Source organism: Clostridium carnis (genome assembly GCF_054657435.1).
In genome coordinates, this window is the sequence record NZ_BAAHYS010000001.1 from 461,372 (window position 1) to 576,714 (window position 115,343).

A 115,343-nucleotide genomic window follows, 5' to 3' on the forward strand; every position below is an offset into this window, starting at 1 on the left:
CAGCAGCAACTAAGCTAGCTCCACCAACTAAAGCACCATCTATATCTGACATAGCCATTTGTGCTTTTATTGTATTTGGCTTAACTGATCCACCGTATTGAATTCTTACTTTATCAGCAACTTCTTTACCGAACATATCAGCTAAGATACCTCTTATAGCCATTATTGTTTCATTAGCTTGTTCATCTGTAGCAGTTTTACCTGTTCCTATAGCCCAGATTGGTTCATAAGCTACAACAACTTTTTCTGCTAATTCTTTTGATAAACCTTCTAAATCAGCTTTAATTTGAGCTCCAACAACTTCATTAGTTGTTCCATTTTCTCTTTGCTCTAAAGTTTCTCCACAACAAAGGATTGGTGTTAAATTATGAGCAAATGCAGCTTTAACCTTTTTGTTTAGAGCTTCATCAGTTTCATTGAAGTATTCTCTTCTTTCACTATGTCCTAAAACAACATAGCTAACACCCATAGCTTCTAACATTCCTGGAGCAACTTCACCAGTGAAAGCTCCTTTTTCTTCAAAGTGCATGTTTTGAGCAGCAACTTTTATGTTTGATCCCTTAGTTGCTTTTAATACAGCATCTAAACAAACAAAAGTAGGACATACTACTACATCACAAGTAGCATCTTTAACTAATGGCTTTAATTCTTCTATTACTTTTACAGCTTCTTCTGGAGTATAATGCATTTTCCAGTTACCAGCAATTATCGCTTTTCTCATTTTATTCACCTCATAATATTATTTATCATTAGAATAAGTAACTTATTTTTTAAGTTACTTATTCTAATTTATTTATAATGTTTATATAAAATCCCAACTAAACTTTTGTTAGGAATAAATCCATATAAGAAATTGAATTTCTATGGACTTATTTGTTGTTTAAAGCTTCTATTCCTGGAAGAGCTTTTCCTTCTAAGAATTCTAATGATGCTCCACCACCTGTTGAAATATGAGTCATTTTATCTCCAAAGCCTAAGATATTAACAGCAGCAGCTGAGTCTCCTCCACCGATAACTGTTGTAGCATCTGCATCAGCCATAGCTTTTGCAACTGCAACTGTTCCTTTGTTGAAGTTTTCGAATTCGAATACTCCCATTGGTCCATTCCAAATAACAGTTTTAGCATCTTTTATAGCATCTGCATATAAAGCTTCTGTCTTAGGTCCAATATCTAATCCCATATTTCCAGCTGGAATATTTTGATCTTCTGTAACTACAGCTTCAACATCCTTAAATTCTGCAGCAACTCTGTGGTCAACTGGTAATAAGAACTTAACGCCCTTAGCAGCTGCCTTTTCGATCATTTCTTTAGCGTAGTCAATTCTATCAGCTTCTACTAATGAAGTTCCGATTTCATATCCTTGAGCTTTTAGGAATGTATAAGCCATTCCTCCACCGATTATTAATGTATCAACCTTTTCTAAAAGATTGTTTATAACAGCTATTTTATCTGAAACTTTAGCTCCACCTAATATAGCAACAAAAGGTCTAACTGGAGCATTTACAGCTTCTCCTAAGAATTTTAATTCTTTTTGAATTAAGTATCCACATACAGCTGTATCTAAGTAATCAGTAACTCCTACTGTTGAACAGTGAGCTCTATGAGCTGTTCCAAATGCATCATTAACAAATATATCAGCTAATGAAGCTAATTCTTTTGAGAAGTCTGCTATATTCTTAGTTTCTTCTTTTCTGCATCTTGTATTTTCAAGTAATACAACATCTCCGTCTTTCATATCAGCAACTGCTTTTTTAGCGTTTGCTCCAACTACTTCTTCATCTCTTGCAAATACAACTTCTTGATCTAGCATTTCGCTTAATCTTACTGCTACAGGAGCTAATGATTTAGAAGCATCTTTTCCTAAATGTGAGCAAAGTATAACCTTAGCTCCATTTTGAACTAAATATTTAATTGTTGGTAATGCACCATTTAATCTGTTTTCATCAGTTATAACTCCATCTTTTAGTGGAACGTTAAAATCACATCTTACTAATACTCTTTTACCTTTAACATCGATATCTTCGATAGTCTTCTTATTAAAGCTCATTGAATTCACCTCATAATTATATTTTAATTTAAAATTGGCCTGGCCTCATAGCTTTTACTATAAAACCAGACCAATAACTATGTCTCTTTATAAGTATTATACTTAACTATTTAATTATCTAGTTACGAAGTACTTTAAAGTTCTGATTAATTGGTTAGTGTATGACATTTCATTGTCGTACCATGAAGCAACTTTAACTAGTTGTTCATCTCCAACAGTCATAACCTTAGTTTGAGTTGCATCAAATAATGATCCAAAGCTAGCTCCAATTATATCTGCTGATACTAATTCTTCTTCAGTGTAACCGAATGATTCATTTGCAGCAGCTTTCATAGCAGCGTTGATTTCTTCAACTGTTACTTTCTTATCTAAAGTTACAACTAATTCAGTTAATGAACCAGTGATAACTGGAACTCTTTGAGCACCACCATCTAATTTTCCTTTTAATTCTGGAATAACTAATCCGATTGCTTTAGCAGCACCAGTTGAGTTAGGAACGATTGAAGCTGCAGCAGCTCTACCTCTTCTTAAATCTCCTTTTCCGTGTGGGCCGTCTAATGTATTTTGGTCATTAGTATAAGCATGGATTGTAGTCATGAATCCTTTTTGGATTCCGAACTTATCGTTTAATACTTTAGCCATTGGAGCTAAGCAGTTTGTAGTACATGAAGCACCTGAAATAACTGTTTCTTCTCCAGTTAAGATATCATTGTTTACGTTGTAAACAACAGTCTTAATGTCTCCAGTTGCAGGAGCTGAGATAACAACTTTCTTAGCACCAGCTTGTAAGTGTAAGCCAGCCTTTTCTTGTGATGTGAAGAATCCAGTACATTCTAATACTACGTCTACGTTTAATTCTCCCCATGGTAAGTCAGCAGGATTTCTTTCTGCAGTAACTTTTATTTCTTTTCCGTTAACAACGAAAGCACCTTCTTTAACTTCGATATCTCCGTTGAATCTTCCTTGTGATGAATCATACTTAAATAAGTGTGCTAAAGTCTTAGCATCTGTTAAGTCGTTGATTGCTACCACGTTGAATTCTGGGTTTTCAATCATTAATCTTAACGCTAATCTTCCTATTCTTCCAAAACCATTAATTGCTACATTTACCATTTGCAATTACCTCCTAAAAATAGTTATATATTAAAATTTAAAATTTTAAGCTTATTTATTATGTTCCTTAATGTATTCTATAATTTTTCTTCCAGCAGCTTCATCTGTAACTAATACGGCATTATTATTATTCATCATTGTTGATAAAATCGCATCAACTTTATTTTGCCCAGCAGCAACTGCAATATGTGTGTTAATTTTTCTAGCTTCATTAATATTTATTCCAATTGAAGTATTTTCTGATACTACTTTAGAATTCTTATTAAAATAACACCCAAAAGCTTCGCCTACAGCTCCTAATGCTTTTAATTTAGTTACTTCTTCTATTGATACATCTCTTTTTTCTGCCATAACAATGGCATTACCTATACCATAAATTAGTATATCTGCTTTATGGATATTATCAATTACTTCTTTTATTTCTTTTTCCTTAAGTAAAGTATCTAAAAGTTCTAAACTTAAGTTTTCTGGAATATGTAAAAGTTTATATGCTCCATTTAGCTTTTTAGCTAGTGATGCTGCTAAAGTACTAGCTTGAATTTCAACTTTTCTCCCCATTCCACCTCTAGCTGGAACAACAAGAGTATTTGAAACATGATTTACTTTTGGAAATGCTTCTACAAATTCTTTAATAGTATTACCACCTGTTATAGCAATTATATTATCATCTTTTATGATAGATTTCAAATAATTGGCAGTTGCTTTGCCAAGTTCTTTAAAAATTGCTTTATTTGCTTCTACATCTCCTGGAACAATTATCACTTCTCTTAATCCTAAGAAAGACTTTATGCTTTGTTCTATATCTGATAATCCTTTTATTTCATGTATGAAATCTTTAAGTTTATCAACTACTTCTTGTCCTTCTTCAGTGACTGTCATACCTGGAGTATTTATTTCTATTAGATTCTGAGATTTTAAAAAACTAATTTCAGTTCTAACAATTCTTTCTCCAAGATCTAACTGATTGGCTAAAACACGTCTTCCAATAGGTTGATTGTAGTATATAGTCCTTAATACGTTATATCTTTTCTCTAAGACTTCTACAAGTTCAGGAACTATTTTTTTCTGCATAGATAATATTTCCTGCACTTTAAACACTCCTTTGGCCTTAAAATGTCCCGCATATTTTTTATGTGTCCCACATTTATTATTATAAAACACTTCTTTGAAATTTAAAAGAGTTTTATAAAATTTTTCTAAAACTTTCACATTTTTTTTATAGATTTGCCCAATTTTTACACATTTGTACTATTAAGAACTTATTTTTATAAATTCTTAATAGTATTTTCCCTCTATTTTCCTATTATTCTATTCTTTTTCTTTTGCTTGATGATTTAATTCCTAGTTCCTCTCTGTATTTTGCCACAGTTCTTCTTGATATATTCAAATTTCTCTTATTTAATTCATCGCAAATTATTTGGTCTGATAATGGTTTCTTTTTATTTTCTTCATTAATTAATTCTTTAATTTGCTTTTTAATATTAATTACAGCAACATCTTCACAAGCTCCTTCTGATGATGTGAGTCCTATTGTAAATAAGTTTTTTATTTTAACTGTTCCCATATTTGTTAGTATATATTTTTCTTTTATCGCTCTACTAACTGTTGATTCATGAACTCCAATATCCTCTGCTATTTCCTTTAAGGTCATAGGCTTTAAATATTTTTCTCCTTTATCAAAGTATTCTTTTTGCTTTTCAACTACTCTTTCTAATATTTTAAGTAATGTACTTTTTCTTTGCTCTATACTTTTTATTAAAAACATTGCACTATTAAGTTTTTCTTTTACATATTCTTCTGTTTTTTTATCTTCCTTATTATTAATAACTTGCTTATATAAATTACTTATAGATAGTCTTGGAAGTACACCTTCATTCATTATTACAAAATATTCACCATCAATTTTTCTTATTTGTGCATCTGGAATTATAAATTTAACTTCATCTCCTGTATAAAAACCCCTTGATGGTTTTGGCTCTAATCTTTTTATTATATCTCCAAGATCTTGAGCTTCTTTAGGAGTTATTTTCAATGCTTTAGCAATTAAAGGATATTTATTATCTGCTATTAACTCTAAGTAATTTTCTATCATATCTTCTATTAAGTCATCTAACAATCCTTGTTTAATCAATTGTATTTTTAAACACTCTTTTAAATTTCTTGCACCAATTCCATCTGGCTCTAGTTCTTGAAGTATGCCTAAGGCTTCTTCACCTAAATTAAGTGGTATGTTTAGTTCTTTACAAATAGTCTCTAAAGGCATGTCCAAATATCCTCTGCAATCAAGATTTTCAATCATATAAGAAACTATAACCTTTACATAATCGTCTTCATTACTTTCTGATATTTGTTCTTGTAAATATTCACTTAACGATTCTTTTTTTGATATAAAATTAAATGGAGATACCTCGTCATTACTATAGTCTGCATAACTTTGAGACCCATAATTATCAAACTCTAAGTATTTAATCATCTCTTTATAATCTATTTTATCTTGATATTTATTATCTTCTTGAATCATATCAAAATTTCCTTCTAATATTGGATTCTCTGCAAACTCATTATCTATATATTCCCTTAAGTCATAGGTAGACATCTGCAAAAGTTTTATTGATAACTGCATTTGTTGAGTCATTATTAACTTTTGCTCTTGTGAAAGATTTAAATTAAAGTCTAATTTCATAATAAAACACCTTCATTCAAAAAAACTCTATCTTTTGCAATATTTTATTTGTTTTTAAAATATGTTTTCAATACTAGTATAAACAAAAAGTAAACGTTGTATCAAGTAAAAATAAAATTATACATGTTTTTATTCTTTAAGCTACATAACTTTATTCTTAATATGTTATACTTATTCCCGATTAAACCGTAAATATAACTTCCTAGTAAATTAAAAAAAACTAGAAACCTTAAGATTTCTAGCTTATACTATTATTTACTTACAAAAAATAGTCCACCAACTTTAGGACCTGAATGTATTCCAACTGCGCATCCTACTGTTGTATCAATATGTCTTATATTATTTTCAATTAAATACTCCTTAAGTCCATTGTATAACTCTGGGCTTTTGTACTCAATTAAAGCTACTAATTCATCTTTATCTGGATTTAAAGCTTCATAATCTGAAATTATTTTCTTTAACGCCTTTTTATTTCCTCTTACTTTATCCTTCACAGCCATAATACCGTCTTTTATTTCTAGTATTATTCTTAAGCCTAAAGCTGCTCCTATTGCTCCAGCTGTTTTTGATACTCTTCCACCTTTAACTAAATTATCTAATGACTCAAAAGCAACTGATAATTTCATTTTAGGTATCATCCTAGTTAACTCATCTGATATTTCTTTAACTGATGAACCTGCATCTCTAAGTTCACATGCTTTTAAAACTAAAAGCCCTTGTGCTGATGATATTGCCATTGTATCTATGATAGTTATATCCTCTGATTCAATCATATTTTTAGCTATACATGCTGATTGATATGTTCCACTCATATTTGAAGACATAAGTATAACTATTACCTTATACCCCTCTTCTAAATTTCTTTTAAAACACTCTTCAAACCTAACAGGTGTAATTTGTGCAGTAGTAGGAAGAATATTTTCTTTTTCTATTTTTTCCTGCATTTTTTCTAATGTAATTTCTTCTATATCAATATAACTTTTCTCTCCAAAATTAATTAAAACTGGCAGTATTTCTATGTTATTTTTTTCAATTATCTCTTTTGGTAAATCTAAGCAACTATCGGTTACTATCTTAATCTTCTCCATCATACTCCCCCTAAAATATTATTTCATATTTGGAAATCCAATTTGTCTTAAAGCCTCATATGCAATAATTGCAGCAGTATTTGAAACATTTAAACTTCTTGTGCTACTTTTAATCATTGGTATTCTTATCCCTTTATGTGCATTATGAACGTCTTCTGGAACTCCTGCTGATTCCTTTCCAAACATTATAAAATCTCCTTCTTTAAAAGAAGCTTCATCATAATGAACTCCTCCATGAGTAGTGGCAAGGAAAATTCTCTCATTACCATATTTTTCCATAAAGTCCTCATAGCTTTCATGTATCTCTAAATCAAGATCTTTCCAATAATCTAATCCAGCTCTTTTAACTTGTTTATCATCTATTGTAAAACTCATTGGCTTTATTAAATGTAATCTAGAATTTGTTAAAACACAAGTTCTAGCTATATTACCAGTATTTTGCGGTATTTCAGGTTGATATAATACTATATTTAAATTCAATTTTTTTCGACCTCCAATTAAAAAAGCAAGATGCTTATCATCTTACTTTATTTAAGCTATATAAGAAAAATAATACTATATCATTATATAATAGTCAAAGAATTTAAATATAATTCATAGAATGTTTTATATTATTTTTTAACTTATCGCATATACTATCTAAGGAGTAAAAAACTTTCTAATAGCTTTTGAAACTCCCTCTTCTTTGTTTGTATCAGTAATATAATCTGCCAATCTTTTTACTTCATCTATTGCATTTCCCATTGCAATTCCAAGTCCTGCGTATTCTATCATTGAGATATCATTTTCATTATCTCCTATACAAACTATTTCCTCTCTTTTAAATCCATAGTAATCAGCTAAAGCTTTTACTGCATTTCCTTTTGAAACACCTTTATTGTTTATTTCTACACTTTTACTTCCGGCTCCAAAATATACTAAATTTTCATTATTATTAAGCTCAATCTTTAAGGTTTTCATTTTGTTTTTATTTAAGGAAAAGGCAATACATTTAGTTATTTTTCCTTCCTCTTTTCTAAAAACCTCTTTCCATTTGTCTATATCATTAATTATATAATAATTAATTTTTAAGCTATCATAACCTAACTGCTTGTTCATAAACAACTTAGTACCTAATTTATTTATAAAATTACTACAATAAATGCTATCAGTAGTATAAAAATGAAATTGTATTTTCATTTTAAATAGTAAATCTATTATTCTTATACATTCTTCTGTTGGTATTGTATTTTCATAGATAATTTTATCTGTATGCTTTTCCCTAACTATAGCTCCATTTGCCGCTATAACAGGAGATGCTACCCCTAATAAATGTGAGAAATAAGCAGCATTATTATATATTCTGCCAGTGGTTACAACTATTTCTATACCTTTATTATGAACTTCTTTTATTACCTTCTTACTTTCTTCTGATATTTTTCTTCCTTTACCTAGTAAAGTTCCGTCCATATCAATACAAATCATTTTGTACTTCATAAAGATATCTCCTTCAAACTACAGTATTGCATTAAGTTAATAATATCATTGATAACTATTTTCGACAAATATCTTCATAACGAATTAACAGACTATTAACAGTTAGCAATACATAAACATTAAATTTTAAAATATATATTATACTATTCTTAATTTTACCTTTTTGTTATAATCATTTCCAAATTTCTAAATTTTAAAACTTTTAAATAAGAAAAAAGACTAAAAACTTAATAAAGCTTTTAGTCTTAAATATTGATTTTATTGTGCTGAAGTTTGAGAACCTGTTTGAGTTTGCGGTGCTGATGGCTTTTTAGTGCCTCTTCTCTTTACAGTATTCGTTGTTAAGTAGACATCTGTAGCAACAAGTTCTCTATTAACTTCAACACCATTTTCATAAGTAATTTGATATGAACTTGCCTTATATCCTGGCATTCCATTTACTTCTATTTTTTCTGTTCCTTGCTCCATATTAGGATCATCTATATATTCAACTTGTGGGTTATATTTTTCATGAACTTCATTTACAAGTTCATATGTTTTTCCCCCCATTGCATGTTGATTTCCATATATACTAAATCCTACTGTTCCTCCACTTACATATCCTTGAATATATATTGGAAAGTCATATGTGTTAACAAATTTATAATCAACTACTCCATATGCAACAGTTGCATCTAACCCTGGTTCTGAATATGAAACTGTTAGTGAGTGATTTAATCTTTCTGTTGATCTAATATTAGCTCTCATTATAGCTCTATAAAGTGTTGTTGATACTTGACAAATACCTCCACCATAATCTGGAACTATTTTGTTTCCTACATAAGTATTAGCTTTTTGATATCCCTTATCTGGAGTTGTATCTCCAATTAAAGCATTATAACTAAATTCTTCTCCTGGCATTAATACTGTTCCATTAACAGTTTCTGCTGCAATTCTCATATTTGTGACTCTTCCGTCTCCACCATCTCTATAGTTACTACTGTAGCCACTTATTTTCCCATTAATTTTTTGAAGATCACTTGCTTTTATTTTTGCAGGTGATTCTTGTAGATCAAAGGTTAATTGAACTGCATGTCCAGGATCTCCATTAATATTTTCTACTATCTTTTTATGAAGCTCTTCTTCATTTATTTTATATCCTATAACATCTGGTGTTACTGTAATATTTCCTGATGAAATTGAAATTTTAGCATTTTGAGGATTTACATTTACTATTTGTTTAACAGTCTCCTCAAAGGCTTTTAATTTTTCTTCATTATAAGATATTTTTGCTTCTATACTATGATTTACACTTTTTTTAATAAGTGAATTCTTTTCAAACAAACTTAAATCTTTACCGTATTTAATGGCTTCTTCTGAAATTTCTTCTACATTATATGTTGGATTTATATCAGAATATTTTAATTCTAATTTATGATCTCCTACTGATATATCTAGTTTTTTATCCATTATTAAAGTTGGTAATTTTTCATTAAGGGTTTTTACTATTTCATCTTTTGTTAATCCTCCAACTTCAACTCCATAAACATTAACCTTTGGATAAGATTTTGTTTCCCAAGCTTTAACATTATTTGTAACTGTAATTAAATAAACTGAAGCTCCCCCAATAATAATTACAATAGATGCTAATAAAATAATTATAGCCTTCTTATTTTTTTCAAAAAAACTTTTATAATTCCGTTTATTTGTACCATTATTTTCTGACAAATACTACACTCCTCTCATAGTAAATTTATTATAGCTTTTAGTAAAATAAATAATAACTTTTTATATTAATTAAACTATATATCTATTATATTATATTCTACATGTAAATTTAATAGATTTGGTTAAAATAAAATTACAAAGATACAGGTTTTTTATGGTAATTTTATAAAAAATAAAAAAATTCAGCCGAAACTGAATTTTTTTATTTATATTATTATTTTATACAGTTACCTTAGCTCTTTTTGGACTTGTTTCTCCATCAAGATCAAAAGCTTCTATTGTAATATTTATTGGTCCTGTAGGTGTAAATGGTAAATTTCTTGTACTAATTTCAAATTTATTATCATCCTTATCAACAGTACCTATCCAATATCCGTTTGCAAAAATATTATAGCCTAATAAATCTATATCAGTATTCTTCTTCCAACTTATTTTTATAATATCTCCTGACTTTTGAGCTTTAAGGTCTAAAACTTCTCTTGGCTGAGTTAGTAGGTCTAAATTATCTGGTCCCCAGTTTGCATCTACTGGATTTCCTACTCCATTAACCTTTGCACTTTCACTATATTGCCATATTCTCCATCTTTTCCATCCACCAATGTCTGGCGGAACTGGCGGATTAATTGGAACATTTGTGTACATAGCTATCCATAATGGCATGTTCTTTAATGGTTGTGCTCCACTTGGTAATGTGAAATTATTATAAAGCTCTATAAAAAATAGTCCTGTATAAAGCATTAGTCTTCTTCTTGTTTTTCTCTCAAATCTTTTTCTAAATCTATCTATCCAATCTAATAATGCTTTTGTACTTATAGTTTTATCAGTAGGAGTTTCTACATCTAAAACTGGAAATAAATCTCCATAATTTTTACTTCCAAATCCCTCTTGCAATATGTTTATGAAATCATCACATTGTGCATCTGCAGTAGTTAAATCGTAGGATGGAACTGCAAAGTGATATGCTCCAACTGGTATACCATATTGTCTTGATGTTTTAGCAAATTCTAAGAACTTCTTATCTACTCTAAACCTTCCTGATCCTGAGCCTGAGGCTCTTAAATATAAGAAGTCAACAGTTTTTGCTAGAGTTTGAAAGTTTACTCCTTGAGTATATTCATTTATGTCTATTCCAAATAAACTTTTAGGATTTTTATTTTGCATTTTTCCTCCAAGAAAAAATATTACTCTTTATTAGATTATTATATTTTCTCTTAAAGGTTACTATTATTTAGTAGATTTTAATTTTACAAAGAAGCTTACATCATTTCCAACACATTCTGCCCATATTCTTCCTTCATGAAGTTCTACTATATTTTTTGAAATAGCAAGACCTAATCCACTTCCTTTAGTATTAGAATTTCTTGCTTCATCAACTCTATAAAATCTATCAAATAATCTTTCTACTTTTTCTTTTGAAATATGTTCTCCTCTATTTCTTATTACAACATTAACAAAACCATTACTTTCATAAGATGATACAATTATCTCTCCTGGCTTAAATGAATATTTTACTGCATTTGAAAATAGATTTTCGAATACTCTAACCATTTTGCTACCATCTACTTCAACAAAACTTTCATCATCTACAAATTTTTTAACTATATTTAAATTATTTTCTTCAAATATAGGAATATATTCTTCTATAAGTTGTGATAAAAACTCTGATATATTAACCTTTGTTTTATTTAATTGTATTCCATTATTATTAAGTTTTGTATATTCAAATAAGTCTTCTATTAATTCTTTAAGTTGATTTGACTTGTTAAAGGCTATATTTAAATATTCATTCATTACTTCTTCATTTTCATACTTTTTTTCTTTAATTAATCCTATATATCCCATTACTGAAGTTAAAGGTGTTCTTAAATCATGTGATACATTAGTAATAAGTTCTCCCTTTGTTTTTTCTGCTCTTCTTTCTCCCTGTATCCTTGTTTCTATTTCTTTAGCCATAACATTTATATTTTCAGCTAAGTTTTTTATTTCATCTTTACCTTTTTCCTCTATTCTATATGACAAGTCTCCTTGAGATATTATTCTTACTCCTTTAGCTATTTCTTCTATGTATTTCATTTTTTTATTTGTAATTATAATAAATATTGATATAAATACAAGTACTGATAATACAAGAGCTAAAAATGAATTTTCTACTACATAGTTATCCTGAGCTATATATGGAGTTGGTATTTTAGAGTAAATAACATATATTCTACTACTTCCAATTAGTACAGGATATATTACTACCTTCTCTCCTCCATCAGAAACATTAGAATTACTTTTATCTATTACAGCATATATATCTAGTTTTTCTTGTACATCACCATTTACTGTATATAAAATTTTTCCATCCAAATCAGTTATATATACTTTTGACTTGCTGCGAATATTTCCCTTTAATATATCTTCTATAACACCTTTATTTTCAATATTTCCAATTTCTTTTAACTGACTTACTATATTTTCTACCTCTGATTGCATATATCCATATTCATATTCAAGTCTTGTACTAGTTTTTTCTCTTGCTAATATATTGTTAGCAAAAGCATAGAACATAAATGAACTTACAAAACATATAGCAAATATAACCATTAACTCAAATCTTATACTTTTTTCTATTCTCTTTATTAACCAATCTAAGACTTCTCTTATTTTAACTCCAAGTCTAGAGTTATAAAATCTTGAAAAAATATTTGAAAATCCTCGTAGTATTCTTTTCTTTAATCCTACTTTTTCTTTTACTATTTTCTCTTTCTTATCTTTCTTTTTACCTATCAATTTTATAACCAACCCCCCAGACAGTTTTTATAAACTTAGGCTTTCTAGGATCATCTTCTATTTTTTCTCTAACCTTTCTTATATGAACCATAACTGTATTATCAGATTGCATAAATTCTTGCTTCCAAACACTGTTATATATATTTTGAATACTAAATACCTTTCCTCTATTTTCTCCAAGTAAAACTAAAATATCAAATTCTGTTGGTGTTAATTTTATTTCTACTCCCTCTTTAAAAACTTCATGTGTTTCTAAATTTATAGATATTTCATCTATTTCTAAAGTATTTTCATCTTTTACTATACTTTCTGATTCTTCTAAAACTCTAGGTTTATTAAATCTTTTATATCTTCTTAATTGGGATTTTACTCTTGCTACAAGTTCTAATGGGTTAAATGGTTTAGTTAAATAATCATCTGCCCCTGTATTTAACCCTAATATCTTATCCATATCTTCAGACTTTGCAGATAGCATTATTATAGGCATTTCTCTTTCTTCTCTAATTTTAAGACAAGCTTCTATGCCATTTACTTTAGGCATCATTATATCTAAAATTATTAACTCTACTTCATTTGTTTTTAGAATATTAAGTGCTTCTTCTCCATTTTCTGCTTTTAATGTTTCGTATCCTTCACCTTTTAAATATATATCTATTAAATCTCTTATTTCTTTTTCATCATCAACTATTAAAATTCTTTCTTTACTCATTTTTAAACAGCTCCTTTCATGGCAATTTTAGTTTACCACATTTCCAACTAACTATTAACTTTATTCTAATATAAAAATCTTAATTAAATGCATCTCTATTTCTAAAAAAAACCTTAATACCAGGTGCTATATAAGGATTTAACAAAAAAAATATATGTTTTATACATTAAATATTACACTAATAATATTTTAAGTATAAAACATATATTTTTATTAACTCATTTCTATAAATTTGTTGTCTTTAATGATTGCTCTATTATCATATCTATAAAGCTTGTAAAGTTTATTCCTCTAGTTGCAGCACTTTGTGGGAAAAGACTAGTTGCTGTCATACCTGGTAATGTATTAACTTCTAATATATAAGGCACACCTTCGCTAGTTACAATCATATCTACTCTTGCATATACAGAACATTTTAAAGCATTATATGTTCCAAGTGCCATTTTTTCTACTTCTTTATAAAGTTTTTCTTCTAATTCAACTGCAAAATGATCTGCTCCTGTTGCAGAGTATTTTTGAGTATAATCATAAAAATCTGCCTTTGGTTTTATAGCTAAAACTGGGAAAAGCTCATTATCAAATACAGGACATGTAATTTCGTCTCCCTTTATAAATTCTTCTATCATTACTTCTCTGTCCCATTTTAAACCTTCTATTACTGCATTTAAAACATCTTCTTTCTTAGATATTTTAAAGGTTGCAACACTTGATCCTCCATTAGTTGGTTTTATAAATACAGGGTACCCCATCTCTTCAATTGCTTTATAATCTATTTCTTCTACACTTTTTACATTAATCCATCTTGCTGTTCTTATTCCATGAGCAGTTAAAACTCTCTTTGTTAAATCTTTATCCATACATAATGCACTACTTAAAGGACCACAACCTGAGTAAGGTATTCCTAAAGTTTGTAATACTGATTGAACTGTTCCATCTTCCCCAAACTTTCCATGTAATGCAAGTAAAGCAAAATCTAATCCTTTTACTTTATTTATAATATCTTCCTTATTATCAATTACTACTGGAATTACTTCATACTTGTTTTTATCAATATTCTCAAGTATAGAATTACCACTATTTAATGATACTTCTCTTTCTGAAGATATTCCACCCATTATTACTCCAACTTTCATAATAATTCCTCCATTATAACCTAAAACTTCGTTATATAATAAATAAAGACCTTTAATGGTCTTTACTTATTATAACACTATATATTATATGGTTAAAGTAATAAAAAGTAACAAATTCTACTTATTATTTAACAATTTTAAAAGTAAAGGTAGAATTATTACTTATACCTTTTATATGTATATTTACTTTTTATTTTCTTTATAGTATTTACATTGTCTTGTTAATTTGCATATATCACATTTAGGGTTTCTTGCAATACAACATCTTCTTCCATGAAAAATTAGCAAGTGATGTGTAAGACTCCATTCCTTTTTAGGTAGTTCTTTTTGAAGCTGTTTCTCAACCTCTAATACATTATCCGAATCTGCTAAGGCTAATCTATTTGATACTCTAAAAACATGTGTATCCACTGCAATTGATGGAACTCCAAAAGCATTTGATAAGACTACATTTGCTGTTTTTCTTCCTGCACCTGCAAGGGATGTAATCTCCTCCATTGTTTTTGGAACCTCACCATTAAAATTTTGTTTTAATTGATTGCACATTATTAGTAAATTTTTAGCCTTACTTCTATATAAACCTATTTGTTTTATTCTTTGTTCTAATTCATCTATGCTTAATGTTAAAAAAGCATCTAAATCTGGATAATCTCTAAATAAAGTTTCTGTTACCTCATTTACTTTTTTATCTGTTGTTTGTGCTGATAATATTGTAGCTACTAAAAGTTGAAATGGTGATTCATGATTTAGCTCACACTTAGCATCTGGATACTCTTCCTTTAGTATCTGTAATATTGTTTTTGTTCTTTGTTTCATAAAATCTCCTATTTATATACTCCTCTATATTCTTCTTTTAATAAAGCAGCAATAGATTTCATTATGTAATTCATACTTCTATTTTCATAATCCTGCTTTGATTCTCCAAGCTTCTTATTTGGAATATATATACCCTCTCCTATATTAATATTCACTTCCGCTTCATTAAATTTTTCCTTTGCCATATTTCCTGATTTATCTATTGGAAGTAGTTTTTCAGTACCCCAAATACCTATTGGAATCATTGGTGCTTTTGTTAATTTTGCTATTAATAAAATACCTTTTTTTCCTTCTATCATACTACCTGTTCTACTTCTTGTTCCTTCAGGAAATATTAATAAATTATTTCCGTTCTTTACTGCATTTATTATTTTAGTTAATGCTTCTTTATCTGCTGAATTAGGCTTTATAGATATGTTTCTAACCACTTGAGTTCCAAGTCTTGTTACTGGATCATTTGCAAGTTTTTCTCCTGCTACAAAAATTGGATCATATTTTTCTTTAAATACCTTGTCAAGCACTAATCCATCTGCATTACTCAAATGATTGCATATAAATATCTTAGGCCCCTTTATTTTATCTATATTTTCTAAACCACTTATATTTATGTGTGCATATTTTTTTAAATATCTTTTTAATATAGTCCTAATAATCTTAACAAGAAATGCATCTGGAAATATATTAATAATTTTCACTGTAGTTTTTGATAACAAACTATCCCCTCACTCTCTTTTAGTTTTCTATAGTAAATATTATATTTTATTATTATCTATAAGTCTATTAACATACTCTTTTAAGTAAGGTGAATCAGTTTTAAAAGATAGTATATCGTCTCCACTTCCATGTATTCTAATTAAAGCATTTCTCTTTAATACATTTTTCCCTCTCCATCCACAGGAAGTAGTTAAAAATGTTTCTTTAAATTCTTTATTTCCTATATTAGCTAAAACCTTGCTATTTTCTTCATTCATAAATTTTAAAGGATAAAATTCCTCTATATTTGAAAAATTAATATTTTCATTATAGGGACATTTATTTTGACAACTATCACATCCAAATACTCTTCCTTTTAATAACTTTATGTACTTATCTTCCAAGTCCTTTTTCTGTGTAAAATATGATACACATATATTACTATTTTTTCTATTTTTATTTATAGCCTTACTTGGACATTCTTTATAGCATATTTCACAATCTCCACATTCTTTAAAATTATTTATTTCTTCTATTTTTCTTAAGTCATTACATTCAATCTCTAAATCTGTAATTATTTCTCCAAGAAATACAAAGGAGCCATATTTTTTTGTAATAATCATATTATTTTTTCCTATAAATCCAATACCTGCTAAATAAGCTATATATCTTTCTGGTAAAGTATTGCTATCTACTAAAGCTATCGCTTCTCCACCTAAAGATTTTATAAACTCACAAATCTTTTCTAAATATCCCTTAACTACTTTATGATAATCTACTCCTCTTGTATAAACTGAAAAGCCGTTATCAATATATTTCACATTATGCAAATAAGGGAAAGCTATAGATATTATAGTTTTCCCCTTTTCCATATAAATATTTGGATTTATTCTCTTCTCTATATTATCCTCTTCAAACTCATTTTGTAAGCCGAGAGTCTTCTTGTTTTCAAACATATCTTTTAACTCATTAAATTTTCTACACTTTATAAAACCTATAGTATCTAGTCCTAATTCATTACAATACATTTTTATTTGCTCTTTTAAATTCATATAAAACCTCTAAATAACCATATCATTATAAATAACTTTTTCATTTCCATACTTATCTACAATTTCAATTATATGCCCTGAACTTTTTATTATATTTTTACCAGCACACCCTACAGCTGTAGCACCTTCTGGTACATCTTTTAGTACAACTGTATTTGCACCTATTTTACATCCTTTTTTAAGAATTATTGCTCCTAAAACCTTGGCTCCTGCTCCTATAACAACATTATCTTCAACTGTTGGATGTCTTTTACCTTTATTCTTTCCAGTACCTCCTAAAGTTACTCCATGATATATTGTAACATTATCCCCTATTTCTGTTGTTTCTCCTATTACTACCCCCATACCATGATCTATAAATAATCCTTTTCCTATCTTAGCACCTGGATGTATTTCTATTCCTGTAAAAAATCTAGAAATTTGAGAAACAAATCTAGCTAAAAAAAATCTTTTATGCTTATATAAAAAATGTGATATTCTATAAGCTATTATTGCATGAATACATGGATATAACAGAAGAACCTCTGCTTTACTCCTAGCTGCTGGATCATTTCTAACTATATTTTCTAAATCATATTTTAAATTGCTAAACACAATCATCTTCCCCTTTTTATAATATTAAATAACATAAATAAGGTAAAAATAAAACCTTTAATTTTATTTTCACCTTATGTTTATTTAATTATTAATTAATCATATATCCCCATTGAAATATATTTTTCTCCTCCATCTGGAGCTATTGCTAATACTTTTTTACCTTTTCCTAATTTTTTAGCTATTTCTATTGCTGCATAAATTGCTGCACCTGAAGATATTCCAACTAAAACACCTTCTTTTTGTGCAAATTCTTTAGCTATTTTAAAAGCATCCTCATCTGAAACTGCTTTTATTTCATCAATATATGTTTCATCATATATTTCTGGTACAAATCCAGCTCCTATTCCTTGTATTTTATGTGGTCCTGGTTTTCCTCCACTTAACACTTGTGAATTTACAGGTTCTACAGCTACTACTTTTAAGTTTTCAATTTTACTTTTAAGATTTTTTGAAATTCCTGTTACCGTTCCACCAGTACCAACTCCAGCTACAAATACATCTAAATCATTTAAGTCTTCATAAATTTCTTCTGCTGTTGTTTCATAATGTTTTTCTGGATTTGCAAGATTTTCAAATTGTTGTGGCATAAAATAACCTTTTTCAGTTACTAAGGAATTTGCTTTTTCTATAGCACCTTTCATTCCCTTTGCACCTTCTGTTAATATAAGCTCTGCTCCATAAGCCTTTATTAAATCTCTTCTTTCCTTACTCATTGTATCTGGCATAACAATTACAACGTTATACCCTTTTACCTTTCCTATCATAGCTAAGGCTATACCTGTATTACCACTTGTTGGTTCAACAATAGTAGATCCTTCTTTTAATAAACCTAACTTTTCAGCTTTTTCAATCATTCCTAGTGCTGCTCTATCTTTTACACTTCCACCTGGATTAAATTTTTCAAGTTTAACATAAACTTCTGCACTTTCCTCATCTACTAAATTATTTATCTTTAGTATTGGTGTTTTTCCTATTAATTCTACTAATCCATTATATATCATATTAATTCCTCCTATATTTTAATTTATTAATGATAATTGTTTCATAATTTACTTTTTATAAAGTTATTTGTGCACAATAATCTTTTAAAAATACAAAGAATAAATAAAAAAACTTCATCTCTATAAATTATAGAGACGAAGTTACTTCGCGGTTCCACTCTAATTAGATTAAATAATAATCTCACTCAATTTAGGTACATAAATATACCTTATCACTGTAACGGGTGAATCCGGAATACCTTACTATATTTTTCAGGCATCAACTCCAAAGGGCACTTCATATAAATTATCGGTGAAAAGATCTCAGCCTTCTTTTCTCTCTGTAACCATCCTTTATATTACTTTCCTTTTTCACTGTTTTTAATTCTGAGTATTTTACTAAACTTTATATCTTTATTATATGCTTGTTTTTTTAAATGTCAACATATTTCTAATAAATTCCTATTTATTTTTTTTCTTCCATAATGGATATAAAACTTCATCTATTAAATCATGAGTATTTACAGCACCTATTAATTTTTCTCTTTCATCAACAACTGGAATTGATAGTAAATCATATTTTGATGCAAGTTCTATAGCTTCATCAATTTCCATATCATGTCTTACTACGTTAATACTTTCATCCATAATATCTTTTACTTTAATTTCAGGTTTGTTTAAAATAAGATCCACAGGATTTATTGCACCTAAAACTCTATCTTCTTCATCAGTAATATAAATACAATAAAGTTCTTCTTCTTCTGGTTCTTCCATTTCTCTTAATATTTCTATTATCTCACCTATTGATATATCTAAATTAAAAGATATAAAATCCTTACTCATAATACTACCAACAGATTCTTCTTCATATTGTAGAAGTTCCTTTACCTCTTCAGCATCTTCTCTTTCTAGATTTATAAGTATTTTTTCTCTTTCTTCATCATCTAATTCATCTAAAAGATCTGCTATTTCATCATTAGGCATATTTTCTAATAACTCTGCTGCTTTACTTTCACTTAAATCCTTAATAATGCTTCCTTTATACTCTGATTCTATTTCTTCTAAAGTATCTGCTGCTAAGTCTTCATCTAAAGATTCAAATACTTGTTTTCTTGAATTTGCATCTAAATCTTCTAAAATATCTGCTAAGTCTGCTGGATGAAGTGTTGATAACTTTTTATACGGTATTGCAATTTGTAAATTATTATTTACCATTTCTAATGATTCAACATCATCCCACATTAAAACTTTATCTTCGTAATCTTTTTTTATTACTTTATATATTAATTGGCCAACCTTAGGACAATTCATTCTTCTAAACCTTGCTGCTGGACCTGTTTCAACTGCTATAACTCTATACTCTCCAGCAATTTCAGCTATTCTTAAATCATCAACTCGAACAACTTGTTTACCATTTATATCTACTATCTTCTTATCTAAAAGATTTTCTGATAGTAAATATGAGTATGTTCTTGGGAGTATTTCCTTACTTCCTCTTGTAACAATTTTTACTTTGTTATCATTTTGGTAAAAGAATATACTTCTAAACTCGTAATGAAATGTATGACCATCTTTTTTTACTTTATATCCGATTATTCTAGGGTAACCATCTTCTGTAGTTACATAAATATCTCTAAGCTCCCCTAAATTTTCATCAAATTCATCATACATCTTCTTTCCTAGAATGCTAGTATATAAAAATACTGATAGTTTTTTCATAAAGCCTTCCTCCTCACCATTTAGAGAAGACAAGTCTTTTTCATTAGTTAAATATATAAATAAATAATATTACTACTTAATAATGAATTAGTTTAGACTTCGACTGCCTACTCTAACATAGTTATTATTCAATTTTAATAATTTAATACTCTGAGGGACACCCTCCATCTTAAACTCACCCCTTGTGTTTTTAAAAATGTTGTAACTTTTATAATTTATATTAAATTTATCAAATCACTACAATATTTGGAAATAAGCCTACTTTAGGCATTATCTCTCTAATATTATATTATATTAAACCTATATAAAAAGGCAATATATTTATTATTTTACAGAAAAAAAATAGACTATAAATTTACTCTTATAGTCTATACTATTCCTAATATTCACTTAAATGTTCCTATTGCTTTTAAAACTGTTACTAAAACTAAAGTTTCTCCAATAATAGAGTACGGGAATACTTTAATTCCACCTAAAAACAATATATATTCCATTACACATACTACTAAGCTAAATAGAAGTAATTTCATTCCACTTTTATTGCTATATGGCTTATCAACATATAACAAATTAAATACAGTCAATGAAGCAAGTATAATTAAGTATATTAAAATGGGTACTAATCCATTTTCTAATGTAACAACAAAGCCAAAGGTATTATTTATATTAATATTAAATTTATAAATAGCATTTATCCCTGTAAAAACAAGCATTAATGGTATCATAAATATATAATTAGTATTAAATTTTATTCTTTCATCTCTTAAAAAGACATATAAGCATACTATTATTAAAAGTGGTATACTAAAATAATAAAGTAAAATACATCCTCGAAGCCAATAGAAGATCGATTGCTTTTCTATTACAACTCCACCTATTAAAGCTAGATATCTAATTAATAATGGTATTAAGGATATTGCTATAAATGGTCTAATTTTCTTTGGTGATACTTTATTATTCTTTCTAAGTAGGTATAAAATAAAAATAATTATAAATAACAATAGACATAAGTAGATAAATCCCATCACTGATTTCTTCCTATCCTTTCAATTACTGTTACTTATAATTATTAATATTTTTTATGTTTTATTCTAGTTTTAGGTTATTTAACTCCTAAAATTTTTAATCCACCCTTTATACACTTAATATTTAGTGGAAAATCTGGTCCTCTTTCACCATCTATGTCTGTTACAATATCTTCATTACATTCTATAAATAAATTATTGGTCTTAAAGTATATTACATTATCTGAATCTAAATGTTCACCTTTTAATACCTTTAAGAACAATGGTATTAACTCTATAACTGGAATAGCCTTAAATATTATTACATCAAGCATTCCATCTGTTGCATCAGCTCTTGTTGCAAGCTTAAAGCTTCCTGCTGTTTGACCATTAAATACAAGCATAAAATACATGTTTCCTTCAAAATGACATTCATCTGAGTGTATTTTAATACTTAGTTTTCTAAAGTTAGGTAATTCTTCTAAGCCTTTTAGATAATAAGCAAGTTTACCTATTGTATTTTTTAAATTAACATCTGTTTTTTGAGAAACATCTGTAAATAAACCTGTACTTGCTACATTAACAAAGTATTTATCATTTATACTTCCTAAATCTACTGTAGTAACTTCTGATGAAAGTATTTGTTTACAAGCCTTTGAAATATCAGAAGGCATTCCTAAAAATTTACCAAAGTCATTTGCCGTACCAACTGGTAAAATTGCTATTGGCACAGAAATCCCACACTTAGCCATAGCATTTACTACATTATCTACAGTTCCATCTCCACCTGCTATTAGTACATAATAGTAGTTGCTTTCTCTAAAATCATCAAATGCTTCTATTACATCCACATCTCTTTCTATTCTATATGGTACTATAGAATATCCAGCTTCTTGATGTATCTTTATTACCTTATCTAATTGTTCTAATATTGCATTTTCTCCCGAGTATGGATTATAAATAAATTTTACCTTTTTCACAGTAACCCTCCTAGGTTTGTCTATTAAATTATGGATTTAATTCCAATATAGTTATAAATTTTATTATTATTTTTCATTATAAAAGACCACATAAAGTGGCAAACTAATTATATATAGTATATTACTATATTTTACATATAAATCAATGCAATTATTAGTTATATTTCTTAAATTTATCTTAATACTTAATTTATCTAATAAAAACATTACATTTATTAGAAATTTATGTTATAATAATGCCTTGAAAAAGAAAATAAACTTAATGGTTTAATCCAGGAGTGATTATATGAAAAAAAGTTGTATTCCTAATATTTTTACATTTATTAACTTATCATGCGGTATAATATCTATTTTATCCACATTTGACAAAAATTATTTGTTAGCTGGGGTATTTATAATTGTAGCTGGTCTTGTAGATAGATATGATGGAAGAATTGCTAGATGGTTAGATGTTTCAAGTGATCTTGGAAAAGAATTAGATTCATTAGCAGATTTAGTTTCCTTTGGAGTAGCTCCATCTATTTTAGTATTTTTAATATATAACCTAACTGAAATTGGTCCTGCTGGAATTATAGGGTTAGCTGTTCTTTTAACATTTCCAATTTGTGGTGCATATAGACTTGCTAGATATAATGCTACATCTTTTGATGGAGTATTCACAGGTGTTCCTATAACTATTGTGGGAAGTTTTATGGCAGTATTTGTTTTACTAACTTTAAAAGTAGAACTTAGCCCTTGGATACCTATAGCACTTATGTTTGCAGGTTCATACTTAATGGTAAGTACATTTAAGCTTAAAAAGCTATAAAATCAATACCCTTAAAGAATTTAAAAATTCTTTAAGGGTATTTTTTTGTAATTATACTTAATTTACAAATATTTTTCTATCTTCATCACAAATTAATTCTACTTTCTTACCTTCCTTGGTTTTTGTTTCAAGGATTACTTTATGTCCCCATAAATCTTGTAAATATTTTAATGTTTCCTTTGCATAAGACATTTCAAGCTCCCTTCCATCAAAGAAATGCTCAAGTCTTAGGCTATAATCTCTTCTATTTAGTTCTATAACTCTTATATATGGAATAGATGATAAGCCACAAGTATCTGCTAAACTATCTCTTATCATTTTCCATCCCTTATCATCTGAAACCTCTTCTATAACAAACTCAAAGCTTCTTTTTGCATACTGAAATAAATTTAAATCTTCACAAAGCTCTCTAGTTAAGTATCTTCTTAAAAATGAACTATCTCTTTCAGTTTCTCTAACTTCAAATATTTTTTCTCTTCCATACCTTTTTTCAATATCTTCAAACATTTTAAACCCTATATAATACGGATTTAAGCCACCTATCATAGGAGCTACTACATCATTATGTCTTTTTAAAAACTCAAAATGTAACCCTTCACTAAGGTTTAATTCCTTTAAAATATTATAATGCCAAAAGCTTGCCCAGCCTTCATTCATTATTTTAGTTTCTATTTGAGGAAGAAAATATTGAGTCTCTCTTTTAACAATTTTTAAAATTGTTTTTTCCCACTCTTCAAGAGAACTATATTTTATAATAAATCCAATTACATCATCGCAAGGTTCTATTGGTATTTTATTAACTTCTGGAAAAGGAATTTCCCCCTTTTCATCTAAAATACTTCTATTTTCTTTTCTGCTATAATAATCTGAAATTAAACTTTCTCTAAGTTCTTCATTACTTAATTCTTTAACTCCAACTACCCTTGGAATTTGAAATTTTACTGCATGTGCTGCATCTAGTATCTTTTCTACCTTTTCATAACCTATACTTGGATCATTTATATAGTTTCTAATTATTTCTGCATCAAGTTTAAACATTTCTAAGGTACTTTTTGCTTTTGTACCTAAAGTAAACATTCTATTATTTGCAAAGAAATCATTATGTCCATATACATGAGCCATCGTTAGTATTTGAAGTAGCAATGTGTTCTCTCTCATTAAATATGCTAAACAAGGATTAGAGTTTATTACCATCTCATATGGTAATCCTGTCATATTTAATGAATACAAAGTTTTATTTTTATCATATGCCTTTCCATAACTCCAGTGAGGATATTTTGATGGCATTCCAACATAAGCTTCATATCCTAGCATTTCATTAAAGCCTACTATCTCAAATTCTTGTGGATAAAAATTCAAACCAACTTCTTTTGCTTTTTCTTCTATTATATCATTCCACTCTTCTAAGCTTTTAAGATTGTATTCCACAAGCTACTCCTCCTTTAGCTCCTTACTTAGCATTATTTTCAAAGCATCCCAAAGGTCTTTCTTTTCTTTTACAATTACAGATGCAAAATTTTTGCAGCTAATTTCCTTATTAAACCTATAATACATAGTTGTTGAATAAGTTGATGGTAATAACTCTGCATATCCAAATAAGTTGCTTACATTACACAATTCTTTAACTGATTTAATAGCTCTTTCATTGTCCTCACTCCAATTATCCCCATCACTTGCATATATAGGGTAAATATTCCACATTTCTGGTGGATACTTTTCTTTTATTAGATTTAAAGCTACATTAAGCCCACTTGATATATAGGTACCACCTGATTCTGCTTTATGGAAAAATTCATACTCATTTACAGATTTTGCAACTGTTGTATGAGAAACAAATTCAAAAGCAATATTATTATATTTTCTTCTTATAAATCTAGAAAGTACAAAGAAAAATGATCTTGCAAGATATTTTTTACTACTATCCATAGACCCTGAAACGTCCATTATAAATATCATTACAGCATTACTTTCTTTTTTAGGTTTTTTCTTAACCTTATAATATCTCATGTCCTCTTCTCTAAATGGAAATCTTTCTATTTCTTTGTCTATATTAGCTTCCATTAAAGCTCTCTTTTTTCCTTGCTTTCTAGCCATTTTTGCTATTACAGTTTTTTTCTTAGCAAGTCTTGGATTAATACCATATCTTTGATAACCTCTTTTTCTACCTGAACTTTCTGTTACTATTTCCGAATACTTTTTTCTATCTAGATTAGGTAGATCTAAATCTTCGATAATATAATCCATTAACTCTTCCATTGTTATTTCCGTTTCATATACATCATCACCAGGGCTGTTTCCAGCCCCTTTATTTCCATTCTTGCCACTAGGACTTCCGTTCCCTATTTTATCTCCACGTCTTTCGTCCCCTGTTCCTGTGGCAACCCCCTTGTTATTTTTACCAAATATAAATTGGTATTCTTTTATTCCTCTAATTGGAATTTTAAACTTTTTATTTTTACTTTCTCCTATGATACTTTCTTCTGAAAGAATATCACCTAAATTTTCTTTTATAGATTTTTCAACTAACTGCCTATGCCTTCTTCTGTCCTCAATGGATCTATCATGCTCTACTGGATTATCTGCATTATCTCTAAAGATTGCCATGAGTTTATCAATCCTTCCACAAATTGTTTGCTGCGTATTTTAGTATTACATCGCAGCAATGTAGGCAATATCCGTTTTTCTCCATCTCTTGAACCATAGCATCATATTTTTCAGTTTGCTCCTTGTCCCTAACTCTAGATTTAGTTATTATTCTTGATAGATCCTTAACTGAAGCTATAAGTTTCTTTTCTATAGCTTCCTTTAAAGGTTCATAGGATGTGTAGTCAATGTGTCCACCATTTCTAACTAAATAGAACATATATGAGGTTACATCCGCTCTAAAGCCCTTACATGAACTTTCTGAAACTCCTATTTGTTCTTCTATGCTTCTCATAAAGTCCTCATCTGGATTTAATTCTTCTCCAGTTGAAATATCTTTAATTTTACTCTTATTAACAAAAGCTTCTGCATTATCTATATAATTATTAAAAAGACTTTCTGCTTGTTCTCTAAATGAATGTATAAATGCCTTTGTAATTTCTTTTTCTAATATTTTGTTATATTCTTTTCTAATTGTATCTTGGATAAATGCTAAATATTTCTTTTTATCTTCTGCTGAGACATCCATTTCTTTAACTGACTTAATAATACTTTCCATTATACTTAAAGGATTTATACAGTTATACTCAGAATTTGAAAGGGCATTATCAATAGCCTTAATAATAAACCTTGTACTAATTCCCTTCATTCCTTCGTAAGCTCCTGCTTCCTCCCTAATTTCTGATATATCTATTCTCTTTGTTGTTCCTTTCTCTACTATTTCTTCACCATTATAAATTTTAAGCTTAGTAATTGGATCAACTTTAGCTGATGGTGCAAGCCTTGAAAGTATTGCAAACATAGCAGCAATTTCTATTGTATGTGGTGCTATATGAGCCTTAAAATTACTCTTCTTTAAGATCTTTTCATAAATTTTAACTTCTTCATCAAGTTCTAGGCAATAAGGCACTTCTATTTTAACAATTCTATCTAAAATAGCTTCATTAGTATGATCTGATTTAAACTTATTCCACTCTGCCTCATTTGAGTGAGCAATAATAAGCCCATCGAAATAAATCATAGACCCCTTACCTGGTGATGGAATAGATTTTTCTTGAGTGGCAGTTATTATTGTATGAAGATATTCAACATCATTTTTAAATACTTCAATAAATTCTACTAATCCTCTATTACCAACATTAAAAGCTCCATTTAATGAAAATATTCTTGGATCATCTTCTGGATACATATCCATTTTGGAAATATCTATTGATCCTGTTAATATTGACGTATCTTGATTATTTGGATCAACCGGTGGAACAACACCAATACCTTTTCTTGATCTAATTGAGAATCCTTTAGTTTCTACTGGGAAATTTTCATATTCTCCTTTAAATTCGTTCATTAATCTATATTTACATACTGGACATAAATCACCTTCTATTTGTATTCCTAAAAGTTCTTCAAACTTTGGTCTTAAATGTCTAGGTATTAAATGTAATGGCTCTTCATGCATTGGACAACCTTTTAGGGAATAAATAGGCTCACATTCAACAAGTGCTTTTTTTAATGATTCTACTAAAGATGATTTACCAGCCCCAACAGGTCCAACTAAATATAAAACTTGTCTTGCTTCTTCGCCCTTCATAGATGCAGAGTTTAAATAGTTTACTAATTTCATTATTACTTTATCAATACCAAAGAAATCATCTTTAAAAAATCCATATTTTCTTATTACATCATTTCCATGTATTTTTTTAACTCTAGGATGTTCTTCACCCTTTAAAACTTCTACACCTTTACTAACAACCATATCATATATACGCTTATGGGAAAGTTTAGCTGCATCTGGGTTTTCTTTTAAAATTTCTAGATAGTCAAGAAATGTTCCTTCAAATTTTGCCTTGTTAGCACTTTCTCTATCATTTTGTATAAATTCTTTGAAGTTCATTATTTGCTCCCCCCTTTTTACTAAAATATATTCATCATCACCTACTATATATGACAAAATATTTTCAGAGAAATATAAAAGGCTAGAAAACATAATTTTTTATTTTTCTAGCCTTAATTTTTATTTTATTATTTAAGCTTAACCATCCTATAAATGAAATATCCTAAGGTTCCAAATAAAACTACTAAGAATGTAGGTAAAAATCCTATTCCAAGACCTTTATATATTCCAAGAGACACTTGAACATTTTTCCACTGCATATATATAAATAATCCTATAATTTCTAAAAGCATTATTAAAATTAGCATTACAGCATTACTATATTGCCTATCTTTATTTTCTTTAGTAATTTCTACAACATAATTATAATACTGAGGTATTCTTGATAATGGTATAAATATTAAGTACATTATAGTTACTATAATAGGCATATAAATTAATGAAGTTTTACTTCCCCATGCATCTGCTTCACCACTAAAACCAAAATGTGTTGGAACAATATCTGGCACCTTATTCCATACTAAGAGAATATACATCCAATTTCCTATTAAAGCTAAAGTAGCTATTATAATTAAAGATTTTTCTATCTTTGTCCTTTTTCTTTTAACTTTCTCCTTTTTTATCTTAGTAAGATCTACTATTTCCTTTCCCATTACAATCACCCCTTAATAATTTATCATTATGCCTTTAAACTAATATTCACTATAAGCAAATATATTTTTAATACACTTACTATTTTTTATATTATATAATATTATTTGGAAGTTATAAATATTATGAAAAATAAACTTTATACAAAGTATTTCAGTAATATTAATTATTTTAAATAAAGGAGTTTTAAAATGAATTGGATAGAAGAAATAGAACAATATAAACCTTATAATGAACAAGAAAAAGCTGATAAAGAACTTATAATTCATTGTATTAATAATAATGATAACTTACTTACAAGAGATAATAAAATAATGCATATGACTAGTTCTGGATATATTGTTAATAGAAATAGAGATAAAGTTCTTATGATTTATCATAATATATACAAATCTTGGTCTTGGACTGGTGGACATAATGATGGTGATGATAATATGCTTTATGTTGCAATTAAAGAAGCTAAAGAGGAAACTGGCGTTATAAATATAAAGCCTGTAAGCACCGATATATTTTCTTTAGATATTCTTCCTGTTAATGGTCATTTTAAAAATGGGAAATTTGTATCACCACATTTACATTTATCTGTTGCCTATCTTTTAGAGTGTGATGAAAATGATAAGTTAATTCTTAATGAAGAAGAAACTAGTGGAGTAAAATGGATTAAAATAAATGAACTTGAAAATTATTGTACAGAACCTGATATGCTAAAACTTTATAATAAATTTAATTCTAAATTATAAAAAATAAGGGATAAAAATTAATTCACTAGATAAACTTCTATACTAGAAGTTATTTAAATTAATTCTTATCCCTTATACTCTTTAATAAATTATATTTTCATTATAATTTTCCAAAGACCTTACTTAGATTTTCAACACTTTCATGTAATAATTTTAAATCATCTTCTGAAAGAACTGATATTCTAGTCGAAAGCATATCTTTTGTTCTCTTTTTCTGATTTTCAAATAATTCACAGGCTTTGCTTGTTAACTCTACTCTTAAAATTCTTCTATCTTTAGGATCCTCATATCTATTTACATATCCTTCTGATATTAGTTTATCTATAATAGGAGTCATATTAGGCTTTGAAATACCAAGATCATGTGCTATATGTGAAACTGCTGATGGCCCTCTATGAGCTAAATGAAATATAACTTTCACATGAGATGGTGGCATAGGTAATCCTTTTACAAGCTCCTCTTGATTAAATATTTTTTTATGTAATTCTAAAAGTAGTTTAAGCAAATCCCCCGATACTTTATCTAAATTAGCATTATTCACACTAATTCCCCCTTTCATAATTACTAAGCTAAATACTATTTCAGCTTAAAAATTATTATAAACGATATCAACTTTATTTACAAGAAAAAAGTTATTGACTTATAATGATTATAAAAATATAATTAATATAAATTAATAATTTTTCTGAATTTATATTAAAATTATATCTAGTTTATTTAAAGAAAGGAGATTAATAAGAAATGTTTAAACTAATTAAGTATTTAAAGAATTCAACAGCTCCAATTTTGCTTATAATAGGACTACTAATTGTTCAAGCAATTTGTGACCTTTCTCTTCCTGATTATACATCTAACATTGTAAATGTAGGAATACAACAAGGAGGTGTAGAAAAGGCCTTACCTGAAGTAATTAGAAAAAGTGAATTAGATAATCTTACATTATTTATGAGTGACTCAGAAAAGGATGAAGTTTTATCTAGCTATATATTATTAGATAAAAATGTTCTTACATCTGAGGATTATAATAAATATATTAAAAATTATCCTTCCCTAGATAATGAAGTTTTATACAAACTTAACACTAATGATAAGGAATTAATTGATAAATTAAGCTTAGTTATATCTAAACCAATTATTATTTTAAGTGGCTTAGAAGGAGATTCTGATTTATCAGCACAATTTAAAAATCAAATGATCTCTAATTTTCCACCTGGAATTCAAATTCCTAAAGATGCTAGTGCTTTAGATATTATAAAGATGTTACCTAAAGAACAGACTAAAAAAATCACTGAAGGCATCTTAGAAAAATTAAAGGATATGCCCGATAATATATTAGTTCAATCAGCAATTTCTTATGTAAAAGCTGAATACGAAGCAATAGGAATTGATACTTCAAAACTTCAAAGTAACTATATTCTAAAATCTGGTGCTATAATGCTACTTATTGCATTATTAAGTATGATAGCTACTGTTACTGTTGCATTTCTTGGTGCTAAAGTTTCTGCTAACCTTGGTAAAAATTTAAGAAGTAAAGTCTTTAATAAAGTTGTATCTTTCTCTAATACAGAATTTGATAAATTCTCTACAGCTTCATTAATTACTCGTAGCACAAATGATATACAACAAATTCAAATGTTAATGGTAATGCTACTTAGAATTGTTTTCTATGCTCCAATTTTAGGTATAGGTGGAGTTATTAAAGTTCTTAACACAGATACATCTATGGCATGGATAATTGGTGTTGCCGTTTTAGCTATACTTACATTAGTAATAACTCTATTTGGACTTGCAATGCCTAAATTTAAAGCTGTTCAAAAATTAGTTGATAAGGTTAATCTTGTAACTCGTGAAATATTAACAGGAATGCTTGTAATACGTGCATTTAGTACTCAAAAGCATGAAGAAAAAAGATTTGATAAAGCAAATTTAGATTTAACTAAAACAAATCTTTTTGTTAATCGCACAATGGCTATAATGATGCCTATGATGATGCTTGTTATGAACTGTATAACAATTCTTATAGTTTGGAATGGCTCTCATGCTGTTAATGATGGTTCTATGCAAGTTGGTGATATGATGGCATTTATTCAATATACTATGCAAATAATAATGTCATTCTTAATGATTTCTATGATTTCAATAATGCTTCCTCGTGCTTCTGTTTCTGCTGGCCGTATTGATGAAGTATTAAGAACTGAATTAGTAATAAATGATCCTAAAACTTATAAAAACTTTGATTCTTCAAAAAAGGGTTTTATAGAATTTAAAAATGTTTCATTTAAATATCCTAATGCTGAAGAGGATGTATTAAGCAATATCACCTTTACTGCACATCCTGGTAAAACAACAGCATTTATAGGTAGTACAGGTAGTGGTAAATCTACTTTAATAAATTTAATACCTCGTTTCTATGATGCTACTTCTGGAGAAATATTAATTGATGGTGTTAATATTAAAAATGTTTCTCAACATGCTTTAAGAGAAAAAATTGGATATGTTCCTCAAAAGGGAATTTTATTCTCTGGTACAATTGAAAGCAATTTAAAATATGGTAAAAAAGATTCAACTAGTGAAAATATTGAAAAAGCAGCTAGAATATCACAAGCTAGTGAGTTTATAAACTCAAAACCTCAAGGTTTAGAAACTGAAATTTCTCAAGGTGGTACTAATGTATCTGGTGGTCAAAAGCAAAGGCTTTCAATAGCAAGAGCAATAGCTAAGAATCCTGAAATTTATATATTTGACGATAGTTTCTCAGCTCTTGACTTTAAAACTGATGCAGCACTTCGTAAATCACTAAAGGAAGAAACTTCTGAAAGTACTGTATTAATAGTTGCACAAAGAATTAGCACAATACTTCATGCAGATCAAATAATAGTTCTTGATGATGGAAAAATAGTTGGTATTGGAACACATAAAGAACTTCTAAAGAACTGTGAAGTTTATAACCAAATAGCTTTATCACAACTTTCAAAGGAGGAGCTAGCTCATGAGTAATGAAAAAAATAAGCGTATGGGAGGCTTTGGTGGTGGTCCTATGGGTGGCGCCATGAGAGGCGGAGAAAAAGCAAAAGATTTTAAAGGTACTATGAAAAATCTTCTAAACTACCTTAAACCTTTTAGACTTTCAATTTTATTAGTTATAATTTTTGCAATTGGTAGTGCTGCTTTTTCAATAGTTGGACCTAAAATATTAGGTAAAGCTACTACTAAAATATTTGATGGAATTATGTCTAAATTATCTGGTTCAGATGTTGGAATAGACTTTACTGCTATAGGTAATATACTTTTATTTTTACTTTTCTTATATTTAATAAGTGCAGCATTTTCATTTATACAAGGATTTATAATGTCTGGTGTATCTCAAAAGGTATCTTATAATTTAAGAAAAGAAATTTCTGAAAAGATAAATAGAATGCCACTTAAATATTTTGATAGCAAAACCCATGGTGAGGTATTATCAAGAGTTACAAATGATGTTGATAGTATTAGTCAAAATTTGAATCAAAGTATGACTCAAGTTATTATAACAACTTTAATTGGTGTATTAATAATGATGCTTTCTATAAGCTTATCAATGACTCTTATAACATTATTAATACTTCCTATTTCAATGCTATTTATAACACTTGTTGTTAAAAAATCTCAAAAATATTTTAAGTCTCAACAAGAATATTTAGGTCATGTTAATGGGCAAGTTGAAGAAGTTTATAGTGGTCACAATATAGTAAAGGCCTTTAATGGAGAAGAAGATGCTGTTTTAGAATTTAATAAGTTAAATGATAAGCTTTATGATTCTGCATGGAAATCTCAATTTTTATCAGGTATGATGATGCCTATAATGACATTTATAGGTAATATAGGATATGTACTTGTTTCTATTCTTGGTGGATGGCTAGCTATTAAGAAGACAATTGAAGTTGGTGATATTTTATCTTTTATTCAATATGTAAGAAGCTTTACTCAACCTATAGCTCAATCAGCACAAGTTGCAAACCTTATGCAATCTACTGCGGCTGCTGCTGAAAGAGTATTTGAATTCTTAGATGAAAATGAAGAAGTTCAACTAGCTGCTAACCCTGTTAGTACTGAAAATATTAAAGGTGAAGTTTCATTTAAGAATGTACATTTTGGATATAGTGAAGATAAAACTATAATAAATGATTTTACTGCTAAGATTAAGCCTGGTCAAAAGGTTGCAATAGTTGGACCAACTGGTGCTGGTAAAACTACTATGGTTAAGTTATTAATGCGTTTTTATGATGTTAGTTCTGGTGAAATATTTATAGATGGTCATAATATCCAAGACTTTAACCGTGATGATTTAAGAAGTTTATTTGGTATGGTGCTTCAAGATACTTGGTTATTTAATGGGTCAATTATGGAAAATATACGATATGGTAAACTTGCTTCATCAGATGAAGATGTAATTAAAGCTGCTAAAGCTGCTCATGTTCATCACTTTGTTAAAACTCTTCCTGATGGCTATAACATGACATTAAATGAAGAAGCTAGTAATGTATCTCAAGGTCAAAAACAACTATTAACAATTGCTCGTGCAATACTTGCAGATCCTAAAATTCTAATTCTTGATGAGGCTACAAGTTCTGTTGATACTCGTACTGAAGTTTTAATACAAAAAGCTATGGAAAACCTTATGGAAGGAAGAACAAGCTTTATTATAGCTCATAGATTATCAACTATAAGAGATGCTGATTTAATTCTTGTTATGAAAGATGGAGATATTGTTGAACAAGGTAACCATAAAGAATTATTAAAAGCAAATGGATTCTATGCTTCACTTTATAATAGTCAATTTGAAGATGTTGAAACTGCATAAATATATAAAAGGCTATCTGGATATTAATAACCAGATAGCCTTTTCAACGTGTAAATCCATATAGTATTTTTCCGTTACTATTTAGCTTATTTTTATCAATAAGCGATATTTCGTCCAATAAGTACCTTTTAAGAGTTTCTAATCCCTTATTTCTTCTTTTTCTTTGAAGAGTTAGTTTTTCACTAACTCCCATTGTCATTACTGCAACTAAAGTTCCTTGAACCATTTGTTGCCTATCTTTAGCTGATGCTATTGCTACTGCAATTAATCCTCCTAGTATAAAATTTGTACCTGTAACCTTTTTAAAGTTTTTATGGTATCCTTCCACTAGAAACTCACTAAATCCATCTGTGATATATCTTTCTTCATCATCTATCACTAAAATAGATCTAAATCGTCTTGATAACTTTCTTAATTCATTTTTAACTTTTAGGTTCTGGTTTAATTTTCCTTTTAAAAATTCACTGTCCTCTAAAGCACTTCCTTTATCCATTAATACTCTAAATTCAGATAAATTTCCCTTTACAACATCTATTTTATATCTGGTTAAAAATCTCAAGGCTGTTTCTCTTCTAAAAAAAGAAATATCTATGCCTACTATATCAAGTATTACTGCTAATCCTTTTCTAGATGCTACCCTTAAAGCTTTTTCCATAGTCTCTACCTCATTACTATCTAAATTATCTAAATTTAATAATAATCCATTACATTTTGAAGTAATTTCATTAACTTCTTCTACTCCATTTGCAATTATAGGTATTCCATTATAGCCTAAAATTCCTTGTGCTAAATCATTTATATTAACCAAATTAGAAATACAATGTATAAGAGGTTGCTTTTTTTCTTGCAAGTTTAAAATCTCGCCTAGAGCCCTTATACCTATTTGCATATTCGTATCCTCGCTTATAGGGAATAAAAATTTAGTTTAGTATATATTATTCGCCCTATCCATTAATTGTTAAAGCTTTATTCTATATTTCGACAACGATTAAAAATATCCTTATAAATAAAAAAAAGAGGTTATTTTCCTCTTTCTTCTTCTGTAATATTTTTAATTGATTCAAGTTCTGTACACTCAACTTCGCAATTTCCTGCTCTCTCTTCAAAACCTCTAAAATTGAAATTTAAAAACATAAGTTCAATTTCCTCTTCTCTTAATATTTCTAAAATTTTTATATTAATTTCCTGCTTTAATCTTTCATACATAACGTAATCTTGCTCTGTTGTATAAAAATAAATAAATATTCCAAATCCATAACTAGATAATTCATTAAAGCTAACTATTATTAATTTATCATCTATTTTCTCATGATTTTTTATAACATTCTCTATTTTTTCTACACAGCTTTTTATTTTTTCTATTTCTGTATCATGCTCAATTGTAAATTTAAAATGTATTCTTCTTAATTTTCTTTGAGTCCAGTTAATTATGTTATTATTTGCAAGCTTAGAATTTGGAACTGTAGCAATAGCCATTGAAAATGTTCTTATTTTAGTGCTTCTAAAGGTTATTTCCTCTACAATTCCTTCAACCTCTGTAGTTTGTATCCAATCACCTATGGCAAAAGGTTTATCTAGAACTATTATCATACCTCCAAATAAATTTGAAAAAGCATCTTGTGCCATTAAGGCAAATGCAACACCACTAATACCAAGCCCTGTTATAAACCCTGTAAAGCCAAATTCTTTTGCTATACAACTAATTCCAATAACAACTATAATAAGTCTTATTATTATAGATATAAAAGGAAATACTATTGTATTCCCTCTATCATTTCGATGCATTCTTGTATATAAAAGAGAATTTTCTAATGTTAGATTATATAAAAAGTAACATAAAACTATAACTATAAATACCTTTTTTAACCTATCACTTGTAACAGTATTTATATTTAATCCATCAAAATCTATAATTTTTAATGAAAAATATACTGAATTTAATGTTATATATAACTTAATTGGTTTTTCTAAAGCCCTAACAAGACTATCATCTGCAAAGTTCTTAGTCATTTTAACTAATTTTATAGCATAATCAAATATTATTGTTATTACATATTTATTTATAACCATAGCTAAAACTATAACTATAACTGCAATTAAGTATTTACTTATACTTACTTTAAATAATTCACTAATAATATTTTCTACTTCTTGCATAACTCCTCCTAAAAAGGATTTCTACAGTTTTTATATTGAAATTAATAAAATTCCATATCAAGTTATAGTTTTACCTATATTATTTATTTTTATCCAAATCTCTAATTTAATATTTACCTTTAATAATCTAAAATTACTACATTTGAAGATATGAAATAGACAAATCCGTTCCCCCCCTCAGTTGTAGTTCCCTTTATTTATTAAAAAATTTATTAGATCTGTTTATTTATCTCCAAATACTTTTTTCTTAAGTTCAAGACCTGCTTTTGTTATTGCAACTCCACCTAAAGCAGTTTCTCTTAATGATGCTGGAAGACTTCTTCCTACTTTATACATTGCTGATAATGCATCATCAAAAGGGATTTTAGATTCTACTCCAGCCATTACTAAATCAACTGTACATAAAGCACTTACAGCACCTGATGAATTTCTCTTTGCACATGGAATTTCAACAAGTCCAGCAACTGGATCACATACTAAACCTAATATGTTCTTAAACACTATAGCTGCTGCATCTAATGACATTTTAGGAGTTCCTCCCATCATTTCTACAACTGCTGCTGCTGCCATAGCTGAAGCTGATCCACATTCTGCTTGACATCCACCTTCTGCTCCTGCAAATGTTGCATTTCTTCCAATTATCATTCCTACTGCTGCTGCTGCAAAAAGTCCATCCATAAGTTCTTTATCAGTTTTATTTAATCTTTCTCCAGCTGTTAATAAAACTGCTGGTAATATTCCACAAGATCCCGCTGTTGGACACGCTACTATTTTCCCCATGGATGCATTTACTTCTGAAGATGAAAGAGCCATTGCCATTGCTAGAACCATTGTTTCCCCTGTTAATGTATTGCCTTTTTTTAAGTATTCTTGTAACTTATATGCATCTCCACCAATAAGTCCACTTACAGAATACACTTCATTTTCTCTTCCTTTTTCAGCTGCACTTTTCATAACTTCAAGAGTTTTCTCCATTTTAGAATAAACTTCTTCTCTTGTTACATCCTTATCTTCCATTTCACGTCTTATTGCATATTCACTTAAAGATATTTTTTCTTCACTACATATATTTAAAAGTTCTTCCCCTGATTTTGCTATCATTATTCGTTATCCTCCACTGGGTTAATAATAATTACTTTTTCTATTCCCTCAATACTTTTTATACTTTCAATTATTTTATCTGGTATTTTACTATCCACTTCAAATGTCATTGTTGCATTTTTTCCTTTTTGACTTCTAACTAAATTCATAAAGGCTATATTTATTTTACTTTCATATAATATACCTGTAACCTTTGCTACAGTTCCTGGTATATCTTTATGTGAAGTAATAATAGTTGAATATGCTCCAGAAAATTGAACTTTATTTCCATTAATCTCTACTATTTCTATATTTCCTCCACCTATTGAACTTCCAATAAGCTGACATTCCTTACCACTTTTACATTTCATTAAAAATTTAACTGTATTTGGATGATAATCTCCTAAATCAACCTCTTTAAATGTAACTTTTACTCCATTTTTTTTAGCGATATTTAAAGAATCAATAAGCCTATCATCACATGGACTCATTCCCATAATTCCTGCAACTAAGGCTCTATCCGTTCCATGACCCTTATAAGTTTTTCCAAAGGAACCGTGTAACATAAAAGTTACTTCTACTATATCTTCTCCAGCTATTGATCTTGCAACCTTTCCAAGTCTTGCTGCTCCTGCTGTATGAGAGGATGATGGTCCAACCATTATGGGGCCTAATATATCAAAAACACCAATATTAGTCATTGTTTTTCTCCTTTATCTTTATGTATCTTTAATTAATTTATATTTATTATATATAGCTTCTGAATAAATATCTATATTATTCTAAATAATATAGATAAAAATAATTTTAAATAATATGGATAAACTAATATAGATACTTCATTATTTAACAGGAGGAAATATCTATGGATAACAACAAAAATAGAATGAAGGACAGACCAAAGTCTAATGCTGAAAAAAGAAAGATGTATTCTGAAGCAGGAGCAGATATAGGATTTGAAGATGGTGAAAAAATAGGTGCTCATGCAAATGGTAAAAAATTTACTAAGCGTTCAAAATTATCACATAATAAATAGGAGGGCATACTATGAAATCTATTAATAATAATTCTAAAAATAATACATATGATCCTACATCTCCAAATTATGATAAAGAAGTAAATAATAAAGGACATGAAAAAAGTCCTTATGGTGAAAATGAACCATCACCCAGAACTACCTATAAATAGCATATAAAATATAATCACCTAAGATAAATTAAAAAATAATATCTTAGGTGATTTCTCTTATATTTTTATAATAACATTTCTCTTATTTTATCAATATTCGTTATGCCTTCACTACAACTATAGTTTTTACAAATATAAACTGTTACTTTATTATCTAAACTATTTTGATATTTTGTATAATCTGCTATTTCTTCTATATTATCTTCTTTATCCTTTACTACAATAGTTGTATTTGGAAGGTATATTTCTCTTATAATATCTAAAGCTTTCTTTACATCTTCACTATCTTTTTTTCCTACTATAGTAATTTCCCTAGGAGAATAATTATTATATTGTATTCCTGTTAAAAGCATTATTGCTATATTAGGATTATCCTCTAATTCTAAAGCTATATTTTTTTCTAAAGCAATTATGTAATAACTATAGAAATCATCTCCTGTAAGCTTTTCTAATTTTATTAAGTTTAAATACGCAATTGAATTACCTGATGGAATTGCTCCATCATAAGTTTCTTTTGTTCTAGCTAAAACTAACTCTTCTTTACTTTGAGTAAAATAGAAGCCTCCATTTTTATTATCCCAAAACTCTTTTATCATTTCTTTCGTTAATTCTATTGCAAACTTTAAATATTTTACTTTAAATGAAACTTCATATAATTCTATAAGAGCAAATATTAAAAAGCTATAATCATCAATATTTCCAAGAACCTTCCATTCACCCTTACAATAGCTATGATATAAACCTTTATTGTTTTTATAAGAATTTAAGAAAAACTCAATAGCATTTTCAGCTCTTTTACTATAATCTTCTCTATTAAATACAAATGATGCTTTGCTTAAAGCTGCTATAAATAATCCATTCCAATCTGTTAATACTTTATCGTCCATATGAGGATGAATTCTTTTTTCCCTAATACTAAATAATTTTTCTTTTATAGAAGATATTTTTTCTTTATCTTCTTTTGTTATTTCTTCCTTTAAATAAAATATGTTAGCACCGGTTCTTTCACCAGTTGCTTCATCTTTAAAATTTCCTTCTTCTTTTAAATTATAAACTTTACTAATAAAGCTTACTTCATCATTATCTAAAGCTTCTTTAAGTTCTTCTATTGTCCATACATAGAACTTTCCTTCTTCACCTTCACTATCTGCATCTTCTGCCGAAAAAAATGCTCCCTCTTTAGTACTTAATACTCTAAATACATATTCTATAGTTTCTTCTACTATTTTTTTATAGCTTTCATTTTTAGTAATTTCATAAGCTTCTGTATATGCTAAAATTAACATACTTTGATCGTATAACATCTTTTCAAAATGTGGAAGAAGCCATTTTCTATCTGTTGAATATCTATGGAAACCATATCCTATATGATCATAAATTCCACCTAACATCATATTATCTAATGTTGTAGTAACTATATTTAATAATTCTTTATCATCTTTTTCTTTATATTCTCTAAGTAAAAATAATAGATTATGTGGTGATGGAAACTTAGGTTTTTCTCTAAAACCACCATATTTTTTATCAAAACTTCTTTTTAATGTTAAAACTCCCTTTTCAATAACATCTTTTGAAACTCTATCCTCACTTATCTCTTCATTAAAGGAAGATAACCTTTCTCTAACAATTTCCCCTTGATACATTAATTTTTCGGGTTCATTTTCCCATATATTTTCTATTTTATCCATAAGTTCTGCCATTCCAATTCTTCCACTATGAGAAAATTTAGGAATATATGTTGCTGCAAAAAATGGATTCTTATCAGGAGTTAATACTATAGATAGTGGCCAACCACCGCTACCTGTAAACATCTGACATACTCTCATAAAAATATTATCAATATCAGGTCTTTCTTCTCTATCAACCTTAATATTTATAAATACCTCATTCATTCTTTTTCCTATATATTCATTTTCAAAACTTTCATGGCTCATTACATGACACCAATGACAAGTTGAATAACCTATACTTAAAAATATTGGTTTATTTTCATCCTTAGCCTTTTTAAATGCTTCTTCTCCCCATGGATACCAATCTACAAAATTATAAGCATGTTGTAAAAGATAAGGGCTACTCTCATTTATTAATTTATTAGATTTATTATTAGTATTAATAATAACACCTCCTTTTTTAAATTTATTATAGTTTTTATATTTAATAGTAATTATATACATTGGGATAATTATTATCAACTAATTTTAATTATCGAACTTTGAATATCGCTTATTCCCTCTTAAATTATTTTTTTATAATTTCTTGTATAATAAACTAATTTTCACCAAAATATATAAATAAAATTAAGGGAGATGACATTGCCATCCCCCTTAATTTATACAAATCATATATTATTCACTATTTTATTTTTTCATTGGTTGAACTTCAGATAATACAGTACCTTTTTCAAAGCCCGCAACATTTCCAATCTTTTTATAATTTTCTCTAAATTTATTAATATCAGCAATTGTATTACTTGAAGTATTCCAAGATTTTGTTGCCAAAGCACGTAATTCTTTTGAAATATCTTCAGTTATAGTATCTTCTTCAACTAAGTCTGGTTTATCACACCATATCGCTAATGCTGCTCCTTTAATAAAATCTGAATTATCATAAACTGTATTTTCTTGAAATTTCCCAGGTGTCCATTCATTATATATTCTTATATCTTGATCTAAATAATCAAAGGAATGTTGTTTACGCCCGTCATTGGGTACACTTGGTCTTAATACATAATAAAAGTAACTTGCATTTACATTATAAATATATTTATGTCCCTTTTCTACAAATGTGTTAAGCCTTGCAATACTTCTATTCCAACTCATTTGAGACCAGAAATCTATACCAATATAATCATGCATTTTTATTTGTTGCTTTGATTCATACCAACTATTTTCTCCATAGTAAATCCCATCATTCCAAATTCTTGGTTTAAAACCACCAGCTTTTACATGTGCTGCTATATCATTAATATAACTAGCCATTGTATCTTTCCATGTATATTCTGCACCAAACTTTTCATGTGCATAATCATCTAAAATCTTTTTATAATTTGAGGTAAATGGTGGTCTATCAAATTCCATATATTCATCAGCACCTATATGAAAATCTGTACACCCCTTAAACAATTCCATATACTCACTATAAAGACCTTTTATATACTTTACAGCTTCTGGATTAGTTACATCTAGTGCCCCTGTGCTTTTTTTACCATCATTACCTACTTGTCCATATTCTGGATGGACCTCTAGTATATGCTGTACATGACCTGGAGTATCTAAAGATGGTATTACGTTTACTCCATATTTCTTAGCTTCTACTAGAATTTCCCTTATTTCTGACTTTTTTAAATATCCATCTTGTGAAACTATTGCTTTGTCAAAATCACTTTCAATTCTAAAGCCTAAATTTTCTGAAAAATGAAGCTGAATTGTATTCATTTTTAAATAAGATAGTTCTCTTATATGTTGAATAATCCAGTCTTTTGATATATACTTTCTACCCATATCAACATGAACACGACGTTCTGATAAGTTAGGATAATCAATTATTGTTCCATAAACCAAACTATTTTTATTTGTAAGCATTAAATGTTGTATTGTACGTAATGCATACATAGCCGCATTTTCTGATGCAGCTACTATTTTTACACCTTTATCGCCAATTTCAATTTTATATGCCTCTTCACTATTACTATTTTCTGTAATCTTTTTATTTTTATCTAAAGTAACAACTATGTCCTTAGATGTTATTTGTGATTCTCCAGCATATACTTTATTAATTTCTGATTTTGTAGGAATTTGTTTTTCTAAAAACTCAGCTGATATTAATTCTATAACTTCTTTTAATCTTAAATTATTTAAATATTCATCAGTGTCTGGAATGATAAATCTAGTTGATTTATCCATAGTCCATATATAAGGTTTTGCGTCTACTTTATATGATTGAACAATTGGCAATACTAAACTAGCTAATTCTTTATCTGTTAATTTAGATTCCATCAAATCATCTGAACTTTTCTCTACTATTTCACTTACATGAATAATATCTTTTGCTACAGGTAGCTCTTTCTTATATCCTGGAACTCTATCTATTTTCTTTACAAATTCTTCAAATATATTATAGCTATCTTTAGTTGTTTTAGGACTCCAAGACTTTTCCGCCATAGCACGAGTACGCATATATAGTTTATCTGATATTTGTTCTTCATTTTCATAATTTGGTACATCACACCATAAAGCATAAGATGAACCTATCAATTGTTCAGGATATGGATGTGTAAAATCTTGTGAAACTCCTCCAGGAAGACCATTCATTTTTCCTGGTTCCCATTCTTTATATATCTTATCTCCTTTTGGGTTTTCATATTGCATCCACCATGAAGAAAGAGCATAATACATATATGCATCCACATAATTGACCAGCTTATTTCCATTTTCCAAAAAGTCATTTACTGGAGCTGATCCCTTTCCAAGACCCCAATAGCAAACTTCAATATCTGAGTCTAATTTATATCCATCATAGCCTTTAACTAATAATCCATCATTCCAAGCTCTTGCCTTCATTCCATATTTTTTTACAACTTTAGAAGCTTCATTAAAATATTCCATTAGTATTTTATATTGGTCATTAGTCATAGCTGTAAAATTAGATAAGAATTCATCTCCTCCGATGTTCATTCTAGTTGAACCATTATCAGAAAAGAATTTAGCATATTCATCTATCATTTCTAATAAAAGCTTCCTTGATTCTTCTGATTCAAAAATATTAAATGTCTGATTTTTTCTAGAATCTAAAGGGAAAAGCTTTCTAACAGAATAGTCTTTTCCAGTTTTAGATTTAATTTGATTAAGAACATACCCTAAATGTCCAGGTGTATCAAAAGAAGGTATAACTTCTATATGGTATTTCTTTGCCACATCAATTATTTCTTTCATATCATCTTTAGTGTAATATCCATTTGAAGGATATTTAAATCCAGGTACCTTACTTTCTAAAACTTTACTCTCTAACCTAAATCCTTCATTCTCTGAAAAATGTACTTGTATTGAATTAATATTTTGATAAGAAAGATCCTTTATCATAGATATAATCCAATTTTTACTAAAATATTTCCGTGCTAAATCTAAATGGAAAGATCGAACTTCAACCTCTGGATAATCTATAATTGTTCCTAAATGCATTTTTCTATCATTTCCAATTAAAGTTTTCTCTACAGTACGCATACCATAGAATAATCCATTATTATTAGATGCACTAATTTTTATTACATCTTCTTTAACCTCAATCTTATATCCTTGTTGATTATCCATTTCTTTAATAGGCTCAATAGAGATTACTATATCTCCTTTCTTAATTTTATTTTCTGCTCCTATTACTATATCTAAAACCTTATTCGTAGGTATTTCCTTTGCTGCAAACTCACTACTAATTAATTTTACATCTTCATATAATTGTTTATTATCTAATGTAGATTCGCTTTCTAAGATATAAAATCTTGAACTATTACTTAAGTTCCAATACCCATTTTTTTCTGTAGTATATTTCTGTACTTGTGGAAATGTTTTAGTTTCCATAACATCACGTTCTCCTTGTTCCGCATATGTTATACTTGAGAATGTTGATAAAATCATTAAAGTCGATAAAATACTTGTTATAAACTTTTTCATAATTTTTCCCCCTTCTTCAAAAAACTTGTAACTTGTAATATAGTTCCTAGTAGTATTATAAAATGCCAATTCCATGTATATTATTCTGTAATTTTACAAATCACCTCCTAGTTTAATTTGTATTTTTAATAACTTCATTATAATAGCTTGTTCAGTAAGTTATCTAACTTATTTTGCCTAAAAAAGCTAACTTACCCATATATATTAGATAAGTTAGCTTATGCCATCTTTACTTAACACGCTATATTAAACATTTACATTATAACCCAAAAACCTTAATTTGTAAATATTTTATTAAGAATAAACAATTTCATTAATTATTTATTAACAAAATCATTTTATTAATTATTGCCGTTCTCTTTTTCCACTTTTAAAAGTTTTTCTTTTATATCTAATCTACTAACATATACTAAAATTTACTTTTATATTTTAATATGATCTGTATTTATGTATAATAAAACTATATACTTTATATAATCAGAAATTTTTATTATGCTATTTATAATTGAATAAGTTCTATATTCTGTATTAACTTTAATATTATACGCATTATCAACCTAGGTACTATTACTTATTATTAAAGCTTTAAAAGTTTATGTAAAAAATAATTCATAGAAATCTATAAAAGTAGATAATGGAGGTTAATTATATGGCTTGTATCTCTAAAAAACTAGTTCTATCTTTTAATTCAGCATGTGATAAAAAAATGAATAAATATAGTAAGAATTCACAATTTATAATCAAATTTATATTGGTTTTATTGTTGATATTATCAGTATTTTTATTAATAAAATATGCAGATAATTTATATATTTAAGATATATCATATTTATTTGTATATTATTTATTCTCTTTTTCTATTTTTAAAAGTTTTTCTTTTATATCTAATCCACCTGCATATCCTACAAGCTTACCATTAGCTCCAATTACACGGTGACAAGGAATAAATATGGGTATTGGGTTTCTATTATTTGCCATACCTATAGCTCTTGAAGCTTTTTCATTTCCAACCTTTATTGCTATATCCTTATAACTATTGGTTTCTCCATATGGAATTTCTTGTAGTTCTTCCCATACTCTTTGTTGAAACTCTGTACCTTGCAGTTTAAGTTTCAAGTCAAATCTTTTTCTTTCTCCATTTAAATATTCTTGTAATTGCTTATTTGCTTCTTTAAGTAGTGGTGTTTCTATTAAATATTTATCTTCTCCTATTTCCTTTATAAAGTCCACTCTAGTAATTGCAGAACCATCTTCAGTAATTTTTATTAATCCTATACTTGTTTTATAGCAAAATGTACTACTCATACCTTCTCCCCTTTTTTCTCTTCCTTTAAATATGTATTTTTATTTTCATCAATTATATATTAAATATTTATGAGAATAAAGCTATTGTTTTTTATTTTAAAATATAAAAGAGATATACTTTTAATTTTTAATAAGTATATCTCTTAACCAATAATTTATTTTAGTTTTACTGTTATTCTATTTTCATTATTAGGATTTATATCTATTGTCATAGGAACTGCTATTGTATATTTTTTATTTTTATCTAATGGAGCAAGTGTAATACTAAATTCTTTTGTTTCTGGATTTTCTATTACTACTCCTCTATGGCCTTCCCATCTTGAAAAATCTTTCATATCCTCATCAAATATTGTTAAGCTTGATAGATTATTATACTCGTATAATCCTTCTATTTTCATATTTATCTTTGTGAACTTTTCATTAGCATCTATATTTGTAATAATAACTTTATCACTATTATTTACTTTTATCTCCTTACTTATTAAATCATTAATTGGTTGAAAAGCCTTATTTTCATCAATATTTAAATAATATGAAACACTACTAAGACCATATCCCCTATCTAGCTCTTCTTGTGTTGGTTTTCTAGATATTAATTTTTCCTTTCTATTAATACCTTCACTTGAATCAGTAGTGCAAATAAGTACTGGTATTTTCATATTATCTATTTCTCTTGTTATTCTACTATCCTCAAGTTGTAGAACTTCTATATATTCTATATTTTCTAAATCATTTAATATATTTATTTTTCTTTCATAATCTCCTTCTCTATTTGAAATTCCTCCTAATTCTTCTGTTAATAATACATTTCTATTATTATCTCTAAAAATATATCTTAAATTATCTAATTCACCAGTTTCATTTGTTCCACTTTCATATTTTCCCTTAATTGTTACTACGTTAGTTATTGGTGTTTTAACTAAACTATCTACCCAAACTTCTCCACCCATTACCTTTATTTTTTTATCTCCTGTATATTTTTCTGAATTTATTCCCTTAGTTGTTTTTACATTATATTTCCAATTCCCCTTTGCAAGTATTTTTCCTGATCTTTCAATATTTTTTATATCTAAATCTATTTTTAAATCTTCTTCTAAATTCATATTTGAAATATCTGATGTTAATATAACTGCTCCTTTTGTATCATTTATAATAGTTACATTTGCACCAAGAGATGATGGCATTTTACCGTTTATTCTCAATCCATATTCTGGATGAAAGAAATCACTTGGGTTTTTCTTGTCCTTAAAGCCTTTTAAATTTTCTGATTCTACTATAAGAGTTGCCATAAACCTATTATCATCAACAACAATTTGATCTAATGTGACCTTAGTTCCATTTTTATCTATAGTTTCATTTATAACTTCTCCTAACTCCTTATATTTTTCAGCTGAATATCCAAAATTGCTATTATTAAAATACTCAAAAACTCTATTTACTATTGGAATTGCTGATACTAATTCTGGATTAATTACTCCTATTATACTTACCGATGCTATAACTACTGCAGCAGCTACTGTAGTTCTTTTTATAATTTTTTTACTTTTATATTCTTTCTTTTTACTTTTACCTTCTTCAAAACCCTTTAATATTGCATTATCTAAACCATCTGGTATTTTTATTAATTCTTTAATATTATTATCAACCATTTAAATAATCTCCTTTTTCATATAAATTCTTAATGCTATAAGTCCCTTATTTAAATATGTTTTTACTGTTCCAATAGGAATTTCTAAAACTTTTGATATTTCCTTTAGTGTTAAATCATCAAAGTATTTTAAAATAATAACATCCTTATATTTATTTTCAAGGGTTTCTATAGCCTCAAGTAAATATAACCTTTCGTCATTATCTTCTGTATTTCCACCTATTTTACTTAATAACTCTTCCTGCTCAATACATATAATCTTTTGCTTTTTTTTATACATATTTATTGATATGTTCATTGTTATCCTAATTATCCATGTATTAAAATATCTTGGCTCTTTTAATGTATTTATTGAAATATACGCCTTACATACAGCTTCTTGAACTATATCTAATGCCATCTCTTCATCTTTTACATAAGCATAAGCTGTTCTATATATTTGTTCTTTACATTGATTAATTATATCCATAAAGGCTTTATCATCACCTTTAATAGCCTTCTTAACCATTATTTCATCCAACATATATGTCCTTCTCCTTTATGATAAAATTTCAATTTGGTAATTACCTACACTAATTAGACATATGTACATATTAAAAGGTTTTACCTTTTTAATAAATAAAATTTTTTAATGTTTAATTGAAAAAAGCGATACAATTAATATTCTATTGATTGTATCGTTTTTACTATTAATATATTTCCTCAAAAAAATCTTTAGCCTATTATTATAAAATAATTTCGATTCTTCTATTCAAAATTTGTTAACATTCTTCAATAATTTCCCGGGAAATCCTTTTTTCCCCTTTATAATCTTTTTTCTTTATGATTAATTTATATATAATTTTTCTCATTAAATACCTTACACTGTTAATTTATAATTTTTATTATCCTCTTGTAACAGTTCCATATTATTTCAATTTAATTTTATTAATTAATTAAAATAAGCCTACTATCTTCTAGTTTTATATTATCTAGAAATAGTAGACTTATTATTAATATCTCTTTAATTTAATATTTATAGAATATACTACCACCAATAAACTCTCTTAAAATACTATTAGTTGGTACTTGATCCTTTTCTATATCTTTAAAGAAGCCAAGGAAAGATTTAAGTCTACTTGCTTCTAAGTAAACTGGACTTTCTGGTTTAATTTTCTCTAATTGTACTAATGCATATTGTTTTAATACACAAAGTTCATAAACAAGCGTTGAATTAAACATTACATCTGCTTCTTCTTGATAAACAAATATATTTTTTTCTTCCCCTCTTCTTATAGATGGCCACATTTTCAATGTATCCTCTGCACCATATCCTCTTGATAAATAATCTCTAACTATTCTTCTTACTCTTCTTATATCTGTTGTAGCTATTCTATTATGATTATCTAAGTTTAATTGAGTTAATGCAGAAATATATATTTTAAATTTATTTTTATCCTTTATAGAATTTGTTAAAATTGGATTCAAACCATGTATTCCTTCTATTAATAAAACTCCATTTGGAGGAAGCTTTAATTTATGTCCATTCCATTCTCTAGCTCCTTTTCTAAAATTAAAGCTTGGAATTTCTACTTCTCCTCCTTTTAATAAACTTATTAAATGAGAATTAAACAATTCTAAATCTAAAGAGTATATACTTTCAAAATCTGGTTCTCCATTTTCATCAATTGGGGTTTGATCTCTATCTACAAAATAATCATCTAAAGAAATAGGCATAGGAATACATCCATTTACTCTAAGCTGAACTCCTAATCTGTTAGCAAAAGTAGTTTTTCCTGATGAACTTGGACCTGCTATTAAAACAACTTTTGTTTCTTTTCTATTTGTAATCATATCAGCTATTTGTGCTATTTTCTTTTCATGTAATGCTTCTGATACCATAACTAAATCTTTAATTTTTGAATTTTCAATTCTTTCATTTAGTGATCCAACTTCTCCTGTTCCTAATATCTCTAACCATCTTTCTGTTTCTATAAATATTTGTGATAACTTTCTATTTTCCTTAAAAGGTGGTATTTCATTTAAATTATCTAAACCTGGATATCTTAATATAAAACCTGGCTCATAGTGTAATAAATCAAAGGCTTTTATAACACCTGTTGAATATGCCATTTGTCCATAAAAATAATCGTATCTTCCATCTAAATCGTAAAGATTAACTGTTTCAAAATTTACATGCTTTAATAAAAGACCTTTATCATCCATACCATATTCATTAAAAATTTCAATTGCTTTTTCACGTTTAACCTTTATTTTTTTTATAGGAATGTCTTTATCTATTAATTCTTGCATTCTATCTTTAATTTTTTCTATATCTTCACTATCCAACGCTTTTTCTTTATGTATTTCTCCAAAAACTCCTTGACCTATGCTATGTTCTATTGTTATTTTTGAATTATCAAATAAATCTAAAGCCGCTTTTATAAATATAAATTGTAATGTTCTTGAGTATATTTTCATCCCAATTGAAGAATCAAATTTTACTAACTCTAAAATACCATCACTTTCAACTTTATTAAGTAACTCATGATATTTTCTATTTAATCTACATAATGCTACATCTTTATAGCTTAATTTTAAATTTTCTTCTAAAACATCCTTAAAAGTTTTTCCTTCTTCTACTTCAAATATCTCATCTTCATAGGATATATTAAAAATCTTCATATAAATCCCTCCATATTTATCCCATATAATTATATTTTTCAAATTCCCCATATATGTATATTATATACTTTTATGCTTTTAAAAACTATATTTTGAATTTGTCCTCTTCTTCCTATTATATTTTCATTATCTCAAAGTTATACCCTTTAATTATTATTAATATAGAATAAAAACCCACTTTCCTACAAACACTACTTGTCGAGAGGTGTTTTGAAATGTTTATAGTACTTATAAGAACTATTATTCTTTATGCATTGGTAGTCTTTGTAATGAGACTTATGGGTAAAAGGCAAATTGGTGAATTACAACCTTATGAATTTGTAATTACAATAATGATTTCAGATTTAGCGGCCCTTCCAATGCAGGATACAAGATTACCATTAATCTTAGGTATTATTCCTATTATTACTTTATTATTTGTTAAAACTCTTTTATCTCAACTTCAGCTTAAAAGTCAACTAGCTAGAAGAGTATTAGAAGGTGAACCTTCTATATTAATTTGTAGAGGAAAAATAAATTTTAAAAGTTTAAAAAAACAACAAATAAACCTTGATGAGCTTATGGAAGAAATTAGACTTGCCGGTTATTTTGATTTAGATGAAATAGAATATGCTATTTTAGAAAATAATGGTCAGCTTTCTTTTTTAACTTCTCAAAATTCTTCTAGTAACTCTAATGGAGATTCTTCTAGTAGTTCATCTAAACCTAAGTCTAAACCTAGACTTCCAATAATATATGTCCTTGATGGAGAAATTAATAGAAATGCCTTAACTACTTGTGGTAAAGATAAAGAATGGATTGAAAATGAATTAAAAAAACATAAAATCAATTCTATTGATGATGTTCTAATTGCTATGAAAGATACTAAAGGCAAATTTGTTTATCAGCTTCATAGAGATTATCATAAGGAGGGTAAAGTATGAAAAATACTATAATTTCTATACTACTTTTTGTTGTTTTAATTGCTGCCTTATTCTTTTTAGATTTTAAATTTGTAAAATTATGTGACAAGGTAGAATTAGGTTGTCATGAAATTGAAGATTTACTAGAACAAGGTGATAGAGCTGATGCTTATGAAAAAGCTGTATTACTTTTAGATTTAATCAAGGAAGAAGCTGATATACCTGCCCTTTACTTAAATCATGTTGATTATGATATGCTTATGAATGAAGCCCTTAAGCTTTCATTATATATTAAAGCACAAGATAAGGCTGAATCCCTTGCGACTCTTCATGTACTTAGATATACAGCTGAACATCTAAAGGATTTACAAAAACCTAACTTTAATAATATCCTATAAAAAACTCTAAAAGACTACTTAATTTACTAAGGAATAAAAAAGTGGCTAAGATAATTTCCTTAAAGGAATATATTATCTTAGCCATTTTTAACTTAAAGTTTTTCTCTTCTTTTTGTAGACTTTACAAATAATTCTTTTAAAGTATTATTATCTTCTTCTACTAATGCCTTTTTAATTTTATTAAGCTCTTCTGAGAAAGAGTTTATAACTTCAATTAAATTTTCTCTATTTCCAAGAAAAAGCTCACTCCAAAGATCTTCATTTATATTTGCAATACGAGTTAGATCTCTATAGCTATCTCCTATAAAACTCCCCGTATCTCTTCCCTCTTTATCACTATTTATAAGTGCAACTGCTAAAGCATGAGGTAATTGACTTGTAAAACTAATCATTTCATCATGGTATCTTGGAGTTATTCTTCTAACTCTTTTAAAACCTATATCTAAAGCTAAATTTTCAACTAATAAAATATTCTCTTCCTTATTTTTATCCGTAACTGTTATTAAATAATTTGCTCCTTTAAAAACTTCCTTTGAAGCATAATCTATTCCTTTTTTCTCTCTTCCAGCCATTGGATGTCCAAATACAAAATCAACCTTACTAGGAAGTATATTAATTACATCATTAATAAACAACTCTTTTATTCCAGTTGCATCAGTTATAACAGCTCCATCTTTAAAATAATCTTTATTTTCTAGAATAAAAGATTTAACTAACTTAGGATATATTGATAGTATTATCAAATCTCCATCTTTAATTATTTCTTTTCCATTTGTATAGCCCTTTTTTATTATTTTAAGATTTTCTGCTTTTTTTAATGTTTCTATATTATTATCTATTCCATAAACATCATTATATCCAGCATCTTTAAGTGCCATTGCATAGCTTCCACCAACAACTCCAAGACCTACTATTATTATTTTCATATTTTACCCCAATTCCTTTATATGAATTTTATAAAGTCTTACCTTCCATTTCTGCTATTATCTTTATTTTATCCATCATAGTTTTAAATGCATCAGGCTTTAATGATTGTTGTCCATCACTTAATGCACATTGAGGGTTATTATGAACTTCTATCATAAGACCATCTGCCCCTGCACTTATGGCTGCCTTTGCTAACGGTTCTACTAAGTACCAGTATCCTGCAGCATGACTTGGATCAACTATAACTGGTAAATGTGAAAGTCTTTTTATAACTGGTATTGCACTTAAATCTAGAGTATTTCTTGTGTAAGGTTCAAAAGTTCTTATTCCTCTTTCACAAAGAATAACATTTTCATTACCACCAGCCATTATATATTCAGCTGACATTAACCATTCTTCTATTGTTGATGATAAACCTCTTTTTAAAAGAATTGGTTTATTTGTTTTCCCTATTTGCTTTAATAAATCAAAGTTTTGCATATTTCTTGCACCAATTTGAATTATATCCACATCTCTTACAAATTCATCTATATAATCTGTTGACATTATTTCTGTTACAATTGGTAAACCTGTTGCTTCCCTAGCTTTTTTTAGTAACTCTAATCCTTCTAATTCTAACCCCTGGAAGCTATAAGGAGATGTTCTAGGTTTAAAAGCCCCTCCTCTTAAGAAAGTAGCTCCTGATTCTTTAACGCTATTTGCTATTTCTATAATTTGTTCTTCACTTTCAACAGAACATGGTCCTGCCATAACAGCTAAATTATTTCCGCCTATTAATGTTCCCTTTACATCAACTATTGTATCTTCTGGCTTAAATAATCTATTAGCCTTTTTAAATGGTTCCTCAACCTTAAGTACTCTATCTACTCCAGAAAACCTTAAAAGTTTATTAGAATCTAAAGCTCTAGTTTCTCCTACAACTCCTAATATACAATAAGTTTCTCCTTGAGATAAATGAGTTCCAAGACCTCTCTTCTCTAATTCCCTCTTAACCTGCAATACTTCATTTTCATTACATTTTGGATTCATTACAATAATCATTCCACTATCCCTCCATACTACTTTTTATTAAAAAAGAAAATCTTATTTTAATTTTCTATTTTTAATTCTTTTTCTATGTTTATTAACGCGTCTATAGCCATTATATATCCAAATTCTTTAAAACCACATATTTGACCTATACATGCAGGTGCTGTAACTGATTTATGTCTAAACTCTTCTCTTGCATGAACGTTTGACAAATGAACCTCTATAGTTTTTATATTTACTGCCTTTATTGCATCAAATATAGCATAACTATAATGAGTAAAAGCACCTGGATTGATTATTATTCCATCATATTTTTCATAATATGTGTTATGAATAGCATTTATAATTTCGCCTTCAATATTACTTTGAAAAAATGTTATATCTACGTTTCTTTTTTCCGCCTCTAATTTTATATAATTACATATATCATTAAAATCTCTTGTACCGTAAATCCCTTTTTCTCTTATACCAACCATATTTAAATTTGGCCCATTTATAACCATTATCCTCATATTATCACACTTTCTTAATCTATTATTTTTCTATTTTCAATTTATATTATATATAAATAATAAATTAACCTTTTAAATTTTTCTTTATTTCATCTATCACAAATTTTATATCTTTATTATTTAAAACTTTAGTATGACAATATTTATTATAAAGATGATATCTTTCTTTATATAAGTTATATATCTTTTCTTTTCCATCTTTTAATAATGGTCTACTTTCTGTATCAACATCAGAAATAATTTTTTCTATTGGTCTATCAATAAATATTATTATACTCTCTTCTTTAAATAAATCTATATTCTTTTCTCTTTTTATTACTCCACCACCAGAAGAAATAACTATACCTTTCTTTTTGCTAAGATTAGTACAAGCTCTAGTTTCAAAGTCTCTAAATACTTCTTCGCTTATATCAAATAATTCTTTTATTGTTCTTCCTGATATCTCTTCTATATAATCATCCATATCACAAAAATCATAATTAATTTCTTCTGAAAGACTTTTACCTATAGTTGTTTTGCCACACCCTGGCATTCCTATTAGGAAAATTATATCCTTATTCATTTAATCCCCCAAATTACTTTCACTTAAATTCTTTGCTTATTTCATTATAAATACTTTCTATAACAGATTTATCTATTTTTATATTTTGCCATATTTCTTGTGCTTTTACACCTTGACCAACTAGCATATATAAACCACCTACTACAGTTTTTTCTAAAGCTTCTCCCTTTAAAAGAAATTTAGTTTTTGTAGGATTGTATATTAAATCAACTAATATATTAAAATTTGCTATTATATTATCCCCTACTGGAGATAGGTCTACATTAGGATACATTCCAACTGGAGTTGAATTTATAAGTATATCACCTTTTATATTTTCTAAAGCTTTATAATCTATAATTTCTACTCTATCATCGTTATATATATTTCCTTTTGGCTTTCTACTTACTATAAAAACCTTACATATATTATTATCAAGTAAATATTGTAAAGCTCCCTTGCAAGCTCCTCCATTTCCTAGTATAACTGCTATTTTATTTTTTATAGTTATATTATGTGCTTCTAACATATAACCAAAACCATAATAATCAGTATTATCCCCATATAGTTTATTATTCTTTAAAGTTATTGTATTTATAGCCCCAATTCTTTTTGCTTCCTCTGAGATTCCATCTAAATACTTTATTATATCTTCTTTATATGGAATTGTAACATTAGTTCCTTTTACCTTTAATACTTTAATAGCATCTGTAAAAGCCTTTAGATTATTTCTTTCAACTTCAAAAAGCTTATATCCACCATCTTGTTTTATATAATCTAAAATTAATTTATGTATTTTAGGAGATAAGCTATGTGAAAGCTTTTCTCCTAATAAGCCATAAAACTCCATTATGCCCCTCCTAAAAAGTTTGTATTATTTATTGTAACTTGTTATTGAAAACTTTAATGTAATTCTTTTGATTTTTCCTATTAATATATCCATGCTTCTCATAAAATTTATGTGCTTCTAGACTATCATAGCTAGATATTAGTCTTACCCCTGAAAAAGAATTATCCTTTGCCCACTTTTCCAGTTCCTTTATTAATTCATTACCAACACCAAGGCTTCTAAATTTTTCATCAACAACAAAGCCTAAAATATTAACTAGTAAATCTGAATAAAGTGCTTCATATGAACTTCCATGAAGGTATCCAATTACATCATCATTTAACTGTGCAACTAAAATAATATCTCTTTTGTTTGTTAATATATTTTTCACTCGCTTTAAAACAATTTCTTCTTTATAAGCATAACCAAAATCTTTGTTTAGCTTACAAATCTCTCTGTAATCTTCAAGTTCACATTCTCTAATATCAAACCCAACCACAGTATAATTCCTCCTACCCTACTATTTAGAATTACTTTTTTTATAATGAGTATTTACTTTTAATTTTTATAATGGCATAATGATATATTTTAATTATATAACCACTTGGATATATTTTCTAGTTAAATTTTCTGAATTTTCTGTATATTATTTTTTGTTATTTTATATCTTCTATAAGCTCTTCACTTAAAAAACCTTCAGCAATTTGTCTTACTTCCCCTGTCATTCTTACATTAAATCCATCATCAATTTCTATAAGTAGTTCTCCACCAAGCATTTTTATTTTCACCTTATTATCAACAAGATTTCTTTTCTTTAAAATACTTGCCACTGCACAAGAAGAACTTCCTGAGGCAAGAGTAAATTCTGCTCCTCTTTCCCATATTAAAATTTCGGCTTCACTTCTTGATAATACTTTTACAAACTGTACGTTTGTCCTATTTGGAAACATAATATGATTTTCTATATATCTTCCATATTTTTTTATTTCATCAATATTTAAATCATTCATAATTACAACACAGTGAGGATTTCCCATAGAAACACAGTTTACTTCATATTCTTTATCAAAGACTTTAAGCTTTTCTCCTATCACTTCTTCTTTTTCAAAGGCTGTAGGGATTTCCTTTGAATTAAAATTAGCCTTCCCCATATCTACTTCTATAAATCTAGCTTTATTATTTGAAGTTTCAATAATATTTGCTTTAACTATTCCACCTAAAGTTTCCACTGTAAACTCTTTATTTTTAGTAAAACCATAGTCATAAATATATTTACAAAATATCCTAAGTCCATTTCCACTTTTCTCTGCTTCCGAACCATCTGGATTAAATATTTTAAGACCAAAATCTGCTTTATTGGATTTTATTTTTAAAAGTATTCCATCTGAACCTATACCAAAATTAACATTACATATTCTTTGTATTGCCTTTTCTTTTAAAGAAAAACTTATATTTTCTTCATCTAAAACAATATACTCATTTCCTAATCCATGAGTTTTTACAAAATAATTTTTATTCATTTTTAGCCCCCATATAAAGATTTCTATGAAAATTAAGCTATTTTTCATATTAGCTTAACATATTCAAGAAATTTATGATTTCTTATAACACCCTAAAATTTTGAAATATCCACTATTTCTTTCTATTAAATCTAAAGATTTTTTTACCTCTTCCTTTTCAAGGTTACCTTCAAAATCTACATATAATAAATATTTCCAAGACTCATGTTTATTAGGTCTTGATTCTATCTTTATCATATTAATATTATTTTCTGCAAAATATCTTAAAAGCTTATATAAGGTTCCTGCTTCATCTTCAAGAGAAAATACAACGCTTATTTTGTTACTTTCTTTAGTACACTCTGCTTTTCTTCCTATTATAATAAATTTTGTATGATTATCCTTTTTATCATTTATATTATCTTTTAGTATTTCTAAATCATAAATTTCAGCTGCTCTTTTACTTGCTATTGCTGCTTTTGTTTTATCCTGTAGCGTTGAAACTAACTTAGCACTTATAGCAGTATTATGATAAGGTATAAGTTTTAAATTATTATATTTTTTTAAAAAGTCCTTACTTTGTTCAAAACCTTGAGGATGTGAATAAACTTCATTAATATTTTCTAGTTTTGTACCCTTAATACCTACTAAGTGCTGATCTATTTTTATACATTCTTCTCCTACAATAAAAAATCCATATTTAACTAATAAGTCATAAACCTCTGTTATTGCCCCAGTGTAAGAATTTTCTATAGGAAGAATTCCATAATCTATCTCTAAGTTTTTTAAAGCTTCAAATACATCAGTAAATTCCTCATATTCCTTTGATAATTCATTCTTTCCAAAATATTTTAAAAGAGCTTCTTCACTAAAGGAACCTCTAACTCCTTGAAATCCTACTTTTGCTAATAGCTTTTTCTTTTCTTCAATTAACTGACCTTGTAACTCTCTACTAAGTTCCATTAAATAATTAAAGAACTTTTTAGCACTATTTTTATATTTAACATCTGCAAGTAAAGAAATATTTTTTTCTATTACTTCCTCTTCTCTTCCTTTATTTAAAATAGGTAAGTTATTTTTCTTTTTATATTCTCCAACCTTAATTGCTACATTCATTCTTTTTTCAAATAACTTAATAAGTTCTCTATCTATTTCATCTATTTCTTTTCTGTAAGATTCTAACTCATTCACACCTATCTCCCCTTTATTAAATCAAGCAATCCTATAGCAGTTACAGCTTCTATAACTGGAATTGCTCTTTGTACTATACAAGGATCATGCCTTCCTTTAATTACTAGCTTTACATTTTCTCCTGTTGAAATATCTATGGTATTTTGCTCTTTTATAATAGATGCTGTTGGTTTAATTGCCACTCTAAACACTATTGGCATACCATTTGTTATTCCACCTAGTACTCCACCATTATTATTGGTTTTTGTTTTAACTTTATTACCTTCATAGTAATATTCGTCATTACACTGTGATCCCTTCATTTTAGCCATTTCAAAACCTGCTCCAAATTCAATTCCTTTTACAGCAGGTACTGAAAACATTAAGTGTGCAAGTGTTGATTCTACAGAATTAAAGAAAGGATTTCCAAAACCTGCATTTATTCCTATAGCTATACATTCAATAGATCCACCAATTGAATCACCTTCATATTTAGCCTGTAATATACTATGTCTAATTTTTTCATCTAATGTATCATCTAATAAGGGAAGTTCTTTACTTCTTAATGAAATAAGTTCTTCTTTTGTAATCTTCACTGAATCAAAAGATTTATCATTTATTTCTCCTACAGATTTTATATGAGATCCAATATAAATTCCTTCTTTTTCTAATATTTGTTTGCATATTGCTCCAGCAAATACAAGTGGTGCAGTAATTCTACCTGAGAAGTGTCCTCCTCCTCTATAATCATTAAAGCCTGAATATCTTATATTTCCTGTATAATCAGCATGCCCTGGTCTCATTAAATCTTTTAGTTTTCCATAATCCTTAGAACGAGTATCAGAATTTCTTATAATTCCACAAAGTGGAGTTCCCGTAGTCATTCCATTAAAATAACCACTTAAAATTTCCGGTTTATCTCCTTCTTTTCTTGCAGTAGATAAAGGACTATTTCCTGGAGCTCTTCTATCCATTTCCTCCATAACTTTATCCATATCTATATAAAGTCCTGGTGGAAGACCATCTATATTTATTCCTATAGCTGCTCCATGTGATTCTCCAAAAATAGAAACCTTTATATTATTCCCAAACACTCCACTCATGAACTTCTCCCCCTAACATTTTAAAGTCATCAAAGAAATTAGGATAAGATTTAGCTATACATTCATAGTCCTTAATTATTATAGGTTCTTTACATTTAGTTGATGCTATTGCAAGTGTCATAGCAATTCTATGATCCTTGAAGCTCCAAACTTCAACTCCACCGACTAACTCCTTAACCCCTTCTATAACTAAACCATTTTCTTTTTCTATTATATTAGCTCCAAGCTTTGTAAGTTCTGAAGCTACTGCCTTTAATCTATCACATTCTTTAATTCTTAATCTTCCTGCATTTATTATTTCTGTTCTACCACTACTTAATGAAGCTACTGCTGCTAAAACAGGAATAATATCTGGACATTGAGAACCATCAATTATTGTTCCTTTTAAATTATTATTTACTTTTCCAAGGACACCATTATTTTTATTTTCAAAGGAAACTCCCATTCTTTCTAATATATCTATTACTTCTTTATCTCCTTGAAGTGAGGAAAGTGATAGATCTTTTATTAAAACATTACTTCCTAAAGCATTTGCTGATAAATAAAATGCTGCTTGGGAATAATCTCCCTCTACTCTGTAATTTCGTGCTTTATATCTTTGATTTCCTTTTATAATAAATTCTTTATAATCATTATTTGTTATCTCTACTCCAAACTCCTTCATACAAGCAAGTGTTAAATCTATATATCCTTTAGATTCCATTTCTGTTGTAATTATAATTTTAGAGTCTTCGTTTAATAATGGTAATGAAAACAGTAATCCTGTTATAAATTGAGAACTAACATCTCCTGGAATTTCAAACTTACCAGGCTTAATCTTTCCTTTAATTAATAAATTTAAATCATCTCTTCTTGTACTATAACTGATTCCTTGCTTCTCAAACATTTCATAATATGTTGTTAGAGGCCTCTTTCCTAAATTCCCTTTTCCAACAAATTTATTTATTCCTTCAAATAATAAAGCTATTGGAATTAAAAATCTTAATGTAGAACCTGATTCATTACAGTCTATAACTCTTGATGCTCTTATAATGGCAGCTTCATTATATAATCCAGTAATTTCAACATATCCGTCTTTCTTTTCTATTTTGGCTCCTAATGATTTCATTCCTTCAATTGTTGCTATAATATCATCTGAGTAATCTATATTATCTATAACTGAAGTTCCGCTACTAAGAGAAGCACAAATTAACGCTCTATGAGCCATACTTTTTGATGGTGGCACTTTCACTTCACCATTTAATTTGCTAGGTATCAATTTTAGATTTGCCAAACTATCACCTCTACTTATAATTATTTTTAAAACTTATCTCTTTTAAATATCTTTTTATTATAAAACTTATTATTGTCTAAAAAATTCTACATTTGTTTTATAAATATAAGACTCTCCTATTTCTTTTAATAGTATAACATTTAAATTATTATCTAAATTTTTCTTATCTAGTGCTATAGTACTAAGAATTTCTGATATATCTATATCCATTTTATAAGGTAGATTATACTTAATTAATAAGTCCTTTATTTCCTCGCTAGTTCCTTTATTAGTTAACTTTAATTCTTCACTTATTTTAGTTATTTCAAACATACCTATTGCAACGCCTTCTCCATGAGTATATTTTTTATAATTAAAATATTGCTCAATTGCATGACCTATAGTATGCCCAAAGTTAAGAAGCATTCTCTCTCCTTTGTCTTTTTCATCTTTTTCCACAACTATTTTCTTAATTGTGCAACAATTGTGAATTATTTTTTCTATATTGTTTATAACTTCTTCCTTATTTTCGTATGACTTTAGTTTATAAAATAACTTTTTATCTTTTATAAGTCCATACTTAATAACTTCTGCCATTCCATCATTAAAAAATCTATCACTTAATGTATTTAAAACATTAGGATCTATAAAAACAGCCTTTGGATGATAAAAGCTTCCTACTAGATTTTTTCCTTTTTCTAAATCAACTCCAACCTTTCCACCAACACTACTATCAACTTGAGCTAATAATGATGTTGGAAATTGAATAAAGTCTATCCCCCTTAGGAAGGTAGAGGCTACAAAGCCTCCAAGATCTCCAATAACTCCTCCACCTAATGTTATAATTAAATCACTTCTAGTAATTTTGAAATCTAAAAGTTCATTATATATAAAAGGAAGTGTATTAAAAGATTTAGTTTCTTCACCAGGATTTAAAATAAGCTTTTTAACTTTAAAGCCTTCTTTTATTAAATTAGTTTCTAAGTTTTCTCCATAAAATTTATCAACATTTTTATCAGTTAAGATAAATATTTTATTTCCACTAAAAACTTTTTTCACTTCTTTTCCTATTCGGCTTATTAATCCCTTTTCTATAATTATATCATAGCTATTTTCCTTTAAATCCACAGTTAACTTCATACCCTTGCCTCCTTATTTATAAAGCTATACATATACAAGAATTTCTGCTTTGCTAATATACAAAACCATATAGGTTATATCTCTCTTCCTACTGCTTCTGCAATAGCTTTTAGTTCATTTACTAGTTTACCATAATCCTCAGGCTTTATTGATTGTGGTCCATCACATAAAGCTTTAGCAGGATCATTATGAACTTCTATTATAAGACCATCTGCACCTACTGCCACTGCTGCCTTTGCAAGAGGATCAATCATAAATCTCTTACCTGTAGCATGACTTGGATCAACAACTACCGGTAAATGACTTAACTTCTTTATTGCTGGTATTGCACTTAAATCTAAAGTATTTCTAGTGTATGTTTCAAAGGTTCTTATTCCCCTTTCACATAAAATAACATTTTCATTTCCACCAGCCATTATATATTCGGCACTCATTAATAATTCTTCAATAGTTGCAGATAAACCTCTTTTTAATAATATAGGTTTATTTATTTTACCAAGCTCTTTAAGTAAATCAAAGTTTTGCATATTTCTAGCACCAACTTGAATTAAATCAACATTTTCTGCAAATATCTCAACATCATATGGAGACATTATTTCTGTTACTATTGGTAATCCTGTTTGCTTTCTTGCTAGCTTTAATAATTCCAATCCATCATATTCTAACCCTTGGAAACTATATGGCGATGTTCTTGGTTTGAAAGCTCCACCTCTTAAAAAGTTTGCCCCTAGAGCTTTAACTTCATTTGCAATAAATGTAATTTGCTCCTCACTTTCTACCGAACATGGTCCTGCTATTAAAGCAAGCTTCTTTCCACCAATTTTATTTCCATTTACATCTACTATTGAGTTATTTGGGTGAAACATTCTATTAGCCTTTTTGAAAGGCTCCTGTACGTGCATTACTCTTTCAACATTATTATTAGCTTCAATTTGTAATGGATCTATTCTACTTGTATCCCCAACTAATCCTAAGATTATCAAATCTGTTCCTATTACAGGGTTAACTTTAACCCCTTGTGCTTCGATTTGTTCTGTTAATTTTGTTATTTCTACCTCAGTAGTTCTTGGTTTTAAAATAATTACCATAAATTTTGCCCCCTCTATTTATTATTTAAACTTTTATTCTTTAGATTAAATTACTTATATTTCTTAACATATTGTATTTATCCACAATTAGCCTATAAATATAACTTTCTAAAGAATATAAAAAAGGAAGAACCCTAATGAGTTCTCCCTAAAATATACTAATTTACACTTATACTGTGTGCCTAAAATTAATAAAATTATATCTTTTAAATACTCATTATAAAGGTTTTATATTTATTTTTGCAAAAGAAATAGCCAGCGCTAAAATAAAAGCCCCAGAATATAAAGTAAAAAAAGCTATAAAATTTTGCTACTTCTTTCTTAATACCTTTCATAGTATCCTCCTATAATCTTATTTTTCATTAATGTTTTACCTAATTATAACAAATAATGAATATATGTCAATACACAGTATTAATTTTTAGAAAATTTATTAAATTCCAATTATAGTATTGGTGCAATTAGTCTTATAATTGCTTCTTTTATTTTTAGACCTCTACTTCTATTTTCATACTCTTCTCTTGTAACTAGTTTGCAATCCTCTTCATCTTTAAAGAATATTTTCTCATGCTCTTTTGCTATTTCCTCATCATATATAACTGCATTTATTTCAAAGTTTAATCTAAAACTTCTATTATCTAGATTTGCAGTTCCTACACTGCATACTTCTCCATCTGAAACTATTGTTTTAGAATGAATAAATCCTTTTTGATATCTATATATTTTAACTCCAAACCCCATAAGATCTCCTATGTTTGCACTTAACATCCACTCCATAAAGAAATGATCTGGTTCTCCAGGAACTATAAGTCTTACATCTACCCCTGATAAAGCTACTATTTTTAATGCTTCCATCATTGGTTCATCTGGAACTAAATAAGGAGTTTGAATAAATACACTTTTTTTAGCACTGTTTATTATTTTCATATATGCATTTTTAATATATTCTTCTTTATGATCTGGCCCTGAAGAAACTATTTGCATTCCTACATGTCCATAATCCTTTTGCTTTGGGAAATATTTCTCATAATTTGTTAGTTCCTCTTCTGAAGCATAATCCCAATCTAATATAAATCTTTTATTTAATTCATTAACAGCTTCACCTTGAACTCTAATATGTGTATCTCTCCAATAATCAAATTGCTCTCCACCATTTACATATTCATCGCCTACATTAAAGCCACCAACATATCCTATTTTGCCATCAATAACAACTATTTTTCTATGATTTCTATAATTCACACGTATATTTACATATGGTAAAATTCCTGGAAAAAATATTGCAAATTTTATTCCTAAACTTTGTATATATCTTATTTGTTTTCCTCTAATACTTTTAGATCCCATTCCATCAACTAAAAGTCTTACTTCTACCCCTTGGCTGACTTTCTTTTTTAATTCTTCTAAAATAGTTTTTCCTAATGTATCAGCTCTAAATATGTAGTATTCTATATGAATAAAACTTTTCGCATTCTTTATATCATTAAGTAAATCAGTAAATTTATCTTCTCCATTTATGTATGTTTTTACTTTATTTCCAGTTGTATAAAGTGAGCCTGAATGGTTATAGTTCATTTTTATAAGATTAACATATTCTTCTTTTATTCTATGAGCCTTATTTTCCTCTTTAAACTTATCTCTTAATCCCTTTGCTTTTTTTTCATCTAAAACCTTTTTCTCTCTAAATATTTTTTGTCTACTTAGATTTTGCCCAAGTAAAAGATACGTAATAAAACCTACACCTGGTAGTACTAAAAGTATTAAAAGCCATGCCCATGTAGTAGTAGGATCTTTTCTTTCTATAAATATTAACGATATAGCAAATACTATATTAACTATATACGCAAATGCCACTATATAAGTTATATGCATATTTTCCCCTCCTTTTATATATTCTTCACTTATATTTCTATTCTAAACAATTATATCTTCTTTTCAAGGAATAATAAAATATTTTAATTTTAAATTATACAAGAATAAAAAGCCCACTTTTGTGAGCTTTTTATATAGTTTTATTATTTTACCTTAATTTAAATGTTTTAGGAGCTACTTTATATGTCATAATAAGAGCTACAATCATATAAACAATTGTACTTATAATTATTCCAATAGTAAAATAATATGATGATGTTTTTATTTGAAGAGTTATATAACTAATCATATATACCATACCACTTATAATTTTAAATAAAGGACTTTGTACTGTTAATTGTTTTGTATATGGTTGGATTGTATAATATAAAAATAAATGATGTATTGAAAAAAAGGCTGATAAACAAATAATAGATATTAATATTGGTATTATATTAACTATATTATTAGTTTCACCAGAAATTATTAATATAATAACTAAACTTAAATCTATGGCCATAGCTGGGAACAAGCTTAAAAGTACTAACTTTTTTAGCCTTACTTTAAAATTACTTAAAATAACTGTCCCTTCTCTATAATATTCGTACCTTAATAAACTTACATCACAATTATGAAACATAGCCTTACAAACTCTATCTGTTGTTGATAAGCTGTACATTATAAATACCCAAATAGCTGTATTTTTTGTAAGTCCTTCTCCTATATCTTTTTTTATTTCTGGGAATATAAACATTACTATAATAATTATTGCCGCTATAGCAAAAGTACCTAAAACTCTTATTTGTATAGGTTTTTCTATTATTTTTCTATGTCTTAAAAAGAAAATTGAATTTAAATAATCATACCCAGATTTATTTTCAAATATATGTGAATTTAAATTTTCCTTTGAAAAGTTTTTCTCGTCTAATTTTACATTTTTAAATGTAGCTTCTTTCATAATTTCTTCTGTATTTACTAGTGTTTCTAGCTTAACTATTTTATTTGCAAATTCTGTGTATCTATCATAAAAATAAAAATATATAAAAGATAAAATCCCTAAAGTTACTACACTAATAAAAAATATATTGTTAAAAAGTATCTGTCCTAAATTAATTGTTATTTTAAAATCTTGTAATCCATGTACAAGATTAATAACTGGTAATCCATATGCAAGAGCTACTGATAAAAACATAATAGTAACTGTAACAGATGATTTCTTTATTAAATTAATTGAAGTTTTATTATAAAAATAAAAATTAAACCATTCTCCTATAATCTTAAATGCTACTAGTTCAATTGTTAATATTATTGATTGATTTAAAGATAATGCATATTTAAAAGGTATATTAAATACAATTATTATTGCTGGTAAAAAGCTTATAAAATTTTGTAATATTAAACATATAAGTTTTCCAATATAATACTTTTTAGGATCAACTCTCATAAGCCTTATCATATTAAAATCTTCTTTATTATTTTCCATAATTTTAATATTAATAAATGTTCCAAAAATAAAACTTAAAAAGAAAAGTACATTTATTTTAGCATCTTGTATATTAGTTAAACCAGTAGTTTTTTCTAACCAATATACCGGTAAAATTATCATTGCAAGTATATATAATCCCTTTTTTATAAAACCTAATAAAAAATTAAAAATTGTTACTATTGTACCTATTATTATTTTTCCTTTAGTAGCCTTATATAAATTTTCCGAAAATATTTTACCTATAAATGGTATCCCTTTAAGATAGAATATGAAAACATTAACACTTTCTGCAAAGGAAACCTTGTATGTATTTATAAAAGTTTTATACATTATGTTCCTCCTTTAATATTTTCATTATGCTTTCTTCAAATTCAGGACTATTTAATATTTCATTATTAACCTCTTCTAACTTTCCTTGATTTAATACAACTATCTCATCACATAAATCTGTTGCTAATTGCAAGATATGAGTTGAAAATATAATTATATGCTCACTTTTTATCTCTTTTAAAAGTTTTTTAATTTCTAAAGCTACAATTACATCAAAGGATGTTAATGGCTCATCTAATAAAATAACTGCTGGCCTTGTTATTAAAAAACATAACATTTGAAGCTTATTTTTCATTCCTTGAGAATACCCCTTTATAAGCCTATATCTATCCTCTTCTTCTATTTTTATAAGACTAAAATATTCATCTATCGATTTTAAATTTTCTATTTTATCTTTATTTATATCAATATAAAATTTCAAAAATTCATATCCTGTTAAAAACTCTGGTAAAACAGGTTCTGCAAAAACATATCCAATATTAGAGTAATCTAACTTTTTCTTTTCTCCCTTATCATTTAGTAGCTCAATACTACCTGAATCAATTTTAATCTCATCACTTATACAATTAAAAAGTGTAGTTTTTCCTGCACCATTTCTGCCTAATAATCCATATATTTTTCCTTTTTCAAAAGTAAAGGATGCTCCTTTCAATACTTGTTTCTTTTCAAAATCCTTTTCAATATTTTGTAATACTAGCTTCATTTCTACCTCCGAGCATATCTTTATTTTATATTATCACTTTCTATTATAAATCTTTTTCATTAATTCTACCTTAAGTTTACCTTAATTGTAAACCTTTGTTAAAATACACCGAAAAAAATGCTACCCTAATAGCTTTTACTATTAATGGTAGCATTTTTATTTTAATTATTATTTTTTATTGTTTATATCCTAAGATTTCTAATTCTACAAAATCATTATAATATGATTTTTCGAGGTTTTTTCTCTATATTCCTTTAAATTTAAATTTAAAATACAAATCATTATTTGATTGTATTATAAACTCTTCATGTACCTTTGCACCCCAACTATTATCTCCACCTACCCCTGTGTGCTTAAGAGAAGCTCTTATAACAGTATAGTATTTCTTTGGAAGTTCATACATATGATATGCATTTTCTAGTTCATGAGGTGTATATGGTAATGCACTAAATTCCATTTTATCTCCAGTAAACTCAAGTCCCTCTCCTAAGTTATCTAATATTTTTGCCCATCTTACGCCAACTTTATTTCCACACTCTTGTGGTACTGCATAAGGAGTTAAGTTATCTTTAACTTTATTTTTAAATATACCTAACCTAGCACCTTTCATTCTATCTACGTAGGTTTCTTCTTTTCCATATCCATACCATTCTAAATTTTCATATTCACTTGGAATTTTAAATATAACTCCAAAGTCCATCATTTCAGGTAAACCTTCTACTCCAACATATTTCATTTCTACTTCTACTTCTCCAATACCATTTACAGTATAACAAAGACTTACTTTTGTTTCTTTTATAGTTGGCAGAGAATATTCAAATTCTACTTTAGCACTGTATTCATTGTAATCTATATTATGAGCTATATGTTTTGCATACATACTTGCAGCCTTCCACTGAGCGCATCTATAAGTCATTTTATTTCCTCTATCATTATCAGTTGGCCCTTGCCAAAAGTTAGGCATAGGTATTGATTCAATAAACTCTTTACCATTATATTTATATGAAATTAATCCACCATAAGCTTTAGAAAATATAACATTAAAGTTTCTTCCTCTTACTCCTATATTAAAGTCACCATCACTAACAATTATTTTTTCTTTAACTTCTTCTTTTTTCTCTTCTACAACATAAACATATTGTCCAAAAGCTATTTCATGGCCCTTTTTTGCCCATAACTCACTGCTTTTTAAAATTGCAGATACATTAATAGCATATTCTCCACTTTCTTCTTTTTTATCAAATGGTACTTTATAACTATTAGATTCGCCAGCTTTAACATTTACATCTATAATATTTTCAGATATAATCTCTCCATTTTTAAGTAAATAGCATATAAATTCATATTTATCTAAATTTATAAATAAGTTTTTATTTGTAATAGTTATTATATCTTCCTTTACATCTATCTTTATGTTTTGATAGTTATATTTAACTTCTTGCATTTTAGTTGATTCTTTTCTATTTGCATATACTAAACCATTTAAGCAAAAGTTATAATCTGTTGGTCTTTCAGAAAAATCTCCTCCAAAAGCTAAATGCTCATTTCCGTACTTATCTTTTTTAATAATACATTGATCTATATAATCCCAAATAAATCCGCCTTGATACATTTCATACTTATCTTCTAAATCAGTATATTTAAACATTGCTCCATTTGAATTTCCCATTGCATGAGTATATTCACATAATATAAATGGCTTTTTAGGATTATTATTTAAATATTCTAAAACTTCACAAACTGGCGTATACATACGACTTTCTATATCACTAGTTTCGTTAAAGCTTCTATCATGGAAAACTCCTTCATAGTGAACTAACCTTGTATCATCTCTTTCTTTAAAAAACCTTGACATTAAATATATATTTTCTCCACCATAGGATTCATTTCCACAGGACCAAATTAAAATACTACAATGGTTTTTATCTCTTTCTAGCATAGCTTTAGCTCTATCTATTACTACTTCTCTCCACTTTGGAACTGAGTTTGGTATTGTAAAATCTTCTTGAGGTCCCCTAGGTATTTGCCAGGTTCCATGACTTTCTAAATTCGCTTCATCAATAACATATAATCCATATTCATCACATAAGTTATAAAATTCTGTTTGATTTGGATAGTGAGATGTCCTTACTGCATTAATATTGTTTTGCTTTATATTTTTTACATCCCATAACATTTCTTCATAAGTTACACTTCTACCATGATAGCAGCTAAATTCATGTCTATTAACGCCTTTAAATACTATTCTTTTACCATTAATATGCATAACATTATTAATAAGCTCAAATTTTCTAAAACCAACTTTTTGCTCAATTACCTCAATTAAATCACCATTTAATCCTTTGACCTTTATAATTAAGCTATATAAATATGGATCTTCTGCACTCCATAAATTTACCTTGCCTATTTCTTCCCTTAAATTTATATTTTCTTTATCTATATAATATTTAAAATTTCCTACTTTTATATTATTTTTATCTATTAATTCTATATCTAAATTAAAATTAAGTTCTCCCTTTAACTTCATTTCAATATCTAATTTACCATTAATAAAATCTTTACTTATATCTGCTTTTATAAAAATATCTTCTATATGAGTTTTAGGAGTTGTATAAAGATATACATCTCTAAATATCCCTGAAAACCTCCAAAAATCTTGATCTTCAAGCCAACTTCCACTACTATACTTTATTACCATTACAGAAAGCTTATTATTTTTTTCTTTAATATATGGCGTCAAATTAAATTCTGATGGAGTAAAGCTATCTTCACTATATCCTACAAATTCTCCATTTAACCAAATAAAAAATGCAGATTCAACTCCTTGAAAAGAAATATAAACTGGACTTTTATTCCAATCTGATGGTATATCAAAATATTGTACATAACTACCAACTGGATTTTCTAGCTTTGGAATTTCACCTGGATTAAGAGATTCATGTCCATCCCATGGATACATAGTATTAACATATCTTGGTATATCATATCCTTGTAGTTGTATATGTCCTGGTACTTTTATATCATCCCATGAAGAAGCATCATATTCTTCCTTATAAAAGTCAGTAACTATTAAATTTAAATTTTTTGCATAACTAAATTTCCATTTTCCATTTAAGCTTTTTTTAAAAGATGAACTACCATTTTTCATCTCCTCAATTGTTTTATAATATCTATGATCAGAATGATGTTCTAATCTATTTACTTGAAATATTTCTGGATTTTCTAACCAATTTAAATCATAATTTTTTATATTCGTCATTTACTTTCACCTCTTCTTCAATGTCAACTTTTAGGTTGTCCATTTTATAAATTCTCCACCCTTATTGTAATCGATTAATACGATTATTTTTATAATATCATAAGTAGTAAATATATCACAATAAAAAAAGCCCACATTACTGTGAGCTTTTTAAATAATCTTAGTTAAAGAATCTGTTTAATAATCCCTTGAAAGCTTGACCATGTCTTGCTTCATCTTTACACATTTCATGAACTGTGTCATGGATTGCATCTAGGTTTAATTGTTTAGCTAATGTAGCTAAATCTTTCTTTCCTTGACATGCTCCGTGTTCTGCATTTACTCTAGCTTGTAAGTTAGCCTTTGTATCTGCTACAACTACTTCTCCAATTAATTCTGCAAATTTAGCTGCATGTTCTGCTTCTTCCCATGCAATTCTCTTATATGCTTCTGCAACTTCTGGGTATCCTTCTCTATCAGCTTGTCTTGACATTGCTAAGTACATTCCAACTTCTGTACATTCTCCCATAAAGTTAGCTTGTAATCCTTCCATAACTCTTGGATCTACATCCTTAGCAACTCCTACTCTGTGTTCATCAGCCCATGCTAGTTCTCCTGATTGTTCTACGAACTTGTCAGCTCCTACTTTACAAACTGGGCACTCTGCTGGTGCTGCTTCTCCTTCAAATACATATCCACATACTGTACAAACAAATTTTTTCATCTTAAAATCCTCCCTTTTTTTATATCCTTAAATTTAATTAATTTCTTTTTAATGTTCCAGGTGTTTATTTAATTACCCTGTCTACATTTATTATTATATAATAATAATTATTAGTTGTAAACACTTTTTTAAAAATTTTTTATATATTTTTTAGGGCAAATCACTGAATTTCTTAATATGTTGTACTTATCCTTAATTGCTCTGCACATATAATTTCCTGAATAAAAAAATACTTGCCATAATGACAAGTATTTTTTACACTTAACTATTTTATTGTTTATTAGATTCTTCCATAAGGTTAAAAACTGCTTTCTTTATCTTTATAAAATCTTCACTTAATATTATATCTTCATGTCTTTCACCTTTTAGATTAACTTCTATTTCCCCTTTAATTACCGCAGGTTTTTCTGATATAACATATATTCTATCTGATAAAAATATAGCCTCTTCAATATCATGAGTTATGAAAAGTATTGTAGACTCTCTTTCTTTCATAAGATTTATAAGCCATTGCTGAAGTTTTTTTCTTGTAATTGAATCTAAAGCTCCAAAGGGTTCATCTAAAAGCATAATATCCTTAGATGTTAAATATGTTTTAAGAAAATTAGCCCTTTGCTTCATTCCACCGGAAAGTTGTGATGGATATTTATATTGAAATCCTTGAAGTCCAAAGATATCTATATATCTCTCTACTTCTTCCCTTGCTTCCTTTTTACTTTTCCCCTTAAACACAAGTGGAACTCCAACATTATCTATTACTTTTTTCCATGTCACCATCATATCCTTTTGGTACATGTAGCTTATATCTCCATTAACTCTAACTTCTCCACTATCAGCATTTATTAAATTAGTTAATATATTAAAAATTGTACTTTTACCACTACCTGATGGTCCTATTAATGATACTAACTCCCCTTTATTAACATTAATATTTATATCTTTTAATATCTCCATACTTTCAAAATGCTTTGATACATTAGTTAGTGATATTTTATTTTGGTAAGAATTCATTTGTATAAGCCTCGCTTGCTTTCATATCCTTATTAATTAATTTGTTATCTAATAAAAATTTTGTATAGTTATCCCATACACTATCTTTCATTTCTCCCCATCTTTTAGCTTCAGCCTTATATTCTTTTGCTAAGAATTTTTGACTTTCTATAGCTAAACTTTCACTTATTTCTGGAACTTTAGCTACTAATATTTTAGCGCTTTCTTCTGGGTTTTCTATAGCATAATTATATCCTTTAGAAGTTGCTTCCATAAATTTTGTAACCATTTCTTTTTTATTATTTATAGTGTCTTCTGATGCAGCAATTATTGGCGTATAGTAGTCTAAAGCTTCATCTAAATCTCTAAGCCTAATATAATTTATATCAAAACCTCTTTCTTTTGCCTCAATATTAGTCCATCCTTCAAATACCCATTCCATATCTATATTATTTTTAGTAGCAATAAAGAAATCCTCTGTTCCTACATCTACCATCTTTAGCTTAGAAAAATCTACTCCATTTTTATCCATTACAGCTTTTAATATAGCTTGCTCTGATGGACCCCCCCATCCACCATATGTTTTTCCTTCAAAGTCTTTAACTGTAGCTATTCCCTTTTCCTTTGGAGATGCAAAGCCTGATGTATTATGTTGTATTACTGTTGCTATTGCCTTTACAGGTAATGGATTATCTGATGTTTTTGCAAAGGTTAAATCTTCTTGATAACTTATAGCAAAATCACCTTGATTAGCTGCTAATAATTGAAGTGATGATCCTTCTTGAGGTTGAATTATTTCAACATCTAATCCTAAATCCTTATAATATCCTTTCTCTTGTGCAACATATAGTCCTGTATGATTTGTATTAGGTGTCCAATCTAATATTACCTTAACTTTTTGAAGAGCTCCTTCTTCCTTTTTATCCTTCTTATTACCACAACCTGTTAACATCATTAATGATGCTAATGCTATTGAAACCATTGAAATTAGTTTTTTCTTTTTCATTTTATTTCACCTCTAAAGCTTATTTATTTTTTTGTATTTTTATTATTCCAAGGCGTAAATGCCTTTTCTATTAACCCAACTATAAAGAATATTGACATACTCATTATTACAATAACAACTATTGCTGCAAACATTTTATCTAATGCATATGCACTTCTTGCTCGAGTCATATAAACTCCAAGTCCTTTTTCTCCCCCAAGCCATTCTCCTATTACAGCACCCATAATACTGTAAGTTGCAGCAATTCTCATACCTGAAAAAAAGTTTATCATCCCATAAGGTAGCTTTAAATGAATAAATCTCTTTACCTTAGATGCCCCCATTAACTTAAAATGATTTATTAAATCTTTATCTACACCCTCTAACCCATCTGAAATACTTATTACTATTGGGAAAAAACAAACTAATATAACAACTAACACTTTAGGTAAAGTCCCAAATCCAAACCAAATAATAAATAATGGTGCTAATGCTACTATTGGTACTGTTTGTGAAATTACAAGCACTGGATATACTGCCTTTTTAATTATTGGAACCATGTCCATAATTATTGCTAAAATAAGAGCTGCAATTATAGCTATTAAAAATCCAACTACTCCCTCATATAATGTAATTAAAATATGAGGAGTCATAATTTTAAAGTCTTTAACTAAAGTCTTTGCCACATCACTTGGTGCTGGCATTATATATTTTTCAATTCCACCAAAGGAAACTATACCTTCCCATAGTATTAATAAAATTAACACAAAAATTATTGGTGCAACTTTATTCCCTATACTTTTTAATTTTTTCATCCATTGTCACGCCTTCTCTTTTATAGTCTATCTTAACCATTGATGCCACTCTTGAAGCGCCCTCTTCTATACATATATCTTGAGCCCTTTTAACTATTTCTAAAAGAAAATCTAATTCCCCCTCCATAGTTGTTTCCATAGGACCTACTTCATACTTTACTCCTGTTGATTTTATGTACTCAATTACTTTATCAACCACTGGATAAACTCTTTCTTCTGATACTCTTGGTATAACCTGCAAACTAACATTACATACTGTCATTCTTAATTCCCTCCATTTTTTAATTTATATAATAAAAAGCACAGTACTTCTAACTTGAAATACTGTGCTTGTAGACTTTCTTCTGAATATTATAGTAATATAACAAATTATCTCCCTACGTTGGCATTATCCAAATCAGGTAATGGGTCGAAATTAATTTAATTTCCTCTCAGGTAGTTAACTACCTCCCCAGATGCATTATAAAATTGTAATCTTATTCATATATATATTAACTCTATAAAGTAAAGTTGTCAAACTATTATTTGATATTAATTATTAATTAACATTTACCCCAACATCAATAACCTTTTGTAATTTTCTTCTATTATAAATTCAAGACTTTTTTCACTTATATTTTTTATTTTTGCTATTTTACAAACTACATCCTTAATTATACTTGGGTAACCATATTCCCCCTTTACCCATTCTAATGCTGTAGGTCCATCTGTTTCTACTAATAATTTATTTAAAGGTATTTTATTTAATATCTCTTCTGTAGTATTTGAATATCCAATATCAACACTAATAGTAAAATAACATCCAAGACTTATTAATTTATTTAATATTTTAATATCTCCACTATACCAATGAATAATAACCTTATTATAATTGTAATTGATTAAAGCATTATATACTTCCTCTTCTGCTCCCTTAGTATGGAGAGTTATAACTTTATTTCTTTTAATGCTTTCCTTTAATATAAACTTAAATACTTCTCTTTGCTTTTTATAAGTACTTTTATCTTCTATCCAAAAGAAATCTAAACCTATTTCACCTATTAGTTTGCTTTCTTCTATATAAGGAATTAATTTGCTTAAATTGCCATTAAATTCACTTGCTTTCCACGGATGTATTCCAAAGGTTGGAATTATATATTTGCTTTTTTTAGCATAGATTTTATTTTTCTCATAGCTTTCTATATCCATGCTATTAGCCAATGTAAGTATTTTATTTTTATTTATATCCTCTATAGCTTTTTCTATATTTTCATTAAAAAAATCTAAATGTGTATGGCTATCAATATACATATTTTAATTTGCCTTTCTAATTTTTTTATTCTTTAGGATATCACTTATATTTCTTAATATGTTGTACTTATCCGCAATTAGTCTGTAAATATAGTTTCCTAATAAAAATCCACCAGCTTAGCTGGTGGTATTTCCTAAGCCCTATAAGGGCCTCTTACCTGCATTGCGCCTTAAGGCGCTTAAATTGGTTCGCCAGCCGCATACTATGTTACTTGCTACCCTTAAAAGGGTCCATATATTCTTTCATACTTATTTGATCTGAAATCATATCTTCTTTTTCTTGATTTCTTATATATTCTTCAATTGCCTTTCTATTTCTTCCTACTGTATCCACATAAAATCCACGACACCAAAAATGTCTATTTCCATACTTATACTTCAAGTTTGCAAATCTTTCAAAAATCATAAGACTACTTTTTCCTTTTAAAAATCCTACAAAGCCTGATACACTCATCTTTGGTGGTATCTCAACCAACATATGTATATGATCAACGCATACATGCGCCTCGATTATAGTTACACCTTTCCACTCACATAACTGTCTTAATATTTTACCTATTTCTTTTTTCTTTTCTCCATATAGCTCTTTCCTCCTATACTTAGGCGCGAATACTATATGATATTTACAATTCCATTTTGTATGTGATAAACTATTACTATCCATTACGGATGCCTCCTTTGGTTATTAAATTTGGCTGTCGAACCTAGTTTAATTATACCAAAGGAGGTTTTTATTTCCTACTGACCGCTAAAGCTTTTCGGAACTCACCTGCATAGCAGGTGGTTTTCATTAAACAAAAAAAATAGACCCGCCTTGGCGAGTCTTTATATATCTTAGTTGAAGAATCTGTTTAATAATCCTTTGAAAGCTTGTCCATGTCTAGCTTCATCTTTACACATTTCATGAACTGTGTCATGGATTGCATCTAAGTTTAATTGTTTAGCTAATGTAGCTAAATCTTTCTTTCCTTGACATGCTCCGTGTTCTGCATCTACTCTAGCTTGTAAGTTAGCCTTTGTATCTGCTACAACTACTTCTCCAATTAATTCTGCAAATTTAGCTGCATGTTCTGCTTCTTCCCATGCAATTCTCTTATATGCTTCTGCAACTTCTGGGTATCCTTCTCTATCAGCTTGTCTTGACATTGCTAAGTACATTCCAACTTCTGTACATTCTCCCATAAAGTTAGCTTGTAATCCTTCCATAACTCTTGGATCTACATCCTTAGCAACTCCTACTCTGTGTTCATCAGCCCAAGCTAATTCTCCTGATTGTTCTACGAACTTGTCAGCTCCTACTTTACAAACTGGGCACTCTGCTGGTGCTGCTTCTCCTTCAAATACATATCCACATACTGTACAAACAAATTTTTTCATCTTAAAATCCTCCTAAAATCCACATTTTATTTCATTTTAACTATTTACTATTTAATATTTTTTTCTTTCGTATCCTTGTTACATGACTTATTATATAATAATAATTATTAGTTGTAAATAGTTTTTTGAAACTTTTTTAGAAAATTTTACTAACTTTTTGACATAATCTATAAATTTTCCCTATATTACTTCTTTTCCAAATGGCATTAACGATAACTTAGCTAATTTTATAGATTGCTTTGCAAATGGAATTCCTATTATTGTTAAGCATAATAAAACTGCACTAACTAAATTTATTAAACATAATTCTAATCCACCAAAAATAATCCATAATATATTCATTATTATGTGGTTAATTTTTTTAACTCTATTAACTCTTCATCATTATTTAATTCATCTTTTTTATTTATTGTATATAATAATTTTTTACAAACTTTATAGCTTATTGAAATAATAATATTAAATACTATTATACAAGTTAATGTATATTCTACTTGTGACATACCTCTAAATATAGGTATTGGTGGTTGTATTAAATAACAATAGTTAGCTCCAAGATATATGTTTATAAAAAATACTATACTATGATATATAGTTGTAAATATTAAAATTCTCTTTAAACTTTTAGCTGTATATTTAAAATTTTCTATTACTAAAACATAAGCTATAGCCCATAATAAAAATACATGTCCTACAAAATAAGAAATTTGAGTATAATGTGGAAACCTAAATGGATCAACCCCTGGCAATATTAGTGCAAAAATTGCTCCAAATGATCCCCAATACACTCCTAAAGTTTTTAATGCTTTATTATTTATTAAAAGTCCTATAGCTAATGCTATAATAGCCAGTCTACAATTATATAGTGGTAATCCTTGAGTTAAGGTATTATATCCTGAAAAAATATACCATAAATATAAAATAGCTTGTTGCATTATCATAACTATAATAATAGTATTTTTAACTTTTCTAGAAATACTATTATCTTCTCTAATTCTTTTCCTATTTGCTATAATAAAAAAACATCCCATAAAAGTTATTATTAAAATTAATATATGCACGTAGCCAAAAGTATCAAATCCACGTGAATTTGGTTGGCTTGTAAAGATAGCCCTAAGCAAATTCATATTTTCTCCCCCTAAATACTGTTAATTTTTTATTAATATTTTTATTATTATATTACTTAACAATACCTAACTTATCAACTTAATTAATTCTTAATTATTTCTAAAGTTATACTTTATAAACTAAAACCTCTCTAAAATTATAGAGAGGAGTACATATTATTTTTCTCTATTAGTTATTTTTGTAATTGAACTAAAGCACAATTTTGTATTACATTAATTGATTTTTCTTTACAATAATTTAATATTTCTTCACTTTCAGCCCCTGGTTGAATTAAAATATTTTCTATTCCAAATAAATTTGCCTCTTTAATATATTCTAAACCTAATGATGGATTTATACATAAATCAATAGCTTCTATCTTATATGGAATTTCCTTTAAAGATCTATATATATTTTTTCCACCTTTAGGATGTACACCTGAAACATTATATCCACAACACTCAAATCTTTTTAAGATTCTATATGCATATTTAGTTTCATTACCTACATCTCCTATAACAACCCAATTTTTTAATTTAATCATTTCTTTTATATCCATTTTAAATCCTCCTATTTTTAGATAACTATATATTATTTAAGCTAACTATACAGTGTTCTATTATCTCTATATTAATATAAAAAATACTATATATATTTATTATTTTATCATAAATTTAAAATAGAGTTATAAAAAAACAAGCTAAACTTACGCTTAGCTTGTGATTTTTACATTGATACTTTTTAATACTAGTATTTTGAATATAACACAAAAAACTAATTATTGTTGTTATTATTATCTCCTGCATCGCTTGCAGCACTTGAAGCACTTGACATATTAGCTACTACTACTGGAGTACCATTTTCATCAGTATTATTATTTGTTGCATTACTTGATGCATTACTTGATGAAGTATTTGAAGCAGAATTAGAGTTTGTATTTGCACTTGTGCTACTATTTGCATTTGTTGTTGTTTCGTTTTCTGTTTCATTCTCTGTTTCGTTTTCATTCTCTGTCTCAATTTCTGTTTCCGTTTCATTATCTGTACTAGTATTAGTTCCATTAACAGTAATATTTAGAGTTATAGTGTTTCCATTAGTTGTTGTATCTGTATTGGAGGTAGCTTGATTTTGCAATTGAAGTTGTGCTTGAAGTTGAAGTTGTGCTTGTAATTGGGATTGAAGTTGAAGTTGCGCTTGAAGCTGAGCTTGTAACTGTTCTTGTAGTTGTTCCTGATTTTGAAGTTGTACTTGTAATTGCTTTTGTAAATTAACTAGTACACTAATAACATCATTATTAACTTCGGTGTTATTATAGTATCCATAATCATTACATCTAGTCATAATTTAATACTCTCCTTATATTTTAATCTTTTGTTTTTTCAATTTAATTTATATTATGTTAATGATATTATAATAGTTACATATTAAATATGTATATTTAGAAAACTTTCTTTAAACAAATAAGACACACTTTATTAGTGTGCCTTATTTTATAATCTATTTTTTAAACATATATAAAGTAGTAGGTTTAAAATTTCCATTAGCTCCTTCATATGAAAGTATTATAGAAGCTACATCATTTTTAAAGTTCGAAATATCTATTGAAATATTTCCATTTTCCATATTGCTTGCTACATCTAATTCAACTTCTCCTGACTTTCCACCTAAAGTTATTTCTTTTGGCACTAGCTTTTCACCATTTATATCTACTACATCCTCTTTTATTACAACCTTCCCATTTATTTCTTTAGCCATTCCAACTGCAATATAGGATTCTACTATAGATATATTTTTTAATTTACTTAAGTTTTTAAGTGGAGATATATTAGTTATTTCATTATAATCTAAGTTTAGACTTTCTAGATTTTTTGCATATTGTAATCCTTCTAAACTTGTTATTCTTCCTGAGTTATCTGTCAATCTAGTAAGTTTATACATATCTTCTATAGTTATATCATCAGTAGATATATTTAATGTACTCTTTATAGCTTTTTTCAAATAGGAGTCTGATATATTAACAACTTCCTTAAGATTAATCTTATCTTGTAAATTATCTATAGCATTTTTCAATTCAGATGCCACTTTATTTACTTCTTCTTGTAAGCTTTTCTTATTTGATAATATAGTATTTGCTTTTAAAATAGAGCCTTCTAATACTTTTACACTTTCTTCAGTATAAGTTTCTTTATTAATTTTATTTGCAGCCTCTACTAACTTTTCCAATTCCGTATAATCTGTTGTATTAACTAAAGCTTCATATCCAGACTTTAACTTATTGTATAAAGCATCAACTTCTTTTTGATTATATCCATCTAATAAAGAATCCTTAACTTCTTTTAAAGTAGCTTGAATATTATCCCAAGCTTCTGCCTTATAGCTTTCTTTATTTAGCTTATTAATATTGTCTACTATTGAATCTAACTTTTCTCTATTAACTTCAACTCCATTATCATTTGCATAATATAATTTTGAATCTCCAAAATCAGCATGATCTGAACCATTTCCATTGCCACCATCAGTAACTACAAGCTTCATTTCTTTAACGCCTGTTATATTTAATTCAACAAATTTTTGCTTATCAGTTGACCTCATTACCCCACTATCATAAGCTTTTTGTCCATCTAACCAGATTTGGAAGATTACAGAACCTACTGTATTATACATTTGTCTATCTACACCAATATATGTTGAGAAATTAGTGTAATTACCATCTTTTAAGTCGTAAATAATATTTGATGTAGAGTGTGTACCTATTCCTTTATTATATTTAACTAAACTTCCATCTTCTCCAGTAAGTCTTAATGCATTTCCACTTACAGATAAGTCTTTATTAACTTGTCCCCATGAAGCTGTAGCAGATTTCCAGTTAATATCACTTAGATATTTATAATCTTCCATATCAGTTACAAAAACTTCACGAATAGCTGTAGTGGTATTTCCATTACTATCAGTAACGCTATAAGTTAAATTATATTTACCTGTTTTATTGAAATTAACATCTCCACTAACTATAACTTTAGAAGTTATATCGCCATCTTCTGAATCATTTGCAGTATAAGTTTCAGATTTTAAGTCTATAGGAACTCCTAGTTTAGTTGAAATTGCTTTAGGAATAACTAAAGTTGGCTTAGAATTTGTTATTAGGAATTTTGCATCTCCAAAATTTGCATGATCTGAAGAAATTCCATTTCCTGCATCATTTACAATAAGCTTTACTTTTGATGCACCCTTTACAGGAATTCTTACAAACTTAGCTTCATCATTCCATTTCATTAATCCACTATTATATACTTCTTTATCATCTGCAAATATTTTAAATATAACACTTGAATTTCCTTGCTGAGCTATATTTCTATCTACTCCTACATAACTTTCAAAATATTCATAATTTGTACCTTCTAAATTATAGACTATTTCTGAATTTGCATGAGTTCCAATACCTTTATCAAATACTTTTTCTTCACCATCTATACTAAGTTTAATTTTAGCTCCACCTGATGCTAAATCTTTTCTTACTTGTCCATAACTAGTATTTGCAGATTCCCAATTAATATTAGATATATATTGACTTTCACTCCAAACTATAACTTTTCTATTTAAAGTAGTAGTATTTTCTTCACTATCAGTTACAGTATAAATTACATCATATTCTCCTGTTTTATTATTATCAAAACCACCATTATTAATTACTATATTAGATGTTATATCTCCATCTTCAATATCTTTTGCAGATACTCCATCCATTAAATCTAGTTTATCACGTAGTTTTAAATAAGTTGTGTTTTCAGCTGTTATTACTGGTTTGGTAGAATTTCTAGTAAACTTTGTATCAGCCCAAACTCCACTATCATTTGAAATTCCATTTCCACTATCACTCATTAAAAGTTTAACTTCCTTAGCTCCAGCTACATTAAGAGATATATGTTTCTTAGCTGTATCTACAGTCATTCTTCCACTATCGTATTTTATTTCTCCATCTACAAACACTTGGAAATTAACTGAAGTTTGTGGTGCTGTACTATTCCCATCTGCTCCAATGTATGATTCAAAGGTTTCAAAGCCTTTTCCTTCTATATCTACAACCACTTCTGATATAGCATGCATTCCTATCCCTTTTTTATACTCTCTTTTAGTTATATTATCTGTTAATAGAATTGATGAATTTCCATGAGATTTATCCTTTTTAATAGATCCATAACCTGCCTGTGAAGATTTCCAATCCATATCACTTAAATAAGTGGACTCACTAACTACAGTTACATTCATACTGTCTTTAACAACTACTCCTGAGTTTTCTACTTCTATTTCTAAAGTATATTTTCCTCTTTTAGTTGTATCCAAATTAGAACTAACTAGTTTAACTTTTTCCTTTAAGTCACTTCCCTTATTATCTAATACACTTATATAATCCTTAAAATCAAAGCTATCATTAATATTTATTACTATACCATCATCAACCTTTAAATTAGGAGTAATAGTCATTCTACTAACCTTCTTTGATGGTTTTAGCTTTTTATCATAAACAACTAATTCATATTTATAATTTTCGCTAGGGTCTATATTTTTATCTTCAAATGAAGTGCTTGTTGTATAACCTACTAATTTTCCATCTCTAAATATTTCATATCCCATGGCAGCACTTTTACTAGCTTCATCAATACTAAATGATAATTTATTTGTATTATTAATGCTATTTGTTACAATGCTATCTATAGATGCTACCGTGTTTTCTGTAAAACCTTTTCCCTCATATCCTACACCTGAAGAATTCATATATTCTAACTTAACACTTGGCTTTGATAAATGTGAGACTTTTGCCTTCATAACATCTGTTGTTTTCACATAATTCCAATCATTAAAGAAATCTGTTAAATCATACCCAGAAGCTAATGAATATGCTATAACAAATCTTTGCTGATTATTACTTAATCCATTTAAAACTCCATTTGGATTAGTTCTTGCGATTCTTGATGCTTTTCCATAAAGATCACTTCCATAATAATATAAAGGTTGACTTAAAACTCCTAAATTTGTGAAGTATCCATGATTAAATGTATTTCCTGAAAACCTTGAATATAAAGTTGTCCAGTCTATAGCATCTCCCCCTGTACCAAATACCTTTCTCATTTGTGCAGAATATAGGTTATTTGTTACCTCACTATGTTCTGTCCAAGAGTTATTTATATTATGTCCCCATTCATGGAAAAATAGCCAATCATCATTTAACGCAAATGGTTTAACTATATGCTTAAATACACCTGTATCTCTTCTTGGTGCATTTTCGCCATTATATCCAGTATATCCCCAATCAGACCAACCATAAGGCCCCTTTGTAAATACTCTTGATGTAAATTTTACATTATATAAATCATTTCTTGGATCTGGATCATTTTCTACAAATCCACTAAACTTTTGGAATTCATGCCACATCTTCTCCCAATCATTCATTGTATCTGCTACAGTTTTTCCTGATGACTTAATTTCCTTAATTCCTTGTAATGCTCCTGCTGCACTTGTAGTTATTGTATTATTTTCCGAAATTAACTCTGTAACATTATATAAAATATCCTCTCTTAATCCATTAGCAAAATCATTATCATTTATACTTATTTTTTTAGTATATTCCTCTAACTCTCTTTCATATTCAGCTGGATCAGTTTTCCCATGATAATAAACAGGGAATTTTGTTCCACCTACTAGTCTTACCTTTGGTGCATAAGCTTGATCACTTGGTAAAGCTGGATTATAAATATATATTACAGCTGGACTCATATTACTAAATTCTGGTGCTTTAATAGTATTTAAACCAGGCTTTAATGTATAAAATCTTCTCCAATCATTTTTATCATTTGCAAGTTGTCCTAACAATAATTGTGGCATAACACCTTTTTCATCAGCATCTACATATAGCTTAATTGTTTCTCCTGGTGTAACATATTTTCCAAAAGTATCTAAAGAATAGGATGCTCTTGTTATTTGATGCTCCCTTGCTTCCTTTGAAACATCTCCCCTTTGAGATGCAGTTAAAATTAAAGCATCTTCATATTTATTAGGATTATTATATAAATCCTTTGCTTCTTGAATTATATTAATATATTTACTAGCTAAGGGATGATTATTAACCTCTTTTTCGAAATTTTCCAACAATTCAATGTTGTTATATTTATCACTTAACTTAACGTGTGTTCCATCAACAAAGATATTATTAATATTATCTTCTACAATATCTTCTTTAAAAAACATAAATTCATTAGCACTTGACCATGAATCATAACTTTCATCAAATACAAATTTAAGTCTTTTAAATTCTGTTTTATTAAATTTAAATTCGTATAATCCACTACCTTTTGTTGCTTGTCCTTTTCCTACTAATTTAAAATCATTTTCATCATCTGTTAAAGATGAGTATATAGAGAATTTATTTGCAAATCCTTTATTACCTGCATCTTTTCTAGCTCCATATACAATTCTATTTATAGTTTCAACATTTTCAAAAGTTACAATCACTTCATTTGTAAATGCAGAACTATTTGGTCTTCCCGTTTCCCAATGAGTTGATAAATTTCCATCAAATGCTTTGTTTAGTGTACTACTTGCATACACTCCCCCATTATTTGAATAAGATTTTATACCTGTTACTTTAAATGCTTTTTCATAATCATTATAGTTTTCTAATGATGTCATATTAAATTGGTTTACAGATACGTTGTACTCTGATTTTGTTCCTTCTTCAACTTTATCTTTGGACACCTCCGAGTTTGTATCCATAGCAAATGCTATGTTTGTTGGAATAACACTGGTTGCTAAAGTAGCTACAATAGTTAAAGCTATTATTTTCCTTTTATTCATACACTTCCTCCTAAATATTTTTAATTTTTAAATAGAATTCAAATTAAAAAATTTCTCCGAAGTAAATATAAGTTTTTATTAATTGATTAATAAAAAAGGCTACTCAAAAAGAGCAGCCTAATAAATGCAATTAATTACAAAAAGACTTGCGACTCTTCGGTAACTGGCTAGCATAGTTTAAAACCTTAGCCCCTATAGCTTTGCGTCACTAGATTTCTCTAGCTTTGCCTTTAAAACTTTTTTTATTCTCATTAACTATTTGCCTATATTATATACCATAAAATTACATACATTATATATTTTTAACAAAATTCACACTTTATTTACAAATTATCAAAATTTTATATAATTTAATCTTAAGTCTTGATTTTTTTATTAAATTCTAATTTTCTATTCCTAAAATATAGTAATACATCAATTGATACCATAATTACATTTATAACATATAAAAATATTACATTATCATAATTATATATTAGTTTATTTAGTATTCCTGATAAATATCCTATTATTAAAATAATCATAAACATAACACTTTTTCCATTTGTTGATTTAGATATTAATGACTTATAAATTGAAAACGGCCATGCTAATCCAAAACATAATAACATAATTACTTCATATATACTCATATCTAATTACTATACTCTCCTTTTAAAGTAAATTGATCAAGTATATGCCCATCCATTTTTCTATGTAATTCATTTAAGTAAAACCCATTTTCTAAATCAAGTATAGTGGTGTTAGTATAAAGTAGTGGACACATTAAGTCGAACTAAGTAAAATTATATTTAGTTAAGAAAGGATGTGTCCATTATGGGAAGTGGCAAAAGGTATGATCAAGAATATAAAAATATGATAGTAGATTTATTTAAATCAGGAATGAGCTTAGCAGAGCTAAGTAGCGAATATGGCATTGCAAAATCAACAATCAACGGCTGGGTTAAAGATGTAAAAGAAGTTAAAATAGATGAAAATGAATCTATGACACTTAAAGAAGTAAAGGCTTTAAAAAAGGAAATGGCAAGGATTAAAGAGGAAAATGAAATATTAAAAAAAGCTATGGCCATATTTGCAACAAGAAATTAAATCAAGTAATACTATTTATAGATAATAATAAAAACAATCATGATATTAAGACTATGTGTACCGTTCTAGGCGTAGCCAGAAGTACATATTATAAATCTTTTGATAAAATTAAATCTTCAAGAGCAATAGAAAATGATGCATTAAAAGCAGCGATTACAAGGATATATAAAGCTAATAAAGGGATATATGGTGCTCCTAGGATTCATCATATACTTGGTACAGAAGGCTTTAATGTGTCAATAAAGAGAGTTCAAAGAAAAATGACTGAACTTGGTCTTTGTGCAATAACTGTAAAAAAATATAAGCCTCATTCAAATAAGAAAGTAGCAGAAGATTTAGAAAACGTTTTAAATAGAGATTTTGCAACTACTTCTATTAATGAAAAATGGGTTGGCGATATTACATATATTCATACTATCAAAGATGGTTGGTGCTATTTAGCTTCAGTTCTTGATTTACATTCAAAAAAAATAATTGGCTACGCCTTCGGTAAAAGAATGACTAATGATTTAGTTATTAAAGCTTTAAAAAATGCCTACTACAGCCAAAATCCAGATAAAAATAAAAATTTAATATTTCATACAGATTTAGGCTCTCAATATACTAGTAATGATTTAAAAGAGCTATGTATACAGTTTAATATTATACAATCATTTAGTAAAAAAGGTTGTCCATATGATAATGCTTGTATAGAATCTTTTCATTCTTCAATAAAGAAGGAAGAAATCTATAGAAATACATACCGTACCTTCGAAGAAGCCAATATAGCTATATTTAAATATATTGAAGGCTGGTATAACAGAAAAAGGCTACACTCTTCTATTAATTACATGACTCCAAATCAATGTGAATTATTAGCTAGAGGTGTAGCATAAAAAAAGTTTGACTTTTTGTGTCCAAGATATTGACGTAAGACCATAGTATCAATTGCATAAACATGAATTTCATAAATATGTGGTGAATCTAGGGGTGCCATTCCACCATAATATGTACAAATTTCTTTATCCTTTTCCCCCCCTTGAATACTAATCCAACTATTAACTCCTTGAACAAAATCAAATGATAACTGACTTTCATTTTCTTTTAATTCACCTCTAGTAATATTGGCTACAATCCAGTGTATCCAAGAAAATCCTCCACTAACAGGAATAGCATCTTTATCCTCTATAACTATGGCATAAGAAACCGTATTTTCTGGAGCATCTTCGATTTTTAAAGGAATCGAACATGTTGGTATTCCATGATCATTTACTATACCTCTTTTCCCATACTTATCATTAATAATTCCGTCTACTATTCCACTACTTGTTACTTTCATTAACTCATCTCCTTTATATTTTAAAAGTTATGGTTAAATCATATATCTACATTATTAATTGTTCAATTACTTACTTTTTTGTATGTATTTTCATTTTAATAAGCAAAGTTTTCTTAATTCTTCTTCTTTACCATCTTCTATCATATACTCTATACCTATTTTCTGAAATATCTCTAATGCAGAAAGAACTTCTTTTCCCCTAGATGTTAATGAATACTCAACCTTTAATGGATATCCTTCATATTCCTTTTTTTCAACTAACGAATATTTAATTAAATCTTTTAAATGTTGTAATAACATTTTTTCGGTTATTCCATTTATATCTTTTCTTAGCTTCGAAAGAGAAGTTGCTTCTAATCTTAATCTCCATATAATAATTGTTTTCCATTTTCCTTTTAACATATCATGTACTAATTCTAAAGGACATGTATATTCACTTCTAATTTTCATAAACTCTATACCTACCTTCATATTTTTATTTGATTATAGTATAAACTTTAGCATATCATTTAAATCTAGTAACAATTTATATATTTACATTCATCATAGTTAATATAAAACAAGATGTAGAAAAGTATATACACACAATAAATACAGAATTTACATTCATCATAGTTAATATAAAACCTTTTTATAGAGCAAATATAATAATGAAGTCTATTTCATTTACATTCCTCATAGTTAATATAAAACGAATGAAAGAACAGAATCTCATACAAGGTCTATGCAGATTTACATTCCTCATAGTTAATATAAAACTATAACTCGAAAAACTATCAATACCACCATCAGTCAAATTTACATTCCTCATAGTTAATATAAAACGATGGATTGGCGAAGTTTAGTGAAGATTATATCTATATTTACATTCCTCATAGTTAATATAAAACATGTTTCATATGTTCCATCACTATTTTTTATACGATTTACATTCCTCATAGTTAATATAAAACCCCAATTTAATGTACTAAGAAAAGTCTATATTCATGCCATTTGTACACTTATATTTTATCATAAAGTTAATTATTTTGCAGTAAGTCCTCAGTGTATTTTCATTATTCATCTTTTATATATCATATAACCATTGTTACTTCTAGCTTTAACATTATTTTTATAAAAATATGATCTACTGCAATTATATATTTAAGTAAAATTTCACAGAAATTTCTCATCGTAATTTTTTTCTTTTCCTATTATATTTTTTTCTATATTATTGGAATTTTTAATTCTATATATGTATATAGAATCTTCATCTTTATTTATGTTTTTATATACCTCTGTTAAACATTTTTGTAGTTTAGCTTCAGTAATTTCTCCTTCAAACACTGAATTCTGTGTCCATGTTATATATCTTTTCAATATTTTTCTAACTCTATTTATTCTTTTTTCTCCTATATCATAGGTTAATACTATAAACATATTACCACCATGCTTTAAGTGGTTTATATTGTTCATTTTCTATCAATGCTTTTATTATCTTATAACATTCTAGTCTTATCAAGCTTTTATACGATACTTTTCTGTTTAAGGCTCTATGCTTTATTGTTGTAGATAGTTTATTTTCATATTCCTTTATAAATTTCTTTTTTCCTAATTCATTTAGATAACATAACCCTTCTTCAATATCAAAATCTTCTTTTCTTATCATATTTTTATTTATCATAGTAAATATAATACTATCTATTATTAAAGGCTTAAATATTTCTGCAACATCTAGGCTTAAAGAGAACCTTTTTTTAGATGGTTCGTGTAAATAACTTATAGTTGGATCTAATGGAGTTTTATATATTTCTCCTAAAACAGTAGTATACATAAGACTATTTCCAAAGGATATTAATGCATTTATAGGATCTGTTGGTGGTTTCTTTTCTCTTTTATTAAAGTAAAAGTCTTCCTTTAAAAATGAATTAAATGCTTCATAGTATTTTTTTCTTGCTCTACCTTCTGCTCCCATTACCTCTTGAATGCTATTTGCTGATTTCATTATTTTTCTTTCATTTTCTATCATACTAATGAATTCTTCTGTTTTTTCTTTATGTCTCCTTAAATTTCTAAGTATATGATGAATTGCCGAGTCTATAAATGCCTTTGAAAATTCTAATCTAGATTTGTTATCTAAATATGCTTTTGATTGATTTACTAGTAAAATTCCTGAAACATTTTTCTTCCTTGAATAATAACTTCCACTATAGAATCCATAATAGTTATATATACTTATTAAAATACTATATTTAGATATATGATTTAAAAATTTTGTATTTAAGTCTATTTCCCCAAATAAATGTAATCTTTCAATATCTTCTATTGGTATTGCTTTTTTATTTTCTTCACAATCTATGAAATATATTGTATTCTCTTTACGCTTAAGTTTTCCATTACTAAAAATATAATAATCTTTTGCCATTAATCTATCTCCTTAACATAACAGAATTCATAATATGCACACTTTTTACAATATGGTAGCTTTTCTACTTTCGGAGGATATTCTTTCTCTAATAAAGTTCTTATTTCGATTAATGTTTCTTTTATTTTATTTTCGTATCCTTCATTTAACTCAACTTCAAATACCTTTTTTTCTTTAACATAATTTAATGAACCTTTTTTATTTATTCCTAATTGTTTTAAATAAAATAAGTAGTATAATATTTGCATTTTATCTGACTCTGTCATTTTACTAGATATCTTAACTTCCTTAACTTTATCACCTTGTAATATATCTACTTTAATCATATTATCAATTAATTTTTCTTTATACTTAGCCGTATTATATGATGCTTCGTGAACTACTTTTCCTTGAAGAACTCTATCACTATTATTTTCCAAAGCTATACCTTTATCAAATAACCAGAGTTTTCTTTTACATATAAAATAATAGTTAAATTTTATACCTTGAACCTTAAAATCATTAAAATCAAAATTCATAATAAATCCTTCCTCTCTAAATATTTATTAGCTAAATACTATCATCAATTAAGGACATATTTGGTATATAATTTTTTTCTATAAAATTTGATTTTCACTAAATCCATTAAGCTCTTCTTCATATTCAAGACCTTTTTCTAGAGTATACCTTCCTGGAACAATATATATCTTATTAAATTTACTTATTTCTAATTCCTCTACTTTAGTATTATTTCTCTTCATATTATTTATCTTTTTTGAATTAATACTTACTGTCTTTTTCATTATTTCATCTCTATAATATATTCTCTTTGAAAAGTCTTTCTCTATTTTTAATTTTTTTATAAGTTCACTCAACTCTTCTTTATTTTTTTCATATATACATTTTGGTATAACATTTTCTGAAGAGATATCTCTTAGTTTTTCTTCATTTTTCTTTAAATCATATGGAATTATATCTTTAAAGTCACATATAGTTTTTTTTATTTTAGAAAAATAATTAGAATTTTTTAAATTTTGTACGGAATATACTTCATCTACTATCTTCATCTTCTCCTCTTCATCTAATTTCATATTATCGTACTTCATTATTACTTCCTTTGATTTTTCAAAAATATCTATATCTATTATTGAGTCTTTTAAACTTATTCCTGATGGTCTTTTTTCATTTCCTACAAATATATTTATATTAACTATATCATCACACAAAATTCTATTTCTAAACACTCTCCCCATTCTTTGTAGTAATCCTGAAATATCTGATAACTCGGTAAATAAAACATCAAAATCTATATCCAAACTTGCTTCTACAACTTGAGTTGTTATCCATATTCCTTTAAAATCATTTTTCAATTGACCATCTTTAAAAATTTTAGTTTCTTTTTTAGTTCTATCTTCTTTAATATATCTACTATGAAACATAAATATCTTTCCTTCTAAATCTTTATGTAATGCTAACTGATTATAAAGATCTTGAGCAGCCTTTATAGTGTTAACTATTACTAATACTTTTTGATTATTAAAACTTTTATATATTATCTTAGAATTTATATTTTCCTCAAAAACTCTTACTTTATGCCGTAACATAATTTTTCTATCTTGCTTTTTTAAAAATGGCTTTTCTGGAGTTTTATACATTTTCCCACTTTCTATACCAACATAATTCATAAAATATTCAAAAATAGGTGGAAATGTTGCCGTTACAATAGCAAATTTACCACCCATTAATATAATTTCTCTTAATGCTAGTATTAAATAAGCAATCATATCTGGAGAATACATTTGTATTTCATCTATTACAATTTTAGAATAGCTTAAAGTTGCTAATTTTAACTCAAAGCCTTCATATTTGAAAATAAAACTTATAAGTTGGTCTAAAGTACATATAGTTAATGGAAAAGATAACTGTTTGGTAGAGTCTAAGTATTCTTTATCAATTACTCCTTCCTCAGACCTTTTCATATATTCTGATGCACTATCTGAATGTAATAATGCTGTTTTATCATTTCCATAATTTATTTTTTCTATTACTCTGTCATAAACTGAATTTATAGCTACCTTTAAAGGCAATGTAAAAAAACCTTTATTATTCCCAATCCAAATTAAAGCACCTTCTGTTTTTCCTATTCCTGTAGATGCTTTTATAACCAAATTATCTTCTTGATGTGACCTCATATATCTTTGTAAATCATTTAATTTATATGGTTCTATTGATTTAACTGTTAATTTCTCAAGTTCACCTGGTTTAATTTCAACATTTACATCACTACTTGCAGCAAAATCAATTTTATTTAGTAATCCCTTAGTCATTATAAATTTGCTTGCATCCTCAAAGTTAATATCTTTCTCAGAATCTAAATAATCAACTAATACTCTGCTTTTCAAGTATTTAGTAAAACCTGTACTAAGTTCTATATTATTTTTTATCAATTTATTATATTTAAAGTTATTTTTATATTTTTCTAAATCTTCTCTAATAACTTTCATAAGTTCTATTTTTCTATTACCTTCAAGTTTTTCTCTATTATGATGGTAAAAAATACTTTCATAAAGTATTTTTATCTCTTTTCTCAAAAAGTTTTCTTCTAAATAATCAATTGGTATAAAAGCATTACTTAAATATCCATGTGGTATTTCATCAATTTCTTTTAATTCATCCTTTAATAATTTTATTTTAGCCCTATTATTTACTTCTCCACTTTTATTAATATTTTCAATTATTTTATTCTGAAATTTAGTGTTCATTTTACCTAAATCATGATATAAACATGCAAGCCTTAATAAATCCCAATTTATATTTTTAATATTAGGATATATAAGCCTTAATCTTTCATATTCTCTTAGCAAATTTTCTGTATGCTCTTGAATTGTTTCCTTTGGATTACTTTTGGCTAAAAATAAATTTTCCACTTTACTACCCCATTCTAAAATTTTAGAGACTAGAAAACTCTCTAGTCTCTTTTAAATTTAAATCAAAAATACTTTCTTATTATCATTATCAAAATATATCTCACAATCTGAAATATTATTTTTTCCACCTACACAATAAGCTACTTTTACCTTTTCCCAACTTCTAAATTCTGTTCCCTTTTTAATAGTCTCTTTTTTATATACCTTATTAAGTGTATAAATAGTAGCCTGTGTAATGACATCATTATTTTTTATATATTCATATGGAATATAATAATTGCTCCCTTTATCTAATACATCTACTTCTATATCTTTTTTAATTAAGTCTACAACTTTAACATTATCTACTCTTATTATGTCTTCTCTTCTACCAAGTGAAATATATTCATTTGGCTTATTAAATGAATCATATATAATTGGAATTAAAGCTTCATCTTTTGGACATATGTGTAAAACTAACTTTACATCAACTAATAATTCTGCTATGGCTACTCCTCTCGTAGATCCATATATTTTCCCATCACTTGATTCTAACCTTAACTGATGTCTTCCCTCTTCAAAGCTAGCTCCTGAAAATTCATATCTAGTGTATAAATCATAAACTCTAGAATTAAAACTTCCTTGTATTGATACATCCATTTCTTTATATTCATTAAACTTACAAGCAAAATGAACCATACCTATAATAGTAGATGGTGGAGGAAGAGGATAGCTTTCTTTAAGTTGAAAACTTGTAGGCTTTTTATAGTTTACTAGATTCTGATATATTTCAAGCTTTATAGCCTTTTTAACTTGCACCTTAAACACCTACACTTCATAATAATCTTTTACTTCATCTTTCATAAAGTTAAAAAATTCTCCCATTTCTACTGGATTAAGTTCTTTTACTATCTCACTATCATTTGCAAACATTCCTCTTATTAAGCCTATATTGGTTTTATCTTTAACTTCATTATCTAAATCTAATACACACTTAATAGCTTTCAAGTCAATTTTATTATTATAACATTTAATTCTATTTTCAAAGAAAGGATTTTTAATTGAATATACTCCTCCTATTGCAAATATCGGAGTTAAATTTTCTCTTCTTCCCTTTATATCTCTATATAAAAACTTTATAGTGTCTAATAATTTATTTACTCTATGTGCTTTTTCTTCATTACTTAAACTTATGTTATCGTTAATATCTATTCCTACCTTATCTAAGTCAATAGATATTGTATATGCATAATATGATTTATGAATTTCACTTTGTGCTATATTTCCACCATCTTTTTTCTTATCTGAAGTTTCATTGTATCTATCTAGTAAACCTTTATTTGTTAAAAAGTCTAAATCAGCATTAAAGGTTTCTAATGCTATTGCATTTGAAAGTCTAACTACTGCAGCTCTAGTTTTTACTGGTTTTTTAGTTTTCATATAACCAAATAAGTCTATTTCAGAATATTTCTCTATAGTTGCATCAGGATGAAATTGTAAAACCTCTCCATCTAAATCTAATGGTGTATTATAACATCCCATTTGATTTATAATATTATATCTTAATGCTTGTCTAGATATATAACTATAGGTTTTTCCACCATCTCTTGATATTTTTTTTAATGATGTTACATTTCCTAATCCTTCTCCATAATTTGCACTTTCAGCCTCAAAAATAAATGTAGCTGTTAACCCTTTAACTTTTTCCATTTTATTTTTTCTCCTCTCTACCCACTTCATTATTTTCAGATTGTATTTTATTATCTTCATATTTCTTTCTTATATTTTTTTCACCTTGTAAACCAATTAAAAATTCATATCCAATTCCTTGAAGTATATCATTATTAATACGTACATTACCTAAATCCATAGGTATCTTTGCGTTTACATACATATATGAATTTATAATAACCTCCATAAACTTACTGCTATCTTTAGTTTTTAATGCATTTATTAATCTATACGTTATTCCAGGTAATTTCCCTAATACATTTTTCTTTTCATATTCTTTTCTTAAGTCATATCCGTATCCTGTAAACTTTTCTATATCTTCAAATTTCATATTTATACCTCCTATTATAGAATTATTTATTTTTATTATTCCATAAATACAATCAATTCTTTTAAACTTTTCATTATCTAAGTACATAACTAATAATTGATGTATTAAATCAAAAAGATTTTTACCATCATATATTCGCCTTATAACTTCATCATAAAGATTTAAATAATATTTTTCTGTTATCTTTACTCTTATCTTTATTAACTTATTTAATGTTTTTCTATTGAAATATAGTACTTTCATCATTTTAGGAGATAAAATATTGAAGCTATAAGGTCTTCTTTCATTATTTCCATCTATTTTTATAACTTGAATATTTTCAAATTCACTATCTATATTTTCAATACTTTGCTGCTCCATTGAATTTAATATATTCAAATATGATAATTGTTCTATTTCTTGAAGACTTTCTTTATAATTAATTTTTATAGTATTGGATTGCTTAAGCATTTTTATATTTCTGTTACTATTAATAAATATACCTTTTCCCTTCAATACTACAAAACCTAATGGTAAACAAGAATATAGTAAATTACATATAGGACATATATATGCATCACCACTCATATTCCAGAAATGAGAAGATTTCCTTGACATATCTGCCCCTGTTTTAACCAACCATGTTAAATCAAAAGCTTCAGGTTTACTAAGCTTTGAAATTTTATTATTACAAGTAAAACAACTATATTTAAACTTTGATGTTTCCTTATCCATATAGTTTAATACAGGATTAATAAAATCATCTTTATATAGCTCATACATATTCCCCTTGCTTTTTGTACTTAAAAGAAAACTAATGTTATTCCAAAATGGTTGTATTACATCATACATTATATTTTTAGCTGCCACTACTCTTTTTACTTCTGGTTTATTAAAATAATTTATAATCTCCCTAATCAAGTCTATTTGCCTAAATATTTTAGTCATATAATCTTCAATATTATCTTTTTTATTTAATTTTATTTTCGCTAATTCTTTTTCTTTATTTATTATAAAATCACTATCATCTAACAGTAGATATGCACTTTTATAGCTATTAGAGTTTAATTTTGATTTAGATTTAAGATCATCTATAATTTTATTTAATTTATCTAATTCTTTATCTGTAAAATTATTTTTATCAAAATTATTTATATCTTTTTCATAGCTTATTAGCTTATACCATGATAAATTTTTTTCGTTTTTATTTATTAAAATCTTAAAATATTCTTCTTCAAAGTTATTTAATATTGAAGAATCAAATTCTATATAATTATTTTTGATAACTACTGATTCTGATTTATCACTCATATTTTCTAATACTTCTAACAATCCTACTATTGAAGCATTTTTAAGCCAATCTCCTGATTCTACTCTTATACTTCCCATATAACCACCTCCTTTATATAATATCTATCAATCCAAATCCCTCACTTCTCCTAAAACCAACTCCTAGTTGCTTTAAAAGGTTTAGATCTTCTACATCCCCTTCTAATTTAAATACACCTGCATATGCATTAATATACATAAAATCTTTATTACTATTTTTAACGAAATCTTTTATTTTTTCCTTCACAACTATTTTTTTCATGTTTAATGATGTAAATTTTAACTCTTTATTTAAACCATATCCCCTATATGAATTTAGTAGTAAATTACATATATAATTCAACTCCTTAGAATATTCTGAATCATCTATATCAATTGATTTATTCTCTTTATTTTTTATATATATTGGGGATAAGGTTTTAAATATTACTTCTGACTCTGAAACTTTACATTCTTTTTCTAATGTTATTTTATTTTTGCTAAATATAATTCCATTATAATTATGTTCTTTCATCTTTAGAAATCCATTATATACAACTATTCCTAAGTTATAGTCTGGAGTTGAAATAGTTATAGATATTTCTCCATTAACTTCTACCATATCTCCACAGACTTTAAAATTTCTTAAATATACAGCAAAACAAAATGGCTTTATTTTTTTACTTTTCTTATTTTCATAGTAATATAATTCATTAAAATATTCTTTATCGCCAAGTTCTATAGCTTTTTTTATAATACTCATTATCATAGTTCTGTAGCTTAATGGCATTTTTTTATCTTTTATTTCTCCCTTTACAGTAAATCTCATTTTCTCCACCTCCTTATATAAATTTTATGTTAAATGGATATTTTAGTAAATTGTTTTATATTTATTATAACTTCAATTAAGGATATTTTTGATAATGAATTAATTTATTCAGATATTTTTTAATATCTGAATAAATATTATCTTATTTTTTCATAATCTTTGGTTATTTTATATACAAAGCTTCTTGAAACATTATATTTCTTAGCTAATTGTTGCCTAGTTATTTTAGAATTTATCCAACCTTCTATTATATTTTTTCTTACTTCATTATTTATTTTTCTATACATATTTTTCTACCTCCATTTTTACTATGTTCATCTTATTATTCAACCAAATTACTTGCACTTGATTAATGGTTATTATTTTTTACTTCCTTAATAATTATCTTCTATTTCAATTATTATTGCAATTTTATGATTTTATCCATGTGATTAATAATTTGTTTTTTAAGCAAATTATTATAGGAAATACTTCCTTAAATAAAGTATTTCCTATCCCCTCATAGTTAATATAAAATGTTGTATATACCTAATTAACTTTCACTTTATTAAATTTACATTCCTCATAGTTAATATATCTATGTTATTATATCAAACTGAATTAAAACTTCAACATGTAATATACTATGTTATTATTATAAGTTATTAATCATCTTTACTAAATATTCTTTTACCTCTTTCTTTAAGCTTTCCGGCTCTATTATTTTTACAGAATCCTTTAAGCTTAATATCCAAGACGTTATCTCAGGGCTTCCTTTCATTGTTGCTTTAAATATTATTTTACCATTATCTAGTTCTTCAATTACTTGATTGTCTACCCATATTCTTTCTTTAACTGTATTAGCCATAGGTGGACTTATTTCTAATTTTAAATTATATTCCTTTCCAGAGAATATACCTATATTTTTATCTTTATAATCACTTAATATTTTATCTATATCTATTGTCTTTTCAAAACTTTTCCCTGTAATTATATATTCACTTATTCTAACTAGTTTAAAAAATCTTATTGAGGATTTTAGTAAACAATTTGCAACAAGGTATGATTCTCCTTTATATATTAAAAGTTTATATGGTTCTACCCATCGTCTTGTTTTTAGACCATCATTACCTCTATATGTAATTATTATTTGTTTATTTTGTAAAATAGCCTCATATATACTTAATTGTTTTTTTGTAAGATTATCGTAATTTTCTTTCACTTTAGAATATGGAATTATTTGAGCTTCAAATAAATTATTATCTTTATTCATTATAGAATAATTTATTTTATCGATAGCCTTATTTATTTTTGAATTATCTCCATTAAAGGTTTCTTTCATACCATTTATAGCAAGTTTAAGTATTATTACTTCTTCTTTTGTTAGAAGTTGTTTAAAAGGTAAATACTTATCCTTCAATTTATATCCACCATTTGGACCTGGTATTGATTCTATAGTTACAATTTCATCTAATGCTTCTTTATATCTACTTATTTGTTTTTCTGATACTCCTAACTTTTCTGAAAGCTCTTTCTTTTTTATAAGTTTTCCGTAGTTAAGTATTAATAACATTTTTATTGTATTTTTTAAGCTACTCATATTCTCTTCTCCCCAATAGTTACTATATATTTATTATAAATTTTAATAAATGCTTTTTCTATTAAAACTTAATCTTTATAATACTATTTAAATTATATTTATATTTTTTAACTACTATTTGAAATATTTGACTTACCTAATAACCTAATATATAATAATTTATATTGAATTTAATAATGCTATTGTGTTGAATAGGAGTAGTACTATATCATTAATTCTTTAGAGAGCTGTTGGTTGCTGAAAAGCAGTGTTTTAATTATAGGAACTTGCCTAGGAGCTTACTTGTTAAAAGCAAGTACGGGTAACCCCCGTTATGAATTTAAGTGAGAAAATTAACTTTATTGTTGTTTTCTAATAAGAGTGGTACCGCGAAACAATGTCTTTCGTCTCTTAATTGAGATGAAGGGCTTTTTTTATATTCAAAATACAAGGAGGAAAAATATTATGGGTAACTACGGAACTTCCGTTGATAAAAAATGGCAAGATAAATGGGAAGAAGCAAATCTTTATAAATTTGATCCAAACAATGAAGGTGAAAAGCTTTATGTTTTAGAAATGTTCTCATACCCATCAGGTAGCCAATTACATGCTGGTCACTGGTTTAACTATGGACCTGTTGATTCATGGGCTAGACTAAAAAAAATGCAAGGATTTAATGTATTCCAACCAATGGGTTTTGATGCTTTTGGTTTACCTGCTGAAAACTTTGCTATTAAAACTGGAATCCATCCTAAGGATTCAACTGAAAAAAATATAGTAACTATGGAACAACAATTAAGAGCTATGGGAGCAATGTTTAACTGGGAAAATGAAGTTGTAACTTGCAGACCTGATTATTATAAATGGACTCAATGGTTATTTTTAAAGCTTTATGAGAAGGGTTTAGCTTATAGAAAGAAGGCTCCTGTAAATTGGTGTCCATCATGTAGTACTGTTTTAGCTAATGAACAAGTTTTAGATGGCGCTTGTGAAAGATGTTCAACAGAGGTTACTAAGAAGGACTTAACTCAATGGTTCTTAAAAATAACTGATTATGCAGATGAACTTCTTGAAAAGCTTGATACTTTAGATTGGCCTGAAAAAACAGTAGCTATGCAAAAACACTGGATTGGTAAATCTACTGGTGCTGAAGTTACTTTTAAAGTTAAGGATTCTGATATTAAATTTGATGTATTTACAACAAGAGTTGATACTTTAAATGGTGTTACTTATGTTGTTTTAGCTCCAGAAAATTCATTAGTAGATAAATTAACTACTGCTGATAATAAGGAAGCTGTAGAAAACTATAAAGATCAAGCTAAAAAACAATCTGATATAGAAAGACAATCTCTTTCAAGAGAAAAAACTGGTGTATTTACTGGTTCATATGCAATAAACCCAATTAACGGAAAAGAAGTTCCTGTATGGGTTGGAGATTATGTTCTTGCAACTTATGGAACTGGTGCTGTTATGGCTGTTCCAGCTCATGATGAAAGAGACTTTGCTTTTGCTGAAAAGTTTAATCTTCCTATAGAAAGAGTTATAACAAGTAAAAGTGGTAAAGATAATGAACTTCCTTACTGCGAATATGGAGTTTTAGTTAACTCTGGAGAGTTTGATGGTTTAACTACAGAAGAAGCTAAAGAAAAAATAGTTGAAAAGTTAGCTTCAAATGGTTTAGGCTCTGCTAAAGTTAACTATAGATTAAGAGACTGGTTAGTTTCAAGACAAAGATATTGGGGTGCTCCAATTCCAATGATACACTGCGAAAAGTGTGGAACTGTTCCAGTGCCAGAAAATCAACTTCCAGTTGAACTTCCATACAATGTTGAGTTTGCTCCAGATGGAAAATCACCTTTAGCTAAGTGTGAAGAGTTTGTTAATACAACTTGTCCATGTTGTGGTGCACCTGCTAAAAGAGAATGTGATACTTTAGATACATTTGTATGTTCATCATGGTATCAATTAAGATATCCAGATAATAAAAATACTGAAATAGCATTTGATAAAGATTTAATAGATAAAATGCTTCCAGTTGATAAATATGTTGGTGGTCCTGAACATGCTTGTATGCATCTTCTTTATGCTAGATTTATAACTAAAGCATTAAGAGATATGGGATATTTAAGCTTTGATGAACCATTTAAATCATTAACTCACCAAGGTTTAATACTTGGACCAGATGGATTAAAAATGAGTAAATCAAAGGGAAATACTATTTCTCCTGATACTTATATTAATCAATATGGTGCTGATGTATTTAGAATGTATTTAATGTTTGGATTTGCATACACTGAAGGTGGTGCTTGGAGTGATGAAGGAGTTAAATCTGTTGCTAGATTTGTAGATAGAATTGAAAGATATCTAGAAATTGCTAGAGAAGCTATATCAAAAGTGGAAAATAATAAAACTACTATTGATAAAGCTGAAAAAGAATTAAACTTCTGGTTACACAATGCAATTAAAGGTGTTACTGAAGATGGAGAAAAAATGCAATTTAATACTGCAATAGCTAGAATGATGGAATTTGTAAATGCATTCTCTAAATATCTTCAAGAAGATGTTAAAAACTTAGAGTTCTTAGAAAATACTTGTGAAAGCTTCTTAAAGATACTTGCACCATTTGCTCCTCACTTTGCAGAAGAACAATGGAGTTTATTAGGTAAGGACTTCTCAATCTTTAACCAAAAATGGCCTGAATTTGATGCAAAAGCTTTATCTCGTGATGAAGTTGAAATTGCTATCCAAGTTAATGGTAAAATAAAAGCTAAAATTAATGTCCCTACTGATTTAGGTGATGAAGGAATTAAAGAAGTATCTCTTGCAAATGAAAATATTATTGCAGCTACCGAAGGAAAAGCTATAGTTAAAGTTATAGTAATTAAAGGAAGACTTGTAAATATAGTTGTTAAGTAATAAATTTTAAGGGAAGCCATTTTAGGCTTCCCTTAATTTAAATTTACTCTGTAATAAATTTATCTATAATAAACTTTGGTCTTTCTTTAGTTTCTAAATAAATTTTACCTATATACTCACCAATAACACCTAAGCAAAGAAGCTGAACTCCACCTATCATCCATATAGAAGCTACAATGGTAGTCCAGCCTTGAACTGTTCTTCCTAAAAACCATACTATTAAAGAATATAATAATGCTATAAGACTTCCTATAAACATAATAAGTCCTACGATTAAAATCATCCTTATAGGTTTTACACTTAATGAGGTTATGCCTTCAAATGCAAATGCTATCATTCTCTTTAAAGGATATTTTGATTTTCCTGCAAACCTTTCTTTTCTTTCATATAAAACTGTATCTGATTTATATCCTATTAATGGTACTATTCCTCTTAAAAATAAATTTACTTCTTTATAGTTTTCTAAAGATTCTAAAGCACGTTTACTCATTAATCTATAGTCTGCATGATTATATACTATATCTACACCTAATGTTTTCATTAATTTGTAAAAACATTGAGCTGATCCTCTTTTAAATGCTGTATCAGTTTCTCTACTACTTCTCACTCCATATACTACATCAAAACCTTCATAAAACTTTTCTATAAACTTATCTATAGCATCTATATCATCTTGAAGGTCTGCATCTAAAGATATTACAGCATCACATTTATCTTTTACTGTTAAAAGCCCTGCTAATAAAGCATTTTGATGTCCTCTGTTTCTAGATAACTTTATACCATAAAATAATTTATTTATCTTATTAAGCTCTTCTATCATTAACCAAGTTTTATCCTTACTACCATCATCTACAAAAACAACTTTACTTTTATTAGAAATTATATTCTTATCTATTAAATTACTTATCTTACTATTTAACCTGCCAGAGGTTTCAAATAATACTTCCTCTTCATTATAACAAGGAACTACTAAATATATAGTTTTCATATTTACACTCCCATATTTTAAATTTCTTCACCTCAAGTACCCCTAATTTTATATTACCCTTTTTAATTTTTTTTAAAATAATCGTTAATTTTTTTTAAATTATTTATTAATCATATCACACTTCCCAAATAATGTAAAAAAATAAGTATTTTATAGTAAACACTTAAACTATAAAATACTTATTTTTTTAATCATCTAATGCAATTTTAAAATCTGCTAAAACTTCACTAACTAATTTTTCATTTAACTTATAATAATATTTTAAAAAGTTAGCATCTTGAAGCTTTTCAAACATCTTTCTAGTCATACTCATCCAATTTTCTGGTATATAAACCCATACTATTTCTTCATATTTGCAACTTAATAAGAAATGCTCCATTCCCCAAAACGAATATTCCTTAATCTTATGTTGCTTATTAAAATGAATATAATCTTCAACTACCTTTTTACTTAGCTTATATTCATAAATATCAACATAGAAAAAATCAAACTCTTCTTTTTCTGCATTAAAAGCATCTTTATTTAAAATTTTTATTTTAGGATTTTCATCAAAATTTTTATTATATAAATCTATAACATCCTTTTCTATTTCATATACTAATATTTCTTTTACATCTGATTTTTTAGCCATTTCTTGAACTATGTATCCAAGACCAAGACCAACTACCCCAACTTTTCCTTTTGCTACTTTAATAGGCATATACGCACTTTCTATTTCCATTGGAGTCATTCTCATCCATATATTATTAGGTCCATGTAATTCAAGTATATCAATATTAAGTTGATCCTCTCTTTTATACATATAACCATTAATTATCCCTTGTAAGCCATCTATTTTTTTTATTTCAAAATTACCTATTTTACCTTTAGATATTTTTTTATTATATTCTTTAATTACTGAAAGTACATATTCTTTATTATACGGTATCAAAACAAATATTACCTCACTTTACTTAATCTATAATATTACACTTTAAAGTCATTAGCTATTATTTCTATTCTAACAAAATTTCAAACTTTTTATCTATATATTTTTCATCTTATATTTAGTAAAATTTATTACTATATTTAATTATATATATTTCTTTATTAAATACCAGTTCTAATGTGGTATTTATATAAATAATTATATTGGTAATAATTAGAATTTTCAATGTTTACATAATATTTTTTCTATATTTACTATAAAAAACTACTTGATATTTAATTTTACTATGTTATACTGTTGATATAAATTATCATTTAACAGTAGAAGGTGAGTATTATGGATAAAATATTAATAAGCCAAGAAGCTTATACAGAATTTAAAAATTTCTTAGATGAAAATGAAATTGAAAACTACAGCATAAGAATTAACTTAGCTGGATTCGGTTGTAGTGGTCCTGCTTTCAACATTTCAGTTGATGAAGCAAAAGAAGGAGATATAACTCAAAAAGTTAACGATATAACTTTCGTAGTTGAAGAAAAATTAGTTGATGAATTTGGTGGATTTAAACTATTATCAACTGAAGAAAATAACGGAAGAGGTTTATCATTAAAGCCAGTTATAGAAACTGAAGGCGGATGTGGATCTTGTGGCGGTGGATGTCACAGCTAATTCTTTAAGAATTAATTTTGTTTAAACATAAGAAATAATAAAAATAGACTTAAGGCATTTTACCTTAAGTCTATTTTTATTTATCTTATGTATTTTATATTTATCACTTTTAAAGTTATATCAAACTAAAAATACTGATAGATTTAATAACTATATCCTGTTACTAATATAATTACAAATATTATTAATAATATTGCTAATGATATTATTGATAGTACTATACCAGAAATAGCCATACCTTTAGGTACGTCCTTATCTTTCTTTCTGCTTAAATCAATTATTCCTAGAACTAACCCTATTGGTGCAGTTATAATACTTATACATCCACAGAAAACACTAAAAATAATACTTACAATTCCTAATACAAGGGATGCTATATCCATAAAACTCTCCTTTTTATTTTTATTATGTGAGATTTATAAAATTTAGAATCTTCTTAAATCAAATATGAAAAATGCTAATACATAAATAAAAATACTTATTATAATAATTCCATGATAAATAAAGTCAAACTTAAAAATCTCTCTTCTATATTTTATACTTTTAAGTTTATTTTTGCCACATATAAGTTTAATTCTTATAAAAATTTCCATTATTGAAAGAAATATGATAGGAATTGATATTAAATTATATTTATATTCAAAAATATTTCCTTTTAAAATATTTCTTATATCTGTTGTAATACCACAAAAAGGACATGGATTATGAGTAAGCTCATAATAAGGACATCTCCATATATTGGGAAATATTAACCTTATTAAGTATATTATTATTGGCAAAAATATAATCATTCCTGATAGTATTATTATAATCATATTTAATTCATTATATCTTTCATATCCAATATCAAACTTTTTTAAAAGCTTTCTCATATATCCCCCTTTAATGTGTAAATACTTCTAGATCTTTAAATAATTATCTAATTATATTTAGCTTATTATATATTACCAAGATAAAACTTCTACTCCATCCTCTGTAACTAAGACAGTATATTCCCATTGAGCTGAGTATCCTCCATCTTCAGTTAATACTGTCCAATCATCATCTGCATCTACAAAAACTTCATAGTCTCCTTCGTTAATCATTGGCTCTATAGTGAATACCATTCCCGGTGCTAATACCATATCTTCCCCTTTAGTGCCAACATGAGCTACAAATGGATCTTCATGAAATTTCAATCCTACTCCGTGTCCACCAAAGGCTCTAACTACTGAATATCCATTCTTTTCTGCATGCTCTTGTATAGCAGCCCCTATATCCCCTAAAAAGCCCCAAGGTTTAACTGCTTCAACACCTTTAATTAAACACTCTCTAGCAACATTAACAAGCTTTCTATGCCTATCCTCAACATTTCCTATCATATACATTCTAGATGCATCTGAAAAATATCCATTATAAATTGTAGATACATCTATATTTACTATATCTCCATCTTGTAATTTTTCTTTTTCATTTGGTATTCCGTGACAAACAACATCATTTATTGATATACAAACACTTTTTGGGAAACCCCCATAATTTAAAGGTGCTGGTATTGCCCCATTAGCCACTGTAAAATCATGTACCATTTTATTAATCTCTTCTGTTGACATTCCTAGTTTTATATTTTTTTCTACTAAATCTAAAACTGCATTATTAATTTTAGCACTTTCTTTTATTCCTTTTATCTGTTCTTTATTTTTTATAATATCTCTTGAAGGTACTATGTGCCCTTGCTCTTTCAACATCTTTATCTTTTCATCAAAATCCATGTGGCATTTTTTATATTTAGCACCACTTCCACACCAACATTTATCATTTCTACTTAAAATCACCCTTCTATTCTCCTCTCTTTTTATTCTCTTATAAATATTTTATTCCTATATTTATAACTATTGAATAGTAACTATCTTTATTATAGCCTTATATAAAAAAAATTAGTAGTCAAACTATTTTTTTATCCTAAAGCTACATCAAGTATCATCATAATAAGAAATCCAGCCATTACTCCAATAGTACCTGTATGAGAGTGAGTTCCAAGATTCGCCTCTGGAATTAACTCTTCAACTACTACATAAATCATAGCTCCAGCTGCAAAAGATAATATCCAAGGCATAACGCCTACTACGCTACTTGCAATAATTACTGTTATTACCCCTGCAATTGGCTCAACAATTCCTGACAATGCACCATATATAAAGGATTTTTTATTTGAAAAACCTTCTTTTTTAAGTGGTAATGATATTGCCGCACCTTCTGGAAAGTTTTGAAGCGCCATTCCAATAGCAAGTGCTATTGCCCCCATAAAAGCTCCAGTTTCTGCACTTTGTGCTGCTAGTGAAAATGCAAGTCCTACTGCCATCCCCTCTGGAATATTATGTAGCGTAACTGCTAAAACAAGCATTGTAGTTCTTTTAAAGTTTGATGATATTCCTTCTACTTCGTTTGTACCAATATGTAAATGTGGTAAAAATCTATCTAGAATTAATAAAAATGCTCCGCCTAAAATAAAGCCTCCAGCTGCTGGAATAAAGCTTACTTTTCCTTGCTCCTTTGCCATCTCTATAGATGGTATTAAAAGAGACCATACAGATGCAGCAATCATAACACCTGCTGCAAACCCTAAAAATACTCTTTGAGTACTAGCTTTTATATCATTTCTAAACAAAAATACCATTGCTGAACCAAGGGCTGTTGCAAAAAATGTAAATCCCGTTCCCATAAGAGCGTATAAAATCTCATTTATATTATTCATTATTCTTCCTCCTTTATTATGTTTCAATATATTTACAATATAATTAAAGGTATTATCTTTGTCAACTAATTACTAATATTACTTAGAAGTTAATAAAAACGTAGGATCTAAATTACATCCTACGTTAAAACTTTTAAATATTCATATTTTTATTAATTTATATTGAAAATTCATAATTTATATATGGCTCTATTGATTGATTAATTCCTTTTAAAATATCTATCCAATATTCTTTTCTTATTATTTTTTCTTGTTTTTCTTCTTCACTAATATCTTTTAAATTATCTTCTATAAATTTAGTATAGAACTTATCTACATCTACTGCCATACTTCTCATTGTGTTGAAATCATTTAATATTTTACCATCTAAAATTATTTTTTCATTATGATTTTTCATTTCTAACTTTAAATATTCAAACATTAAGCTTTCTATTCTCATATATACTTCATTTGGATTTTCTTCAGCCTTATCTAATTTTTTAGTTACTGAAATTATACTTCCTTGTCCATAAGTTCTATATTTTGACCATAAATCTATAAAGGAATCCGAAATAGAATTATAATTTTTATATAGAGTCAGTAGTTCTTCATTAGTTATACTTCCAGCTTCAATTGACTGATCTAATATAGTTAAAGCACCCTGATTTCTATTTCTTATATCTTCTACATTACTATAAGCTCCACGTCCTGCTAATATAACATAGTTTGAATTCATAACAGATATGTAAACGTTTATACATAAACTTATAAACAATACACCAACTATTAACAGTATGCTATTATTCTTATTAAATCTTTTAAATTTCATAAGTCACCCCCGTAATTAACACCAGTATATCATAAAATCTAAATAAATTCTACTTTAATTCATTTAACATGGTATTTGTTACTGTTTATTAATACTTTAAAATATTAATAATTCAATCTATATAAGCTCAGATATGTTTATTAAGTATTTATATTAAACATAACATATAAGCATATATAGCTATTAAAGTATATATGCTTATACAGTATATTTTATTATATATTTATCTAGCCCAATCATGTTGACTTTCTCTATACATAACTAAACCAGCATTTCCGCCTTCACCCTTTTCTACTCTTCCTGTAATTCTCTTTATTTTTCCATATGGATGGATAAGTGAAAGATTTTCATCTCCTGTTAATACCCAAATAGTATTTGAATTTATAGGCTTAATTTCTAATTCTTTTTCTCCTACTCCATCTGTAAAATAAATTAATACATGATTTCTCATATTATTTTCTTTTATATATTTAAAAACTGGTGAAAATTTCGTAGAACCAATATTAGTTGATCTTTTCTTAATATCATTTTTTGATTTAATTGAATATACTCTTCTTATTTCATTATCACATTCAATTACTGTAATTTTATTGCTTCTAGTTTTAGTAATTTCTAATATTTCTATCATTATCTTATAAACTTCATCATCACTCATAGAAGCACTAATATCAATTGCAACTAATATTTCTGGTATATTATTAGGTAGGTTTCCTCTTAAATCTAACCTCTCTGGTTGTCTTCTACTTTTTCTAGTTATTGTTTTTCTTTGTCCAGCTCTTAAAGATGGTATTAATTTTTTTAAGGCTTCTTGCCAAGATATTTCTGCCTTTTCATTATAACCTAGTATTATTGCTTGTATATCCTTTGGCCCTTTTCCTTTAAAGGAATTAATGGCTGTTTTTTTTGTCATATCCTTTAATGCATCATTATTTATATTACTTTCTGACCATACATCATGTGCTTTTGTAATATCTATAAGCTTTGCAATATCTTTATTATTTTTATCATCTATGGATGTTTTGATTCTTTCTCTTATTGCTTTTTCTATTTCTTCTGCATATATTTCACAAGTAGTATCTTCTTTAAGATTAACTTCGTATTCTTTATTTACTCTATCAATCTTATAAGAATCCATAGGTAGATTTTTTATAAATTGATTAATTGAAATATCTAATGCTAAATTTACAGAAGTTTTACTGTATTTATTTCTAAGCTCTTTTTCTCTTTCATAATGGTTATACATTATATGATATATTTCATGTTTAAAAAGAGCTGACATCTCCTTTTTATCACACATTAGAAACAATATTGGATTGAAGTACATTTTAAATCCTTCAAGCTTTGGAATTGTAACTAGTGGCCAAGTTATATCTAATCTAATATCTCTTTTTATTCTAACTAAGAATTGTCCAAAAAAACTATCTTCCTTTTGCAGCATATCTATTATCACACCTTCAACCAATGAAAAAAAGTTTCTTTTAAAATCACTACTTATATTACTTTTACTTTCAAAGTCTAAGGCTTCCTTTAATAGTAAATTACGTTTATCATCAAATACCATACTTTATCACCTTACTCATAAATATTAAAAAATGCATCTATAAATGTATCATCTATTAATAAAGCATTATAAAGCTCACTACTTTGATCGCTCTTTATTTCTTTCATTATACCAAGTCTTAAGTCTTTTGGATAAACCATTAATAAACTTCCAAATAGCTTAATATTATTTTCGTTTCTATTTTCTTCTAAGTAACTTAAACAATTTTTTGCTAATATATATAATCTTGAATGACTTTCTTTTTGTATATCTTCCCTTAGTTCAAATGGTAATATAGTATAATCAAAGAGATCTTTAGCTTTAATTAGAGGATTCTTAATATTTTTAATATAATTCATAAAGTCTGTAGCTATACTTACTCCAACATTCCCTTTTGCAACATTGTAAAAAGTATCCAAACCAAACCTATCTTTATTCTTTTCATAAATCCGATACCCCTTTCCTATTCTTTCCCAACTTCTTGGACTTGCTTTTATATTCTCTCTTGCATTTGGTGTATTTAAATATTCTGGAAAGCTTGATAAAAACTCTATTATATGCTCATGAATATTTCCATCTGAACTCATTGCCCATCTTATCCATTCTTTAATATCAGAGTCCATTTCTATCCACACAAATCTATCTTCTTGAGCTCTATCCATATCTACAACTTGATAATCACTATCTTCAAATCCCTCATATTTATTTGATGGATTCATTGCTGCAACGATTTTAACATTTTCATCTAAGTAAAATCCATTTATTTCTCTATTTAAAATAAGATTCATTAATTCTTGTTGTACAGCGTGCTCACATCTATTAAGTTCATCTATAAATAATAGTACTCCTGATTTATTTTTATCTTTTAATGCTCTTTCTACTTCTGAAAGTTTATGGTGAGTTGCATAAATTGTTTTTCCTTTTTCAACTATAGGAAGTCCTCCTATTTCACCCTCTTTTAGTAAGTTAGCATCTATTGTTACTAAATGAAAATTTTCTTTATAACATAATCTTTTAACTAATGCAGTTTTACCTATTCCTGCTTCTCCAATTATTAGTGGTACATCTTTTGCTTCTAAAACTAATTCAACTGTGCTTATAGCTTCTGAAAATTTCATACTATTTCATCCCCTTTGTTTCTATAAAGATAAGCTATAATCTACTAATAAAATTTTGGCCTTTTTACTACCATATTCCTTAATAAAATTAATCTTATCCATTTCTAAAATTTCAAGTTCTAAAAAGTTTCTCATATATTCTTCATCTATTTCTTCGCCTTTTATTTTATCTATTACAACATCTAAAACAAACTCTACTTCTATTGAATCATATACGTATTTTACTATTTTTATATTGTCACCAATTAATATCTTAAGTTCATCTAAATCATAACTTATATAATTTATTGCCTCTTCATCACCTTTAACTGCCATTCTTCTAACTTCTAAACTTGGACTTTCAATAAATCTTATAGCTCCCCAGTATTTATTTACTGCTTCTTTTTGAACATTTTCTTTAGGAAGTTTAATATACTTAATTGCATCATAATCTTTTTTTACAGCTAATAACTGAATATCTGCATCTGGATTTTCTACAAATTGAATTGCCCATCCTTTAGTTTTAACAGCCTCTTCAATAACTTTTTTTGATGGATTATTAATATATTTTAATGAATTCCATAAATTTTTCACTGCTAAAATGGCTAAATCCTCATTAAGGTTTTCTATACTTTCTACAGCTAAAGGATTATTATTAATGGCTGTTTCTATTGCTTTCAAACTAGGATTTTTTATGTATTTTATAGCTAATCCATTTCTTTTTACTGCTTCTAATATTAATTCTTCTGTTGGATTCTCAATATATCTTATATATAAGGGATTATCATAAATCCTTTTAAAATCTTCATTACTAATCATAGCAATACCTACCTTTACGTTTTAATTTTCTACTTCTATAACTCCTTCTCATATTCATTCGAATGAGTAAGTTCGACTAGCCAAATATAAAATTTGGATCTCTACTTCTGTAACTCCTTCTCATATTCATTCGAATGAGTAAGTTCGACTAGCCAAATATAAAATTTGGAGTCTCACTTAATTTGGAGTCTCATTTAATTATACTACATTTAAATAATAATTACTATTATTTAAAATATAATATTAGTTAAATTCCCTTACTTTTTTCTCTTATAACTTATAGTCTTATAAGTCTATGTTCTTTATATTCTATTAATAATTATTTTAATAGAAAAAGCTAGAAATTTTAAATAATCTAAAATTTCTAGCTTCTTTTGTTTATATTATAAATTTAAATATCTTTATATCTTGTTATATCTTTTTTAATTGCTGTTAGTAAATTATTAAGTTCCCAAACTTCTCCATCCTCTATTAATTTATTTAATGATATCTCATATCTACTTGCTTCAGCTAATTTTCCAAGAGAAATTAGTGTTAGTATATTATGCATTATACTTGTTATTATATCTGATTTTATTTCAAATAATTTTTGTGCATCTTTTATTTCATCTTTAATATCAAGCATTAATTCATCTAACTCAAAAGCTGCATCAGCTGCTTTTTTTAATTTATCTTTTACTTCTAAAGGTATTTGTTGTTTATACTTATAATTTAATGAATGCTCAACTGTTGCCCAAAAGTTCATTGATAATGTCCTTATTTGAAATTCTGCTAATATTTCTTTATGTCCTTGAGCCATATTTACAGGATACTTAATAATTATATGGTAACTTCTATATCCACTGGCTTTTACATTTGTAACATAATCTTTTTCATAAAGTATTTGCATATCTGATCTAGCCCTTATAAGTTCTACAACTTTATCTATATCATCAACGAATTGACACATAATTCTTATTCCAGCAATATCTTCAATTTCATATTGAAGTCTATCTAGTGGTATCTCAAATTTATTTGCCTTTTCTAAAAGACTTGATATTTCTTTTACTCTTCCTGTTACAAATTCTATAGGAGAGTATTCATTTTTTCTTCTATATTCTTTTCTTATACTTCTAAGTTTTACTTTTAATTCATCAACAGCCTGTTCATAGGGCATCAAAAAACTTTTCCAATCTTGAACTATCATATATAATCACCCTCTTTTAGTTTCACCCCAATATTATATTTAAAATACATAAAAGTGGTATTAATTATTTTTAAAATATCCATTTTGAATTATAATATCCGCTACTTTAAATGAATCTGTTAAATGAGTTTTCTCATTTTCACTTTTAGGAGTTCCTAAAATCTCTCCATTATTTAATAAGCTTGCATCTTTATTAGTATTTACTAAAACTCTTCCCATTGAAGAATTTTCAAATTCCTTTCTATCTATACCTAATAAATAAGCTATGGTTGGTAAGAAATCAACCTGTCCTCCATATTTTTTTATTTCTTCTCCTTTTGTTCCTGGATTGTATATTATAAATGGAATTGAATTGTATTTTGTATTCCACCAATCTCCTTCTAAAGGTGCATTAGCCATTTTATCTTTATAAAATTTATTAACACCTGCATGGTCTCCATAAATCATTATTACTGTATTATCTAACTGTCCATTATTCTTAAGATCTTCTAAAAATACTTTTATTGCTTCATCTACATATCTAACACTTTGGAAATAAGCTCCTAAAATATTTTCATCTAATTCTTTAGATAAATTTAAATATTTTTTATCCTCTGGAATTTCAAATGGACCATGACTTGTTAATGTTGCAATAAATGTATAGTATGGCTGATTTTCATCCTTTAATTTATTTGCTATTTGATTTAAATAAGACTCATCTGATAATCCAGGTCCTATTATTTCATCTTTATTAAAATAAGATATATCTAATATTTTATTTGCTTCAAAAGATTTATGATTTTCTGCCCAATTCCAATTTCCTGGTACTTCTGCATGAGTAGAAATTGTAGTATATCCTTTATTATTTAATATTTTTTGTAATGTATTATACTCTGCTCCTGGATATTTGAAGAAAGTACTTCCATTTCTTATTGGGAATACTGATGTATTTACTAATAAATCACAATCTGAACTTGTTCCAGAATTATTTTGTTCATATATATTACTAAAATAAAAACTTTCATTTAAAAGCTTATTTAAAGTTGGTGTAATCTCTTGTCCATTAACACTTTTTCCTATAACAAAGTTTTCTAAAGATTCTACTTGAATAGCTATTAAGTTTTTACCTTTATACATACCTTTATAGTTATTGTCAGGTATATCTTCTTTATTATCATTAAACCAATTTTCTACAAACTTTTTATCTTCTTCATTTAGATTTTTATTTTTATTAAAGTAATATGTTACATCAAATCCATGATATCCTAATGGACTTACATCACTATAGGTTTGGAATGGTGCCCATGACATTCTAAATAATGAATATTCGCTCCACTCTTTTTTAATATCTATATAGTAATGAGATACTCCAATAATAATTGCACTTATTAAAAATACTAATGTAGTTTTTAGAATTCTATATCCTAGTTTTAATTTATTGTTTTCATTATTATTTATTCTTTCATACTTTTTATAGAATATTTTAAATAAAGCAATAAATATTAAATCAAATATAAATACTAAATCAATAGGTCTTATATTAAAAAGACTTTTTCCAATTGGATTAAATATTTCAATGTTTATAATATGTCTTATTGATAAAAATGTTCCATTTGATCTATAATACCAAATATCCGCAATGAACAATAAGGAAATTATTAAGTTTACTATATAAAAATATTTATATCTTCCTTTTTTATTAAATAGAAATATAAAACTACATATTAATGTTATTATAGCTACATGAGCTAAAATAAATGTTGAACTAGTAAAATATATTCTTTTTAAATCTATAGTTGAAGCTCCCTCTGTTCTTAACATACCTAAAAGTGCCATAGACTTTAACTGCAATATTACAACCATAATTAAAAATAATAAATTTCTGTTTTTAAACTTCTTTAGCATAGCGCACCTCTCATGTTTGAATTTATATATTTACTTATTTTAGTATATCTTATTCTCACTTAACTTTCACTATAGAAAATTAATTTTATAAATTAAACAAATTTTTAAATTATTTTAAACTTTTATTAATTAATTATCTACATAATTTTGTAAAATATGATATAATTAATTATAACTATGTTTTTTGAGGTGATAAACTAATGTCAAATATTTTTCAAGGGTTAGAAAAGTTAGGATTTACCAATATAAACAGTAGTGATTTATTTAAAAAGCTTGAACCTAATGAAAAGAAAAAGGAAATCTTAGAAAATCCTCTTAATTATCTTTTTCTTAAGGATGTTAAATGTCCTATTTGTAATAAAAGCTTTAAAACACCTGCTGTTAAAGTAAATTCGTATAGAAAAATATCTACTGACTCTGATTTTTTCATTAGATATTCTATAATTAACCCTTATTTTTATGATGTTTGGTTATGCCCTTATTGTGGATACGCTGCTATGAAAGCAGAGTTTTCTAAAATACGAAGTTTTCAAAAGGATTTAGTAAAAGAAAAAATATCATCAAAATGGGTTGGAAGAGAATATAATGATATTTTCACAGAAAAAATTGCCATTGAACGTTATAAATTAGCTTTACTTAATGCTATGATTATGGAAAGTAAAAGTAGTTGCAAAGCTATGATTTGTTTAAAAATTGCTTGGATGTACAGGCTATTAGAAGATAAAAAGCAAGAAGATATCTTTTTATCTCAAGCTTTAATCGGTTTTACTGATGCCTTTTGTAATGAAGATTTTCCTATGTATGGGTTAGATAAATTTTCACTAACATTTTTACTGGGAGAATTGTGTAGAAGATTAAATAAAGATCAAGAAGCCTTAAAATGGTTTTCTGATGTAATAACATCTATAAGAGCTCCACAAAAAATAAAAGAAATGGCTCGTGATGGGAAAGATAAGATAAAATTAGGGGGTAACTAAAAAAAATGGGTATATTTTTTAAAACAAAAAAAGAGGCAAAAGAGGTAATTGAAAGTAAATCAATAGAAGGTGTAGAAGAACAAAGTCTTAATGAAGAAAATGAAACTTTGCAAGATAATTCTATTTTAAAGGAACAAATGAATTTATTAAGTGAAAGTAGCTCTAATCTTTCAACTTCTGTACAAGAGGTTAATAACTCATTATCTAACCTTACATCTGCTACACTTACTCAAACTGAAGAAATATCAAATGCATCATCTATTTTAGGCCAGTTCCGTGATCGTATGGAAAATTTAGCTTATAATGTTACAAATGTTCAAATAGCAGTTTTAGATGCTGATAAAGTTGCTGATAATGGATTAAATACATTTGTTAATTTAGATGACTCATTAAAATCATTACAAGATGCTTTTAATACAGTTAGTACAACTGTTAATTCTCTTGTTTCAAAATTAGAATCAGTTAATACAATTACAGATTCTATAAGTCAAATTGCTAACCAAACAAATCTTCTTTCTCTTAATGCTGCAATTGAAGCAGCTAGAGCTGGGGAAGCTGGTAAGGGGTTCTCTGTAGTTGCTGGTGAAGTTAGAAAACTTGCTGAAAACTCAAAGCAATCTGTTGGAAGTATAACTAAAATTTTAGATGATATAAAATCTGATATTATAGATGCTTCAAAAGCAATGAATAATGGAAATGATGCTCTTGTAAATCAACAAAAGACACTACAAGAAACTAAAAATAGTTTAACTGAAATAAAATCTTCTATTCAAGATGCTGCTAAAGAAACAGATGAGTCTATACTTAACCTAGCTACAGCCTCTGGAGAAAAAGATAAGGTTATTGATATAATAGAAAGAGCCTCAACAATATCTCAAGAGCACTCAGCTTTATGTGAAGAAATTGCGGCAAATATGGCTATTCAAGCAACAAACCTAGAAAAACTTGATGAAACAATTTCAGAATTAAATAATCAAATTTAATACTTATCATTTAATTAATTTAAATACAAGTATTAAATATTAATTTTATATAATCAAAAAGGTACTATTTATAAAATTAAATAGTACCTTTTCCTATTTTAAGTCCTAAACTAGTAACATTCAAACTAATTTAACTTCCTTAAATTTCTTATTACATCTATAGATAATCCTGTTTTTAAGGCAATAACTTCATCCTCAAGTACATCTAACAAATTTTTAGCTATACTTATTTGAGTTTGTTCTATACCCTTTTCTATACCTTTTTCTATACCTTTTTCTATACCCTTTTCTATTCCTTTTTTTTCAATCTCTGGATCATATAATGTTTTTGTCATTGTAATCACCTCATTTTCTATATTTCTATCATTTAAATAATTTCTATTTAGATATTCTATT

At 27.3% G+C, this 115,343-nt stretch carries 102 protein-coding genes, 2 pseudogenes, 1 CRISPR repeat array, 2 riboswitches and 2 other annotated features (2 of these 109 running past the window's edge); of the genes and pseudogenes, 13 read left to right on the forward strand and 91 right to left on the reverse strand.

Going from position 1 to position 115,343, the window contains the following annotated elements:
* The 21 genes from tpiA to ACYQ1T_RS02430 all read right to left on the reverse strand — a co-directional run.
* Window positions 1-721 carry the 5' portion of a triose-phosphate isomerase gene (gene tpiA / locus ACYQ1T_RS02330; protein ID WP_459831267.1) on the reverse strand. The gene continues 26 nt to the left of window position 1, outside the view, so 721 of the gene's 747 nt are visible here — the first part of the coding sequence; the start codon lies at window positions 719-721; the stop codon falls past the left edge of the window.
* Between the two features lie 148 nt (window positions 722-869).
* Window positions 870-2,048, reverse strand: a complete 1,179-nt coding sequence (locus ACYQ1T_RS02335; protein WP_459831269.1) for a phosphoglycerate kinase — start codon at window positions 2,046-2,048, stop codon at window positions 870-872.
* A gap of 114 nt (window positions 2,049-2,162) precedes the next feature.
* Window positions 2,163-3,161, reverse strand: coding sequence for a type I glyceraldehyde-3-phosphate dehydrogenase (gene gap, locus ACYQ1T_RS02340; RefSeq protein WP_459831272.1), 999 nt, complete (start codon window positions 3,159-3,161; stop codon window positions 2,163-2,165).
* A gap of 51 nt (window positions 3,162-3,212) precedes the next feature.
* Window positions 3,213-4,250 carry a sugar-binding transcriptional regulator gene (locus ACYQ1T_RS02345; protein WP_459831274.1) on the reverse strand — a complete coding sequence of 346 codons (1,038 nt, stop codon included), beginning with the start codon at window positions 4,248-4,250 and terminating at the stop codon, window positions 3,213-3,215.
* A gap of 214 nt (window positions 4,251-4,464) precedes the next feature.
* Complete coding sequence (gene rpoN / locus ACYQ1T_RS02350; RefSeq protein WP_459831276.1) at window positions 4,465-5,844, reverse strand: RNA polymerase factor sigma-54; 1,380 nt, start codon at window positions 5,842-5,844, stop codon at window positions 4,465-4,467.
* Between the two features lie 251 nt (window positions 5,845-6,095).
* A complete protein-coding gene (locus tag ACYQ1T_RS02355; protein ID WP_459831279.1) occupies window positions 6,096-6,932 on the reverse strand; it encodes a DegV family protein in 837 nt (278 codons plus the stop codon).
* An 18-nt stretch (window positions 6,933-6,950) separates the two neighbouring features.
* Window positions 6,951-7,412: a tRNA (cytidine(34)-2'-O)-methyltransferase gene (locus ACYQ1T_RS02360; protein WP_459831281.1), complete on the reverse strand. Its 462-nt coding sequence runs from the start codon at window positions 7,410-7,412 to the stop codon at window positions 6,951-6,953.
* A 159-nt stretch (window positions 7,413-7,571) separates the two neighbouring features.
* Entirely contained in the window at window positions 7,572-8,408 is an 837-nt protein-coding gene (locus ACYQ1T_RS02365) for a Cof-type HAD-IIB family hydrolase (RefSeq protein WP_459831283.1), read from the reverse strand.
* Window positions 8,409-8,666: 258 nt separating this feature from the next.
* Window positions 8,667-10,115, reverse strand: coding sequence for a VanW family protein (locus ACYQ1T_RS02370; RefSeq protein WP_459831285.1), 1,449 nt, complete (start codon window positions 10,113-10,115; stop codon window positions 8,667-8,669).
* A 219-nt stretch (window positions 10,116-10,334) separates the two neighbouring features.
* Window positions 10,335-11,276: a glycoside hydrolase family 25 protein gene (locus ACYQ1T_RS02375; protein WP_459831287.1), complete on the reverse strand. Its 942-nt coding sequence runs from the start codon at window positions 11,274-11,276 to the stop codon at window positions 10,335-10,337.
* Window positions 11,277-11,339: 63 nt separating this feature from the next.
* On the reverse strand, window positions 11,340-12,890 hold the full coding sequence (locus tag ACYQ1T_RS02380) for a sensor histidine kinase (RefSeq protein ID WP_459831289.1): 1,551 nt from the start codon (window positions 12,888-12,890) through the stop codon (window positions 11,340-11,342).
* Entirely contained in the window at window positions 12,880-13,599 is a 720-nt protein-coding gene (locus tag ACYQ1T_RS02385) for a response regulator transcription factor (protein ID WP_459831292.1), read from the reverse strand. Before ACYQ1T_RS02385 ends, ACYQ1T_RS02380 begins: the two co-directional genes overlap by 11 nt.
* Before the next feature lie 224 nt (window positions 13,600-13,823).
* The gene (locus ACYQ1T_RS02390; RefSeq protein ID WP_459831294.1) at window positions 13,824-14,732 is read right to left on the reverse strand and encodes a D-alanine--D-alanine ligase; all 909 of its coding nucleotides are present in this window, start codon (window positions 14,730-14,732) and stop codon (window positions 13,824-13,826) included.
* Between the two features lie 183 nt (window positions 14,733-14,915).
* Window positions 14,916-15,548 (reverse strand): endonuclease III, encoded by a 633-nt coding sequence (nth, locus tag ACYQ1T_RS02395; protein ID WP_459831296.1) that lies wholly within the window; start codon window positions 15,546-15,548, stop codon window positions 14,916-14,918.
* Between the two features lie 8 nt (window positions 15,549-15,556).
* Window positions 15,557-16,261, reverse strand: a complete 705-nt coding sequence (locus ACYQ1T_RS02400; protein WP_459831298.1) for a lysophospholipid acyltransferase family protein — start codon at window positions 16,259-16,261, stop codon at window positions 15,557-15,559.
* A 39-nt stretch (window positions 16,262-16,300) separates the two neighbouring features.
* On the reverse strand, window positions 16,301-17,293 hold the full coding sequence (gene queG, locus ACYQ1T_RS02405) for a tRNA epoxyqueuosine(34) reductase QueG (RefSeq protein WP_459831301.1): 993 nt from the start codon (window positions 17,291-17,293) through the stop codon (window positions 16,301-16,303).
* 9 nt (window positions 17,294-17,302) lie between these two features.
* On the reverse strand, window positions 17,303-17,887 hold the full coding sequence (epsC, locus tag ACYQ1T_RS02410) for a serine O-acetyltransferase EpsC (protein ID WP_459831303.1): 585 nt from the start codon (window positions 17,885-17,887) through the stop codon (window positions 17,303-17,305).
* 95 nt (window positions 17,888-17,982) lie between these two features.
* A complete protein-coding gene (gene cysK / locus ACYQ1T_RS02415) occupies window positions 17,983-18,891 on the reverse strand; it encodes a cysteine synthase A (RefSeq protein WP_459831306.1) in 909 nt (302 codons plus the stop codon).
* A gap of 128 nt (window positions 18,892-19,019) precedes the next feature.
* Window positions 19,020-19,255, reverse strand: a binding site (T-box leader).
* Window positions 19,256-19,332: 77 nt separating this feature from the next.
* Entirely contained in the window at window positions 19,333-20,589 is a 1,257-nt protein-coding gene (locus ACYQ1T_RS02420; protein WP_459831308.1) for a magnesium transporter MgtE N-terminal domain-containing protein, read from the reverse strand.
* A gap of 386 nt (window positions 20,590-20,975) precedes the next feature.
* A complete protein-coding gene (locus ACYQ1T_RS02425) occupies window positions 20,976-21,614 on the reverse strand; it encodes a hypothetical protein (protein WP_459836436.1) in 639 nt (212 codons plus the stop codon).
* 77 nt (window positions 21,615-21,691) lie between these two features.
* Window positions 21,692-22,573 carry a YegS/Rv2252/BmrU family lipid kinase gene (locus ACYQ1T_RS02430; RefSeq protein WP_459831311.1) on the reverse strand — a complete coding sequence of 294 codons (882 nt, stop codon included), beginning with the start codon at window positions 22,571-22,573 and terminating at the stop codon, window positions 21,692-21,694.
* A gap of 286 nt (window positions 22,574-22,859) precedes the next feature.
* Here ACYQ1T_RS02430 and pssA point away from each other — a divergent pair, with 286 nt between their 5' ends.
* Entirely contained in the window at window positions 22,860-23,381 is a 522-nt protein-coding gene (pssA, locus tag ACYQ1T_RS02435; RefSeq protein ID WP_459831313.1) for a CDP-diacylglycerol--serine O-phosphatidyltransferase, read from the forward strand.
* Window positions 23,382-23,438: 57 nt separating this feature from the next.
* Here pssA and ACYQ1T_RS02440 read toward each other — a convergent pair whose 3' ends face one another.
* The 4 genes from ACYQ1T_RS02440 to ACYQ1T_RS02455 all read right to left on the reverse strand — a co-directional run bounded on the left by ACYQ1T_RS02440 (window position 23,439) and on the right by ACYQ1T_RS02455 (window position 28,568).
* On the reverse strand, window positions 23,439-24,809 hold the full coding sequence (locus tag ACYQ1T_RS02440; protein WP_459831315.1) for a SpoVR family protein: 1,371 nt from the start codon (window positions 24,807-24,809) through the stop codon (window positions 23,439-23,441).
* 3 nt (window positions 24,810-24,812) lie between these two features.
* Window positions 24,813-25,985: a sporulation protein YhbH gene (gene yhbH, locus ACYQ1T_RS02445; protein WP_459831317.1), complete on the reverse strand. Its 1,173-nt coding sequence runs from the start codon at window positions 25,983-25,985 to the stop codon at window positions 24,813-24,815.
* A gap of 7 nt (window positions 25,986-25,992) precedes the next feature.
* Window positions 25,993-27,915 carry a PrkA family serine protein kinase gene (locus ACYQ1T_RS02450; RefSeq protein WP_459831319.1) on the reverse strand — a complete coding sequence of 641 codons (1,923 nt, stop codon included), beginning with the start codon at window positions 27,913-27,915 and terminating at the stop codon, window positions 25,993-25,995.
* Between the two features lie 128 nt (window positions 27,916-28,043).
* Entirely contained in the window at window positions 28,044-28,568 is a 525-nt protein-coding gene (locus ACYQ1T_RS02455) for a DUF1648 domain-containing protein (protein WP_459831321.1), read from the reverse strand.
* A 189-nt stretch (window positions 28,569-28,757) separates the two neighbouring features.
* Here ACYQ1T_RS02455 and ACYQ1T_RS02460 point away from each other — a divergent pair, with 189 nt between their 5' ends.
* Window positions 28,758-29,306 carry an NUDIX hydrolase gene (locus tag ACYQ1T_RS02460; RefSeq protein ID WP_459831324.1) on the forward strand — a complete coding sequence of 183 codons (549 nt, stop codon included), beginning with the start codon at window positions 28,758-28,760 and terminating at the stop codon, window positions 29,304-29,306.
* Window positions 29,307-29,406: 100 nt separating this feature from the next.
* On the opposite strand, the gene ACYQ1T_RS02465 is transcribed toward ACYQ1T_RS02460, so the two are convergent.
* The gene (locus ACYQ1T_RS02465; RefSeq protein WP_459831326.1) at window positions 29,407-29,847 is read right to left on the reverse strand and encodes a MarR family winged helix-turn-helix transcriptional regulator; all 441 of its coding nucleotides are present in this window, start codon (window positions 29,845-29,847) and stop codon (window positions 29,407-29,409) included.
* A gap of 200 nt (window positions 29,848-30,047) precedes the next feature.
* On the opposite strand from ACYQ1T_RS02465, the gene ACYQ1T_RS02470 reads away from it, so the two are divergent.
* Both ACYQ1T_RS02470 and ACYQ1T_RS02475 read left to right on the forward strand, forming a co-directional pair.
* Window positions 30,048-32,303, forward strand: coding sequence for an ABC transporter ATP-binding protein (locus ACYQ1T_RS02470; RefSeq protein ID WP_459831328.1), 2,256 nt, complete (start codon window positions 30,048-30,050; stop codon window positions 32,301-32,303).
* The gene (locus tag ACYQ1T_RS02475) at window positions 32,296-34,146 is read left to right on the forward strand and encodes an ABC transporter ATP-binding protein (protein WP_459831330.1); all 1,851 of its coding nucleotides are present in this window, start codon (window positions 32,296-32,298) and stop codon (window positions 34,144-34,146) included. The genes ACYQ1T_RS02470 and ACYQ1T_RS02475 overlap by 8 nt, the downstream gene beginning before the upstream one ends.
* A 43-nt stretch (window positions 34,147-34,189) precedes the next feature.
* Here ACYQ1T_RS02475 and ACYQ1T_RS02480 read toward each other — a convergent pair whose 3' ends face one another.
* The 4 genes from ACYQ1T_RS02480 to sdaAB form a co-directional block, all read right to left on the reverse strand.
* On the reverse strand, window positions 34,190-35,035 hold the full coding sequence (locus tag ACYQ1T_RS02480; protein WP_459831332.1) for a hydroxyethylthiazole kinase: 846 nt from the start codon (window positions 35,033-35,035) through the stop codon (window positions 34,190-34,192).
* Between the two features lie 131 nt (window positions 35,036-35,166).
* Entirely contained in the window at window positions 35,167-36,303 is a 1,137-nt protein-coding gene (locus ACYQ1T_RS02485; protein WP_459831335.1) for a mechanosensitive ion channel family protein, read from the reverse strand.
* Between the two features lie 222 nt (window positions 36,304-36,525).
* The gene (gene sdaAA, locus ACYQ1T_RS02490) at window positions 36,526-37,404 is read right to left on the reverse strand and encodes an L-serine ammonia-lyase, iron-sulfur-dependent, subunit alpha (protein WP_459831338.1); all 879 of its coding nucleotides are present in this window, start codon (window positions 37,402-37,404) and stop codon (window positions 36,526-36,528) included.
* Window positions 37,404-38,084 carry an L-serine ammonia-lyase, iron-sulfur-dependent subunit beta gene (sdaAB, locus tag ACYQ1T_RS02495; protein ID WP_459831341.1) on the reverse strand — a complete coding sequence of 227 codons (681 nt, stop codon included), beginning with the start codon at window positions 38,082-38,084 and terminating at the stop codon, window positions 37,404-37,406. The genes sdaAA and sdaAB overlap by 1 nt, the downstream gene beginning before the upstream one ends.
* 164 nt (window positions 38,085-38,248) lie before the next feature.
* Here sdaAB and ACYQ1T_RS02500 point away from each other — a divergent pair, with 164 nt between their 5' ends.
* Both ACYQ1T_RS02500 and ACYQ1T_RS02505 read left to right on the forward strand, forming a co-directional pair.
* Window positions 38,249-38,419, forward strand: a complete 171-nt coding sequence (locus ACYQ1T_RS02500) for a hypothetical protein (RefSeq protein WP_459831343.1) — start codon at window positions 38,249-38,251, stop codon at window positions 38,417-38,419.
* An 11-nt stretch (window positions 38,420-38,430) separates the two neighbouring features.
* Entirely contained in the window at window positions 38,431-38,571 is a 141-nt protein-coding gene (locus ACYQ1T_RS02505) for a hypothetical protein (RefSeq protein ID WP_459831345.1), read from the forward strand.
* A 65-nt stretch (window positions 38,572-38,636) separates the two neighbouring features.
* Here ACYQ1T_RS02505 and ACYQ1T_RS02510 read toward each other — a convergent pair whose 3' ends face one another.
* From ACYQ1T_RS02510 to ACYQ1T_RS02535, 6 genes are all read right to left on the reverse strand, one after another.
* A complete protein-coding gene (locus tag ACYQ1T_RS02510; protein WP_459831347.1) occupies window positions 38,637-40,745 on the reverse strand; it encodes a thioredoxin domain-containing protein in 2,109 nt (702 codons plus the stop codon).
* A 183-nt stretch (window positions 40,746-40,928) separates the two neighbouring features.
* A complete protein-coding gene (locus ACYQ1T_RS02515; protein WP_459831349.1) occupies window positions 40,929-44,234 on the reverse strand; it encodes a family 20 glycosylhydrolase in 3,306 nt (1,101 codons plus the stop codon).
* An 840-nt stretch (window positions 44,235-45,074) separates the two neighbouring features.
* The gene (locus ACYQ1T_RS02520) at window positions 45,075-45,539 is read right to left on the reverse strand and encodes a methylated-DNA--[protein]-cysteine S-methyltransferase (RefSeq protein ID WP_459831352.1); all 465 of its coding nucleotides are present in this window, start codon (window positions 45,537-45,539) and stop codon (window positions 45,075-45,077) included.
* Window positions 45,540-45,694: 155 nt separating this feature from the next.
* Window positions 45,695-47,188, reverse strand: coding sequence for a DUF4179 domain-containing protein (locus ACYQ1T_RS02525; protein WP_459831355.1), 1,494 nt, complete (start codon window positions 47,186-47,188; stop codon window positions 45,695-45,697).
* Entirely contained in the window at window positions 47,189-47,710 is a 522-nt protein-coding gene (locus ACYQ1T_RS02530; protein ID WP_459831357.1) for a sigma-70 family RNA polymerase sigma factor, read from the reverse strand. It abuts the gene before it with no gap.
* 485 nt (window positions 47,711-48,195) lie between these two features.
* A complete protein-coding gene (locus ACYQ1T_RS02535) occupies window positions 48,196-49,851 on the reverse strand; it encodes a nucleoside kinase (RefSeq protein WP_459831359.1) in 1,656 nt (551 codons plus the stop codon).
* Window positions 49,852-50,066: 215 nt separating this feature from the next.
* Here ACYQ1T_RS02535 and ACYQ1T_RS02540 point away from each other — a divergent pair, with 215 nt between their 5' ends.
* Together ACYQ1T_RS02540 and ACYQ1T_RS02545 are read left to right on the forward strand one after the other, a co-directional pair.
* Entirely contained in the window at window positions 50,067-50,774 is a 708-nt protein-coding gene (locus ACYQ1T_RS02540; protein ID WP_459831361.1) for a YetF domain-containing protein, read from the forward strand.
* The gene (locus ACYQ1T_RS02545; RefSeq protein WP_459831363.1) at window positions 50,771-51,151 is read left to right on the forward strand and encodes a DUF4363 family protein; all 381 of its coding nucleotides are present in this window, start codon (window positions 50,771-50,773) and stop codon (window positions 51,149-51,151) included. Before ACYQ1T_RS02540 ends, ACYQ1T_RS02545 begins: the two co-directional genes overlap by 4 nt.
* A gap of 92 nt (window positions 51,152-51,243) precedes the next feature.
* Here the strand turns inward: ACYQ1T_RS02545 and ACYQ1T_RS02550 are convergent, their stop codons facing one another.
* The 30 genes and pseudogenes from ACYQ1T_RS02550 to ACYQ1T_RS02695 all read right to left on the reverse strand — a co-directional run bounded on the left by ACYQ1T_RS02550 (window position 51,244) and on the right by ACYQ1T_RS02695 (window position 84,618).
* On the reverse strand, window positions 51,244-52,077 hold the full coding sequence (locus ACYQ1T_RS02550) for a prephenate dehydrogenase (RefSeq protein ID WP_459831365.1): 834 nt from the start codon (window positions 52,075-52,077) through the stop codon (window positions 51,244-51,246).
* A gap of 28 nt (window positions 52,078-52,105) precedes the next feature.
* Window positions 52,106-53,119 carry a 3-deoxy-7-phosphoheptulonate synthase gene (aroF, locus tag ACYQ1T_RS02555; protein WP_459831367.1) on the reverse strand — a complete coding sequence of 338 codons (1,014 nt, stop codon included), beginning with the start codon at window positions 53,117-53,119 and terminating at the stop codon, window positions 52,106-52,108.
* A gap of 47 nt (window positions 53,120-53,166) precedes the next feature.
* The gene (gene aroQ, locus ACYQ1T_RS02560) at window positions 53,167-53,619 is read right to left on the reverse strand and encodes a type II 3-dehydroquinate dehydratase (RefSeq protein WP_459831370.1); all 453 of its coding nucleotides are present in this window, start codon (window positions 53,617-53,619) and stop codon (window positions 53,167-53,169) included.
* A gap of 64 nt (window positions 53,620-53,683) precedes the next feature.
* Window positions 53,684-54,181 carry a shikimate kinase gene (locus ACYQ1T_RS02565; protein ID WP_459831372.1) on the reverse strand — a complete coding sequence of 166 codons (498 nt, stop codon included), beginning with the start codon at window positions 54,179-54,181 and terminating at the stop codon, window positions 53,684-53,686.
* A gap of 19 nt (window positions 54,182-54,200) precedes the next feature.
* Window positions 54,201-55,010, reverse strand: coding sequence for a shikimate dehydrogenase family protein (locus ACYQ1T_RS02570; RefSeq protein ID WP_459831375.1), 810 nt, complete (start codon window positions 55,008-55,010; stop codon window positions 54,201-54,203).
* Window positions 55,011-55,038: 28 nt separating this feature from the next.
* Window positions 55,039-55,488, reverse strand: coding sequence for a GNAT family N-acetyltransferase (locus tag ACYQ1T_RS02575; protein WP_459831377.1), 450 nt, complete (start codon window positions 55,486-55,488; stop codon window positions 55,039-55,041).
* Window positions 55,489-55,645: 157 nt separating this feature from the next.
* Window positions 55,646-56,509 (reverse strand): diaminopimelate epimerase, encoded by an 864-nt coding sequence (gene dapF / locus ACYQ1T_RS02580; protein ID WP_459831380.1) that lies wholly within the window; start codon window positions 56,507-56,509, stop codon window positions 55,646-55,648.
* 72 nt (window positions 56,510-56,581) lie between these two features.
* Entirely contained in the window at window positions 56,582-57,679 is a 1,098-nt protein-coding gene (gene pheA, locus ACYQ1T_RS02585; RefSeq protein WP_459831382.1) for a prephenate dehydratase, read from the reverse strand.
* 2 nt (window positions 57,680-57,681) lie between these two features.
* Window positions 57,682-58,761: a chorismate synthase gene (gene aroC, locus ACYQ1T_RS02590; protein WP_459831385.1), complete on the reverse strand. Its 1,080-nt coding sequence runs from the start codon at window positions 58,759-58,761 to the stop codon at window positions 57,682-57,684.
* On the reverse strand, window positions 58,739-60,034 hold the full coding sequence (aroA, locus tag ACYQ1T_RS02595) for a 3-phosphoshikimate 1-carboxyvinyltransferase (protein ID WP_459831387.1): 1,296 nt from the start codon (window positions 60,032-60,034) through the stop codon (window positions 58,739-58,741). The genes aroC and aroA overlap by 23 nt, the downstream gene beginning before the upstream one ends.
* Before the next feature lie 69 nt (window positions 60,035-60,103).
* A complete protein-coding gene (gene aroB, locus ACYQ1T_RS02600) occupies window positions 60,104-61,153 on the reverse strand; it encodes a 3-dehydroquinate synthase (protein WP_459831389.1) in 1,050 nt (349 codons plus the stop codon).
* A gap of 74 nt (window positions 61,154-61,227) precedes the next feature.
* Entirely contained in the window at window positions 61,228-62,241 is a 1,014-nt protein-coding gene (gene aroF, locus ACYQ1T_RS02605; protein ID WP_459831392.1) for a 3-deoxy-7-phosphoheptulonate synthase, read from the reverse strand.
* A 444-nt stretch (window positions 62,242-62,685) separates the two neighbouring features.
* Window positions 62,686-64,113: a cardiolipin synthase gene (gene cls / locus ACYQ1T_RS02610; RefSeq protein WP_459831394.1), complete on the reverse strand. Its 1,428-nt coding sequence runs from the start codon at window positions 64,111-64,113 to the stop codon at window positions 62,686-62,688.
* A gap of 148 nt (window positions 64,114-64,261) precedes the next feature.
* Window positions 64,262-65,908: a hypothetical protein gene (locus tag ACYQ1T_RS02615; protein ID WP_459831397.1), complete on the reverse strand. Its 1,647-nt coding sequence runs from the start codon at window positions 65,906-65,908 to the stop codon at window positions 64,262-64,264.
* The gene (locus ACYQ1T_RS02620; RefSeq protein WP_459831399.1) at window positions 65,901-66,611 is read right to left on the reverse strand and encodes an ABC transporter ATP-binding protein; all 711 of its coding nucleotides are present in this window, start codon (window positions 66,609-66,611) and stop codon (window positions 65,901-65,903) included. Before ACYQ1T_RS02620 ends, ACYQ1T_RS02615 begins: the two co-directional genes overlap by 8 nt.
* A 244-nt stretch (window positions 66,612-66,855) precedes the next feature.
* On the reverse strand, window positions 66,856-69,870 hold the full coding sequence (gene lacZ / locus ACYQ1T_RS02625) for a beta-galactosidase, LacZ type (protein ID WP_459831401.1): 3,015 nt from the start codon (window positions 69,868-69,870) through the stop codon (window positions 66,856-66,858).
* 160 nt (window positions 69,871-70,030) lie between these two features.
* Window positions 70,031-70,573, reverse strand: coding sequence for an NADH peroxidase (locus ACYQ1T_RS02630; protein ID WP_459831404.1), 543 nt, complete (start codon window positions 70,571-70,573; stop codon window positions 70,031-70,033).
* 270 nt (window positions 70,574-70,843) lie between these two features.
* Window positions 70,844-71,584 carry an ABC transporter ATP-binding protein gene (locus ACYQ1T_RS02635; RefSeq protein WP_459831407.1) on the reverse strand — a complete coding sequence of 247 codons (741 nt, stop codon included), beginning with the start codon at window positions 71,582-71,584 and terminating at the stop codon, window positions 70,844-70,846.
* A complete protein-coding gene (locus tag ACYQ1T_RS02640) occupies window positions 71,565-72,569 on the reverse strand; it encodes an ABC transporter substrate-binding protein (protein ID WP_459831410.1) in 1,005 nt (334 codons plus the stop codon). Before ACYQ1T_RS02640 ends, ACYQ1T_RS02635 begins: the two co-directional genes overlap by 20 nt.
* 23 nt (window positions 72,570-72,592) lie before the next feature.
* Window positions 72,593-73,363: an ABC transporter permease gene (locus tag ACYQ1T_RS02645; protein ID WP_459831413.1), complete on the reverse strand. Its 771-nt coding sequence runs from the start codon at window positions 73,361-73,363 to the stop codon at window positions 72,593-72,595.
* Window positions 73,335-73,625 (reverse strand): thiamine-binding protein, encoded by a 291-nt coding sequence (locus ACYQ1T_RS02650; RefSeq protein WP_459831417.1) that lies wholly within the window; start codon window positions 73,623-73,625, stop codon window positions 73,335-73,337. The genes ACYQ1T_RS02645 and ACYQ1T_RS02650 overlap by 29 nt, the downstream gene beginning before the upstream one ends.
* Before the next feature lie 95 nt (window positions 73,626-73,720).
* A riboswitch (TPP riboswitch) is annotated at window positions 73,721-73,827 on the reverse strand.
* Between the two features lie 85 nt (window positions 73,828-73,912).
* The gene (locus ACYQ1T_RS02655) at window positions 73,913-74,653 is read right to left on the reverse strand and encodes a TatD family hydrolase (protein WP_459831420.1); all 741 of its coding nucleotides are present in this window, start codon (window positions 74,651-74,653) and stop codon (window positions 73,913-73,915) included.
* Between the two features lie 208 nt (window positions 74,654-74,861).
* The gene (tnpA, locus tag ACYQ1T_RS02660; RefSeq protein ID WP_459831012.1) at window positions 74,862-75,317 is read right to left on the reverse strand and encodes an IS200/IS605 family transposase; all 456 of its coding nucleotides are present in this window, start codon (window positions 75,315-75,317) and stop codon (window positions 74,862-74,864) included.
* Window positions 75,318-75,487: 170 nt separating this feature from the next.
* Window positions 75,488-76,030 carry an NADH peroxidase gene (locus tag ACYQ1T_RS02665; RefSeq protein ID WP_459831423.1) on the reverse strand — a complete coding sequence of 181 codons (543 nt, stop codon included), beginning with the start codon at window positions 76,028-76,030 and terminating at the stop codon, window positions 75,488-75,490.
* 180 nt (window positions 76,031-76,210) lie between these two features.
* Window positions 76,211-76,375: pseudogene (locus ACYQ1T_RS02670) on the reverse strand (YccF domain-containing protein); the annotation flags it as partial.
* Entirely contained in the window at window positions 76,375-77,157 is a 783-nt protein-coding gene (locus ACYQ1T_RS02675) for a TMEM164-related integral membrane acyltransferase (protein WP_459831425.1), read from the reverse strand. The gene ACYQ1T_RS02675 and the pseudogene ACYQ1T_RS02670, both read right to left, overlap by 1 nt.
* Before the next feature lie 173 nt (window positions 77,158-77,330).
* Window positions 77,331-77,696, reverse strand: a complete 366-nt coding sequence (locus ACYQ1T_RS02680) for a CoA-binding protein (RefSeq protein WP_459831428.1) — start codon at window positions 77,694-77,696, stop codon at window positions 77,331-77,333.
* A 215-nt stretch (window positions 77,697-77,911) separates the two neighbouring features.
* Complete coding sequence (locus ACYQ1T_RS02685) at window positions 77,912-78,478, reverse strand: hypothetical protein (RefSeq protein WP_459831431.1); 567 nt, start codon at window positions 78,476-78,478, stop codon at window positions 77,912-77,914.
* A gap of 156 nt (window positions 78,479-78,634) precedes the next feature.
* Entirely contained in the window at window positions 78,635-83,986 is a 5,352-nt protein-coding gene (locus ACYQ1T_RS02690) for an NPCBM/NEW2 domain-containing protein (RefSeq protein WP_459831434.1), read from the reverse strand.
* A gap of 155 nt (window positions 83,987-84,141) precedes the next feature.
* A riboswitch (cyclic di-GMP riboswitch) is annotated at window positions 84,142-84,225 on the reverse strand.
* Between the two features lie 117 nt (window positions 84,226-84,342).
* On the reverse strand, window positions 84,343-84,618 hold the full coding sequence (locus tag ACYQ1T_RS02695; protein WP_459831436.1) for a hypothetical protein: 276 nt from the start codon (window positions 84,616-84,618) through the stop codon (window positions 84,343-84,345).
* Between the two features lie 184 nt (window positions 84,619-84,802).
* Between ACYQ1T_RS02695 and ACYQ1T_RS02700 the strand changes: the two are divergent.
* A pseudogene (locus ACYQ1T_RS02700) lies at window positions 84,803-85,950 on the forward strand (IS3 family transposase).
* Here the strand turns inward: ACYQ1T_RS02700 and ACYQ1T_RS02705 are convergent.
* The 12 genes from ACYQ1T_RS02705 to ACYQ1T_RS02760 form a co-directional block, all read right to left on the reverse strand.
* Window positions 85,917-86,393, reverse strand: coding sequence for a YbhB/YbcL family Raf kinase inhibitor-like protein (locus ACYQ1T_RS02705; protein ID WP_459831439.1), 477 nt, complete (start codon window positions 86,391-86,393; stop codon window positions 85,917-85,919). The pseudogene ACYQ1T_RS02700 and the gene ACYQ1T_RS02705 overlap by 34 nt on opposite strands.
* Window positions 86,394-86,483: 90 nt before the next feature.
* Window positions 86,484-86,843 carry a winged helix-turn-helix transcriptional regulator gene (locus tag ACYQ1T_RS02710; RefSeq protein WP_459831441.1) on the reverse strand — a complete coding sequence of 120 codons (360 nt, stop codon included), beginning with the start codon at window positions 86,841-86,843 and terminating at the stop codon, window positions 86,484-86,486.
* Between the two features lie 82 nt (window positions 86,844-86,925).
* Window positions 86,926-87,346: direct repeats of the CRISPR family, unit length 29 nt; unit sequence ATTTACATTCCTCATAGTTAATATAAAAC.
* 202 nt (window positions 87,347-87,548) lie between these two features.
* Complete coding sequence (gene cas2 / locus ACYQ1T_RS02715; protein WP_459831443.1) at window positions 87,549-87,812, reverse strand: CRISPR-associated endonuclease Cas2; 264 nt, start codon at window positions 87,810-87,812, stop codon at window positions 87,549-87,551.
* 1 nt (window position 87,813) lies between these two features.
* Window positions 87,814-88,797: a type I-B CRISPR-associated endonuclease Cas1b gene (cas1b, locus tag ACYQ1T_RS02720; RefSeq protein WP_459831446.1), complete on the reverse strand. Its 984-nt coding sequence runs from the start codon at window positions 88,795-88,797 to the stop codon at window positions 87,814-87,816.
* Window positions 88,797-89,315 carry a CRISPR-associated protein Cas4 gene (gene cas4, locus ACYQ1T_RS02725; RefSeq protein ID WP_459831448.1) on the reverse strand — a complete coding sequence of 173 codons (519 nt, stop codon included), beginning with the start codon at window positions 89,313-89,315 and terminating at the stop codon, window positions 88,797-88,799. The genes cas1b and cas4 overlap by 1 nt, the downstream gene beginning before the upstream one ends.
* A 78-nt stretch (window positions 89,316-89,393) precedes the next feature.
* A complete protein-coding gene (gene cas3, locus ACYQ1T_RS02730; protein WP_459831451.1) occupies window positions 89,394-91,703 on the reverse strand; it encodes a CRISPR-associated helicase Cas3' in 2,310 nt (769 codons plus the stop codon).
* Between the two features lie 57 nt (window positions 91,704-91,760).
* Window positions 91,761-92,501, reverse strand: coding sequence for a type I-B CRISPR-associated protein Cas5b (gene cas5b, locus ACYQ1T_RS02735; RefSeq protein ID WP_459831454.1), 741 nt, complete (start codon window positions 92,499-92,501; stop codon window positions 91,761-91,763).
* A 9-nt stretch (window positions 92,502-92,510) separates the two neighbouring features.
* Complete coding sequence (cas7i, locus tag ACYQ1T_RS02740; protein WP_459831457.1) at window positions 92,511-93,392, reverse strand: type I-B CRISPR-associated protein Cas7/Cst2/DevR; 882 nt, start codon at window positions 93,390-93,392, stop codon at window positions 92,511-92,513.
* A 1-nt stretch (window position 93,393) separates the two neighbouring features.
* Window positions 93,394-95,112, reverse strand: a complete 1,719-nt coding sequence (gene cas8a1 / locus ACYQ1T_RS02745) for a type I-B CRISPR-associated protein Cas8b1/Cst1 (protein WP_459831460.1) — start codon at window positions 95,110-95,112, stop codon at window positions 93,394-93,396.
* Window positions 95,113-95,125: 13 nt separating this feature from the next.
* A complete protein-coding gene (cas6, locus tag ACYQ1T_RS02750) occupies window positions 95,126-95,860 on the reverse strand; it encodes a CRISPR-associated endoribonuclease Cas6 (protein ID WP_459831463.1) in 735 nt (244 codons plus the stop codon).
* Between the two features lie 137 nt (window positions 95,861-95,997).
* Window positions 95,998-96,147 (reverse strand): helix-turn-helix domain-containing protein, encoded by a 150-nt coding sequence (locus ACYQ1T_RS02755; protein WP_459831465.1) that lies wholly within the window; start codon window positions 96,145-96,147, stop codon window positions 95,998-96,000.
* Window positions 96,148-96,494: 347 nt separating this feature from the next.
* A complete protein-coding gene (locus ACYQ1T_RS02760; protein ID WP_459831467.1) occupies window positions 96,495-97,439 on the reverse strand; it encodes a helix-turn-helix transcriptional regulator in 945 nt (314 codons plus the stop codon).
* 178 nt (window positions 97,440-97,617) lie between these two features.
* Window positions 97,618-97,833 (forward strand) — a binding site (T-box leader).
* 50 nt (window positions 97,834-97,883) lie between these two features.
* On the opposite strand from ACYQ1T_RS02760, the gene leuS reads away from it, so the two are divergent.
* On the forward strand, window positions 97,884-100,334 hold the full coding sequence (gene leuS / locus ACYQ1T_RS02765) for a leucine--tRNA ligase (RefSeq protein WP_459831470.1): 2,451 nt from the start codon (window positions 97,884-97,886) through the stop codon (window positions 100,332-100,334).
* Window positions 100,335-100,377: 43 nt separating this feature from the next.
* On the opposite strand, the gene ACYQ1T_RS02770 is transcribed toward leuS, so the two are convergent.
* Together ACYQ1T_RS02770 and ACYQ1T_RS02775 are read right to left on the reverse strand one after the other, a co-directional pair.
* On the reverse strand, window positions 100,378-101,322 hold the full coding sequence (locus ACYQ1T_RS02770) for a glycosyltransferase family 2 protein (protein WP_459831473.1): 945 nt from the start codon (window positions 101,320-101,322) through the stop codon (window positions 100,378-100,380).
* 187 nt (window positions 101,323-101,509) lie between these two features.
* A complete protein-coding gene (locus ACYQ1T_RS02775; RefSeq protein WP_459831476.1) occupies window positions 101,510-102,253 on the reverse strand; it encodes a class I SAM-dependent methyltransferase in 744 nt (247 codons plus the stop codon).
* Between the two features lie 333 nt (window positions 102,254-102,586).
* On the opposite strand from ACYQ1T_RS02775, the gene ACYQ1T_RS02780 reads away from it, so the two are divergent.
* Window positions 102,587-102,919 carry a HesB-like protein gene (locus ACYQ1T_RS02780; protein WP_459831485.1) on the forward strand — a complete coding sequence of 111 codons (333 nt, stop codon included), beginning with the start codon at window positions 102,587-102,589 and terminating at the stop codon, window positions 102,917-102,919.
* Window positions 102,920-103,062: 143 nt separating this feature from the next.
* Here ACYQ1T_RS02780 and ACYQ1T_RS02785 read toward each other — a convergent pair whose 3' ends face one another.
* The 10 genes from ACYQ1T_RS02785 to ACYQ1T_RS02830 all read right to left on the reverse strand — a co-directional run bounded on the left by ACYQ1T_RS02785 (window position 103,063) and on the right by ACYQ1T_RS02830 (window position 112,987).
* On the reverse strand, window positions 103,063-103,302 hold the full coding sequence (locus ACYQ1T_RS02785; RefSeq protein ID WP_459831488.1) for a DUF4190 domain-containing protein: 240 nt from the start codon (window positions 103,300-103,302) through the stop codon (window positions 103,063-103,065).
* Between the two features lie 42 nt (window positions 103,303-103,344).
* Window positions 103,345-103,791, reverse strand: a complete 447-nt coding sequence (locus ACYQ1T_RS02790; protein WP_459831491.1) for a DUF2752 domain-containing protein — start codon at window positions 103,789-103,791, stop codon at window positions 103,345-103,347.
* A gap of 72 nt (window positions 103,792-103,863) precedes the next feature.
* Window positions 103,864-104,733 (reverse strand): methionyl aminopeptidase, encoded by an 870-nt coding sequence (locus ACYQ1T_RS02795; protein ID WP_459831493.1) that lies wholly within the window; start codon window positions 104,731-104,733, stop codon window positions 103,864-103,866.
* Window positions 104,734-104,855: 122 nt separating this feature from the next.
* Window positions 104,856-105,653, reverse strand: a complete 798-nt coding sequence (locus ACYQ1T_RS02800) for a ZIP family metal transporter (protein WP_459831496.1) — start codon at window positions 105,651-105,653, stop codon at window positions 104,856-104,858.
* Between the two features lie 157 nt (window positions 105,654-105,810).
* Window positions 105,811-106,461, reverse strand: coding sequence for a hypothetical protein (locus ACYQ1T_RS02805; protein WP_459831499.1), 651 nt, complete (start codon window positions 106,459-106,461; stop codon window positions 105,811-105,813).
* Between the two features lie 223 nt (window positions 106,462-106,684).
* Entirely contained in the window at window positions 106,685-108,022 is a 1,338-nt protein-coding gene (locus ACYQ1T_RS02810) for a vWA domain-containing protein (RefSeq protein WP_459831501.1), read from the reverse strand.
* Between the two features lie 11 nt (window positions 108,023-108,033).
* Window positions 108,034-109,119 (reverse strand): AAA family ATPase, encoded by a 1,086-nt coding sequence (locus ACYQ1T_RS02815; RefSeq protein ID WP_459831504.1) that lies wholly within the window; start codon window positions 109,117-109,119, stop codon window positions 108,034-108,036.
* A gap of 21 nt (window positions 109,120-109,140) precedes the next feature.
* Entirely contained in the window at window positions 109,141-109,917 is a 777-nt protein-coding gene (locus ACYQ1T_RS02820; protein WP_459831506.1) for a hypothetical protein, read from the reverse strand.
* 391 nt (window positions 109,918-110,308) lie between these two features.
* Window positions 110,309-111,103 (reverse strand): GTP diphosphokinase, encoded by a 795-nt coding sequence (yjbM, locus tag ACYQ1T_RS02825; RefSeq protein ID WP_459831508.1) that lies wholly within the window; start codon window positions 111,101-111,103, stop codon window positions 110,309-110,311.
* A 60-nt stretch (window positions 111,104-111,163) separates the two neighbouring features.
* On the reverse strand, window positions 111,164-112,987 hold the full coding sequence (locus ACYQ1T_RS02830; RefSeq protein ID WP_459831510.1) for an LTA synthase family protein: 1,824 nt from the start codon (window positions 112,985-112,987) through the stop codon (window positions 111,164-111,166).
* Window positions 112,988-113,187: 200 nt separating this feature from the next.
* Here ACYQ1T_RS02830 and ACYQ1T_RS02835 point away from each other — a divergent pair, with 200 nt between their 5' ends.
* Together ACYQ1T_RS02835 and ACYQ1T_RS02840 are read left to right on the forward strand one after the other, a co-directional pair.
* Window positions 113,188-113,964 (forward strand): DUF2225 domain-containing protein, encoded by a 777-nt coding sequence (locus ACYQ1T_RS02835; RefSeq protein ID WP_459831513.1) that lies wholly within the window; start codon window positions 113,188-113,190, stop codon window positions 113,962-113,964.
* Between the two features lie 5 nt (window positions 113,965-113,969).
* Complete coding sequence (locus ACYQ1T_RS02840) at window positions 113,970-114,947, forward strand: methyl-accepting chemotaxis protein (RefSeq protein ID WP_459831515.1); 978 nt, start codon at window positions 113,970-113,972, stop codon at window positions 114,945-114,947.
* Window positions 114,948-115,072: 125 nt separating this feature from the next.
* Here the strand turns inward: ACYQ1T_RS02840 and ACYQ1T_RS02845 are convergent, their stop codons facing one another.
* A protein-coding gene (locus ACYQ1T_RS02845) for an RpnC/YadD family protein (protein WP_459831518.1) crosses the window boundary here: on the reverse strand, window positions 115,073-115,343 show its 3' portion. 728 nt of this gene lie beyond the right edge of the window; the window shows 271 of its 999 coding nt (coding positions 729-999); the start codon falls outside the window, past its right edge; its stop codon occupies window positions 115,073-115,075.

What these genes read in the sequence shown, in the direction of transcription:
- ACYQ1T_RS02335 (WP_459831269.1), bottom strand. Translation starts at nt 2,048, where the DNA reads ATGAGCTTTAATAAGAAGACTATCGAAGATATCGATGTTAAAGGTAAA.
- gap (WP_459831272.1), bottom strand. Translation starts at nt 3,161, where the DNA reads ATGGTAAATGTAGCAATTAATGGTTTTGGAAGAATAGGAAGATTAGCG.
- rpoN (WP_459831276.1), bottom strand. Translation starts at nt 5,844, where the DNA reads ATGAAATTAGACTTTAATTTAAATCTTTCACAAGAGCAAAAGTTAATA.
- ACYQ1T_RS02355 (WP_459831279.1), bottom strand. Translation starts at nt 6,932, where the DNA reads ATGGAGAAGATTAAGATAGTAACCGATAGTTGCTTAGATTTACCAAAA.
- ACYQ1T_RS02365 (WP_459831283.1), bottom strand. Translation starts at nt 8,408, where the DNA reads ATGAAGTACAAAATGATTTGTATTGATATGGACGGAACTTTACTAGGT.
- ACYQ1T_RS02375 (WP_459831287.1), bottom strand. Translation starts at nt 11,276, where the DNA reads ATGCAAAATAAAAATCCTAAAAGTTTATTTGGAATAGACATAAATGAA.
- ACYQ1T_RS02385 (WP_459831292.1), bottom strand. Translation starts at nt 13,599, where the DNA reads ATGAGTAAAGAAAGAATTTTAATAGTTGATGATGAAAAAGAAATAAGA.
- ACYQ1T_RS02390 (WP_459831294.1), bottom strand. Translation starts at nt 14,732, where the DNA reads ATGAAAGTTGGAGTAATAATGGGTGGAATATCTTCAGAAAGAGAAGTA.
- nth (WP_459831296.1), bottom strand. Translation starts at nt 15,548, where the DNA reads ATGAAACAAAGAACAAAAACAATATTACAGATACTAAAGGAAGAGTAT.
- queG (WP_459831301.1), bottom strand. Translation starts at nt 17,293, where the DNA reads ATGAATTTAAAAGAGCAAATAAAAATGTATTGTAATGAATTAGGACTA.
- cysK (WP_459831306.1), bottom strand. Translation starts at nt 18,891, where the DNA reads ATGATATATAATGGATTAGTAGAATTAATAGGAAAAACACCAATACTA.
- ACYQ1T_RS02420 (WP_459831308.1), bottom strand. Translation starts at nt 20,589, where the DNA reads ATGAAAAAACTATCAGTATTTTTATATACTAGCATTCTAGGAAAGAAG.
- ACYQ1T_RS02425 (WP_459836436.1), bottom strand. Translation starts at nt 21,614, where the DNA reads ATGGGATTTATCTACTTATGTCTATTGTTATTTATAATTATTTTTATT.
- pssA (WP_459831313.1), top strand. Translation starts at nt 22,860, where the DNA reads ATGAAAAAAAGTTGTATTCCTAATATTTTTACATTTATTAACTTATCA.
- yhbH (WP_459831317.1), bottom strand. Translation starts at nt 25,985, where the DNA reads ATGGCAATCTTTAGAGATAATGCAGATAATCCAGTAGAGCATGATAGA.
- ACYQ1T_RS02450 (WP_459831319.1), bottom strand. Translation starts at nt 27,915, where the DNA reads ATGAACTTCAAAGAATTTATACAAAATGATAGAGAAAGTGCTAACAAG.
- ACYQ1T_RS02455 (WP_459831321.1), bottom strand. Translation starts at nt 28,568, where the DNA reads ATGGGAAAGGAAATAGTAGATCTTACTAAGATAAAAAAGGAGAAAGTT.
- ACYQ1T_RS02460 (WP_459831324.1), top strand. Translation starts at nt 28,758, where the DNA reads ATGAATTGGATAGAAGAAATAGAACAATATAAACCTTATAATGAACAA.
- ACYQ1T_RS02470 (WP_459831328.1), top strand. Translation starts at nt 30,048, where the DNA reads ATGTTTAAACTAATTAAGTATTTAAAGAATTCAACAGCTCCAATTTTG.
- ACYQ1T_RS02475 (WP_459831330.1), top strand. Translation starts at nt 32,296, where the DNA reads ATGAGTAATGAAAAAAATAAGCGTATGGGAGGCTTTGGTGGTGGTCCT.
- ACYQ1T_RS02480 (WP_459831332.1), bottom strand. Translation starts at nt 35,035, where the DNA reads ATGCAAATAGGTATAAGGGCTCTAGGCGAGATTTTAAACTTGCAAGAA.
- ACYQ1T_RS02485 (WP_459831335.1), bottom strand. Translation starts at nt 36,303, where the DNA reads ATGCAAGAAGTAGAAAATATTATTAGTGAATTATTTAAAGTAAGTATA.
- sdaAA (WP_459831338.1), bottom strand. Translation starts at nt 37,404, where the DNA reads ATGATAGCAAAATCAGGGGAAGAACTTTTAAATATATGTAGTGAAGAA.
- sdaAB (WP_459831341.1), bottom strand. Translation starts at nt 38,084, where the DNA reads ATGACTAATATTGGTGTTTTTGATATATTAGGCCCCATAATGGTTGGA.
- ACYQ1T_RS02500 (WP_459831343.1), top strand. Translation starts at nt 38,249, where the DNA reads ATGGATAACAACAAAAATAGAATGAAGGACAGACCAAAGTCTAATGCT.
- ACYQ1T_RS02505 (WP_459831345.1), top strand. Translation starts at nt 38,431, where the DNA reads ATGAAATCTATTAATAATAATTCTAAAAATAATACATATGATCCTACA.
- ACYQ1T_RS02510 (WP_459831347.1), bottom strand. Translation starts at nt 40,745, where the DNA reads ATGTATATAATTACTATTAAATATAAAAACTATAATAAATTTAAAAAA.
- ACYQ1T_RS02515 (WP_459831349.1), bottom strand. Translation starts at nt 44,234, where the DNA reads ATGAAAAAGTTTATAACAAGTATTTTATCGACTTTAATGATTTTATCA.
- ACYQ1T_RS02520 (WP_459831352.1), bottom strand. Translation starts at nt 45,539, where the DNA reads ATGAGTAGTACATTTTGCTATAAAACAAGTATAGGATTAATAAAAATT.
- ACYQ1T_RS02525 (WP_459831355.1), bottom strand. Translation starts at nt 47,188, where the DNA reads ATGGTTGATAATAATATTAAAGAATTAATAAAAATACCAGATGGTTTA.
- ACYQ1T_RS02530 (WP_459831357.1), bottom strand. Translation starts at nt 47,710, where the DNA reads ATGTTGGATGAAATAATGGTTAAGAAGGCTATTAAAGGTGATGATAAA.
- ACYQ1T_RS02535 (WP_459831359.1), bottom strand. Translation starts at nt 49,851, where the DNA reads ATGAAGATTTTTAATATATCCTATGAAGATGAGATATTTGAAGTAGAA.
- ACYQ1T_RS02540 (WP_459831361.1), top strand. Translation starts at nt 50,067, where the DNA reads ATGTTTATAGTACTTATAAGAACTATTATTCTTTATGCATTGGTAGTC.
- ACYQ1T_RS02545 (WP_459831363.1), top strand. Translation starts at nt 50,771, where the DNA reads ATGAAAAATACTATAATTTCTATACTACTTTTTGTTGTTTTAATTGCT.
- ACYQ1T_RS02550 (WP_459831365.1), bottom strand. Translation starts at nt 52,077, where the DNA reads ATGAAAATAATAATAGTAGGTCTTGGAGTTGTTGGTGGAAGCTATGCA.
- aroF (WP_459831367.1), bottom strand. Translation starts at nt 53,119, where the DNA reads ATGATTATTGTAATGAATCCAAAATGTAATGAAAATGAAGTATTGCAG.
- aroQ (WP_459831370.1), bottom strand. Translation starts at nt 53,619, where the DNA reads ATGAGGATAATGGTTATAAATGGGCCAAATTTAAATATGGTTGGTATA.
- ACYQ1T_RS02565 (WP_459831372.1), bottom strand. Translation starts at nt 54,181, where the DNA reads ATGAATAAGGATATAATTTTCCTAATAGGAATGCCAGGGTGTGGCAAA.
- ACYQ1T_RS02570 (WP_459831375.1), bottom strand. Translation starts at nt 55,010, where the DNA reads ATGGAGTTTTATGGCTTATTAGGAGAAAAGCTTTCACATAGCTTATCT.
- dapF (WP_459831380.1), bottom strand. Translation starts at nt 56,509, where the DNA reads ATGAATAAAAATTATTTTGTAAAAACTCATGGATTAGGAAATGAGTAT.
- aroC (WP_459831385.1), bottom strand. Translation starts at nt 58,761, where the DNA reads ATGAGTGGAGTGTTTGGGAATAATATAAAGGTTTCTATTTTTGGAGAA.
- aroB (WP_459831389.1), bottom strand. Translation starts at nt 61,153, where the DNA reads ATGAAGTTAACTGTGGATTTAAAGGAAAATAGCTATGATATAATTATA.
- aroF (WP_459831392.1), bottom strand. Translation starts at nt 62,241, where the DNA reads ATGGTAATTATTTTAAAACCAAGAACTACTGAGGTAGAAATAACAAAA.
- cls (WP_459831394.1), bottom strand. Translation starts at nt 64,113, where the DNA reads ATGCATATAACTTATATAGTGGCATTTGCGTATATAGTTAATATAGTA.
- ACYQ1T_RS02615 (WP_459831397.1), bottom strand. Translation starts at nt 65,908, where the DNA reads ATGTATAAAACTTTTATAAATACATACAAGGTTTCCTTTGCAGAAAGT.
- ACYQ1T_RS02620 (WP_459831399.1), bottom strand. Translation starts at nt 66,611, where the DNA reads ATGAAGCTAGTATTACAAAATATTGAAAAGGATTTTGAAAAGAAACAA.
- lacZ (WP_459831401.1), bottom strand. Translation starts at nt 69,870, where the DNA reads ATGACGAATATAAAAAATTATGATTTAAATTGGTTAGAAAATCCAGAA.
- ACYQ1T_RS02630 (WP_459831404.1), bottom strand. Translation starts at nt 70,573, where the DNA reads ATGAAAAAATTTGTTTGTACAGTATGTGGATATGTATTTGAAGGAGAA.
- ACYQ1T_RS02635 (WP_459831407.1), bottom strand. Translation starts at nt 71,584, where the DNA reads ATGAATTCTTACCAAAATAAAATATCACTAACTAATGTATCAAAGCAT.
- ACYQ1T_RS02640 (WP_459831410.1), bottom strand. Translation starts at nt 72,569, where the DNA reads ATGAAAAAGAAAAAACTAATTTCAATGGTTTCAATAGCATTAGCATCA.
- ACYQ1T_RS02645 (WP_459831413.1), bottom strand. Translation starts at nt 73,363, where the DNA reads ATGAAAAAATTAAAAAGTATAGGGAATAAAGTTGCACCAATAATTTTT.
- ACYQ1T_RS02650 (WP_459831417.1), bottom strand. Translation starts at nt 73,625, where the DNA reads ATGACAGTATGTAATGTTAGTTTGCAGGTTATACCAAGAGTATCAGAA.
- ACYQ1T_RS02655 (WP_459831420.1), bottom strand. Translation starts at nt 74,653, where the DNA reads ATGTATATTGATAGCCATACACATTTAGATTTTTTTAATGAAAATATA.
- tnpA (WP_459831012.1), bottom strand. Translation starts at nt 75,317, where the DNA reads ATGGATAGTAATAGTTTATCACATACAAAATGGAATTGTAAATATCAT.
- ACYQ1T_RS02665 (WP_459831423.1), bottom strand. Translation starts at nt 76,030, where the DNA reads ATGAAAAAATTTGTTTGTACAGTATGTGGATATGTATTTGAAGGAGAA.
- ACYQ1T_RS02675 (WP_459831425.1), bottom strand. Translation starts at nt 77,157, where the DNA reads ATGAATTTGCTTAGGGCTATCTTTACAAGCCAACCAAATTCACGTGGA.
- ACYQ1T_RS02680 (WP_459831428.1), bottom strand. Translation starts at nt 77,696, where the DNA reads ATGGATATAAAAGAAATGATTAAATTAAAAAATTGGGTTGTTATAGGA.
- ACYQ1T_RS02685 (WP_459831431.1), bottom strand. Translation starts at nt 78,478, where the DNA reads ATGACTAGATGTAATGATTATGGATACTATAATAACACCGAAGTTAAT.
- ACYQ1T_RS02690 (WP_459831434.1), bottom strand. Translation starts at nt 83,986, where the DNA reads ATGAATAAAAGGAAAATAATAGCTTTAACTATTGTAGCTACTTTAGCA.
- ACYQ1T_RS02695 (WP_459831436.1), bottom strand. Translation starts at nt 84,618, where the DNA reads ATGAGTATATATGAAGTAATTATGTTATTATGTTTTGGATTAGCATGG.
- ACYQ1T_RS02705 (WP_459831439.1), bottom strand. Translation starts at nt 86,393, where the DNA reads ATGAAAGTAACAAGTAGTGGAATAGTAGACGGAATTATTAATGATAAG.
- ACYQ1T_RS02710 (WP_459831441.1), bottom strand. Translation starts at nt 86,843, where the DNA reads ATGAAAATTAGAAGTGAATATACATGTCCTTTAGAATTAGTACATGAT.
- cas2 (WP_459831443.1), bottom strand. Translation starts at nt 87,812, where the DNA reads ATGTTTATAGTATTAACCTATGATATAGGAGAAAAAAGAATAAATAGA.
- cas1b (WP_459831446.1), bottom strand. Translation starts at nt 88,797, where the DNA reads ATGGCAAAAGATTATTATATTTTTAGTAATGGAAAACTTAAGCGTAAA.
- cas4 (WP_459831448.1), bottom strand. Translation starts at nt 89,315, where the DNA reads ATGAATTTTGATTTTAATGATTTTAAGGTTCAAGGTATAAAATTTAAC.
- cas7i (WP_459831457.1), bottom strand. Translation starts at nt 93,392, where the DNA reads ATGGAAAAAGTTAAAGGGTTAACAGCTACATTTATTTTTGAGGCTGAA.
- cas8a1 (WP_459831460.1), bottom strand. Translation starts at nt 95,112, where the DNA reads ATGGGAAGTATAAGAGTAGAATCAGGAGATTGGCTTAAAAATGCTTCA.
- cas6 (WP_459831463.1), bottom strand. Translation starts at nt 95,860, where the DNA reads ATGAGATTTACTGTAAAGGGAGAAATAAAAGATAAAAAAATGCCATTA.
- ACYQ1T_RS02755 (WP_459831465.1), bottom strand. Translation starts at nt 96,147, where the DNA reads ATGTATAGAAAAATAAATAATGAAGTAAGAAAAAATATAATAGAAGGT.
- ACYQ1T_RS02760 (WP_459831467.1), bottom strand. Translation starts at nt 97,439, where the DNA reads ATGAGTAGCTTAAAAAATACAATAAAAATGTTATTAATACTTAACTAC.
- leuS (WP_459831470.1), top strand. Translation starts at nt 97,884, where the DNA reads ATGGGTAACTACGGAACTTCCGTTGATAAAAAATGGCAAGATAAATGG.
- ACYQ1T_RS02770 (WP_459831473.1), bottom strand. Translation starts at nt 101,322, where the DNA reads ATGAAAACTATATATTTAGTAGTTCCTTGTTATAATGAAGAGGAAGTA.
- ACYQ1T_RS02780 (WP_459831485.1), top strand. Translation starts at nt 102,587, where the DNA reads ATGGATAAAATATTAATAAGCCAAGAAGCTTATACAGAATTTAAAAAT.
- ACYQ1T_RS02785 (WP_459831488.1), bottom strand. Translation starts at nt 103,302, where the DNA reads ATGGATATAGCATCCCTTGTATTAGGAATTGTAAGTATTATTTTTAGT.
- ACYQ1T_RS02790 (WP_459831491.1), bottom strand. Translation starts at nt 103,791, where the DNA reads ATGAGAAAGCTTTTAAAAAAGTTTGATATTGGATATGAAAGATATAAT.
- ACYQ1T_RS02800 (WP_459831496.1), bottom strand. Translation starts at nt 105,653, where the DNA reads ATGAATAATATAAATGAGATTTTATACGCTCTTATGGGAACGGGATTT.
- ACYQ1T_RS02805 (WP_459831499.1), bottom strand. Translation starts at nt 106,461, where the DNA reads ATGAAATTTAAAAGATTTAATAAGAATAATAGCATACTGTTAATAGTT.
- ACYQ1T_RS02810 (WP_459831501.1), bottom strand. Translation starts at nt 108,022, where the DNA reads ATGGTATTTGATGATAAACGTAATTTACTATTAAAGGAAGCCTTAGAC.
- ACYQ1T_RS02815 (WP_459831504.1), bottom strand. Translation starts at nt 109,119, where the DNA reads ATGAAATTTTCAGAAGCTATAAGCACAGTTGAATTAGTTTTAGAAGCA.
- ACYQ1T_RS02820 (WP_459831506.1), bottom strand. Translation starts at nt 109,917, where the DNA reads ATGATTAGTAATGAAGATTTTAAAAGGATTTATGATAATCCCTTATAT.
- yjbM (WP_459831508.1), bottom strand. Translation starts at nt 111,103, where the DNA reads ATGATAGTTCAAGATTGGAAAAGTTTTTTGATGCCCTATGAACAGGCT.
- ACYQ1T_RS02830 (WP_459831510.1), bottom strand. Translation starts at nt 112,987, where the DNA reads ATGCTAAAGAAGTTTAAAAACAGAAATTTATTATTTTTAATTATGGTT.
- ACYQ1T_RS02835 (WP_459831513.1), top strand. Translation starts at nt 113,188, where the DNA reads ATGTCAAATATTTTTCAAGGGTTAGAAAAGTTAGGATTTACCAATATA.
- ACYQ1T_RS02840 (WP_459831515.1), top strand. Translation starts at nt 113,970, where the DNA reads ATGGGTATATTTTTTAAAACAAAAAAAGAGGCAAAAGAGGTAATTGAA.